107 protein-coding genes and 3 pseudogenes (1 of these 110 only partly in view) are annotated in these 112623 nt (G+C 70.2%); 59 read left to right on the top strand and 51 right to left on the bottom strand.

Going from position 1 to position 112623, the window contains the following annotated elements:
* A protein-coding gene (locus GTY56_RS04585; protein WP_161362719.1) for an aldo/keto reductase crosses the window boundary here: on the top strand, window positions 1-76 show its end. Its footprint begins 980 nt before the window's first position; the window shows 76 of its 1056 coding nt (coding positions 981-1056); the start codon falls outside the window, past its left edge; it ends in the stop codon at window positions 74-76.
* Window positions 77-130: 54 nt separating this feature from the next.
* Here the strand turns inward: GTY56_RS04585 and GTY56_RS04580 are convergent, their stop codons facing one another.
* Entirely contained in the window at window positions 131-445 is a 315-nt protein-coding gene (locus GTY56_RS04580) for a hypothetical protein (RefSeq protein ID WP_033312582.1), read from the bottom strand.
* A 227-nt stretch (window positions 446-672) separates the two neighbouring features.
* Between GTY56_RS04580 and GTY56_RS04575 the strand changes: the two genes are divergently transcribed.
* The 10 genes and pseudogenes from GTY56_RS04575 (at window position 673) to GTY56_RS04540 (ending at window position 9061) form a co-directional block, all read left to right on the top strand.
* Window positions 673-1032, top strand: coding sequence for an arsenate reductase family protein (locus tag GTY56_RS04575; protein ID WP_161362718.1), 360 nt, complete (start codon window positions 673-675; stop codon window positions 1030-1032).
* A gap of 125 nt (window positions 1033-1157) precedes the next feature.
* A complete protein-coding gene (locus GTY56_RS04570) occupies window positions 1158-1841 on the top strand; it encodes an SCO2207 family protein (protein ID WP_161362715.1) in 684 nt (227 codons plus the stop codon).
* 356 nt (window positions 1842-2197) lie between these two features.
* Complete coding sequence (gene glnII / locus GTY56_RS04565; protein ID WP_161362714.1) at window positions 2198-3229, top strand: glutamine synthetase; 1032 nt, start codon at window positions 2198-2200, stop codon at window positions 3227-3229.
* Window positions 3230-3398: 169 nt separating this feature from the next.
* Window positions 3399-3521: a hypothetical protein gene (locus tag GTY56_RS41065; RefSeq protein ID WP_272923340.1), complete on the top strand. Its 123-nt coding sequence runs from the start codon at window positions 3399-3401 to the stop codon at window positions 3519-3521.
* 118 nt (window positions 3522-3639) lie between these two features.
* Window positions 3640-4221, top strand: coding sequence for a winged helix-turn-helix domain-containing protein (locus GTY56_RS04560; RefSeq protein ID WP_161362711.1), 582 nt, complete (start codon window positions 3640-3642; stop codon window positions 4219-4221).
* Between the two features lie 90 nt (window positions 4222-4311).
* Entirely contained in the window at window positions 4312-5322 is a 1011-nt protein-coding gene (locus tag GTY56_RS04555; protein ID WP_161362709.1) for an NAD-dependent epimerase/dehydratase family protein, read from the top strand.
* Window positions 5323-5411: 89 nt separating this feature from the next.
* Window positions 5412-5958 (top strand): annotated as a pseudogene (locus tag GTY56_RS41505) (sensor domain-containing protein); the annotation flags it as partial.
* The gene (locus tag GTY56_RS41500; protein ID WP_524540078.1) at window positions 5944-6672 is read left to right on the top strand and encodes a sensor histidine kinase; all 729 of its coding nucleotides are present in this window, start codon (window positions 5944-5946) and stop codon (window positions 6670-6672) included. The pseudogene GTY56_RS41505 and the gene GTY56_RS41500, both read left to right, overlap by 15 nt.
* On the top strand, window positions 6663-7316 hold the full coding sequence (locus tag GTY56_RS04545; RefSeq protein WP_161362707.1) for a LuxR C-terminal-related transcriptional regulator: 654 nt from the start codon (window positions 6663-6665) through the stop codon (window positions 7314-7316). Before GTY56_RS41500 ends, GTY56_RS04545 begins: the two co-directional genes overlap by 10 nt.
* 203 nt (window positions 7317-7519) lie before the next feature.
* Entirely contained in the window at window positions 7520-9061 is a 1542-nt protein-coding gene (locus GTY56_RS04540; protein ID WP_161362705.1) for a DUF1996 domain-containing protein, read from the top strand.
* Window positions 9062-9139: 78 nt separating this feature from the next.
* Here the strand turns inward: GTY56_RS04540 and GTY56_RS04535 are convergent, their stop codons facing one another.
* Window positions 9140-9598, bottom strand: coding sequence for a hypothetical protein (locus tag GTY56_RS04535; RefSeq protein ID WP_161362703.1), 459 nt, complete (start codon window positions 9596-9598; stop codon window positions 9140-9142).
* 160 nt (window positions 9599-9758) lie between these two features.
* Here GTY56_RS04535 and GTY56_RS04530 point away from each other — a divergent pair, with 160 nt between their 5' ends.
* From GTY56_RS04530 to GTY56_RS04520, 3 genes are all read left to right on the top strand, one after another.
* Entirely contained in the window at window positions 9759-10286 is a 528-nt protein-coding gene (locus tag GTY56_RS04530; RefSeq protein WP_161362701.1) for a tetratricopeptide repeat protein, read from the top strand.
* A 48-nt stretch (window positions 10287-10334) separates the two neighbouring features.
* Window positions 10335-12257: a hypothetical protein gene (locus GTY56_RS04525; RefSeq protein WP_161362698.1), complete on the top strand. Its 1923-nt coding sequence runs from the start codon at window positions 10335-10337 to the stop codon at window positions 12255-12257.
* A 94-nt stretch (window positions 12258-12351) separates the two neighbouring features.
* Window positions 12352-13041 carry a TetR/AcrR family transcriptional regulator gene (locus GTY56_RS04520; protein ID WP_161362696.1) on the top strand — a complete coding sequence of 230 codons (690 nt, stop codon included), beginning with the start codon at window positions 12352-12354 and terminating at the stop codon, window positions 13039-13041.
* Window positions 13042-13233: 192 nt separating this feature from the next.
* On the opposite strand, the gene GTY56_RS04515 is transcribed toward GTY56_RS04520, so the two are convergent.
* From GTY56_RS04515 to GTY56_RS04475, 9 genes and pseudogenes are all read right to left on the bottom strand, one after another.
* Window positions 13234-13590, bottom strand: coding sequence for a 5-carboxymethyl-2-hydroxymuconate Delta-isomerase (locus GTY56_RS04515; protein ID WP_161362695.1), 357 nt, complete (start codon window positions 13588-13590; stop codon window positions 13234-13236).
* A 30-nt stretch (window positions 13591-13620) separates the two neighbouring features.
* Window positions 13621-15225 (bottom strand): fused response regulator/phosphatase, encoded by a 1605-nt coding sequence (locus tag GTY56_RS04510; RefSeq protein ID WP_161362693.1) that lies wholly within the window; start codon window positions 15223-15225, stop codon window positions 13621-13623.
* 90 nt (window positions 15226-15315) lie between these two features.
* Entirely contained in the window at window positions 15316-20712 is a 5397-nt protein-coding gene (gene pulA, locus GTY56_RS04505; RefSeq protein WP_161362691.1) for a pullulanase-type alpha-1,6-glucosidase, read from the bottom strand.
* Window positions 20713-20838: 126 nt separating this feature from the next.
* Window positions 20839-20991, bottom strand: a pseudogene (locus tag GTY56_RS04500) (short-chain dehydrogenase); the annotation flags it as partial.
* A 58-nt stretch (window positions 20992-21049) separates the two neighbouring features.
* Entirely contained in the window at window positions 21050-22423 is a 1374-nt protein-coding gene (locus GTY56_RS04495) for an alpha-amylase (RefSeq protein ID WP_161362689.1), read from the bottom strand.
* A gap of 119 nt (window positions 22424-22542) precedes the next feature.
* A complete protein-coding gene (locus tag GTY56_RS04490) occupies window positions 22543-24270 on the bottom strand; it encodes a glycoside hydrolase family 13 protein (RefSeq protein ID WP_161362837.1) in 1728 nt (575 codons plus the stop codon).
* A gap of 144 nt (window positions 24271-24414) precedes the next feature.
* Window positions 24415-25326 (bottom strand): sugar ABC transporter permease, encoded by a 912-nt coding sequence (locus GTY56_RS04485; RefSeq protein WP_161362687.1) that lies wholly within the window; start codon window positions 25324-25326, stop codon window positions 24415-24417.
* A gap of 13 nt (window positions 25327-25339) precedes the next feature.
* Window positions 25340-26344, bottom strand: a complete 1005-nt coding sequence (locus GTY56_RS04480) for a carbohydrate ABC transporter permease (RefSeq protein WP_161362685.1) — start codon at window positions 26342-26344, stop codon at window positions 25340-25342.
* 117 nt (window positions 26345-26461) lie between these two features.
* Window positions 26462-27730, bottom strand: coding sequence for an extracellular solute-binding protein (locus GTY56_RS04475; protein WP_161362683.1), 1269 nt, complete (start codon window positions 27728-27730; stop codon window positions 26462-26464).
* Between the two features lie 386 nt (window positions 27731-28116).
* On the opposite strand from GTY56_RS04475, the gene GTY56_RS04470 reads away from it, so the two are divergent.
* Together GTY56_RS04470 and GTY56_RS04465 are read left to right on the top strand one after the other, a co-directional pair.
* Window positions 28117-29151, top strand: a complete 1035-nt coding sequence (locus tag GTY56_RS04470) for a substrate-binding domain-containing protein (RefSeq protein ID WP_161362682.1) — start codon at window positions 28117-28119, stop codon at window positions 29149-29151.
* A 93-nt stretch (window positions 29152-29244) separates the two neighbouring features.
* Window positions 29245-30150: a phosphatase PAP2 family protein gene (locus tag GTY56_RS04465; RefSeq protein ID WP_161362680.1), complete on the top strand. Its 906-nt coding sequence runs from the start codon at window positions 29245-29247 to the stop codon at window positions 30148-30150.
* On the opposite strand, the gene GTY56_RS04460 is transcribed toward GTY56_RS04465, so the two are convergent.
* Window positions 30129-33137 (bottom strand): bifunctional [glutamine synthetase] adenylyltransferase/[glutamine synthetase]-adenylyl-L-tyrosine phosphorylase, encoded by a 3009-nt coding sequence (locus GTY56_RS04460; protein ID WP_161362678.1) that lies wholly within the window; start codon window positions 33135-33137, stop codon window positions 30129-30131. The two genes, GTY56_RS04465 and GTY56_RS04460, sit on opposite strands and share 22 nt — an antisense overlap.
* Window positions 33138-33471: 334 nt before the next feature.
* Between GTY56_RS04460 and GTY56_RS04455 the strand changes: the two genes are divergently transcribed.
* The 3 genes from GTY56_RS04455 to GTY56_RS04445 all read left to right on the top strand — a co-directional run bounded on the left by GTY56_RS04455 (window position 33472) and on the right by GTY56_RS04445 (window position 36032).
* Complete coding sequence (locus GTY56_RS04455) at window positions 33472-33918, top strand: VOC family protein (protein ID WP_161362676.1); 447 nt, start codon at window positions 33472-33474, stop codon at window positions 33916-33918.
* Window positions 33919-33982: 64 nt separating this feature from the next.
* Window positions 33983-34606, top strand: coding sequence for a VOC family protein (locus GTY56_RS04450; protein WP_161362674.1), 624 nt, complete (start codon window positions 33983-33985; stop codon window positions 34604-34606).
* 178 nt (window positions 34607-34784) lie between these two features.
* Window positions 34785-36032 carry a hypothetical protein gene (locus GTY56_RS04445; protein WP_161362671.1) on the top strand — a complete coding sequence of 416 codons (1248 nt, stop codon included), beginning with the start codon at window positions 34785-34787 and terminating at the stop codon, window positions 36030-36032.
* A 27-nt stretch (window positions 36033-36059) separates the two neighbouring features.
* Here GTY56_RS04445 and GTY56_RS04440 read toward each other — a convergent pair whose 3' ends face one another.
* The 3 genes and pseudogenes from GTY56_RS04440 to GTY56_RS41495 all read right to left on the bottom strand — a co-directional run.
* Window positions 36060-37010: an HD domain-containing protein gene (locus tag GTY56_RS04440; protein WP_161362670.1), complete on the bottom strand. Its 951-nt coding sequence runs from the start codon at window positions 37008-37010 to the stop codon at window positions 36060-36062.
* Between the two features lie 13 nt (window positions 37011-37023).
* Window positions 37024-38019: a hypothetical protein gene (locus GTY56_RS04435; RefSeq protein WP_161362668.1), complete on the bottom strand. Its 996-nt coding sequence runs from the start codon at window positions 38017-38019 to the stop codon at window positions 37024-37026.
* 409 nt (window positions 38020-38428) lie between these two features.
* Window positions 38429-38515 (bottom strand): annotated as a pseudogene (locus tag GTY56_RS41495) (glutamine synthetase); the annotation flags it as partial.
* Window positions 38516-39235: 720 nt separating this feature from the next.
* On the opposite strand from GTY56_RS41495, the gene GTY56_RS04430 reads away from it, so the two are divergent.
* Both GTY56_RS04430 and GTY56_RS41275 read left to right on the top strand, forming a co-directional pair.
* On the top strand, window positions 39236-40237 hold the full coding sequence (locus GTY56_RS04430; protein ID WP_161362666.1) for a nucleotidyl cyclase domain-containing protein: 1002 nt from the start codon (window positions 39236-39238) through the stop codon (window positions 40235-40237).
* Between the two features lie 218 nt (window positions 40238-40455).
* Complete coding sequence (locus GTY56_RS41275) at window positions 40456-42423, top strand: DUF4231 domain-containing protein (RefSeq protein WP_161362665.1); 1968 nt, start codon at window positions 40456-40458, stop codon at window positions 42421-42423.
* Window positions 42424-42623: 200 nt separating this feature from the next.
* Here the strand turns inward: GTY56_RS41275 and GTY56_RS04420 are convergent, their stop codons facing one another.
* Together GTY56_RS04420 and GTY56_RS04415 are read right to left on the bottom strand one after the other, a co-directional pair.
* Window positions 42624-43289, bottom strand: coding sequence for an ElyC/SanA/YdcF family protein (locus tag GTY56_RS04420; RefSeq protein WP_161362663.1), 666 nt, complete (start codon window positions 43287-43289; stop codon window positions 42624-42626).
* Window positions 43286-44080 (bottom strand): GntR family transcriptional regulator, encoded by a 795-nt coding sequence (locus tag GTY56_RS04415; protein WP_161362661.1) that lies wholly within the window; start codon window positions 44078-44080, stop codon window positions 43286-43288. The genes GTY56_RS04420 and GTY56_RS04415 overlap by 4 nt, the downstream gene beginning before the upstream one ends.
* 570 nt (window positions 44081-44650) lie before the next feature.
* On the opposite strand from GTY56_RS04415, the gene GTY56_RS04410 reads away from it, so the two are divergent.
* The 13 genes from GTY56_RS04410 (at window position 44651) to GTY56_RS04350 (ending at window position 55060) form a co-directional block, all read left to right on the top strand.
* Complete coding sequence (locus GTY56_RS04410) at window positions 44651-44914, top strand: DUF6284 family protein (RefSeq protein WP_161362659.1); 264 nt, start codon at window positions 44651-44653, stop codon at window positions 44912-44914.
* Complete coding sequence (locus GTY56_RS04405; protein ID WP_161362657.1) at window positions 44914-45201, top strand: DUF6303 family protein; 288 nt, start codon at window positions 44914-44916, stop codon at window positions 45199-45201. The genes GTY56_RS04410 and GTY56_RS04405 overlap by 1 nt, the downstream gene beginning before the upstream one ends.
* Window positions 45198-46205, top strand: a complete 1008-nt coding sequence (locus tag GTY56_RS04400) for a DUF2637 domain-containing protein (RefSeq protein WP_161362655.1) — start codon at window positions 45198-45200, stop codon at window positions 46203-46205. Before GTY56_RS04405 ends, GTY56_RS04400 begins: the two co-directional genes overlap by 4 nt.
* A complete protein-coding gene (locus GTY56_RS04395; RefSeq protein WP_161362653.1) occupies window positions 46205-46546 on the top strand; it encodes an RRQRL motif-containing zinc-binding protein in 342 nt (113 codons plus the stop codon). The genes GTY56_RS04400 and GTY56_RS04395 overlap by 1 nt, the downstream gene beginning before the upstream one ends.
* A 30-nt stretch (window positions 46547-46576) precedes the next feature.
* Window positions 46577-47074, top strand: a complete 498-nt coding sequence (locus GTY56_RS04390; protein ID WP_161362652.1) for a hypothetical protein — start codon at window positions 46577-46579, stop codon at window positions 47072-47074.
* A gap of 20 nt (window positions 47075-47094) precedes the next feature.
* Window positions 47095-47643 carry a plasmid transfer protein TraA gene (traA, locus tag GTY56_RS04385; protein WP_161362649.1) on the top strand — a complete coding sequence of 183 codons (549 nt, stop codon included), beginning with the start codon at window positions 47095-47097 and terminating at the stop codon, window positions 47641-47643.
* A gap of 12 nt (window positions 47644-47655) precedes the next feature.
* Window positions 47656-49731 carry a plasmid transfer protein TraB gene (gene traB, locus GTY56_RS04380; protein WP_161362647.1) on the top strand — a complete coding sequence of 692 codons (2076 nt, stop codon included), beginning with the start codon at window positions 47656-47658 and terminating at the stop codon, window positions 49729-49731.
* Between the two features lie 158 nt (window positions 49732-49889).
* A complete protein-coding gene (locus tag GTY56_RS04375; RefSeq protein WP_161362644.1) occupies window positions 49890-50339 on the top strand; it encodes a hypothetical protein in 450 nt (149 codons plus the stop codon).
* An 11-nt stretch (window positions 50340-50350) separates the two neighbouring features.
* Window positions 50351-50608, top strand: coding sequence for a hypothetical protein (locus tag GTY56_RS04370; RefSeq protein WP_161362642.1), 258 nt, complete (start codon window positions 50351-50353; stop codon window positions 50606-50608).
* Between the two features lie 85 nt (window positions 50609-50693).
* Window positions 50694-51581 (top strand): bifunctional DNA primase/polymerase, encoded by an 888-nt coding sequence (locus tag GTY56_RS04365; RefSeq protein WP_161362640.1) that lies wholly within the window; start codon window positions 50694-50696, stop codon window positions 51579-51581.
* A gap of 2 nt (window positions 51582-51583) precedes the next feature.
* Window positions 51584-53059, top strand: coding sequence for an AICE element replication initiation protein (locus GTY56_RS04360; protein WP_161362639.1), 1476 nt, complete (start codon window positions 51584-51586; stop codon window positions 53057-53059).
* 447 nt (window positions 53060-53506) lie between these two features.
* The gene (locus GTY56_RS04355) at window positions 53507-53746 is read left to right on the top strand and encodes a helix-turn-helix transcriptional regulator (RefSeq protein WP_161362637.1); all 240 of its coding nucleotides are present in this window, start codon (window positions 53507-53509) and stop codon (window positions 53744-53746) included.
* Between the two features lie 75 nt (window positions 53747-53821).
* A complete protein-coding gene (locus GTY56_RS04350) occupies window positions 53822-55060 on the top strand; it encodes a tyrosine-type recombinase/integrase (protein ID WP_161362635.1) in 1239 nt (412 codons plus the stop codon).
* Window positions 55061-55238: 178 nt separating this feature from the next.
* Here GTY56_RS04350 and GTY56_RS04345 read toward each other — a convergent pair whose 3' ends face one another.
* From GTY56_RS04345 to glnA2, 3 genes are all read right to left on the bottom strand, one after another.
* Complete coding sequence (locus GTY56_RS04345; RefSeq protein WP_161362634.1) at window positions 55239-56135, bottom strand: MBL fold metallo-hydrolase; 897 nt, start codon at window positions 56133-56135, stop codon at window positions 55239-55241.
* Between the two features lie 3 nt (window positions 56136-56138).
* Window positions 56139-56906: a hypothetical protein gene (locus GTY56_RS04340; protein WP_161362632.1), complete on the bottom strand. Its 768-nt coding sequence runs from the start codon at window positions 56904-56906 to the stop codon at window positions 56139-56141.
* 188 nt (window positions 56907-57094) lie between these two features.
* Entirely contained in the window at window positions 57095-58456 is a 1362-nt protein-coding gene (gene glnA2 / locus GTY56_RS04335; RefSeq protein ID WP_033312643.1) for a gamma-glutamylpolyamine synthetase GlnA2, read from the bottom strand.
* A gap of 296 nt (window positions 58457-58752) precedes the next feature.
* Between glnA2 and GTY56_RS04330 the strand changes: the two genes are divergently transcribed.
* Window positions 58753-59940, top strand: a complete 1188-nt coding sequence (locus GTY56_RS04330) for a globin domain-containing protein (RefSeq protein ID WP_161362630.1) — start codon at window positions 58753-58755, stop codon at window positions 59938-59940.
* 21 nt (window positions 59941-59961) lie between these two features.
* Here the strand turns inward: GTY56_RS04330 and GTY56_RS04325 are convergent, their stop codons facing one another.
* Entirely contained in the window at window positions 59962-60414 is a 453-nt protein-coding gene (locus tag GTY56_RS04325) for an RrF2 family transcriptional regulator (protein ID WP_161362628.1), read from the bottom strand.
* 195 nt (window positions 60415-60609) lie between these two features.
* Between GTY56_RS04325 and GTY56_RS04320 the strand changes: the two genes are divergently transcribed.
* The 7 genes from GTY56_RS04320 to GTY56_RS04290 all read left to right on the top strand — a co-directional run bounded on the left by GTY56_RS04320 (window position 60610) and on the right by GTY56_RS04290 (window position 67549).
* Window positions 60610-61278, top strand: coding sequence for a thioredoxin-like domain-containing protein (locus GTY56_RS04320; protein WP_161362626.1), 669 nt, complete (start codon window positions 60610-60612; stop codon window positions 61276-61278).
* On the top strand, window positions 61275-61895 hold the full coding sequence (locus GTY56_RS04315) for a DUF305 domain-containing protein (RefSeq protein ID WP_161362623.1): 621 nt from the start codon (window positions 61275-61277) through the stop codon (window positions 61893-61895). Before GTY56_RS04320 ends, GTY56_RS04315 begins: the two co-directional genes overlap by 4 nt.
* 168 nt (window positions 61896-62063) lie before the next feature.
* Window positions 62064-64007 (top strand): S53 family peptidase, encoded by a 1944-nt coding sequence (locus GTY56_RS04310; RefSeq protein WP_161362622.1) that lies wholly within the window; start codon window positions 62064-62066, stop codon window positions 64005-64007.
* 79 nt (window positions 64008-64086) lie between these two features.
* Entirely contained in the window at window positions 64087-65841 is a 1755-nt protein-coding gene (locus GTY56_RS04305) for an NAD+ synthase (protein WP_161362620.1), read from the top strand.
* Window positions 65842-66005: 164 nt separating this feature from the next.
* Entirely contained in the window at window positions 66006-66308 is a 303-nt protein-coding gene (locus tag GTY56_RS04300) for a metalloregulator ArsR/SmtB family transcription factor (protein ID WP_161362618.1), read from the top strand.
* A complete protein-coding gene (locus tag GTY56_RS04295) occupies window positions 66305-66697 on the top strand; it encodes a VOC family protein (protein WP_161362616.1) in 393 nt (130 codons plus the stop codon). Before GTY56_RS04300 ends, GTY56_RS04295 begins: the two co-directional genes overlap by 4 nt.
* Window positions 66698-66787: 90 nt before the next feature.
* Window positions 66788-67549 carry a haloacid dehalogenase type II gene (locus GTY56_RS04290; protein WP_161362614.1) on the top strand — a complete coding sequence of 254 codons (762 nt, stop codon included), beginning with the start codon at window positions 66788-66790 and terminating at the stop codon, window positions 67547-67549.
* A gap of 29 nt (window positions 67550-67578) precedes the next feature.
* Here the strand turns inward: GTY56_RS04290 and GTY56_RS04285 are convergent, their stop codons facing one another.
* The 4 genes from GTY56_RS04285 to GTY56_RS04270 form a co-directional block, all read right to left on the bottom strand.
* Window positions 67579-68796, bottom strand: a complete 1218-nt coding sequence (locus GTY56_RS04285) for an MFS transporter (RefSeq protein ID WP_161362611.1) — start codon at window positions 68794-68796, stop codon at window positions 67579-67581.
* Window positions 68797-68932: 136 nt separating this feature from the next.
* Window positions 68933-69985, bottom strand: coding sequence for an endonuclease/exonuclease/phosphatase family protein (locus GTY56_RS04280; protein ID WP_161362609.1), 1053 nt, complete (start codon window positions 69983-69985; stop codon window positions 68933-68935).
* A 179-nt stretch (window positions 69986-70164) separates the two neighbouring features.
* Window positions 70165-70803 (bottom strand): TetR/AcrR family transcriptional regulator, encoded by a 639-nt coding sequence (locus GTY56_RS04275; protein WP_346345416.1) that lies wholly within the window; start codon window positions 70801-70803, stop codon window positions 70165-70167.
* Between the two features lie 69 nt (window positions 70804-70872).
* Window positions 70873-72474 (bottom strand): MFS transporter, encoded by a 1602-nt coding sequence (locus tag GTY56_RS04270; RefSeq protein ID WP_161362605.1) that lies wholly within the window; start codon window positions 72472-72474, stop codon window positions 70873-70875.
* 212 nt (window positions 72475-72686) lie between these two features.
* Here GTY56_RS04270 and panB point away from each other — a divergent pair, with 212 nt between their 5' ends.
* From panB to GTY56_RS04255, 3 genes are all read left to right on the top strand, one after another.
* A complete protein-coding gene (panB, locus tag GTY56_RS04265) occupies window positions 72687-73562 on the top strand; it encodes a 3-methyl-2-oxobutanoate hydroxymethyltransferase (RefSeq protein ID WP_033312546.1) in 876 nt (291 codons plus the stop codon).
* A gap of 145 nt (window positions 73563-73707) precedes the next feature.
* Entirely contained in the window at window positions 73708-74727 is a 1020-nt protein-coding gene (locus GTY56_RS04260; RefSeq protein ID WP_161362603.1) for an efflux ABC transporter ATPase subunit, DrrA-related, read from the top strand.
* Window positions 74724-75539: an ABC transporter permease gene (locus tag GTY56_RS04255; RefSeq protein ID WP_161362600.1), complete on the top strand. Its 816-nt coding sequence runs from the start codon at window positions 74724-74726 to the stop codon at window positions 75537-75539. The genes GTY56_RS04260 and GTY56_RS04255 overlap by 4 nt, the downstream gene beginning before the upstream one ends.
* A gap of 18 nt (window positions 75540-75557) precedes the next feature.
* On the opposite strand, the gene GTY56_RS04250 is transcribed toward GTY56_RS04255, so the two are convergent.
* Window positions 75558-78833: an ATP-binding protein gene (locus GTY56_RS04250; RefSeq protein ID WP_346345415.1), complete on the bottom strand. Its 3276-nt coding sequence runs from the start codon at window positions 78831-78833 to the stop codon at window positions 75558-75560.
* A 32-nt stretch (window positions 78834-78865) separates the two neighbouring features.
* On the bottom strand, window positions 78866-79495 hold the full coding sequence (locus tag GTY56_RS04245) for a DUF6578 domain-containing protein (protein WP_237524377.1): 630 nt from the start codon (window positions 79493-79495) through the stop codon (window positions 78866-78868).
* A 105-nt stretch (window positions 79496-79600) separates the two neighbouring features.
* On the opposite strand from GTY56_RS04245, the gene GTY56_RS04240 reads away from it, so the two are divergent.
* A complete protein-coding gene (locus GTY56_RS04240) occupies window positions 79601-80401 on the top strand; it encodes a site-2 protease family protein (RefSeq protein WP_161362597.1) in 801 nt (266 codons plus the stop codon).
* A 10-nt stretch (window positions 80402-80411) separates the two neighbouring features.
* On the opposite strand, the gene GTY56_RS04235 is transcribed toward GTY56_RS04240, so the two are convergent.
* The 3 genes from GTY56_RS04235 to GTY56_RS04225 form a co-directional block, all read right to left on the bottom strand.
* On the bottom strand, window positions 80412-80591 hold the full coding sequence (locus GTY56_RS04235) for a hypothetical protein (RefSeq protein ID WP_161362595.1): 180 nt from the start codon (window positions 80589-80591) through the stop codon (window positions 80412-80414).
* Window positions 80592-80663: 72 nt separating this feature from the next.
* A complete protein-coding gene (gene npdG, locus GTY56_RS04230) occupies window positions 80664-81383 on the bottom strand; it encodes an NADPH-dependent F420 reductase (protein ID WP_161362593.1) in 720 nt (239 codons plus the stop codon).
* A 38-nt stretch (window positions 81384-81421) separates the two neighbouring features.
* Entirely contained in the window at window positions 81422-82495 is a 1074-nt protein-coding gene (locus tag GTY56_RS04225) for a sialidase family protein (RefSeq protein WP_161362591.1), read from the bottom strand.
* A 117-nt stretch (window positions 82496-82612) separates the two neighbouring features.
* On the opposite strand from GTY56_RS04225, the gene GTY56_RS04220 reads away from it, so the two are divergent.
* The gene (locus tag GTY56_RS04220; protein ID WP_161362590.1) at window positions 82613-83215 is read left to right on the top strand and encodes a hypothetical protein; all 603 of its coding nucleotides are present in this window, start codon (window positions 82613-82615) and stop codon (window positions 83213-83215) included.
* A gap of 75 nt (window positions 83216-83290) precedes the next feature.
* On the opposite strand, the gene GTY56_RS04215 is transcribed toward GTY56_RS04220, so the two are convergent.
* A complete protein-coding gene (locus GTY56_RS04215; RefSeq protein ID WP_031105401.1) occupies window positions 83291-83524 on the bottom strand; it encodes a hypothetical protein in 234 nt (77 codons plus the stop codon).
* A gap of 58 nt (window positions 83525-83582) precedes the next feature.
* Between GTY56_RS04215 and map the strand changes: the two genes are divergently transcribed.
* Both map and GTY56_RS04205 read left to right on the top strand, forming a co-directional pair.
* Window positions 83583-84440 (top strand): type I methionyl aminopeptidase, encoded by an 858-nt coding sequence (gene map / locus GTY56_RS04210; protein ID WP_161362588.1) that lies wholly within the window; start codon window positions 83583-83585, stop codon window positions 84438-84440.
* 105 nt (window positions 84441-84545) lie between these two features.
* Window positions 84546-85193, top strand: a complete 648-nt coding sequence (locus GTY56_RS04205; RefSeq protein WP_161362586.1) for a biliverdin-producing heme oxygenase — start codon at window positions 84546-84548, stop codon at window positions 85191-85193.
* Window positions 85194-85264: 71 nt separating this feature from the next.
* Here the strand turns inward: GTY56_RS04205 and GTY56_RS04200 are convergent, their stop codons facing one another.
* The 3 genes from GTY56_RS04200 to GTY56_RS04190 all read right to left on the bottom strand — a co-directional run bounded on the left by GTY56_RS04200 (window position 85265) and on the right by GTY56_RS04190 (window position 87052).
* Window positions 85265-85471: a hypothetical protein gene (locus tag GTY56_RS04200; RefSeq protein WP_161362584.1), complete on the bottom strand. Its 207-nt coding sequence runs from the start codon at window positions 85469-85471 to the stop codon at window positions 85265-85267.
* Window positions 85472-85569: 98 nt separating this feature from the next.
* The gene (locus tag GTY56_RS04195) at window positions 85570-86214 is read right to left on the bottom strand and encodes a PhzF family phenazine biosynthesis protein (RefSeq protein WP_161362581.1); all 645 of its coding nucleotides are present in this window, start codon (window positions 86212-86214) and stop codon (window positions 85570-85572) included.
* Between the two features lie 70 nt (window positions 86215-86284).
* Window positions 86285-87052, bottom strand: coding sequence for a site-specific integrase (locus GTY56_RS04190; RefSeq protein ID WP_161362579.1), 768 nt, complete (start codon window positions 87050-87052; stop codon window positions 86285-86287).
* Between the two features lie 152 nt (window positions 87053-87204).
* Between GTY56_RS04190 and GTY56_RS04185 the strand changes: the two genes are divergently transcribed.
* The 3 genes from GTY56_RS04185 (at window position 87205) to GTY56_RS04175 (ending at window position 89816) form a co-directional block, all read left to right on the top strand.
* Window positions 87205-88341 (top strand): sigma factor-like helix-turn-helix DNA-binding protein, encoded by a 1137-nt coding sequence (locus tag GTY56_RS04185; protein WP_161362577.1) that lies wholly within the window; start codon window positions 87205-87207, stop codon window positions 88339-88341.
* Window positions 88342-88440: 99 nt separating this feature from the next.
* Window positions 88441-88728, top strand: a complete 288-nt coding sequence (locus GTY56_RS04180; RefSeq protein WP_161362575.1) for a hypothetical protein — start codon at window positions 88441-88443, stop codon at window positions 88726-88728.
* Window positions 88729-88823: 95 nt separating this feature from the next.
* On the top strand, window positions 88824-89816 hold the full coding sequence (locus tag GTY56_RS04175) for an SCO2278 family lipoprotein (protein WP_161362573.1): 993 nt from the start codon (window positions 88824-88826) through the stop codon (window positions 89814-89816).
* Between the two features lie 6 nt (window positions 89817-89822).
* Here the strand turns inward: GTY56_RS04175 and GTY56_RS04170 are convergent, their stop codons facing one another.
* Window positions 89823-90563: a bifunctional DNA primase/polymerase gene (locus GTY56_RS04170; RefSeq protein ID WP_161362572.1), complete on the bottom strand. Its 741-nt coding sequence runs from the start codon at window positions 90561-90563 to the stop codon at window positions 89823-89825.
* 209 nt (window positions 90564-90772) lie between these two features.
* Between GTY56_RS04170 and GTY56_RS04165 the strand changes: the two genes are divergently transcribed.
* The gene (locus GTY56_RS04165; RefSeq protein WP_161362569.1) at window positions 90773-91630 is read left to right on the top strand and encodes a glycerophosphodiester phosphodiesterase; all 858 of its coding nucleotides are present in this window, start codon (window positions 90773-90775) and stop codon (window positions 91628-91630) included.
* Here GTY56_RS04165 and GTY56_RS04160 read toward each other — a convergent pair.
* The gene (locus tag GTY56_RS04160) at window positions 91609-92250 is read right to left on the bottom strand and encodes a TetR/AcrR family transcriptional regulator (protein WP_161362567.1); all 642 of its coding nucleotides are present in this window, start codon (window positions 92248-92250) and stop codon (window positions 91609-91611) included. The genes GTY56_RS04165 and GTY56_RS04160 overlap by 22 nt on opposite strands.
* Window positions 92251-92358: 108 nt before the next feature.
* Here GTY56_RS04160 and GTY56_RS04155 point away from each other — a divergent pair, with 108 nt between their 5' ends.
* Window positions 92359-92568, top strand: a complete 210-nt coding sequence (locus GTY56_RS04155) for a DUF6243 family protein (RefSeq protein WP_237524376.1) — start codon at window positions 92359-92361, stop codon at window positions 92566-92568.
* 152 nt (window positions 92569-92720) lie between these two features.
* Window positions 92721-94070 (top strand): S28 family serine protease, encoded by a 1350-nt coding sequence (locus GTY56_RS04150; RefSeq protein ID WP_161362565.1) that lies wholly within the window; start codon window positions 92721-92723, stop codon window positions 94068-94070.
* Here GTY56_RS04150 and GTY56_RS04145 read toward each other — a convergent pair.
* From GTY56_RS04145 to GTY56_RS04135, 3 genes are all read right to left on the bottom strand, one after another.
* A complete protein-coding gene (locus tag GTY56_RS04145) occupies window positions 94067-95053 on the bottom strand; it encodes a small ribosomal subunit Rsm22 family protein (RefSeq protein WP_161362563.1) in 987 nt (328 codons plus the stop codon). The genes GTY56_RS04150 and GTY56_RS04145 overlap by 4 nt on opposite strands.
* Window positions 95054-95199: 146 nt before the next feature.
* Complete coding sequence (locus GTY56_RS04140; RefSeq protein WP_161362561.1) at window positions 95200-96378, bottom strand: serine hydrolase; 1179 nt, start codon at window positions 96376-96378, stop codon at window positions 95200-95202.
* Window positions 96321-97628, bottom strand: coding sequence for a multidrug effflux MFS transporter (locus tag GTY56_RS04135; RefSeq protein ID WP_161362559.1), 1308 nt, complete (start codon window positions 97626-97628; stop codon window positions 96321-96323). Before GTY56_RS04135 ends, GTY56_RS04140 begins: the two co-directional genes overlap by 58 nt.
* 86 nt (window positions 97629-97714) lie before the next feature.
* Between GTY56_RS04135 and GTY56_RS04130 the strand changes: the two genes are divergently transcribed.
* Entirely contained in the window at window positions 97715-98737 is a 1023-nt protein-coding gene (locus GTY56_RS04130) for a Gfo/Idh/MocA family protein (RefSeq protein WP_161362557.1), read from the top strand.
* A 96-nt stretch (window positions 98738-98833) separates the two neighbouring features.
* Window positions 98834-99592, top strand: a complete 759-nt coding sequence (locus tag GTY56_RS04125) for an SDR family oxidoreductase (RefSeq protein ID WP_161362554.1) — start codon at window positions 98834-98836, stop codon at window positions 99590-99592.
* Window positions 99593-99903: 311 nt separating this feature from the next.
* Here GTY56_RS04125 and GTY56_RS04120 read toward each other — a convergent pair whose 3' ends face one another.
* On the bottom strand, window positions 99904-100230 hold the full coding sequence (locus GTY56_RS04120) for a nuclear transport factor 2 family protein (protein WP_161362552.1): 327 nt from the start codon (window positions 100228-100230) through the stop codon (window positions 99904-99906).
* A gap of 228 nt (window positions 100231-100458) precedes the next feature.
* Between GTY56_RS04120 and GTY56_RS04115 the strand changes: the two genes are divergently transcribed.
* Together GTY56_RS04115 and GTY56_RS04110 are read left to right on the top strand one after the other, a co-directional pair.
* Window positions 100459-101016 (top strand): DoxX family membrane protein, encoded by a 558-nt coding sequence (locus GTY56_RS04115; protein ID WP_161362551.1) that lies wholly within the window; start codon window positions 100459-100461, stop codon window positions 101014-101016.
* A 57-nt stretch (window positions 101017-101073) separates the two neighbouring features.
* A complete protein-coding gene (locus GTY56_RS04110) occupies window positions 101074-101439 on the top strand; it encodes a MazG-like family protein (RefSeq protein ID WP_161362550.1) in 366 nt (121 codons plus the stop codon).
* Between the two features lie 32 nt (window positions 101440-101471).
* On the opposite strand, the gene GTY56_RS04105 is transcribed toward GTY56_RS04110, so the two are convergent.
* The 11 genes from GTY56_RS04105 to GTY56_RS04055 are packed head-to-tail and all read right to left on the bottom strand — an operon-like array spanning window position 101472 to window position 112416.
* The gene (locus GTY56_RS04105; protein WP_161362549.1) at window positions 101472-102254 is read right to left on the bottom strand and encodes an Rv1363c family protein; all 783 of its coding nucleotides are present in this window, start codon (window positions 102252-102254) and stop codon (window positions 101472-101474) included.
* A gap of 48 nt (window positions 102255-102302) precedes the next feature.
* Window positions 102303-102767, bottom strand: a complete 465-nt coding sequence (locus GTY56_RS04100; protein WP_161362548.1) for an Rv1363c family protein — start codon at window positions 102765-102767, stop codon at window positions 102303-102305.
* A 20-nt stretch (window positions 102768-102787) separates the two neighbouring features.
* Window positions 102788-104065 carry an MCE family protein gene (locus GTY56_RS04095; protein WP_161362546.1) on the bottom strand — a complete coding sequence of 426 codons (1278 nt, stop codon included), beginning with the start codon at window positions 104063-104065 and terminating at the stop codon, window positions 102788-102790.
* Window positions 104062-105363 (bottom strand): MCE family protein, encoded by a 1302-nt coding sequence (locus GTY56_RS04090; protein WP_161362543.1) that lies wholly within the window; start codon window positions 105361-105363, stop codon window positions 104062-104064. Before GTY56_RS04090 ends, GTY56_RS04095 begins: the two co-directional genes overlap by 4 nt.
* Entirely contained in the window at window positions 105360-106475 is a 1116-nt protein-coding gene (locus GTY56_RS04085) for an MCE family protein (protein ID WP_346345414.1), read from the bottom strand. Before GTY56_RS04085 ends, GTY56_RS04090 begins: the two co-directional genes overlap by 4 nt.
* Complete coding sequence (locus GTY56_RS04080) at window positions 106472-107632, bottom strand: MCE family protein (protein ID WP_237524375.1); 1161 nt, start codon at window positions 107630-107632, stop codon at window positions 106472-106474. Before GTY56_RS04080 ends, GTY56_RS04085 begins: the two co-directional genes overlap by 4 nt.
* The gene (locus GTY56_RS04075; protein WP_161362541.1) at window positions 107629-108666 is read right to left on the bottom strand and encodes an MCE family protein; all 1038 of its coding nucleotides are present in this window, start codon (window positions 108664-108666) and stop codon (window positions 107629-107631) included. The genes GTY56_RS04080 and GTY56_RS04075 overlap by 4 nt, the downstream gene beginning before the upstream one ends.
* Window positions 108663-109904, bottom strand: coding sequence for an MCE family protein (locus tag GTY56_RS04070; RefSeq protein ID WP_161362540.1), 1242 nt, complete (start codon window positions 109902-109904; stop codon window positions 108663-108665). Before GTY56_RS04070 ends, GTY56_RS04075 begins: the two co-directional genes overlap by 4 nt.
* Before the next feature lie 8 nt (window positions 109905-109912).
* Complete coding sequence (locus GTY56_RS04065) at window positions 109913-110716, bottom strand: MlaE family ABC transporter permease (RefSeq protein ID WP_104783858.1); 804 nt, start codon at window positions 110714-110716, stop codon at window positions 109913-109915.
* A 3-nt stretch (window positions 110717-110719) separates the two neighbouring features.
* Window positions 110720-111490 carry an MlaE family ABC transporter permease gene (locus GTY56_RS04060; protein WP_033306010.1) on the bottom strand — a complete coding sequence of 257 codons (771 nt, stop codon included), beginning with the start codon at window positions 111488-111490 and terminating at the stop codon, window positions 110720-110722.
* Window positions 111487-112416 carry an ABC transporter ATP-binding protein gene (locus GTY56_RS04055; RefSeq protein WP_161362539.1) on the bottom strand — a complete coding sequence of 310 codons (930 nt, stop codon included), beginning with the start codon at window positions 112414-112416 and terminating at the stop codon, window positions 111487-111489. Before GTY56_RS04055 ends, GTY56_RS04060 begins: the two co-directional genes overlap by 4 nt.
* Window positions 112417-112623: the final 207 nt, after the last annotated feature.

The following is a 112623-nucleotide window of genomic DNA, read 5'->3' as shown; positions in this document are numbered from 1 at the left end:
CTTCCCCTATGAGCGCCAGGAGGGCTTCGCCCGCCTGAACCCCCCGGTGATCCCCGCGCCCGGCCGGGCAGCATGAACGAGCGCCGGGCGCCCCGTCGTCCAGGGCACCCGGCGCTCGCAGCCGAGCGGGTCAGCGGGCGTAGCGCATGAACGCCCGCACCATGTGGCACGTCGTGTCCGACGGCGGGTGGACGCCGATCTGCTCCGCCGTGTCGCGGATCGTCTCGTTGCGGGCCTGGTTCGGCATGTAGACGCCCGAGTCGAGCAGGGCGATCGCCAGGCGCATCGCCTTGAGGCGGCGGTTGTGCGTCACGTACCACTGACGGGGCCGGCCCGGCGGCAGCGGCCGCTTCTCCACGGGCGCGTACGGCAGGTCGAGCAGGACGGGACGCTTCGCAGTGGACTGGGTGGGCAACGGCTTCGACTTCAGGGCGGCAGCGGGCACGGGCATCCTCCTGTCGCGTCGGGCGGCTCACCGAAGACGTCGGCATCCCCGGCGCCACCCTCGAACACTGCTTACAGTTTACCGCCCGGCACTGACAACGGGGAGTCCGCCGAGAGCGGCAAAACCCCAGGTGGATAAGGGAATTGGCGTTACGTCACGGCAGGTCCGCAAGGTGCGGGTGAGGCGCCAGAAATTCGAACAAGACGGTCGGCGCGTACCGTGTGCGCATGGAGATCTGGATCAACCCCGCGTGTTCGAAGTGCCGCAGCGCCCTGACGCTGCTCGACGCCGAGGGCGCCGACTACACCGTCCGCCGCTACCTGGAGGACGTGCCGAGCGAGGACGAGATCCGGGGCGTGCTCGACCGCCTCGGCCTCGAACCCTGGGACATCACCCGCACCCAGGAGGCCGACGCCAAGGAGCTCGGGCTCAAGGAGTGGCCGCGGGACGCCGGTTCACGCGGCCGCTGGATCACGGCACTCGCACAGCACCCGAAGCTGATCCAGCGCCCGATCATCACCGCGGACGACGGAACGGCCGTCGTCGGGCGCACCGACGAGGCCGTACGGGACGCCCTGTCGCGCTGACGCGCCGTCGGCTCCGGACCCGCATGTGGTGCAGGTCACTTGAGTGACTCCTGTAACCACTGAGTAACCTCGTTCGGTATCTCGTACATAGCGGCGTACGCTCCCCTACCTCTCAGGAGGCGCGCATGTCGCGCAGGAGAACTCTCGGCACGAAGAAGAAGATCGCGCTGCTGGTCAGCGCGGCGACGGTGGCGGGAGGCGGGGCCTTCGTCATGGCGAGCACGTCGAACGCCGCGCCGACCCCCAAGTCGGCGTCGGAGTCGACGGTCTGCCTGGGTCTCGCCACCGCCCTCGGCAACAACCAGAAGTTCATCGCGGACCAGCGGGCCAACCCGGACGCCCAGTCCGAGGCGCGGATCGCCAACCGCGAGGCGGTCGTCGCGGAGATCAAGCGGAAGCAGGAGGCGTCGGGATGCGCCGTCGGGGAGTCGGCTCAGGACTCCCAGACCGCGCAGCCGTCGCAGCCCGCCCAGCCGGCCCAGCCGCCCGCGGCCTCGGCCCAGCCGTCGCAACCCGCCGCGTCCGCCCCCGGGGGAGACACCGGCGGCGGTGCCGCCTCCGGGCAGCAGGTGTGCAACGGCTCCACGGTCACGCTCTCCGGCGAGGGCGGTGCGCCTGCCGCGTCCAGCAACCAGTTCCCGGCCGGCACGAAGCTGAAGGTCACCAACCTGGACAACAACAAGTCCACGACGGTGGAGGTCACTTCGGTGTCCGGCAGCTGTGCGCTGCTCAACAACGCGGCCTTCGAACAGGTCCGTGAGCCCGGCAAGTTCCTGATCCGCCGGGCCCTGATCGAGAAGGTGGGGTGACGCCGTACGACCCAGTGAAGCGATGAGGCGGCGGCCACCCCCTCGGCCGCCCACCTCGTACGTGTCACCGGTCCTGCCGCCCCCGGCCAGGGGCGGCAGGACCGGCGCGTGCGGGCCCGCGCGGCGCCGGTCACCGGCTTGACGGAGGGAAGCCGGTGAAGGGCGCCGCGCAGCGCAGCGCGGCCTCTCGGCGTGAGGTGCGGCACAGCATCACCCGGTAACACGGGGTTCACATGCGAGCAATGGCCGGGAAATCGCCTGTTGCCAGGCTGCCGGGCAGCAGACGCGGCGCCCCAGTGCCGCAGCGCCGCAAAGCACCCGCGATACGCGCCCGGACACACCCGAGGATGAGGCCCGTGACCTTCAAGGCTGAGTACATCTGGATCGACGGCACCGAGCCGACGGCCAAGCTGCGTTCCAAGACCAAGATCATTGCGGGCTCCCCCGCCGGTCTGGACGCGCTGCCGATCTGGGGCTTCGACGGGTCCTCCACCAACCAGGCCGAGGGCCACTCCTCGGACTGCGTCCTCAAGCCGGTCTTCTCCTGCCCGGACCCGATCCGCGGTGGCGACGACATCCTGGTGCTGTGCGAGGTCCTGAACATCGACCTCACCCCGCACGCCAGCAACACCCGCGCGGCGCTGACCGAGGTCGCGGAGAAGTTCGCCGCGCAGGAGCCGATCTTCGGCATCGAGCAGGAGTACACGTTCTTCAAGGACGGCTACCCGCTCGGCTTCCCCAAGGGCGGCTTCCCGGCCCCGCAGGGCGGCTACTACTGCGGTGTCGGCGCGGACGAGATCTTCGGCCGTGACGTGGTCGAGGCGCACCTGGACAACTGCCTGAAGGCCGGTCTCGCCATCTCCGGCATCAACGCCGAGGTCATGCCCGGCCAGTGGGAGTTCCAGGTCGGTCCGGTCTCCCCGCTGGAGGTCTCCGACCACCTGTGGGTGGCCCGCTGGCTGCTCTACCGCACCGCCGAGGACTTCGACATCGCCGCCACCCTCGACCCCAAGCCGGTCAAGGGCGACTGGAACGGCGCCGGCGCTCACACCAACTTCTCCACCAAGGCGATGCGCGAGAGCTACGACGCGATCATCACCGCGGCCGAGTCGCTCGGTGAGGGCTCCAAGCCGCTCGACCACGTCAAGAACTACGGCGCCGGCATCGACGACCGCCTCACCGGCCTGCACGAGACCGCCCCGTGGGACAAGTACTCCTACGGCGTCTCCGACCGCGGCGCGTCGGTCCGCATCCCGTGGCAGGTCGAGAAGGACGGCAAGGGCTACATCGAGGACCGCCGTCCGAACGCCAACGTCGACCCGTACGTGGTGACGCGGCTGCTCGTCGACACCTGCTGCTCGGCGCTGGAGAAGGCCGGCCAGGTCTGACCTGTCCCGCAGGCTCCCCGAGGCGCTCACCGTCCGCGGTGGGCGCCTCGGTTCGTCTGCCGCGGCGTCGTGGCTCGTCGCGCGGTTCCCCGCGCCCCCGACGGGGCGCGGTTGTCCAAGCAGTGAGAGGAGGGTCCCCGTGCGGGACCAGCTCTGCTTCAATGGAGGCATGGCCAGCCACCAGAAGTGCACCGCGACGGGTCGTCACGACCTGGAGCCCTTCTGGCCGTCCCGTCAGCACGACGACTTCGACCGGGTGTGTTGCCGCGCGATGAACGCGCCGGCCCTCTAAAGCCGTACACCCCGGCCTTCGGCCAGCGCGAACCGCGTACGTCCCTCGGCGAGCCCGACCACGAATCGCGGCCGTCGACCTCCCCGACGAACTCCTCGCGCGAAAGAGCTGACCTCTCATGGCGACCACTCGTTCCCTGACCCCCGCCGCCCCCTTCACCGCCCCCGCGCCGCACGGCCCCCGGCACCGGCTGCGTGCCGTCGACCGGGACGAGGTGGTGACGGTCGCGGACCTGCTGCCGGGTGCCACCTGGCTGCCCGCGCCGCCGCACACCCTGCCCACGCTGCCGGGGCAGCCGCCGATGGTCGGCTACCTGGTGCTCGTCCCGGCCGACCAGCAGCCGCCGTTCCCGGTGGCGGTGCCCGCCCTGCCGCAGGACGCCGGACCGGAGCCCGCCGCCGGGCCGGGCGGCGAGCCGCTGATCCGCGTCGACACCGTGCAGCGCACCGCCCAGGTGGCCGGGCGGCCCCTCGACCTCACGTATCTGGAGTTCGAGCTGCTGGCGCACCTGGTGGCGCACCCGGGCCGGGTGCACACCCGCGACCAGCTGGTCGGCACGGTGTGGGGCTACGGGCACGTGGGGGACGGCCGCACGGTCGACGTCCACGTCGCCCGTCTGCGCCGCAAGCTGGGCGCGGAGCACCGCGACACGATCCGGACGGTGCGCCGCGTCGGCTACACGTACGTGCCGCCGAAGTGACACTGACGCCCCTGGGCGAGCGGAGTTGCTCCGTCTGCTGACAGCAGATCCCGGTTCCGCCCCCTCGCCCCACCGGGCAGAGTCACCGGCATGAGGCTTCTGCTGCTGGGTGGTACGGAGTTCGTGGGGCGGGCCGTCGTGGAGGCGGCGCTGGGGCGGGGCTGGGACGTGACAGTCTTCCACCGGGGGCGGCACGAGGCCCCGCCGGGCGCGCGGTCGCTGCTCGGTGACCGCACCGCCCCCGGTGGGCTGTCCGCCCTGGCCGACGACCCGGGCGAGTGGGACGCCGTCGTCGACACCTGGTCGGCGGCGCCGAGCGCGGTGCGGGACACGGCGCGGCTGCTGCGGGGCCGCGCCGGCCGGTACGTGTACGTGTCGAGCTGTTCGGTGTACGCGTGGGCCCCGCCCGCCGGGTACGGCGAGGACGCGCCTGTGGTGGAGGGGGCGTCGGCCGACGCGGAGCAGACCGCGTACCCGCAGGACAAGCGGGGTGGTGAACTGGCGGTGGTGGACGCCTTCGGCGCGGACCGGTCGGTGCTCGTACGATCCGGGCTGATCCTCGGCCCGTACGAGAACATCGGCCGGCTGCCCTGGTGGCTGGGCCGCACGGCGCGCGGCGGCCCGGTGCTGGCGCCCGGCCCGCGTGAACTGCCCCTCCAGTATGTGGACGTCCGCGACCTCGCCGGGTGGATCCTGCACGCGGCCGAGCAGGATCTGAGCGGGCCGTACAACCTGGTCAGTCCGCAGGGCCACGCCACCATGGGCTCGTTGCTCGACGCCTGCGCGCGAGTCACCGGCGGCACCGCCGAGCTCCGCTGGACCGAACCCGGGGTGATCCTGGAGGCGGGCATCGAGCCGTGGACCGAGCTGCCGGTGTGGGTGCCGCCGGGCAGCGACCTGCACGACGCCCTGCACAGCGCGGACGTCTCCCGGGCGGTCGGGGCCGGGCTGGTCTGCCGGCCCGTCGAGGAGACCGTGGCGGACACCTGGCGGTGGCTCCAGGACGTCGGGGGCGTGGCGCCCCAGCGCCCGGACCGGCCGCGCTCGGGGCTCGATCCGGAGGTGGAGGCGAAGGTGCTCGCGTCCGGCACCGGTGCCTGAACAACCCGACGAGGGTGTACGTAGCACCACCCCCCGGCCGGGTGTCCCGGCCCCGTGACCCGGCACGCGCGCTCGACGAGACTGACGTCATGACCATGGACACGACGAACGGCAACGGGCGGACGACAGGGCGGGGCATCGGGCTCGCCGCGGTGCGGGGGCTGGCGCTGGCCCTGATCTCCCTGCCGGGGGCGGTGCTGTGCTTCTGCCTGTCCCTGGTTTCGATCGCGCTCATCCCGATCGGGGTCGGAATCGTCACCACGCCCTACGTGCTGACGGGGGTGCGGGCGTTCGCCGACTGGCGGCGGGTGCTCGCGGCTCAGTGGGGCGGGGTGCGGATCCCGTCGGCGTACCGGCCGTTGCCGGAGGACGCCAACCCCCTCGTCGCGCACCTTCGGGATGCTGCGCGACCCGGCGACCTGGCGGGACCTGCGGTGGCTGCCGGTCGACATGACCGCCGGGTTCTTCACGGCGCTGCTGCCTGCGGTTCTGCTCCTGTATCCGCTGGAGGGGTTCGCGCTCGCGATCGGCCTGTGGCGGGTCTTCCCCGACGGGTACTGGTACGGGTTCCTGCCGGTCACCGGGCAGGCGTCCGCGTTCGGTGCGGCGGCCCTGGGCCTGGTGCTGCTGTTCCTCGCGCACTTCCTCACTCCGCGCCTGCTGGGCGTCCACTTCCGGCTCACCCGGGCCGTGCTCGGTGGCAGCCAGCGGGAACTGGCCGAGCGGGTACGGGTCCTGACCGAGACCCGGCGGGACGCGGTCGACACCTCCGCGGCCGAACTGCGGCGCATCGAGCGGGACCTGCACGACGGGGCCCAGGCCCGGCTGGTCGCGGTCGGCATGGACCTGGGCACCATCGAGGCGCTCCTCGACAAGGACCCGGCCCAGGCCAAGGAGTTGATCGCGCAGACGCGGAAGTCCTCGGTGGAGGCGCTGGCCGAGCTGCGCGAGCTGGTGCGCGGCATCCATCCGCCGGTCCTCGCCGAGCGGGGCCTGGGCGACGCGGTACGGGCCCTGGCGCTGCGGCTGCCGGTGGCCACCGAGGTGAGCGTGGACCTGCCCGGGCGGGCTCAGGCGCCGGTGGAGTCGGCCGCGTACTTCGCCGTGAGTGAGGTCCTCACCAACGCCGTGAAGCACTCGGGCGCCGACCGGATCTGGATCGACCTGCACCGGGCGGACGGCATGCTGCGGGCGACCGTCACCGACAACGGCAAGGGCGGCGCGGTGATCGGGGCCGGTTCGGGACTGGCCGGGGTCGAGCGGCGACTGGGTACATTCGACGGCGTCCTGGCCGTCAGCAGTCCCGCGGGCGGCCCCACCATGGTCACCATGGAGATCCCTTGCGCGTAGTCCTGGCCGAAGACCTCTTCCTGCTGCGGGACGGACTCGTCCGGCTGCTCCAGGCGCACGGCTTCGAGATCGCGGCGGCCGTCGAGTCCGGGCCCGAACTGGCCGCCGCGCTGACCGAACTGGACCCGGACGTCGCCGTCGTCGACGTACGCCTGCCGCCCACGCACACCGACGAGGGCTTGCAGTGCGCGCTGGACGCCCGCCGGCGGCGGCCCGGACTGCCGGTGCTGGTGCTCTCCCAGCACGTGGAGCAGCTGTACGCGCGTGAGCTGCTCGCCGACGGCAGCGGCGGGGTCGGCTACCTGCTGAAGGACCGGGTGTTCGACGCCGAGCAGTTCGTCGACGCCGTGCGGCGGGTCGCCGCCGGGGGCACGGCGATGGACCCGCAGGTCATCCAGCAGCTGCTGGCTCGCCGTTCGGGCGACGACCGGCCGCTGGCGCGGCTGACGCCCCGGGAGCGGGAGGTGCTGGAGCTGATGGCGCAGGGCCGGTCCAACGCGGCCATCGCCGGGAAGCTGGTCGTGACGGAACGGGCGATCGCCAAGCACACCGCCAACATCTTCGCCAAACTGGGCCTTGAGGTCTCGGACGACGACAACCGGCGCGTGCTGGCGGTTCTCGCGTATCTCGACCACGGCCGATGAAACCGGACGGGCCGCCTCACCCACCGTGGACGATCCACAACTCCCGGTGCCGAAGGGGCTGTTGAGAACACAGTGTCCTCACGAATCTCGCATCAATTTCCGAGACCTCTGAACACCCCTGGGACGCCCTCCGTATGGAAGGGAGCCGCTTCACTCCTGTCGGGCGCCTCGATGCCCCCGAAAAAGGAAGTCAGAGGAGTTCCATGGGACGCAACACAAGAAAACGCCGTACGCCGCTGGCCACCAAGGCCATTGCCGCATCGGCGGCCCTAGCGCTCGGTGGGGGCGGGCTGATCTGGGCAAACTTCTACGCCTCGGCGCACGAGGAGAACTCGGCGAACCAGACGAAGTCCGCGGGCGCACAGATCGCCACGATCCAGTGCCCGGACGTCGGACAGAAGCTGACCGATGTGCCGGACGGTGCTCGCCAGGGGGTGGACAAGGAGCTGGCCAACCTCGACAAGCAGATCAGCGAGGCCTACACCCGGCTCGCCTCCACGCGTCAGGCCCAGGCCGGTGACGCGGGCTTCGTCGACAACGCCATCCTGGGCCCGCTGAAGTCGAAGCGCGTCGCGGTCATCGACCGGATCGGCATCAACATCCGGCGGGTGGGCGGACAGGCCCCGGGCAACCTCGAGCAGCTGGCCGCCTGCAAGGGCATGGCCGCCGAGGCCGACACCAACGACGGCCAGGCCGGCGGTGGCCAGAACAACGACGGCCAGAACAACGACGGCCAGGACCAGGGCGGTCAGGACCAGGGTCAGGACAACGGCGGCCAGGACAACGGGCAGGACCAGGGCGGCAACGGCGGCCAGGCCGCCAACGGCCCCGTGGCGGACGACTTCATCAACATCCAGGACGTCCAGCCCAACTCCCGCAACCTGCCGAACGGCCTCGCCGCGAACGGCGACGGCGGTTCCACGGGCACGTTCACCACGAACTGCGGCACCAACGAGAACGAGAACCGCAACTCGGACAACGTGATCGTGGCGCCGGGTGTCTCCAACGGCGCGCAGCACCAGCACGACTACGTCGGCAACCAGAGCAACAACGCCTTCGCGAGCGACGAGGACCTGGCGAACGCCCAGACCACCTGCCAGAACCAGGGCGACAAGTCCTCGTACTTCTGGCCGGTCCTGCGGATCCAGGACGGTTCGGACGACATCGACGCCGGTCAGCCCGGCGGTGGCCAGGACGGCAACGTCGGCAAGATCGTCGAGCCCGCCGAGGCGCAGCTGAAGTTCGTCGGCAACCGCACCAGCGACGTCGTGGCGATGCCGAAGGCCCTGCGCATCATCACCGGTGACGCCAAGTCCTTCACCAACGGCCTGAACAACGCCAACACCTCCTGGAGCTGCACCGGCTTCGAGGACCGCCAGGTCACGGACAAGTACCCGCTCTGCCCCGAGGGCAGCTCCGTGGTCCGGACGTCCAACTTCCAGAGCTGCTGGGACGGCCAGAACATCGACAGCGCCAACCACCGCACCCACGTGGACTTCGTGGAGGCGGACGGCAGCTGCTCGAACGGCTTCAAGGCCATCCCCCAGCTCCAGGTCCGCCTGGTCTACGACGTACAGGCGCCGCAGATCGACAACGGGCAGGTGCAGAACGCCTTCGCGGTCGACTCCTTCCCGGAGCAGCTGCACAAGGCGATCACCGACCACAACGACTTCATCAACTTCTTCGACGAGAACGTGATGAACGAGATGGTCCAGTGCATCAACAACGGCGAGGACTGCCAGTAGTCCTGGTCCGGACGACAGCCGAAAGCCGGCGGTGGGAATTCCCACCGCCGGCTTTCGGCTGTTCCGGTCCCGGGGCGATCAGCCGTGATGGCTGCTGCTGCCGCTGCCGTGACCGCCGCCCTTGTTGTGGCTGCCGCCGGGGTTCATGTGCTCGGAACCCTCCTCCATCGTGCCGCCGAGGGTGCCCTGGAGCGCGGTGACCGTCTTCTGCTGGCCGACGGCGACCCACTTGCGGCCGACGAGGTAGTAGCCGCCGTAGTCCTTGGCGCTGTTGAGCCACTCGCGCTGGCCGCGGTCGGTGGCGAAGGTGGCGAGGACGTACTTGTCCTTGCCCTTCTTGCACAGGGCCTGGCGGATGGTGTCCGCGTCCGTCTGCATGTCCGGCTCGCAGTCGGCCTCGGCCGCGATGTGCTCCAGGCTGCCGCTCACCTCCTTCACAACGGCCGCCTCGTCCTTGCCGCCGGATCCGCCGCAGCCGGTCAGCGCCAGTATCGCCACCGCGCCGCTCAGCGCGAGCATCGGTCGGGTCACCCTCATCTGTTCCTCCGGTCCTTGTCGGCACGGTCCTGCCACGGCACGATCCGGACGCATGCCGCACGGAGCCCCGGCAAGAGGCTCTCGCCTTCGATACGGCTGCGGCTCCGGACATGCTCAAATTCCGCTGCCCCGCTGTGCACTCCTGTGCGAGGGTGTCCCGGTGGATCAGGACTGGGAAGACCGTGTGGCCGCCCTCTGGGACCGTTCCGGCGACTACGCCGAGACGGAGGAGGACGAGGCCCGCTTCCGCGCCGACGTCGACGCCCTCGTCGCCGAGCTGCCCGAAGGCAGTCCGCACGCCCCGTTCGAGCAGGCCTGCGCCTGGGACTCCACGGGCCGCTCCGACAAGGCGGTCCCCCTCTACCAGGAGGCGCTGCGGCTCGGCCTCGCCGACGTGAGCCCCTACAAGGCCCGCCGGACGAAGATCCAGCTGGCCAGCTCCCTGCGGAACATCGGCCGGGCCGAGGAGGGCGTCGCCCTGCTGACGCCCGAACTGGTCGCGCCCTCCGACGAGCTGGACGACGCCGTACGCGCCTGTCTCGCCCTGTGCCTGTCGAGTCTCGGCCGCGACCGGGAGGCCCTGGCGCTGGCGCTGGGTGCCCTGGCACCGCATCTGCCGCGCTACCAGCGGTCCATGGCGAACTACGCCCGGCTGCTCGTGGAACCCGGGCAGCACCCGGGGGCGTGACACTCCGCCTCCAGGTGACCATCCCCCGATTCGCTCGTTCTGCTGAACGTGCAGTCACAGGATGTCGCCCCGCGCCCCGCACCCCCCACCCCCACCGGTCTGCTCGTGGACGTCGAGCAGGCCGAGGCCGCGCTCGTCGAGCACTACCCGAGGCTCGTCCGGCTGGCCTACCTGGTGCTGCCGCCCCGGCTGGGCCGCAGCCGCCGCGTCCTGACCGCACACGCCCTCACCCAGCGGGCCCTCCCCCGCAACCGCACACCGGCCCCCGTTATCCCCACCCAGTCCACCGGCCGGGACGGTGACCCCGGCTACGCCCTGGTCCGTCTTCAGGTGCTGCGCTCGGCGCTGGAGGCGGGGCTGCCGCTGACGGCGAAGGCGTGGCCCAAGCGGGCCCAGCTGCCGCCGCTGCTGCCGCACGTGTGGGGCCTGAAGCTGTTCCCGCGCTCCGGCGGCGCCGACGAACTCGCCCTGGATCAGCGGCTGTCCACCCTGTCGGGACCGGCCCGGGCCGTCTACGCGCTGCGCGGTCTGGAGCGGCTCACGGACGAGGGGGTGGGCAAGGTCCTCGCCGCGGTGGGCGTCGCCGACCCGGAGGGCGCGGTGCTGGAGGCCGGCGGGATCCCCGCCCAGTACGGGCTGCTCGACTCCCCCGAGTTCGACCCGTGCTCGCTCCAGGCCCGCCCCACCGACCTGATGCGCCGCCGCCAGCACCTGAAGGCCGCGCTGGCCGCCGGTGCCGCCCTGCTGGTGTGCGGGGCGCTGCTCGGGCTGCCCGGTGAGGGCTGGGGCCCCGAGGGCGCCGCGGCACCGCCGTACGCGCGCAACCCGGCCGCGCAGGCCGCCCTGGACCCCTCGAAGCTGACCCGGATGCCCCCGGAGGCCTGGCGCAGCTCGGCGCGCACCGACTTCTCCGTGTGGCCGGCCCGCGGCGACCTGACCGGCGACAAGGCCCTGCTCAGGCGCGCCCTGGCCGTGTGGGCCCGCCCGGGCGGGACGGTCCAGGTGTCGGTGACCCCCGGCACCCTCTCCGGCGGCCCGGCCGGACCGCCCCAGCTGCTGTACGCGGGGACGGTCGACGCGGCGCGCGTGGTGATCCTCTACGACGGTCTGCGCATCGCCCGGTACGCCGAGCCGAAGGACGGCACGCAGGGCGCCGCCCTCGACTTCGCCCGGGTGGACGGGGCCGGCCGGGCCGAGGCGGGCGCGGTGGTCCTGGGCCGCTCCGACGGCAACGTCCGTTATCTGACGGCCCCTTGGGTGAAGAAGGCCGGCGAGCGGGACCTGATGAAGCCGGGCTCCGGCGCGATGGACCTCACGCTCACCGACGGTGTGACCACGCCCCTGGCCAGCCCGGCCCTGCGGTCCGGCCCCTGCACCTCGTGGAACGTGCTGCAAGTGACGGACGGCGCCAGGACGCGGCTGCTGACCGACCTCGGCGAACTCGTTCCGGCGCGGCTCACCACCGGACGGCCGGGTTCCCCGCGTGAGGTGTCCGGCGCCGCGGCGCTGCGCACCTGGCAGCCGTTCGCCTGCTCGCTGGGCACGGTGCGCTCGGCGGGGGTGCGGAGCGTCAACGCCTGGGCGTTCAACGAGCAGCCGCTGCCCGACGCGAGCGGCTCGGCGGCCTGGGTGTGCACGCGGGCCGAGACCTGGCGGGGCGGCGGGGCACGGGTGCTGGCGCAGTTCCACACGCCGGGCGGGGCGTACGGGGCGGCGGCGGCGAAGGCCGAGAACGTCCCGGCGTGCGGGGAGCGTGACCCGCACGTGCTGGCGGGGGTGCTGTGGAAGTCGAAGGCCGGCGACTGGTACCTGCTGGCCGCGGGAGGCCGGGAGACCGCGTCGATCCGGGCGACGGGTGGCGTGAACGGAGTACAGCAGGGCAGTCTGCTGACCGTGCCGGCCGAGCAGGGAGCGCAGGCTCAGCTCAAGGGCACCCTGAAGGACGGGCGTTCGCTGCGCGGACTGCGCTGACACGGGCGGTTTCCGGGCCCGTGGGGTGCGGCCGGGGACGCCCCGTGATCGATCCGGCCCGTTCGAGGCCGGAATCGATCGGTAAGGTGTTCGCATGACTATCGGGGTTCGCCGCAGAATGGGAGTCGAGGAGCGGCGGCAGCAGTTGATCGGCGTCGCCCTCGAACTGTTCAGCCGCCGCTCGCCCGACGAGGTCTCCATCGATGAGATAGCGTCGGCCGCCGGCATTTCCCGCCCGTTGGTCTACCACTACTTCCCCGGCAAACTCAGCCTGTACGAGGCCGCGTTGCAGCGGGCCTCGGACGATCTGGCGGCCCGCTTCGTGGAGCCGCACGAGGGTCCGCTGGGGGCGCGGCTGCTGCGCGTGATGCACCGCTACTTCGACTTCGTGGACGAGCACGGGCCCGGTTTCTCCGCCCTGATGCGCGGCGGTCCGGCGGTCGGCTCCTCGACGACCAACGCGCTCGTCGACTCCGTACGGCAGGCCGCGTATGTCCAGATCCTTTCGCACCTGGGCGTGACCGATCCGCCCGCGCGCCTCGAACTGGTCGTCCGTTCCTGGATCTCGCTCGCCGAGTCGACGGCGCTGATCTGGCTGGACGGCCGGCGCATCCCGCGCGAGGAGCTGGAACCCCAGCTCGTCAATGACTTCGCGGCGCTCGCCGCGGTCAGCGCCGCCTACGACGAGGAGATGGCCGCGCTGCTGCGCGAGATCGTCAAGGACGAGCCGGCCGACGGCCCGTTCGCGCATCTGGCCGGCCGGCTCATCGCCCTGGCGGGCTGAGCGGGCCCAGGGTCTGTCGTTTGGATCACGCCGCAGACGCGGGGCCTGGCACGCGCATCTGCCGCGTTGTCGTCACTCGCCGACGCTCCGCGTCGACTCCCTCCTCCGCCTTGCAGCTACACGCACCAAGCCCCGCTCACCGGCATCGAGAAGCACCGCCGTTGCCCTGCGGCCTGATCCGAACGACAGACCCTAGCTCTCGGACTTGGCGTACGACGGGTCCAGGTCGCGGACCTCGGCGGAGGCGTGCAGCGCGCGCCCTCCGGCGGGCTTGAGGTGGGTCCGCAGCAGCTCCAGCGCGGCCTGGGTGAGCCGGGCCTTGGTCTCGTCGGTGCGGCCGGCGAGGAGCGCGATGTGGACGTGCACATGGGCGTGCCCCTCGGTCTCGGGGCCGACCACGATGTCCTCGGTCGGACGGAACCGGCTCTTGCACGCCGCCGGCTTGGCGGCCGCGATCTCGACCGTCGCCTCGTGCAGCGCCTTGGCGAAACCGGGCCGGTCGAAGTCGCCGGCGAGGTCGGCGGAATAGTCGACGGTGATCTGCGGCATCAGTACTCCTGTTCTGGGCGGCCAACGGGCTCACCCTAGCCGCAGGGCCAGCATCGCGATGTCGTCCTCGGGGTCGCGGCCGAAGCAGCCCAGCAGCACGTCGCAGAGGGTGTCGAGGTCGGGCGGGGCGTCGGCGGCGGCCGTGCGGAGCTGGTCCATGGAGGTCGTGATGGGGGTGCCGCGGGTCTCGATGAGGCCGTCGGTGACCATGAGCAGGCGGTCGGTGCGGTGCAGTCGGCACTCGGTCGCCGGGGGCCGCTCCAGGCCCAGCCCGAGCAGCGGACCGCAGGCGTCGGCGTACCGGGCGTCGCCTCCCGCGCGCAGGATCAGCGGCGGGATGTGGCCGGCGTTGGCGATGCGCACCCGCCCGCTGCCGGGGTCGACCAGGGCCAGGCACACGGTGGCCGTAACGTCGGGGTGGTACTCCTGGAGCATCCGGTCGAGCCGCGTGGCCAGCACGACCGGGTCGCTCTCGTCGACGCAGTAGGCGCGCAGGGCGTGGCGGATCTCGACCATGACGGTGGCCGCGTCCAGCGAGTGCCCGACGACGTCCCCGACCGCGGTGAGGATCCCCTCGCGGGTACGCAGGGCGGCGTAGAAGTCGCCGCCGATCTCGGTCTGCTCGGAGGCGGGCACGTACCGGACGACGATGTCGACGCCGGGCAGGTGCGGCAGCTTGTGCGGCCGGGGCAGGAAGCTGCGCTGGAGGGTGAGGGCGACATGCCGCTCCACCTGGTACATCAGCAGCGGTTCGGCGGCGAGCGCGGTGGCCTGGGCGAGGCGGGCGCGCAGTCCGTCGTCGGCGGGGTCGCCGACCGCCGTGCGCCGCACGGGCGTGGCGAGGCACACCGTCGTCCGGCCGTCCTGGGCCGTCGCCACGGTCACGCGGGCATCCTCCTCGACGCCCGGACGGAAGACCCCGGCCGGCCACAGCGGCGCGGGCACGACGGTGGTGTGCACGCCCGTGCGTCCCTCCGCGAGCCGGGTGACCAGCCGTGCCGCCACCTGGTGGGCGTCGTCGTCCGCGTCCGCGGGGCGGCCCCGGGCCGTGCCGCGGTACGGCTCGCCGTCCGGGCCCACGACGAACACCACGGCGGGTGAGGCGGTGAGGCGTGCGGTGCCCTCGGCGGCCGCGGTGGCCAGTTCCCGCGGACAGCGGGCCGCCTGCACGGTGATGACGGCCTCGGCCAGCAGCGTCAGCCGGTGCACGGCGGTCTCGGCGCCCGTGGCGCGCCGGGCCCCGCGTACGGCGGCCCGGACGACGGCCTGGATCTCCCGTGGTTCGGCGGGCACGGTCAGATAGGCGTCCCCGCCTGCGTCGAGACCCCGGCACCGGTCGCCGGGAGCGGTCGCGGCGGCCGAGAAGTGCACGACGGGCAGTGCGGCCATGGGCGGCTGGGCCCGGACCCGGCGGCACAGTTCGAAGCCGCTCATGTCGGGCAGGCCCACGTCGACGAGGGCCACGTCGGGCAGGGTGCCCTCCCGCAGCCGCACGTCGAGTTCGACGAGTGCCTCGCCGCCGCTGGCGACGGGCACGACCCGGTGGCCGGCCCGTTGCAGCACCGCGCCCATGGCGTAGCGGCTGGCCGCGACGTCGTCCACGACCAGCACGGTTGTGCCGGAGCTGTGCTGCATGCCGCTGGCGTGCCTCTCGGTGGCCTCTCGGGGCGCGTACGGGAAGGGGGCGGGCCGTGGATCACGGCCCGCCCCACCCAACGTAGTGCGCTATCCGGCGGCCCGGGTGAAGACGGCGACCGTGCGCCCCGGAACGGCGAAGGTTCCCGATTCGGCGGCGTAGGAGGCGGACTTGACGGTAGAGTCCGCGCCCGCCGCCTGGACCGGATGCAGCCGGTACCCCGCCCCGGCCAGTGCGGGCACGCGCTGCTCCTGCTTCTCCGGCGTGGCGTTGAAGACGACGACGAGGTCACCGAGCCGCATGGTGATCACGCCGGGCGTCTCGTCCGTGCCGGACAGCGGGAAGGACAGCCGGGACTGCACCTGTGCGGCCGTGCCGAGGGAGAAGTCCCGCTCGGTGCTCCGGATCCGCAGCAGGTCACGGTAGGCGGCCGAGGTGCCCTCGATCTGCTCGCAGCCCACCGTGACCTTGGTCAGCAGGGGCTTGGCATAGGGCCACTTGTCGGTGTTGTCCGCCGCCATGGGCAGGCCGCGGCCGAAGCCGTTGCCGTCCTCGCACCTCCAGTGGACGGCGTTGAACCAGTCGCCGCTGTCGTAGGAGTTGCGGTCCAGGGACTTGGAGCGCAGCAGGTCGGTGCCCGCCTGGGAGAGGGCCGGGCCCTGGGAGAGGGTGGCCGTCGCCATGGCCAGGACCTGCATCCGGGCCCGGTCGGCCGCGCTCGTCGAAGCGGACAGCTTGAAGGCGAGCGCGTCGAACAGGGTCTCGTTGTCGTGGGCGTCGGCGTAGGCGAGGGCGTCTCCGGGGGCGTCGGCGTACCCGGCGGGGGCGCCGTTGTAGTCGACCTCGGAGCCCTTGACCTCCTTGCCCGCGGTGTCGGTGAAGCGGTAGCCGGCGAGGTTGCCGGAGAGCCCGACCTTGATCAGATCCTGGTAGTGCAGCAGGCGGGCCTTCTGCTCGGCCTCGGTGCCGTTGTTCTTCGAGGAGTTGGGGTCGGTGTACAGACCGGACGCGAAGCCCTGGACGCCGGGGTCCTCGTCGAAGGGGCCGCCGCCGCGCACGGCGTCACGGGCGCGGTCGGAGAAGGTGGCGATGCCGGTGCCGGCCATGTTCTTCTGCGTGGCCTGGGGGAACCGGGCGTCGTCGGCGATCTCGCCGAAGTTCCAGCCCTCGCCGTAGAGGATGATCTTCTTGCCGTCGACGCCGTCCTTCGCGGGGGTCAGCGCGTCGAGGGCCTCGCGGACCGCGAGGATGTTGGCCTTCGGGTGGTGGCCCATGAGGTCGAAGCGGAAGCCGTCGACCTTGTACTCCTTCGCCCAGGTGACGACCGAGTCGACGACGAGTTTGCCCATCATGGCGTTCTCGGTGGCGGTGTTGGCGCAGCAGGTGCTGTTCGCGACCGAGCCGTCGGCGAGGAGCCGCTGGTAGTAGCCGGGCACGATGCGGTCCAGGACGGAGGTGTCCGCCTGGCCGCTCGCCGCGGTGTGGTTGTAGACGACGTCCATGACGACCCGCAGGCCGTCGTCGTTGAGGGCCCTCACCATCTTCCGGAACTCGACCGTGCGGGCGGTGCCGTCCGGGTCGGTGGCGTAGGAGCCCTCGGGGACCGTGTAGTGGAACGGGTCGTAGCCCCAGTTGTAGGCGTCCTTCGCGGCGATCTTCCCGACGCACTCCTGCTGCTTGTCGGAGTCGGCGGGGAAGGAGGCCAGGTCGCAGTCGGTCTTCGCCTGGTCGGTCTTCCTCTCCGGGATGGTGGCGATGTCGAACGCGGGCAGCAGGTGGACGTACGAGGTGCCCGCCTTCGCCAGCTCGCGCAGGTGCTTGCTGCCGTCACTGGCCTTGTCGGTGAAGGCCAGATAGGTGCCGGGGTGCTTCGCCGTGCGGTCCTCGACGGAGAAGTCCCGGATGTGCAGCTCCTGGATCTGGGCGTCCCGCAGCGGCACGGCCTTCGGCTTGGTGTACGCCGACCAGCCGGTGGGCTTGAGCGCCTTGTCGTCCAGGTCGACGACGAGGCTGCGCTTCGAGTCGGCGGTGAGGGCGACGGCGTAGGGGTCGGTGACCTTGTTGGTGACGACCTTGCGGACGCTGGGCGCCCAGACCTTCACGACGTACCGGTAGGGCTTGCCCTTCCAGGACTTCGGGCCGGTGACGGACCAGACGCCGGTGCCGGCGTCACGGCGCATCGCGGTGGTGGAGTCGCCGATCTCCAGGGACACCTGCTGGGCGGTCGGCGCCCACACGGACAGCGTGGGGCGGCCCTTGTCGAACGTCGGCCCCAGGTCGGCCCCGGTGGCGCCGGAGTACAGGTCGTCGAGGACACCGGCGATCTGGACGCCGGTCGCCGCGAGCACCGCTCCGTTCACCGCGTGCTGGGTGGCGACGACCTGCCCGCGCAGGGCCTCACGGACCCGGTCGCGGTCGCGCGGGTCGACGGTCCAGGCGTCGTACTCCTTCAGGTGCGGGAACTTCGCCTGCTGGGCGTCGGTCAGCTCGCTCCTCGACAGGCGCAGCCACGTGGCGTCACCGGTCAGGGCGCCGTCCTTCACGGCGATCGAGCCGTCGCGGGCGTAGAGCAGCTGGGTGGAGGCGGCGGCGTCGGAGCCGTTCCAGGCGAGGGTGTTCCGGTCGATCCAGACGGCCTTGGAGGTGGTCAGGTCGAGGGCGGCCGCGCTGCCCGCGGGCTGCGGGAGCAGGTACTTCTCCTGGCCGCTCACCAGCCACACCTCGGGGCCGTTCGCCTTGAGGTCGAGCGACTGGTCGGTGGGCAGGTCCTTCTCGTCGCCCTTGTGCAGGATGTAGCTGAGGCTGGTGGCTCCGTCGGTGAGCGGTACCTCGAAGACTGCGCCATAGGAATCAGTCTTGACCGGTTCGAGGGGCTTCGACCACTCGGTGGGGTTCGCGGCGCCGGTCCAGACGTGCAGACCCCAGCCGTCGTACGTCCCGTCGGCCCGGTGGTAGTGCAGGACGGCCTTGCTCTTGTCGGGCGCCGGGTACTCGGGCCGCTCGGTGGTGACGGTCTCCTTGCCCTGCTCGATCCAGATCTCGCCGGTCTTCGTGACGTCGATCGTGCGGTCGGTGGCGACGTCCTTTGTGCCGTCCTTGTCGATGACGAGGAAGCCGACGTTCGAGGCGCCGGGCTTGAGCTTGACCCAGGCGAAGGCGCCGTAGGCGTCCCGGCCGGTGAAGGGGTGGCTCTTCGGCCACTCGGTGGCCTCGCCCTCGGCCAGGTCGCCCCAGGCGTACAGGCCCCAGTCGGCGTAGTCCCCGTCGGCGCGCTTGTAGTGCACGATCGCGTAGTCGCGCGAGGAGGCGGTGGGCGGCTCGGGGGCGGGCGGGGTGCCGGTGGTGGAGGCGGCGAGGGCGCTCGCGGTGCGGCCGGCCGAGTCGACGACGACGGCCTTGTAGCGCAGGGCCGTGCCGGGCGCCACGTTCTTGCCGATGGTGTGGGTGACCTTGTAGGGGGCGTGGTCGGCGGAGCCGAGGGTCTGCCACCTGCCGTTGCCGGTCTGCGCGGCGAAGACGACACGGTTGAGCTGTCCGCCGCCCGTGTCGGCGGTGACCTCGACGGTTCCCGTCGCACCCGGGGCCGGGGCCTTCAGGGTGATCGTCGGCGCGGTGGCGGGCTCGGCGAGCCTGCCGGACGCCTTGAGGACGATCGCCGAGCCGGCCGGGACGGTGACGGTGAGCTTCCTGTCGCCGTCGCTCTTCGGGGAGGCGCTGGTGCCGTGGATGCCCTTGAAGGTCATGCCGGCCGAGCCGGTCGGGAAGGTCGCCGTCTTCGCCTCGCCGGCGTTGTTGAAGGCGACGACGTACTCGGTGCCGTTCTTCGCGTCGGTGCGGGAGAAGGCGTAGACGCCCGGTCCGTCGGCCGCGTACCGCTGCTGCTGGACGCCGTCGGTCAGTGCCGGGTTGGCCTTGCGGAGCTTGGCGAGGGCACTGATCTGTTGGTAGAGCGGCGCCTTCATGTCGTAGGCGTCCTCGGCGTGGGTCCGGTCGGTGCCGATACGGTCGTCGTCGAGGTAGTCGGCGGTGCGCGAGGCGAACATGGTCTGCCGGGCGTCCTTGTCACCGCCCGGGCCGGTGAAGCCCTGCTCGTCGCCGTAGTAGACGACGGGGTTGCCGCGGCTGAGGAACATCAGCTCGTTGGCGAGTTTGTCCTTGGCGAGGAGCTCGGCGTCGGTGGCCTTCGGGTCGTCCTGCTTCAGGAAGGACCCGATCCGGCCCATGTCGTGGTTGCCGAGGAAGGTGACCTGCTCGTACGCGTTGGCCTTGCCGGTCGTGTACTTGTAGTCGTCGCCGAAGACACCGGCGAGCTTCTGCGCGCTCGCGCCCTGCGAGGCGTACTGGCGGGCCGCCTCCTGGAAGGGGAAGTCGAGCGTGGCGTCGAGGCGGCCCTGGGTGACGTACGGCGAGGTGACGTCCGTGTCGGCCGAGTACACCTCGCCGAACATGAAGAAGTCGTCCCGGCCCCGCTTGGCCGCGTAGGCGTCGAGGGCCGTGGCCCACTGGGTCCAGAACTCCATGTTGACGTGCTTCACGGTGTCGATCCGGAAGCCGTCGATGTCGAAGTCCCGCACCCAGCGCTGGTAGATCTTCTCCATGCCGTCGACGACCTCGGGCCGCTCGGTCCACAGGTCGTCGAGGCCGGAGAAGTCGCCGTGGGTGGAGCTCTCACCGGCGAAGGTGGAGTCGCCGCGGTTGTGGTACATCGTCGGGTCGTTGAGCCACGACGGCACCTTGTTCTTCTTGGTGACCACCGGGGTGCGCGGGAAGGAGTCCCGGTCGACCGCGGGGAAGCCGCGCCGCCCGTCGGCGTAGTCGGCGTCGTCGAAGGGCACGCCGTCCTTCGTCAGGTACGGGAAGGCGCCCTTGGACAGGTAGTCGTAGGACTTCTCCTCGTAGTCGACGACGTCCGCGGTGTGGTTGGTGATGACGTCGAAGAAGACCTTCATGCCCTTGGCGTGGGCCTTGTCGATGAGGGTTTCCAGGTCCTCGTTGGTGCCGAAGTGCGGGTCGACCTGGGTGAAGTCGGTGATCCAGTAACCGTGGTAACCGGCCGAGGCGTTGGCCCCGGTGCCCTGCACGGGCCGGTTCTTGAAGATCGGGGCCATCCAGAGGGCGGTGGTGCCCAGGCCCTTGATGTAGTCGAGCTTCTTGGTGAGGCCCTTGAGGTCGCCGCCCTGGTAGAAGCCCTTGTCGGTGGGGTCGTAGCCGGTGGCGAGGCGGGAGCCGGTCAGGCCGCCCTTGTCGTTGCGCGGGTCGCCGTTGGCGAAACGGTCCGGCAGGACGAAGTAGAACTGCTCACGGGTGGCGTCGTGCCGGGCCGGCTCGGCGGCGAGCCTGGCGTCGGACGGGGGCGGTGGCGGGGTGTCCGCCCGCGCCGCGAGGGGCTGGACGAGCGCTGCGGCCAGCGCGGTCACGGTGACCGCGGCGACCCGTCCGGTACGGGCAGTTCGGCGCCTCGACGGCACCGGCCATCTCGGTATCAAGACGTGGACTCCTTGCGACGTGCGGCTCTTGAGGTCCGACCCCGCGCGACCGTATCGCCGCCGCAACTCTTACAGCAAGAGTCCTGAAAGCATCAGAAAGGAATTTCAGAACACCCGAGGGGCCCCTCAGGCCGCCATCAGCGCCGCCAGGGCGCGGCCCATCGCGGCGTTGAACTCTTCCGGCGCCAGCGGCAGACGGGACTTGACGTCCCGGTTCCACTGGTCGGCGAGGACCTCGGCGGAGCCCGCCTCGACACCGTCGAGGGCCGCGTCGGCCACGAGGCCTCGGTGACGCCCCTCGGAAGAACCGGCCGAGGGGCGTCAGCCGACGTGCAACTCAGCAGCTCGACTTGCCCGCGTAGATCGCGAGGGCGGTGTTGGAGCCGAGGGTGGCCGTGAACTGCCCGCCGGCGTTCACCGTCACCGTCCTGCTGTTCTGCACATCGCAGTACGTCCCCGCAGGCAGCGACGTCTGATACGTACGGCTCAGCGAACCCGGCTCGTGGTTGATGGCCACGAAGCCCTTGCCGCCCCGGCCGAACGCGATGGCGTCGCCGCCGTTGTCCCACCAGTCGGTGACGGCCTGACCCCGGGTGGCGTTGCGGAAGCCGACCATGGACCTGATCTCCGGCCAGTTGTGCTGGCACTTCCAGCCGTCCTGCCAGCAGGCGTTCACCTGGCCGCCGTTCGGGGGGCCGGCGTCGTGGTCGGAGAACTCGTAGCCGGAGTTGATGTCCGGGGCGCCGTAGGGCCAGGCCAGCATGAAGACGTTGGCCAGGGTGTAGGTGGCGTTGTCCTTGTAGCTGAGGGTCGAGCCGTTGCGCTCGGTGTCGTGGTTGTCGACGAAGACGCCCGACACACCGCTGCTCATGTAGCCCCAGCCCTCGCCGTAGTTCTTCAGGTAGGCGAGGTTCTCGTTGGTGAAGACCCGCTTGAGGTCGTAGGCGTAGCGGAACTCCTGGACGTCTCCGTTACTCGTGTATTCGGTGGGCTGGACCGCCTCGCCGGAGCCGTGGATGACCTCCTGCTTCCAGTACACCGACGGGCTGTTCAGCCGGGACTTGATGTTCGCCAGGTCGGCTGCGTCCATGTGTTTGGCCGCGTCGATGCGGAAGCCGTCGACACCGAGGGAGAGCAGGTCGTTCATGTAGCCGGCGATCGCGCCGCGGACGTAGTTCTCGCCCGTGTCGAGGTCGGAGAGGCCGACCAGTTCGCAGTGCTGGACGTTCCAGCGGTCCTGGTAGTTGGTGATCTGGCCCGTGCAGTCGTCGAAGTCGGGCGCCGAGTAGAGGCCGGGGTAGTTGTACTTCGCGTACGACGAACCGCCGGTGCCGGTGCCGTTGCCGGCCGCCATGTGGTTGATGACGGTGTCCACGACGACCTTCACACCGGCCGCGTGGCAGGTGTTCACCATGTTCTGGAACGCCGCGCGGTCGCCGAGCCGGCCGGCGATCTTGTAGCTGACCGGCTGGTACGAGGTCCACCACTGCGGGCCCTGTATGTGCTCGGCGGGCGGGGAGACCTGGACGTAGCCGTATCCGGCGGGCCCGAGGGTGGTGGTGCACTCGCGGGCCACCGAGGCGAAGTTCCACTCGAAGAGGACGGCGGTGACGTCCTTGGTGCCAGGTGGGGAGGCCTGTGCACCAGTCGGGGTCATGACAACCGCAGCCGCGGCGAGCGCGACGGCGGAGGCGAGGTATCTGCGTGCCATGTGGGGTTTCCTTCTTCGTTGAAGGTTCTTGCTGCAAGGTTCAGAAACCTTGCGGTGACGCAGATAGTAGAGGCCCGCCGCCCGAAAGGGCAGCGGGCCGTACGAAATTCAAAGGAAAGTCAGGCGCGGGCCTCGGCGGTCGCGGTGGTCCACCACACCGTGGTGTCGGCCGGCACCTTGGCCTCGTCGTCGACCTCGACGATCTCCCCGCTCGCCACCAGCACCCGGCCGTACGCCGGCATCGCCACGGACTCGCCGGTGGTGTTGGCGACGCACACGAACTCCCCGCGCCGGAAGGCCAGCACGCCCTCGGGCGCCCGCAGCCACTCCACGGACGTGCCGGCACCGAGGTCGGGCTGCTCGCGCCGCACACGGAGCGCGGCCCGGTACAGCTCCAGCGTCGAACCGGGCACGCCGGTCTGCGCCTCGACGCTCAGCTCGCCCCAGCCCTCCGGCTGCGGCAGCCAGCTGCCCCCGTCGCCGAAGCCGTACGACGACCCGGTCCTGGTCCACGGGATCGGCACCCGGCAGCCGTCGCGGAAGCCGTCCTGGCCCGCGCCCCGGAAGTACGCCGGGTCCTGGCGCACCTCGTCCGGCAGGTCGACGACGTCGGGCAGTCCGAGCTCCTCGCCCTGGTAGACGTAGGCCGAGCCGGGCAGCGCCAGCATCAGCAGGCTCGCGGCCCGGGCCCGGCGCAGGCCGAGTGCGCGGTCTCCGGCCAGGCGGATCTGTGTGCCGAGACCTGCCGGGTTGGCGAAGCGGGTGGCGTGCCGGGTGACGTCGTGGTTGGACAGCACCCAGGTGGCCGGGGCACCGACCGGACGCATGGCCTCCAGGGTGCGGTCGATGACCTCGCGCATCTCGGCCGCGTCCCAGTGGGTGCTCAGGTACTGGAAGTTGAACGCCTGGTGCAGCTCGTCCGGGCGGACGTAGTTGGCGGTCCGCTCGATCGTCGGCGTCCACGCCTCGGCGACGAAGATGCGCTCTGGGGGTACCCCCTGCACGGAGTGCTTGGGGGAGTACTCGTCCAGGATCAGCCGCCACTGGCGGTAGATCTCGTGCACGCCGTCCTGGTCGAAGAACGGCATGACATCGTTGCCCAGCAGTTTCACCTGGTCGTGGGATCCAAGGTCGGGCAGCCCGTCCGCCTTCACCAGGCCGTGGGCGACGTCGATGCGGAAGCCGTCCACGCCCATGTCCAGCCAGAAGCGCAGGATGGAGCGGAACTCGTCGCCGACCGCCGGGTGCTCCCAGTTGAAGTCGGGCTGCTCGGGGGCGAAGAGGTGCAGGTACCACTCGCCGGGCGTGCCGTCGGGTTCGGTGACGCGGGTCCAGGCCGGGCCGCCGAAGATCGACTCCCAGTCGTTGGGCGGCAGTTCGCCGTTCTCGCCCTTGCCGGGACGGAAGTGGTAGCGGTCCCGCAGCGAGGAGCCCGGGCCCTCGGCGACGGCCCGCTTGAACCACTCGTGCTGGTCGGAGGAGTGGTTGGGCACCAGGTCGACGATGATGCGCAGGCCCAGCGAGTGGGCGTCGCGGATCAGCGCGTCGGCGTCCAGGAGGTTGCCGAACATGGGGTCGACAGCGCGGTAGTCGGCGACGTCGTAGCCGGCGTCGGCCTGCGGCGAGGCGTAGAAGGGGCTGAGCCACACGGCGTCCACGCCGAGCTCGCGCAGGTACGGCAGCCGGGTGCGGACACCCTCCAGGTCGCCCATGCCGTCGCCGTTGCTGTCGGCGAAGCTGCGCGGGTACACCTGGTAGATCACCGCGTCCCGCCACCAGTCGCGGCGCTTGGCGACGGCCGTGGCGGACGTGGGGGTGGGGGCAGGTGCAGCTGAGTGCTGGCTCATGTCGTCCTTGATGCGTAACAGGATGTCGGTCATGGAAGGCGTGGGTGGGGTGACGAGGCGGCCGCGGCACAGCGGGGTCGGATGGGCGCCGCGGCCGCCTCGGGCTGGTGGAGGCCGTTCGGCGACGGCCCGGAGGGCGCCGGATCAGCCCTTGGTGCCGCCGGCGGTGAGCCCGGTCACCAGGTTCTTCTGCACGAGGTAGAAGAACGCGGAGACGGGTATCGCGATGAGCACCGCGGTCGCGGCCATCAGGTTGCGCTGGGCGTCGTGCTCGCTGATGAAGCTCTGAAGGCCGACGGCGAAGGTGTACTTCTCGTCGTCCAGCATGAAGACGGTGGCGAAGGCGACCTCACCGAAGGCGGTGATGAAGCTGTAGAACGCGGCCACCGCCAGACCGGGCCGGGCGAGCGGCAGGATCAGCCGGAAGAACGTGCCGAAGGGCGTCAGTCCGTCGACGCGGCCGGCCTCGTCGATCTCGAACGGGATGGTGTCGAAGTAGCCCTTCAGCAGCCAGGCGCAGTAGGGCACCGCGGTGGAGCAGTAGACCAGGACCAGGCCGAAGTAGGTGTCGACGAGTTGCAGGCTCGACAGGATCTGGTACATCGGCACGATCAGCACGGCGATCGGGAACATCTGCGTGCACAGCAGGACCCACATGAACTTCTTGTAGCCCGGGAAGCGCATGCGGGACACGGCGTACCCGGTCGTGGCGGCGATGACCACTCCGATGACCGTGGTTCCCAGGGACACGATCAGCGTGCTCTGCAACCAGTGGAAGAAGGCGGTCTCCTGCAGCACGAAGCTGTAGTTGTCCAGGGTCATCTTCGACCAGATGCCGCCCGGGTGCAGGTAGTCGTCCTTGTCCGGGCCGAGGGACAGGAAGACCAGCCAGGCGATCGGGAAGAGCGCGATCAGGCTCGCGATGATCAGCAGGCCGTGGGAGAGGAGGCTCCCGGCCGCGCCGCGGCGGCCGCGCCGGCGCACGGGGGCGGGCGCGGGGGCGACGGCGGGGACCGGGGCCCCGCCCGCGGACTGCTGGACGGTCGTGGTGCTCATGGGGACTCCTGCCTCAGATCGCGAGCTGCTGCTCATCGCGGTTCAGCCAGCGGCGGTAGAAGGAGGTGAAGACGATCAGGATGCCGAGCAGCAGGATGCCGTAGGCGGCCGACTGCGCGAAGTCGCGCGGCTGCTGTCCGAAGCCGAGCTGGTAGGCCCAGGTGACGAGGATCTGCGCGTCCGGGGCGGTGTTGCCGAACAGCAGGAAGATGATGGCGAACTGGTTGAACGTCCAGATCACGCCGAGCAGCACCACGGTGGAGCTGACCGACCTGAGGCCCGGCAGGGTGACGTAGCGGAACTGCTGCCAGCGGCTGGCGCCGTCCATCTCGGCGGCCTCGTAGAGGGAGGAGTCGATGGACTGCAGGCCACCCAGCAGGGAGACCATCATGAACGGCACGCCGCACCATGTGTTGACCATGATCGCGGCGAAGCGCTGCCAGAAGGTGTCCTCCAGCCACGCCGGGGTCGGCAGGTGCAGCGTCTCCAGGCCGGAGTTGATGATGCCGGAGTCGGCGAGCATGAAGCGCCAGCCGAAGACGGTGACGAAGGTCGGCACGGCCCACGGCAGGATGAGGATCAGCCGGTAGAAGGTGCGCCCGCGCAGCTTCTGGTTGAGCAGCAGCGCCAGGCCCAGGCCGATGGAGTAGTGCAGGGCGACGCACAGGGCCGTCCACACGATCGTCCAGATGAAGTGGGACCAGAAGCGCTCGTAGGCGGTCTCGCCCCACAGGATGTCGGCGTAGTTGTCGAAGCCGATGAACTTGTAGGTGGCCTCGATCTCGTTGACGCCGATCGTCCGGGCCGTGTTGAGGCTGGTCGCGTCGGTGAGCGTCAGGTAGAAGCCGTAGGCCAGGGGGTACAGCACGAGCACGCCGAGCACGACGGCCACGGGCGCGATCATCGCGTAGGCGTACCAGTGCTTCTGGTAGCTGTGCTTGAGGCGCCGGCCCAGCCCGGACCGGGGACCGCGGTCACCGCTCCGCTTGCCGGTCGCTCGGTCGATGGCGACTGTCATGTTCGACAACCTTCTTCGCGAACTGGAGATCAGCTGGAGATCGAGGGGTACGGCACACAGGCCGACGGCCGCCGGATCCTTCCCCCTCTGTGCTGGAGGATCCGGCGGCCACAGGGCCTACTTGCTGTAGTCCGGGAGCAGCTTGGCGATGGAGGTCTCGGCGCTCTTCAGCCCCTCGTCCAGCGACTTCTTGCCACCCGCGATCGCGAGCAGCTCGTCGTCCAGCGGCGTCCACAGCGAGCTGTACTCGGGCAGCTCCGGCCGCGGCTGGGCGGCGGCGAGGACGCCCTGGTAGCCGGCGATGCCCGGGTCGGCCTTGACCTCGTCGGTGTAGGCGTCGTCGCGCGTCGGCAGCGTGTTGTTCTTCAGCGCGATGGTCTCCTGGGCCTTCGCCGAGGTCATGAACTTCACGAACTTCAGCGAGGCCTCCTGGTGGGCCTTGTCCGAGCCCGCGTAGACCGAGAGGTTGTGGCCGCCGGTCGGGGCGCCCGCCTTGCCGGCGGAGCCGGCCGGGACGGTGGCGATGCCCAGGTTGGCCTTGTCCTTGAACGCCGAGCCCTTGTAGAAGTTCGTGATCTCCCACGGGCCCTGGACGATCGAGGCGACCTTGCCGCTGACGAACGCCTCCTGGATGTGGGCGTAGGCGTCGGCGGTGGTGTCGGCCTTGTGCAGGCCCTTGCCCTTGAACAGGCTCAGCCAGGTGCCGTAGGCCTTCTCGGCCGCGGGCGAGGTGACCGTGATCTTCTTGGCGCCGACGTCGACGGTGTCGGCGCCCTCGCCGTAGAGGAAGGAGTGGGCGTAGTAGGACTGGGTCGAGCCCCAGTAGCCGTCGACGCCGGTCTTGTCCTTGATCGTGGCCGCGGCCTTCTTCAGGTCGTCCCAGGTCTTGGGAGCCTCGACGCCGGCCTTCTCGAACAGGGCCTTGTTGTAGACCAGGGCGAGGGTGTCCGTGGTGAACGGGACACCGTAGGTCTTGCCCTCGTACTGGGCCTGCTTGATCAGGTTGGACTTGAACTTGTCCTGCTCGGCGAGGGCGTCGGTGCCGTCCAGCGGCAGGAAGAAGCCCTTCTTGGCGAAGGCGGGGGTCCAGCCGACCTCGGAGCGCAGCACATCGGGGGCACCCTTGGAACCGGCGGCGGTGTCGAACTTGTTCTGCGCCTGGTCGAAGGGGACGTTGACGTACTTGACCTTGACGTCCTTGTTGGCGGCCTCGAACTCCTTGACGAGGGCCTTGTAGGTCGGCGCCTCGTTGGTGGCGTTGGAGGTGTCCCACCAGGTGATGGTGACCGGGCCGCCGGCCTCGTCGCCGCTGTCGCTTCCGCCGCACGCCGTCGCTGCCAGGGCGAGGGACGCCACCAGCGCGGTGGCCGCTATGCCACGCCGCATGAGTTCTCCTTGAGGGTGAAGCCCGTTGTGCTGCCGACTGCGCCGTTGGCCGCCGGGCGTCGGTGACATTAACCGCGTCGCAACGTGTTGCGAAAGACCTTGCAGCAAAAAGTTGCAAGAGGTGCGGATGGTTATCCCGCCGTGACCTCCCCTCGATCGCCCTGAAGCCTTGATACGGCTGATCGACGGGGAGTCGGACAGCTGTGCAAGACTCTGCAAGCACTTGCCATCCGTTTCCGCCGGGGGAATCATCCGTTGCGGAGCGGACGCCGACACGACCTCAGGGGACCGCGATGACCAAGCAACCCGCAGCGGGCCGGGCGCCGGCCCGCGCCCGGCGTCCCGTCGGTGTGCAAGCGGAAGTCCGGCCGCTACAGTCCAGTGCTGTGACCACACGGCTTGCGGACATCGCTTTGCAGGCGGGGGTGAGCGAAGCGACCGTCAGCCGCGTCCTCAACGGGAAGCCGGGCGTCGCCGCCACGACCCGCCAGTCCGTGCTGGCCGCCCTCGACGTGCTGGGCTACGAACGCCCGGTGCGGCTGCGGCAGCGCAGCGAGGGCCTGGTCGGCCTGATCACGCCGGAGCTGGAGAACCCGATCTTCCCGGCCCTGGCCCAGGTCATCGGCCAGGCGCTGACGCGGCAGGGATACACGCCCGTGCTGGCCACCCAGACCCCGGGCGGCTCGACCGAGGACGAACTGACCGAGATGCTGGTGGACCGCGGGGTCGCCGGCATCATCTACGTCTCCGGGCTGCACGCGGACACCACCGCCGACATGCAGCGCTACGACCGGCTGCGCGCGCAGGGCGTGCCCTATGTCCTGGTCGACGGTTTCTCGCCGAAGGTGCAGGCGCCGTTCATCTCCCCCGACGACCGGGCGGCGATGAGCCTGGCCGTGACGCACCTGGCGTCCCTCGGGCACACCCGGATCGGACTGGCGCTGGGGCCCAAGCGGTTCGTGCCGGTGCAGCGCAAGATCGAGGGGTTCGTGCGGGCGGTGCAGGAGCAGCTGGGCCTGGCCGCCGAGACCGTCGAATCGCAGCTCGTGCAGCACTCCCTGTACACGCTGGAGGGCGGACAGGCCGCCGCGACCGCCCTGATCGAGCGGAACTGCACGGCCGTGGTGTGCGCCAGCGACATGATGGCGCTGGGCGCCATCCGGGCGGCCCGGCAGCTCGGTCTGGACGTGCCCAAGGATTTCTCCGTGGTCGGTTTCGACGACTCCCCGCTGATCGCGTTCACCGACCCGCCCCTGACGACCATCCGCAAGCCGGTCCCGGCCATGGGCCAGGCCGCCGTGCGCACGCTGCTGGAGGAGATCGGCGGGACGCCCGCGCCGCACAGCGAGTTCGTGTTCATGCCGGAGCTGGTGGTGCGCGGTTCGACCGCCTCGGCCCCGGGGGAACGCGGTCGCTCCTGAGGCCTTCCGCCTGATTCAGCCGTAGAACATGCGGCTCGTACGAGGCCGCGGGATGATCGGTGGGTAAGTCCTTTTCTGGCAGACTTTGCGCCTATGGGTGAAACGACCGTGACGAAGCCGGAGGGCCTGGAAGCGGCCCTCCCGGACCCTGTTGCGGCCGATCCGGGGCCTGGTCCGCTGCGCAGACTGCGCACCCCGCACCGGCCCCGGTTCTGGTTCGAGATCCTGCTGATCGCGGTGAGTTACTGGACGTATGCGCTCGTCCGCAACGCCGTGCCGGAGCAGAAGGCCGAGGCGCTGCGCAACGCCGACTGGATCTGGCGGGCCGAGCACCACGTGGGCATCGCCGTCGAGGAGTCGGTCAACCACGCCGTGAACTCGGTGCATTGGCTCATCGTCGGGATGAACTACTACTACGCGACGCTGCACTTCATCGTCACGCTGGGTGTCCTGGTGTGGCTCTACCGTCGCCATCCCGGCCGTTACGCGGCGACCCGGCTGGTGTTGTTCGCGACCACGGCCGTCGCCCTGGTCGGTTACTACCTGTATCCCCTCGCGCCCCCGCGGCTGATGACGGGCGGCGGCTTCATCGACACGGTCATGGTCCACCAGACCTGGGGTTCGATGGCGTCCGGCGACCTGAAACACATGTCCAACCAGTACGCCGCGATGCCGTCGATGCACATCGGCTGGTCCGTGTGGTGCGGCCTGACGATCTTCGCCCTGGCGCATGTCCCCTGGGTGCGGGTGCTGGGCCTGGTGTACCCCGCGCTGACGCTGGTGGTCATCGTCGCCACGGCCAACCACTTCTGGCTGGATGCGGTCGGCGGCGTGCTGTGCCTGGCCTTCGGGTTCACCGTGGCCCGGCTCTGGTACGGAAGGCAGCCGTACGCACTGCCCCGGACGGTCCCGGCCCGCGGGCGGGACGCCGCCCGGGAACGGGGGGACGGCGGGCCCGGGGCGCGGACCGGCGGGCCTCAGCGCTCGGCGGCTCCGTAGAACAGTTCCTCCATCACGCCCCGCGCCCGGCGCGCGGTCCGCCGGTAGCCGTCGAGCATGTCGCCGACGTGGCCGGGGCCGTAGCCCAAGTACCTTCCTACGGCCGCCAGTTCCCGGGGGTCGGAGGGGAAGGTGTCGCCGGCCCGGCCGCGGACCAGCATCACCGCGTTGCGGACCCGGGTCGCGAGGACCCAGGCCTCGTCGAGGGTCGCCGCGTCCTCGTCGGTGATCAGCCCGGCGGCGCGGGCCGCGGCCAGGGCCTCGCGGGTGCGGGTGGTGCGCAGTCCCGGCACCGCCGATCCGTGCCGCAGCTGCATCAGCTGCACGGTCCACTCCACGTCGGACAGGCCGCCCGGACCGAGCTTGGCGTGCAGCTTGGGATCGGCGCCGCGCGGCAGCCGCTCGGACTCCATGCGGGCCTTCAGCCGGCGGATGTCGCGCACGGCCTCGTCGGTGAGCCCGTCCGCCGGGTAGCGCAGCGGGTCGATCAGCTCGATGAACCGGTGCCCCAGGTCCGCGTCGCCCGCGACGGGCTCGGCCCGCAGCAGCGCGTGCGACTCCCACGTCAGGGACCAGCGGCGGTAGTACGCCGCGTACGACGTGAGGGTGCGCACCAGCGGCCCGGACTTGCCCTCCGGGCGCAGGTCGGCGTCGATGAGCAGGGGCGGGTCGGCGCTCGGGATCTGGAGCAGGCGGCGCATCTCGGAGACCACCTTGTTGGCCGCCTGGGCCGCCGTCCGCTCGTCGACGCCGTCGCGCGGCTCGTGCACGAACAGCACGTCCGCGTCGGAGCCGTAGCCCAGTTCGTGGCCGCCGAACCGGCCCATGCCGATGATCGCGAACCGGGTGGGCAGGTCGTCCCCCCAGTTGTCCCGCACGACCGCGCGGAGCGTGCCCGCCAGGGTCGCGGCGGTCAGATCCGACACCGCGCCGCCGACCCGGTCCACCAGGGCGCCCTGATCGGCCTCGGCGGGCTGCTCCTCGGTGCCGTAGGAGCCGACGATGTCGGCGGCGGCCGTGCGGAACAGCTCCCGGCGGCGCACCCCGCGAGCCGCCGTGACCGCCTGCGCGGCGCCGTCGGCGCGTTTCACGGCGGCGAGTATCTCCTGCTCCAGGTGAGCGCGCGGCCGGGGTTCCAGACCGCCGCCGTCCCCGTCTCCGAGCAGCGCGACCGCCTCCGGGGCGCGCATCAGCAGGTCGGGCGCGAGGCGGCCGGCGGACAGCACCCGGGCGAGGTTCTGCGCGGCGGCGCCCTCGTCCCGCAGCAGCCGCAGGTACCAGGGGGTCTTGCCGAGCGCGTCGGACACCTTGCGGAAGTTGAGCAGCCCCGCGTCCGGGTCGGCCGAGTCGGCGAACCAGCCGAGCAGCACGGGCAGCAGGGTGCGCTGGATGGCGGCCTTGCGGGTGACGCCGGAGGCCAGCGCCTCCAGGTGGCGCAGGGCTGCTGCCGGGTCGGCGTAGCCGAGGGCGACCATGCGTTCGCGGGCCGCCTCGGTGCTGAGCCGGGCCTCGCCGGTGGCGAGCTGGGCGACCGCGTCGAGCAGCGGCCGGTAGAAGAGCTTCTCGTGCAGCCGGCGTACGACGCCCGCGTGCCGCCGCCACTCCCGGTGCAGGTCGGCGACCGGGTCCGTGCGCAGGCCGAGGGAGCGGCCGATGCGGCGCAGCTCGGCCTCGTCCTCGGGGACGAGGTGGGTGCGCCGCAGCCGGAACAGCTGGATGCGGTGCTCCATGGAGCGCAGGAAGCGGTAGGCGTCGTCGAGCTGCGCCGCGTCGGACCGGCCGACGTAGCCGCCGGCGGCGAGGGCCTCCAGCGCGTCCAGGGTCGTACCGCTGCGCAGGGAGGTGTCGGCCCGGCCGTGCACCAGCTGGAGCAGCTGCACGGCGAACTCGACGTCCCTGAGGCCGCCCGGGCCGAGCTTCAGCTGGCGGTCGACCTCGGCGACGGGGATGTTCTCCACGACCCTGCGGCGCATCTTCTGCACGTCGGGGACGAAGTTCTCGCGCTCGGCGGCCTTCCACACCAGGGGCTGGACGGCGGCGACGTACTCCTCACCGAGGTCGAGGTCGCCGGCCACCGGGCGGGCCTTCAGCAGCGCCTGGAACTCCCAGGTCTTGGCCCAGCGCTGGTAGTAGGCGAGATGGCTGGAGAGGGTCCGCACGAGGGGGCCGTTCCTGCCCTCGGGGCGGAGGTTGGCGTCGACGGGCCAGATGGAGCCCTCGACGGTCGTCTCCGAGCAGATCCGCATCATGTGCGAGGCGAGCCGGGTCGCGGCGCGTACGGCCTTGGTCTCGTCGGTGCCCTCGGTCGCCTCCCCGACGAAGATGACGTCCACGTCGGAGACGTAGTTCAGCTCGTGGCCGCCGCACTTGCCCATCGCGATGACCGCGAGGCGGCACTGCTCGGCGTCCTCGGGCGCGGCCGCCCCGGCGATGGCGAGCGCGGCGCGCAGGGTGGCGGTGGCGAGGTCGGCCAGCTCGGCGGCGGACTCGGCGACGCCGGTGGTGCCGCAGACGTCCCGGGCGGCGATGGACAGCAGACAGCGCCGGTAGGCGACCCGCAGGGAGACCGGGTCGGTGGCCTCGGCGAGTCCCGCCTCGAACTCCTCCACCCCGGGGTGCAGGTCGTACGCCTCGTACATGACGAGCGCCTGCCAGTCGTCCGGGTGCCGGGTGAGGTGGTCGGCGAGGGCGGTGGAGGCACCGAGGACACCGAGGAGGCGGTCGCGCAGGGGCTTGGCCGCGATCAGGGTGTCGAGCAGTTCCCGGCGGGCGCCCGGGTTCTGCTGGGCCTCCAGCAGCCGGACGAGGCCGAGCAGCGCGAGATCGGGGTCGGCGGTGGCGCCCAGCGCCTCCAGCAGCACGGGGTCGTCGCGCAGGGGCGCGAGCTCCGGGCTGTCCAGGAGCCGCTCGGCGGCGGACGCGTCGGTGAAACCGTGCCGCAGCAGCCGCGTGAAGGTACTGCTCCTGCGCCCCGGCGCCGCCGTCATCCGGGCCTCCCTCGCACTGTTCCTCGGACATGCATCGGATCAAGGTCGTACGGCTTTGAGCCTAACCGCACGGGCCGGGGGAAGCGCCGGGGAGTTCGGCAGGCGGACGGGTGCGCGCGTGGCCAGGTGGACTGGCCACGCGGGGGGAGGCACGGTACGGCGGTTGGCGGTGCTCCGGGGGACGCGAGGGCCATTTCCTCCCCGGCACGCGTCCGGTGGCCGTCCACTCGGTGGCGCCGCCCGGCATTTTCGGCTTCGGTGAGAGAGCCGTTCAGCCGGCTTCAGCCGGACCCGGTGATCGGTTCCCGTAAGGCCGGACGAAGGAGTCATGCCCATGGACATCACCCTGGAAGTCATTCCACTGCCCGTGTCCGACATCGACCGCGCCCGGGACTTCTACCGGGACAAGGTCGGTTTCCACGTGGACATCGACCAGGAGGTCATGCCCGGGATGCGGATCGTCCAGCTGACCCCTCCGGGTTCCGGGTGCTCGATCGCCCTGGGCGAGTCGATCTGGGAGATGACGCCCGGCCCCACCCCCGCCCCGGGCTCCTACCAGGGTCTTCAGCTGTGCGTCGCCGACATCAAGGCGGCCCACGCGGAGCTGGTCGCCCGCGGCCTCGACGTCTCGGAACCGGTCCAGTACTCCCCGGACGACGGCGCCACATTCATGCACTTCCAGGACCCGGACGGCAACGGGTGGGCGGTCCAGGAGTACCGGCGCCGGGCCACCGAGCCACTGCACCAGTTGCTGGCGGACCTGAAGCGGCAGCAGGCCTGAGGCCCCGGGGAACCGGTCAGGAATCGAGAAGCACGGCTCCCGGAGCGCGATTAGCGTCGTTGTCATGACGTCCATCGCATCCGTCACCCTCGAGGTGGCCGACCCCGCCGCCGCCGAACGCTTCTACGCCACCGCCTTCGGTCCGGGCGACCGGCTGCGCCTGCGGGCGTCGGAGGCACCGACCTCCGGCTTCCGCGGGTTCACGCTGTCACTCGTGGTCGCCCAGCCGGCCGATGTGGACGCGTTCTTCGAGGCGGCCGTGCGGGCCGGGGCGACGCCCCTGAAGCCCGCCGCCAGGTCGCTGTGGGGCTACGGGGGCGTCGTCCAGGCCCCCGACGGGACCATCTGGCAGCTCGCCTCGTCGTCGAAGAAGAACACCGGCCCGGCGACCCGGCAGATCGACGAGTTCGTCCTTCTCCTCGGCGTCGAGGACGTGAAGGCCAGCAAGCGGTTCTACGTCGAGCACGGTCTGGCCGTGGGGAAGAGCTTCGGCGGCAAGTACGTCGAGTTCGCCACCGGGGGCCCCGTGAAGCTGGCCCTGTACAAGCGCAGCGGCCTCGCCAAGGTCGCCGGCGTCTCCCCCGACGGCACGGGCTCCCACCGCCTGACCATCACCGGCGACGCCGGGCCGTTCACGGACCCGGACGGGTTCGCGTGGACGACGGCGTCGGAGAACGCGTCGGTGTGAGGGACAGGGCGGGTGGGGGACGCAGGTCAACATTTCCCTGACCACAGGCACCACCAGTTCCGTCATTATTGCCCGACCACCCCGATCCCACCACGGCTCACACCTGTTAGATGCAGAATGCAGCGCTCCGGCTGCGACCTTCTGGCGTGTCATTTTGTTCCTCGGTAAGATGCGCGACATGGGGATGCCCGCGCTCGCGTTGGACAATTCGACATTCATCAGCGCACAGGAGTTCATCACTGCGCAGAATCGGGGCGAGCGGAGTCCAGATCCGTTCGCACGTCAGTCCTACGTCGAGTTGGTGCAGTCCCTGATATTCCAGCCGGCGGTGCGGGTGATCCATCCGGTGCACCTCAACCCGACCTCCCAACAATTCGGCGACGAGCCCTACCTCTTACGACGTTTGCTGGAACTCAGGCTGGTCACACCGGTGCAGGTTTCCGCCGACTCGATGCAGCACCTTGCCGCCGCCGAATCGGATGTGCTCACCACTTTGCAGACACGCGGGGTGGACGCCATGCTCTCGTTTCTGCGGTCAATGGAGGATTGTGATCACGAGGCCGAGGCAGCAGGCCGTCCCGGTCTCCGGCGGAGAATCCTGCAATGGAACGATTTCCATCAGACGCAGATTCCTCACCATTTGGTCCGCGTGCCGACCACTGACGGAATCGAACCCGATCGGCTCGGCGAATGGGCCCGGGCGGCCTCCCTGGCCATCGGCGAACTGTTCCGACCCCTGATGCCGAGTGCGGTAGAGCCCTCGAACTTCATCGCGGCACTGGCGAGGTCCCTCCGCTACCAAGCCCGAGCCACGGTCACTGGTCACGCTTATCAACCCCACGGGCTCCGCAGGGATTTCGCCGTCACCAGCCAGATCCTGTCCGATGGCATGGATGAGGAGACGGCCGTGGACGTCATCAAGCTCATCAGGGGCATACATGACCGGTTGAGCGAGAACGCCGGACCCTCGCGTGCCCGCCACCTCGAGCTGCTTCGCCTCGAACTGCCCTTGGTGGGAGGCCGTCTATGGAATGCCGAAGAGGCCGGCCTGCGGACCGACCGGGAATGGATCGATCTGGTCTGTGACCGCATCATGAGTTACCGGGCGAAGGCCGGCCCTCTCCGTGAGCTGGTTCGTGGAATAAGGACCGAGGAAGACACCCTTCGTTTCCAACGTGGAATCGAGGAAGTCACCCAGCGGCTCAACGAGCGGCTCGGGCTGAGCACGGTCGACATCACCCCTCTTGAGGCCCAGCTTGCCGAAGGGGTTTCCTCCGTCGCATCGGCCGTGCCCGGGGTACCGACGGTAGGGGGTCTCTGGATTGGTGCTCGAGCGACCTTGAAGCGGTACGCATTCCGCGGAAACATCGCCCAGAAGTTTGTGTACCAAGAATATCTGAGCGCCTGGCGTCGCGCCAACAACTGAGCTCCATGGCAATTCCGCGGGGCCCGCCTAGACGAAGCAGCGGGCGGGCTCGACGTCGGAAATATAGTCCAGTCTCGGTTCCAGTGCTCTGACTGTTTCCTGGGCCACCAGCCCTTCCCGTAGCACATAGGCGATCATGTCGACCTCGGTCCACTGGGTCAGACAACCGTCAGCGTTCCCTCCCAGTCGACTGACGACCGGGTCCACGAGGACCCGCCGGATCATCTCTCCATGGCAGACTTTTTCGTTGTTCAGTGGAAAAATATACTGCTCAAGATAGCTTTGGCGCAGCACTGAGCGGATACTGCGAAACCTTTCGTTCTCAAGTGGATCCGTGTTCAGGAAATCATGTTCGGACAGGAACTTTCGCGCCGATCTGAAGACGAGCGAGTTCAAGTCGCGGGTGTATCCGGCTACGTCCGCTTCTCGGTTCAACAGCAGGTAGAGGTGGTGGAGTTCCTCAAGAAAGGCGTAATCCCCGACCGGCAGGCGGAGCATGTCGAGAGCACCGTCCGGAAGTTCCGACGGTGACAGATTCAGGCCAGTGACGGCGAAAAGGGTGTCCTCGAAGAAGCCCGTGACGATATCAGCCAGAAGTACTGCACGTGCGGCGGGACTCAATTCCGAGACACGCTTGCGTGCAATGTCTGCCGCTTGACTGACGGTCGCTTCCGGCAATCGCCCCTCGATGAAACGCTCCATGTCGTCGGCTCCATCGAAGTGATCCCTTTCGGCGTTGTGCGCGAAGGGCCAACGATTGATGTCGTGCAGCCAGGAGAAAAGCAGCACCTCCGACCTGGGCAACCTACGCTTCTCCCCCACCAGCAGAGCCAAGGAGGCGACTCTCGCGACATGCTCATAACGCGAGAACGTGAGGGTTCGCGGATCACCACCATTGGGGTGCACGGTCACAAAGCCGGTAATGGTCCGCAGTCGCTTCGCGGCGCACGTCAGCCATGTCGGCAGAAGTTCCGACACCAGGGTCCCAGACCTATTCATCGCCGCTCTCCCTACCGAACCTCCCGAGCCAGGCCCGCTCGGCTGCAATGGATCCAGGTAGCAGTTCGATTTGAAACTTGTGCAGTGTCAGGCTGATCATCGACTGCCGGACCTTCGCGCCCGTCCGGACGCGGCGGCCGGGTAAGACCTCGAGGCCCGACATGTCGGTTCGCAGTTCGTTGGCGATCCAAGCCAGGTGCTCCTGCGCAACCTCTGGTTCGAGAATCCGAGATCGACAGAGGTCTCGCTGAGGTTTTGGACAGTGGCACGGCAAGCACTGCTCGGCAGCACCTCGCCGACAGTCCCATACGTCCAGGGCCTCTGCTCGGCCCGTGGCAAGCGCAATGGCGCACGAGGTGCTTCGATAGACCGGGTAACCCACGGCAGCGGCCGCAGCGTTGATGTCCTGCCAGGCTTCCGTGTCCCACAGTTCGTCGCACGCTTCGGCGGGCCCTTCCAGCAAGCCTGTCTGGACGAGTTCTTGTTGGGCGATTCCGGCTCCCGTGGAGAGACCGATCGCAACCGAACAGCGATAGCCGGAATCCTTCAGCCGGCGTACGACTCGGACGGCCCAGTCCGCGGAAGGCACGGACTTACGCACGACAGGCCGCCAGAAGTGCACCATCGCGATGTTCTTCATGTCGCGGCACTCCGTTCCCGCATCGAACGTCATGTCAGGGACAAGGACCGGCCCCTTTTCCGTGCGCAACTCCAGCGTGGTCCGGTGAAAGGATTGCGAGCAGAAAACCACCATGGCAATGTTCAGATCATCCAGGGTCCGGGCGAGGGTACGCGGCATACGCCCTTTCGTCACAACCACCAACGGCCGCGAGAGGCCGGCGACGGCCAGCTCGGCGGCAAAGGCGCGGAGATACTCCTGATTGGCCGGGGTCAGTAGCATATCCGTATAGTTGCCCAGACATACTGGCGTGGAATCAATGTCACCACCCATATGGCTGCGGGTTTCATCGAGGTACTCACAGAGCATTTCCACTGCCCGTACGGGTGAAACTCTCGGCTGCGGCGGACGCGACTTCAGCCCTATCGGCCCCAGATAGCAGTAGGAACAGTTCGCAGGACAGCCGATGATGGGATCGACACTTATCCACGTGTCATGCTCCGCGATGATAGGCACGTGCTGCAGAGGCGCTTCCCGGGCCGTCAATTCACCTGCCCCCGTCCCGTGACGTCCGCGCACCGACAAGAGGCAAGGACATTCTAGCGTCGCCGATGCGCCCCTGAGTCTCCTATGATCTCGTCAGGGAAAGTCCAAGGAATCGATGGCGATCAAGCGGCTTGGATGGTAGACCGCCGCCAATCCGAAAGGGCTGCCGGTCCACGACCGACAGCCCTCTCTCATCGAATCCGCAGCGGCACGGCCGCCGTGTCGCCTCGCCTTACAGCGCCGGAAGATTCTTCCGCAGCTCGAACGCCGTGACCTCCGAGCGGTACTCCTCCCACTCCTGCCGCTTGTTGCGCAGGAAGTGGTGCGACCCCTTAGCGACCTCGCGCGGACGACCTCCAGCCAGCGCTAGTCGGGCCCCGAGCAGTCGTGATTGGTCGTCGTTGGTCGCCGTGGGCCGCCCTTCGACGGCCCAGGGACGGCCCAGACTTGTTGACGGAGTGACTGACCGCACGGCATGTCATGCAAGCGGGCGGACGCCTTGAAGGAGAGTACGCGTCCAGAAGACGAGGCGCCCAACGAGCATTGCTACACGATCAATCCCTGCTCGACTGAAGGGAAGGAACAGCAGTGCGGGCACGCACGCCACGGTGACGATCAGGAGGGGAGGTAGCAAGATCAGCACTATAGCTACGCGCTGAACTGCCGCCAGGTAGCGGGCGCCAGGGATCGGGATCAACGAGGTACACCTTTCGTCTACAGACCGGAGCGTTGTGTCCCTAGACTCTTGAGCCAGCGCACCGTTGCGCCAGGTGGCACACGTTGCCAAGCCGTTGGCAACACGAGTCTTGGGGGACGAATGACAGACGAAAACCTGCCCGCCCTCCTAAGGCCACTCGATGGTGAACTGCCTGTGGAGGCATCGAAGCTGGCAACTAGCCTGCGCGTGCTGTTCAGCGGGCTAGAGATTTCAGTCCGCCGATATGCTGCACGCCGTTCGCGCGACGCGGGAGCTATATCCCGATACTTAAATGGGTCGCGACTCCCACCCTGGGAATTCATTCTGGATCTCGCGCGAGACGTGGCCACCTACCGGGGTGAGTCAATCAAAGAAGAAACCCTGCAACTCTTACGCGATCAACATCACGCAGCGGTAGAAGCGCAAGGGAACCCTGCAAGCCTCCTCAGGCTGACACAACTCCAACTCGCCGAAGCGGACCGGAAGTCCCAGCAGAGCCTGATGCAGATCGAGGTGTTGACTCAGGCCTTGCAGGACCGTCAAATGCTATTGGATGACGTCGAACGACAACTGCGTGAAGTGCAGCACCGAGACGCCATCGCTGAACTTCACTTTGAGCAAGTAATCGAGGAGCGCGACGAACTACTGGAGCAAAAAGAGAAGCTCCATGGAGAGTTGGCAGCCCTCAGGGGCGAAGTCGAGCGAGCGAGAGCACGGGCCGATAAGTTTGAGGCCGAATGCGCTTCACTGGAAACAAGGCTAGCCGCCCTTGAAGGCCCAGAAGAAGTAGCGGATTTCACTCCGGGCAATATGGCGATCGGCATGCTCGAGATGCCTGGATTCGCCCGCATTTCGAGGAGGCTCAATGAAGCGGAACTTGTCTCCCTGATCGAGAGGGTGAGGGGACTGTGCAAACAGGTAGCCACTATCACTGGCGCGAGGTTCTTCCATACACGCAACAGTGACGTTACCTTCGTGACTCCCACAGCATCCGCCGGGGCCGAAACAGCGTTGTTATTGTCCGAATCCGAAACGACCACGATGCTTGATGACCTCAGGGCGGAAGTCAGGATCGGCCTCTGTTACGGCCAGGTTTACACAACGGCAGGAATTATGCTGGGCCCAACCGTAATCCTCACAGAAAGGCTATCTAGCATCGCACCAAAAGATGCGGTTCTGGCTGATGCCGCCTTGATCGAGCAGCTTCTTGCAGAGTCCACCCTGCATGTTCACGGAGAAATTGAGGGAAAGTACGCCGCGCAAGAAATGTGGCAGCGTCCGGTACGAGGCATGGGCGTAGTTGAGCCCTGGCTCCTCGTGAGGCCACCCGATGCGCATGATTGATGTAGCCGCTGGAGAAGCAGTTCCCTATGAAGCGGGGCGAAAGCCGCTTTAGCCTTGAGTGGTCGGGGCTCCGGCACGCGAGCTTCTCAGAACAGCCGCAACTGGTCATCGACGACCTATCATTGAGCAACCTTCCACGACCCGAGAGGGCACTCGTGCGTGGTGTCGATGGGACGTCTTGTCTCTGACGGACGTAGGAGTGCAGCTGTCGAGGTTCGGTGGATTTCCTCGAATACCAGACCATCGTCGACACAGGGGGATTCGGATATGCACGACGTTATCTCAGCCGCTATCAGTTTGCCGGGGGCCTGATGCCGTACGCCCCGTGGGTATTTGCCATTCTCCTGGAAGTACAGACCGGTGAGCCATCACTTGCCTATGACGACGCGTTCAAGCCCATGCCTGAGGACCTCCGCGACTGGGGCATAGTTGACGACTTCCTTGACGCTGCCACGGCCGCCAACGTGGAGTGGCTTGACCCTTGGTTCGTGCATCCGTACCGGCGCAAGCCGGAAGGCGCCCTGATCCGATGCAGCCACGCTGACGGCAGCGAGAGCCTGTGGACCGGTGTTCAGATTGCAGACCATCTACCTCCTTCGCCTAACCCGACATGGGGGGAGGTAGTTTCCTGGACCTTGACAAGCATGGTGTCTCTTGGGCGAGACATTGCGACAATCCGACGATCTCCTCGCGGGGTTATTAGTTCCCTCAACGATGACTACGACGAAATAGAACCGGCTCGACAGGAGGACGACCGTATGGCCGCCGAGGAACATGAGCCCGAGGAGGGCACGAACTCAGCAGGTGAACCTAGCACTGATTCCAACCTGGGTAGCCGTCACAGTGCATGGGTCTATGAGATTTTAGAACATCTTAAGCATGGCGGTCGCGAATTGAGGGCGGAGGATGCCACATCTCCTTTCCCTGGTCCCCTAAACTGGGCACACGTTCGTGCTTTTGTCGACGCCGCCTTCGATACGGACGTTGATTGGCTGACTCCGTGGTTCATTTATCCCGACTACAAAGACCTGAACAGGGCCGTCGTTTGGCTTAGTGACGACGATGGATCTGGGGCTCTATGGACTGATGTTTCTATCGATCGACTCACGCCAAATAGCAGCATCCCGGAATCTGCTCACACATGGGGTGCTGTGATCGAATCTTCCCTGGATAATCTGATCTCCCTATCGGACGCGCCCGATGTGGAATATGCGAGGGACGAAAGGAATCCCTCCGGGGATGAGGAGAAGACCCACTCAGAAGATGCCGTTCGGGCACTCATTGATGAAGCGGTGCAGCGTGCCTACGATAGAGGGCGCGAAAGTGATCAGAATGATTTGGATCAAGCCTTCCATGAGTTAAGTGGTGGGAGCCCCAATGCTAAGTACGTGAAATTTCTCATTTCCTACCGCCGTTCGGCGGCTTCCCTCACTAGTCAGTTACGTCGCGCACGCATGGCGCGTTCCCTAGTCGTCGGGTCCATGTCAGGCATCTTCCTGCTCATCGCTGGCGGCGCGGTAAGCAATGCGATTAATTGGGGTCGGTTCAACATGCTGCCGTATAACCTGGCTGGTGGCGTGGTCCTTGTCCTATTATTGACAGTGTTCGCGATCGGTCGACGTGTAAATGCCGGGCACCCTGAAGGGGAGTCGCCTAAGTCGATAGCAGCGCTGCAACTTGAACTTGACCTATTGGAGGAGCGGCGCGTACTCGAAGCCGCTACGGGGTCTCGATCGGCGCGAGATCGGCAGTACTCCTATCGAGAGACCATCCCGCAGGAGATAGAGCGGCTACGGCGCGAGACGCGGCGGTACCGACGAGTGCATAACTTCTTTCAATGGAGTCTATTCGTCGCGTCCGTCACGATGTCGGTCACTGCGGCTATCTATGATCCGCCGCAACCCGGTAAGGCCATTCTGATCAGTCTCGGCGCATTCGTGTCGTTCACGACCGCCGTGACCGGTTACTTCAAGTACCGAGAGCGGGCATTCAATCTTCAGCAAACCGCCGACGCGATCGAGCAGCATGTGACCGCCTTCGACTTGGCCATTGCTCCTTACAATCAGGCGGACGAGACAGTCAACTTGGAACGGCTGGCCGAGAACGTCGAAACACTGCGGGTGGAGCAACGCAAGCGCGAGCAGCAGCTAGAGCAACCCCACCAAGGACAGCAAGAAGTAATCTGACGTAATGCAACGAAACACCGACTTGAATGTACGAGCAGATGAAGGGCTTTTCCTGCTCGTCCCGCTTGTAACGCGCATGGGATCATCCGGTTATCAAGACCGGCCACGGACCAATGGCGAATGGTCCGCTGACATGGGTTTCCGGCTTACCCAGGACTCGGCACGCCGGTTCCTAGCCGCTGGTCGGCCCCTAAGGTGTTTCAGTCGCGTGCCGCAGCCGTCGGAACGAGACGACTCGTGAACCCATCAGCAACGAGACGGCGATACGCCGTCTCAACGTCCGCCGAGATCTCCTGACGAATCATGAACCCTTCGTCCGGGTAGATCATGAGCCGCTGCTGCGCTCCGACCAACATGTCAATGACCAGGCGCTCGTCACCAATTGAGGCGATGTACTCCGTAAAACTCATCGGCGCGGAAGCACAGATCCACTCCACATCGGGCCAAAGCTTCCGGGCCGTTGCGTACGCTCGCCGCTCCTCGTACGGCTTGCAGACGAGCAGGACAGACGACACTGCAACATCCTGGTCAGCAAGCAGCGCACGCGAGAACGTGATGTTCTCTCCGGTGTTCCGGGCGTTCGGTTCGACAAGGATGGCATCCGCCGGCACCCCGAGTTCCAGGGCCCGCTCCCGGTAGTGCTCTGCTTCGCCGCGCGGCATCCGGTCACGGGTGGTTCGGCTGGTCGCTCCCGTGAAGACGATCAGGGGAACCATGCCGTCCAGATACAGGGCCGCCGTGGTGTCGGCGACCCCGAGGTCATGGCTCCCCAGGCCGATGGCGACCGAACACGGGCGTACCTCGTGGCCCATCTGCTGGAAATCCCAGAGTCGTCGCGCATCCGCCCATGACTGCTGCGAGATCACTCTTTGCCTCCGCCTTCCGCTGCAGAGTCAGGCACCTTGAAGTCGTACGTCCATGAGAAGCGTGTGGCGGCGTGCACGCCCAGGGCAAATTCGACCACCGTGCCGTCGGCCGTGAACGTCGTTCGGTGCAGCTCTACGACCCACTCACCCGGGGCGAGCTGCAGGAGCTGGACTTCGTCAGTGGTGGGGACTCGGGCGAACAGCGTCTCTCGCATGTGGTCGATCTCGTAGCCCGCGTCGTACAGCACGCGGAACCCGCCGCCCCTGCCGGCCGGGCCCGGAGTCGGGTCCACGATGCGCGTGCCCTCAACGTGTTCCGGGCGGTAGTAGCTGGTCAGAGTGTGCGTGGGCTGTGTTCCTTCCTTGACCAGTCGCGCGCGAGCGTAGACGTCGGCTCCCTCTGGCAGGCCGTGCGCTGCCGCCACTACCGGTGGCGCAGGGACCTTGCTGACCGTCTGCGTCTGTTCGTTGCGTCGGTAGGCGCGGCCGGACGCCACCCGGTCCGCGATGAAGGCGACTTCGTCGCCGTCCCTCCACTTGGCCTTGTCGTACCGCTCGATTCCGAGCCGCTTGAGCGGCGGCCGGTCGCGTACGACCGTGCCGTGGCCGCGGGAAGACGTCACCAGCCCCTCGGCTTCCAGCGCCTTGTAGGCCGCGTGAACAGTGGACTTGGAGCCCTCACCGGCCTCCACCAAGTCCCTGATCTGCGGCAACTGCTCACCAGGCGCGTATTCGCCAGACCGGATCTTCTCCGCGATCCGGTCCGCGAGCTCCCGCCACTTCGGTGCCATCAGAACCTCCCGTCGACTTCGACCAGTGAAACACAGTCCCAGGACTGTTGACAGTCCTGGGACTGTGAGCCATGGTCTTCTCAGGCGCCTCGCAGTCCCAGGACTGCAGCGCTCTGCGGGGCCTTCTTTGGGCTGCGCGCATGCACGGGGCGGGGACGCTGCAATCCCGCTAAAAGGCCAGGTGGAACAGGGCTTCGGCCCGTACTGGCGAGGTGGCCCGGTGACCGCGAGCAACGGCCGGAGAGTGGGGACGCGATCCCCCTTGCAGTGCTTCACCCCTAGTGATCTCGACTGAGAGGAACCCCGGTGTACCGACGACATCGATGGGCGCCGCCGTCCTGGACCGGCCGCCGGCGCCTGTACGACATTCCCGGTCCGCTCTCTTCCTGGCATCGCAGCGCCTAGTGCTGCGGCCGGCTGCCTCTCTCGCCCGTCGACCGCCCTCACGCGGCTGGTCGACGGGCGGGAGCGCGGGGAGCCGGAACGTCCGACTTCAACGGCGCGCGGCCCCGGTGCAGGAACACCGGGGCCGCTGTCTGGGCCGTATCACCCTGAGAGGAACCACGACCCATGAAGCACATCGGTGCTGTTCAGGTGGTTGTTACCGCCGACGATTTCGACCGCGAGCCGACCACTGCCGAGCTGGACGCCATCGCCAGCGAGACGCCGCTGATCGTGGCGGAGGTCGAGTTGCTGGACGTGCAGATCAGCCTGCTCGACCGGCCCGCGACGGAGTGGGACACGCGCCGGCTGCGGCGGGCCCGCCGCAAGGTGCTGACCGCGCGGCGTGAGCTGACCAACCGCGGCACCACGGTGCCGGGAGAGGTGGCGTAATGGCCGGCGAGTTCACGGCGCAGATGTCGACGCGTCGGGGCCGATGGCACCTGTACGTGGTGCTGATGAACACCACCGCGCGGTGGCCGGAGTACACCTTCGGCCGTGGCGGGCCGGTACCGACGCTCACGGACCGCGTGAACGCGCTCAGCATGCTCGGCTTCGAGCCGGTGCCGGACGCTGAGTGGCAGTGGACCGAGGACAGCGAAACTCCCTTCGACCCGTCCTCGCCGGTGCTGCTGATCGCCGCGATCCGAGTGCGTTCACGAGCGGAGGTGGGCGCGTGAACGGCGTTCAGATCCGTTCAGCCGAGCGCGCGCTGTCGGCCGGTACGTGGCTGATCGTGGCGGGCGCGATGCTGTACTCGGTCCTCACCGTCACCCCGCTCGCGGCGGAACACACGCCGGATGAGTGGGACTGGACGGCGCCGATCCTGCCGCTCGTGGTCGACGCGGCCGTGGTCATCGTGGTCCGCCTGGACGCCACCCTGGCCCGTCTCGGCGGGCATGGCGGATGGTGGCCGGTGGCGCTGCGCTGGATGACCGGCTGCATGACCCTGGCCCTGAACGTCGCAGATTCCGCGCTGGCCAAAGACCTGGTGGGCGTGGCTGTGCACGCGGTCGCACCACTGCTGCTGATCGTCACCGCCGAGACCGGGCTTGCCTACCGGCGCGCGATCGCCGCCGCCGTCAGCGCGCTGGAGGACAAGCAGCGAGCCGAGCGTGAGGCGCGCGAGAAGGCGGCTGCAGAGCGGCGTGAGGCTGCCGCGCAGCGGGTCCGTGAGGAGCGCGAGCACGCCGCGATGCTGGCGCGTGAACAGCGTGAACACGAGGCCCGGTTGGCCCGCTTGCAGGCCGAACAGGAAGAGCGGGCCCGGCGCGAGGAACAGGAGCGGGCGCAAGCTCGCGAGCGTGCCGAGCGCGAGGAGCGTGAACGCGCGGAACGCGAGCGTGAACGGCTCCGGCTGGAGCGTGAGCGCCGTGAGCGCGCTGAGGCCGAGCGCCGCGAGAAGGAGCGGCGAGAGCGGGCCGAGCGTGAGCGCCGTGAACGGGCCGAACGCGAGGAGCGGGCCGAGCGTGAACGCGCCGCGCTGCTGGCCGCCGGACCGGCCGCGGACAAGCTCCCCGAGGACCGCGCCCGCCAGATGGTGCGGGCCGCGTTCGAGGCCGGGTTGCCGGTGCGGGCCGCCGCCGAACTGTGCGGCTGGTCGGTGGGGTGGGTCTCCGCCCGCTACGCCGAGCACCGCACCCCTGGCAACGGCGGGGCTGAGCTGGCCATCGCGAGTCGCTGATGGCCGCCGTCCCGGTCTACCCCTGGCGCCTGGCGCCGGACGGGTTGGCCACCCGTCGGCAGCTGCGCGCCCGCGGGCTTCGGCCTGGTGGTCAGGACGTGGCCGCCCAGCTCGAACGCCCCCGCCGCCGGCGGGGGCCGCTGGTCGCCTACCTCTACCGCATCGAGCAGGCCCAACCCGTGCGGCCCATGACCCCGGCCTGCTGGGCGGCCCTGGCCAAAGCCAACGCCGCCCGCCGCACCTGCCCGCAGTGCCACCACGACGCCGGATACGTCATCCCCGCCGCACTCGGGATGTGCGTGCCCTGCGCCTACCCCGAAGACGAACAGCGCGCCGCCTGAACCCCTTTCGACTTCACCGGGAGTTTCGCTGTGTCCAGCCGTACCCGTACCCGCTCCGTGAAGACGGCCGCGGGCATCCACACCGTCCGCATCCCCCGCCAGCGTGGCCGCCGCTCCGACCCGTTCGTGATCGTCGTTCCCGAACGCCCCTCCCTGACCCGTGAAGCCCTCGGCTTTGTGGGCCGCGGCCTGTGGACGTTCCGCCGGGCCCTCGCCCCGACCGGCCTGTCTGTGCTCGCGTTCCTGGTGGCCGGGCTGCTGCACGTGATCGCCTGGTGGTCCTCCCTCGTCATCGCCCCCGTAGCGGCGGTGCCGCTGGGGTGGCTGCTGGTCATGCAGCGCCGCCGCCATGCCCGCAGCACCGCGCTCGCCTGGCGCATCGGCCTGGCCACCCTCGCCACGCTCGCCGCGGTGTGGCTCGCACTGGCCGCCGGGTTCGGCCCCCTCGCCGGACCGCTCGCGCTGCTGTGGCTGCTCATCTGGATCACCACGCAGACCGCCTGGCTCATCATCCGCCCGTCCCGCTGACCTGAGGGAGAGATCGTCTGATGGCGCAGAACACCAACGGCCAGCGTCGTGCGCGCGGGCCCGTGAACGACCCCAAGACCGGCAAGTTCGCCAACGCCGGCGCCGCCGCCGGCGGGTTCGTCGGAGCCCTGGGCGGCTCGATCGTCCCGCCGATCAACGTCACCGTGAACAACACCAAGCAGGCAGGCGGCTCCAGCGGGCGCCGCCCGCACGCCGAAGCCCTGCTTCCCGCCCCGGACTTCACCTCCCCGGCTCAGGTGCGCAACTACTGCAACACCCTGCGAGCGGCGGCCGTCACCCTGTCCATCGAGGTCGCCATGGGAACCGAGATCCTCAAGGGTGTGCTCGCGGCCGTGCCGGACCCCGAGGGCCGGGCATTCGGCTCCCGGATTCGCGCGGCGAAGGTCGCCCGGAAGATGAACCGCGCCGCCGAGGACCTGCGCAGCGCCGCGAAGAACGCCGCCGCCTGCTACGCCACGTTCCAGCAGGAGTTCGAGGAAGAGATCAACCGCGTGCGCCACCGCGCCCGCAAGCCGCAACAGCCCGTCATGAACTGGGCCCAGCAGTAAGGAGGTCAACCCATGGCAAGGAACAGCAACAGCCGCGTGCGGCACACGGACTTCCCCGACAACGGCCGAACCACCGACTACACCGGCCCCGGTCTCTTTACCGGCCAGGCCACTGGCGGGGTGGGCGGCTACCTGCTGCAGCGCGCGATGCCGCACCTGCCGCCGTGGGTGGCCGCCGCCGGTATCGGGATCGCCGGCGGGTTGGGCAGCCTCCAGTGGGCCGAGAGCGCGGCGGCCGGGGTCGGCCTGACCCTCGCCTCCGTCGGGCTCACCGGCGCCACCTGGTGGATGGGAAAGGCCACCACTCCCCAGCGGCGCCTGCACTCCGCCATCACCGTGGCCGCGGCGTCGGCGTGGACCACGGCCGCGTGCCTGGCCGGGCCTACCGCGGGCCCGCTGCCCGACCTGTACCTGATGGGCGCCCCGGCGGTGGCGCTGTCGTGGAACATCCGCATGATCCTCCGCCGCAACGACGCTCCCACCGCCGAGGGCGGGGACAAGGGGCTGCTGGAGAAGGTCGGCCTGGCGCGGGCGCAGATCGGCAACGCCAAGGTGGAGCCGAACCGGGTCACCGCCCCGCTCGCGGTGGAGGCCGGTGAGCAGACCAACGACGACGTGTCCAAGGCCCTGGGCCGGATCGCCTCCGCGCTGGACCTGCCCACCTCCGCCGTGCGCTACCAGCCCGACCCCGACTCCTCCCGTCGCGGCGAGCTGGTCATCGTGCCTGAGGACATGCTCGCTGAGGCCGCGTACTGGGAGGGTCCGTCGAACCTGGGCGGCTCGATTGCCGATCCGCTGGTGATCGGCCGCTACGACGACGGCTCCCCGATGTTCCTGTGGCTGCCCGGCGACCCCGACGCCGGCCGCAACGGCACCCACGTGCTCATCGCGGGCGGAACCGGGTCGGGCAAGGGTGAGACTGCCCTGAACCTGCAGACGGAGATCCTGTCCCGGCGGGATGTGTTGCTGTGGCTGTCGGATCCGAAGATGTTCCAGGACTTCCGCCCCCTGCTGCCCGGCATCGACTGGGCCGCCGAGGGCGGCACCCCCACCGAGGTCATGGTGGAAGCGATCCAGGCCGTCATCCCCGCCCGGACCCGCTGGCTGGGCCAGCACAACTACCGCCAGTGGGTCCCCGCGGCGGCCCAGGTGCAGCACGACCCCCCGCACACCTGCCGCGCGGACGGCCGGGCGTGCGGCTGCCCGGGCATGCCGTACCTGGTGGCCTGGATGGAAGAGGCCGCCAGCACGCTGCGCAACCTCGGGGACGACGCGTTCACCGGCATCGCGCAGGAAGCCCGGTCGGCAGGCGTCTCGCTGGTCGTGTCCCTCCAGCGGCCGTCCTACGACCAGATGTCCACCAGCACCCGCGCCTCGCTGCCGTCCGTGATCGCGCTCGGCTGTGACCCGCGCGACGAGTCGTTCTCCCTGCCGGACACGGTGCTGGACGCCGGCGCCCACCCTGGCGCCTGGGGCAACCGCCGCCCCGGCTACTGCTACCTCGTCACCCCCGGCATCGACGAGACCCGTTACGCCTCACCCGGACGCACCTGGGGCTTCGGCCCCAACGCCGTCTCCCTCATGGAAGTCCTCGCCGACTGGGCGCAGCGCAACGGCGCCACCGCCGACCCCATCACCGCCGGCGCCGCCTCCAGCGTCGCCGGAAACGCCTACACCGGCCGCCCCACCCCCGGCGGCACCCCAGCCGCGCACGCCGCCCCCGACGAGGACGACATGGACGACACCAGCTACGGGCCGCGGGTCGACCCCGAGGACGCCGACATCGACCCCGAAGCCGAACTCCCCGACGATGAACCGGGCGACGACGCCCCGATCTTCGGGCAGGAGAGCGGCCGCAAGCCGTCGCCGGAGGAGGCCCGGCGCCTGTTCGCTCAGGCGCTGGAGGAGTTCGAGCGGGCCGGGCACATGGTCGTCGGCCCCAAGGACTTCATGGACTGGTGCGACCGGAACAACCTCTCCCGCCCGTGGGTCTCCGCGCGACTCAAGGAGGCCGCCCTGGAGGGCCGTCTGGAGCCGACGAACACCACCGGCCGGTGGCGCATCGTCCCCGCCCTGACGGCCGCGTGACGCCTGACAGCGTCACGGCTGCCTGACACCCAAACCCCTAGGCAGACGCGGTGTCACGCGCTCCTGACACCGTCGTCTGACATCCCCCTGACACTCACCCGCACGGGCCCGCGCCGCCACCCTGGCGCGGGCCCGCCGCCATTCCGGAGGGATCCCCCGTGGCCCACCCCGAGCCGCCCGTGGCCGTCGAAGTCCACCAGCCGCATCCCATCGCCGTGCACCCGCCGGCCGTGTCGTTCCTCCCCGTCCAGCCGCACGCCGTTCCGGCCGTCACGAGCGTCGTCCTCCCGGACGGGCGGGTAGTCACCGGCTACGCCATCGAACCCACCAAGCCCGAACCGGTCGTCGCCAAACCGGCTGTCTCCCGAACGGCGGTGAACGTCGCCCTCGGGGGTGTCGGGTTCCTCGCGGTGTGCGGCGGCTTGCTGCTGCTCACCACGTTCATCACCGCCCTGACCGCACTCATCACCCAGCTCATCACCCTCGCCGCCGTCATCTTCGGCGGCTGGATCGCTCTGCAGGTGTTCAGCGGAAGCAGCCACCAGGGCGGCGGGACCACGGTCCACATCCGCAAAGCCGTCTTCAAGCGCAACCACTTCCACGGCTGAGGAGAACGGCGATGCGACTGCGTGTCCAGCTCATCCGCTGGCCCCGCCGGGCTGTCGTCCTCACCGACACTCCCGACCCGAAGTGTCCCCTGTGCGACGGCGACGGCGGGATCAGCCGAGACTACGGCGACCCCGAGACCGGCGAGTACGCGGGCACCGATTGGGAGCCCTGCATCTGCTGGGACGGCACCCGCCGTTGGGTCCTGCTGCCCCTGCCCCGCTGGTTTCGCCGAACCTCGACCCACTACAGCGACGAACCGCCCTTCTAGATGTGCCAAGGGCGGCCCCCTCTCGCCAAAGACCGGGGCCGCCCTTGCCCACCTGCCACCAACAGACCTGTGGAGGTCATCCAGCATGACGCAACCGACCCTGATCCGGCGAGGGCGCGGCGGCATGAGCGCGCTGCCCGAACCCCTGCGGACCGCGCTGACGCTGGCCGCTACCGGTGTGCCGGTGCTGCCCCTGCGCGCGGGGAAGGCCCCGTTCGGCAACTGCCCGCAGTGCGCGAACAACGCGTGCGGCGGTCGGCCGAACATGAAAAGCGCGGGCGCCTGCGTCTGCCCGGCGCCTTGTCACGCGTGGGCCGCCGCCACCACCGATCCGGACGTGCTCACCTCCCCGGCCTGGATGACCGCGTGGCGGCGGGCCGTCTGCGTCGCCTACCATCCCGGCGCCGCAGGACTGACCGTGGTCGACCTCGACAACGCGGCGGCCGTCGCATGGGCCCGCACCGCCCTGCCTCCCACCCGGACCGTGGCGACGACCCGCGGTGAGCACTGGATCTACCAGGGCGTCATGTCGTCGCATAACGCGGTGCGGCCCGGCGTCGACATCAAGTCGACCATGTCCTACGCCCGCTACCTCGGCCCCGGCACCGGCACCATGACCGCCCTGCCCGACACCGTCCGCGCGCTGGCCGTGAAGGAGCCCTCCCCGGCCCGGCCGGCGCCTCACGGCCTCACTGTCCCCGCACCGGCCGGGGAGGCGGAGTGCCCTCACCGCACGCCCGCCTACATCGAGCGCGGCATCGCCATAGCGGAGCAGCGCATCACCGAGGCCCGCAGCGCGGTCCACGCCACCGTCTACCGCACGTTCCTGGCCGTGCTCTCCACGCACGGCCGGTGCGGCTGCCTCACCGAGGCGCACGTGGCGCGGCTGTTCGCCGCTGCTCAGGCCAAGGGCGAGACGCTGCGGCACTGCACCGACGCGTGGACCAACGCCCGCACCAGGTTGGGACTGTGAGCATGTCCGACGACGACAAGGCCCCGGCCCGTGAGGTCATCACCGACTACGCACAGGCCAACTTCCGGTACTTCCGCACCGCCGACGGGACCGTGTACGCGCAGAAGAACGGCCACCCCGTGGCCCGTCCGATCCGCTCGCAGGGCACGACGGGAAGCCACCGCCAGGAACTCATGGTCGGTCTCTACCGTGACGGACTGGGCGTGTTCAACGGCACGGCGCTCAAGGAGGCGTTGGACTTGATCGAGGCCCTTGCGCTGACCGAGGACGTGCAGCCCGTCCACATCCGCGTGGCGCCCGGGTTCGACGGAGCGACGTGGCTGGACCTGGGCCGCACCGACGGGCAGTCCGTCCGTATCCACCCCACCGGGTGGGACATCGCCATCCCCGACCCGCGGGAAGTCTGCTGGCGCCGCACCCAGCTCACGGGCGAGCTGCCCCTGCCGGTCAAGGACACTGAGGGCAAGGGCATCGACGCCCTGTTGAGGCTGTGCAACTTCGCCGGTGCCGAGACCGAGTGCCTGGCCATCGCCTGGCTGGTCGGCTGTCTCGGTCCGTCCGTGCCCGTGCCCGCGCCGTTCCTCACCGGTCCGCAGGGCGCCGGCAAGTCCACGGGCGGGCGGATGCTCGTGCGGATCATCGAGGGCATGAGCGGCGACCTGCGCCGCGCACCGAAGGACGAGGAGAACCTGATCGCGGCCGTGGCCGCCGGATGGGTAACCGCCCTGGACAACCTCTCCCACATGACCCCGGACCTGTCAGACGCGATGTGCTGCATCGTCACCGGCGCCGAGAACGTCAAGCGCGCCCTGTACACCGACGGCGACGTGGTCCGCGCCCGCTACCGCCGCCCCATGCTCCTGACCGGCATCGACGTCGGCGTCATCCGCCCCGACCTCGCCGAACGCCTCCTGCCACTGCGCATGGAACGCCCCCGCGTCCGGCGCACAGAGGCGGAGCTGTGGGCGGAGTACGCCGAAGCCCTGCCCGTCATCCTCGGATCCCTGCTCGACCTCACGGTCAAGGTCCGCGCGGCTGAGGCAGAGACCCCGACCGATCTGCGGATGGCGGACTTCGCGCACCTATGCGCCCAGCTCGACGCCGCAACCGGCCTGGGAGCACTCGCCGCCTACCGGCGCAGCCTCGACGACCTCAACGACGACGTCATTGAGGGCGACCTGCTCGCGCAGACCGTCCTCAAGCACGCCGAGACCATCGAACCGGGCGGCGAGCAGCGGATGACCTCCACGGAGTGGCTGAACTGCCTCAGCCGCCTCTACAGCGGCGACGACATGCGGCCCCTGCCCAAGGGCTGGCCGACCACGGGCAAGGTCCTCTCCGACCGGCTCAAGCGCCTCCAGCCCACCCTCGCCGCCCGCGGAGTCTTGATCGAATCGGGCCGCACCAGCGAGGGCCGCTACCTCGAAATGACCCACCTGCAGACACCACAGCCCCACCAGGAGAAGCAGATGTTCTGACCCGCCCCCCGCGGTCGCCCGACAAGCAAGAAGAGCACCACCGGCCACTGCCGGGCGTGCTCTTCTTGCTGTTCGGCGGCGACAGCCGCCCTGCAAGGGACGCGCCGCGCGAGCGGCTCGCTCCTCACGCTTGAAGCAGCACCGCACCACAACAGACACCACCCCCTCCCTTGTCCCAAGGGGAGGAACCCTGCGTCATCTGCGTCATACAGGCCGAGAAACGGCCCCTGACCTGCAGCTAGCGGCATGACGCAGACGGCCATCTCTGCGTCATCCTGCGTCATCTGCGTCACCCGATGACGCAGCGTATGACGCCCCGGTGACGCACCCCCACTTCACTGCGTCACGCAAAGCCGCAGGTCATCAGCCCGAATGACGCTGATGACGCAATGACGCAGAAATCCGCACTTCGGACAGACACGGCCACGCCCGCGCCCTGGAGCTCCTATGGCAAAGCCGAGAGACCTCGACCCCCGCGCCACTCTCCGCGGTGGCCTCCCTGACCGGTACCTCACCCCCGACGACATCGCCGAGATGTTCGAGGTACCCCTGGAGACCGTCTACCAGTGGCGCAAGAAGCGCACCGGCCCGCCGGGCTTCCGTATCGGCAAACACCTCCGCTACGACCCCGCCGACGTACGGGCCTACGTCGACCAGCGCAAGCACGCCGACGCCACCGCCGCCTAACCGAACACCCACCACACAGCAGGGAGAGCCGCCCGCGCGGCTCTCCCTGCCGCATGTCGAGAGGACCACTGCCTGATGGCAGGCCACATCCAAGACCGGTGGTACAAGACCGAACCCGATGCGGCCGGCAAGCCCCGCCGCGTACGCACGGACCGCTACGGCACGGGGATGCGCTACCGCGCCCGCTACATCGGCCCGGACGGCACCGAGAAGAGCAAGTCGTTCCCGGACGGGCAGAAGCGACTGGCCGATCAGTGGCTCGCCCACATCGAGGCGGACATGTCCCGGGGGCAGTACGTGGACCCGGCCGCGAGCCGCGTGACGTTCCGGCAGTACGCCGAGAAGTGGCTGAGCACGCAGACCACCGACATGACCACACGAGAGTCGGTGGAGTCTGCGATTCGCGGTCACGCCATCCCCTACCTGGGGCCGCGGCCTCTCGGCTCGTTCAAGCCGGAACACATCCGGGATTGGCTCAGCGAACTGGAACGGGCCGTCCCTGCGTCGTCGTACCGGCGCGTGATCTACAACAACGTGTCGACGGTTCTCAACGCGGCGGTGGACGATGGCCACCTGTCGAAGAACCCGTGCCACGCGCAATCGGTGCGTCCACCTGCTGCGGGAAGTGGCCGCGTAGTGCCGTGGAGCGCAGAGCGCGTCTTCGCCGTGCGGGCGGCCCTGCCGGAGCGCTACCGCGCGATGGTCGACCTCGGAGGCGGATGCGGACTCCGGCAAGGGGAGATCTTCGGGTTGCCCGTCGACGCAATCGGCTTCGACTCTGGCTGGCTGCACGTCGCGAACCAGGTGAAGGTGACGAAAGACGGTCTCGTCTTCGCCCCGCCGAAGCGAAACAAGATCCGCGACGTCCCCTTGCCGGACTGCGTGGCGCACCTGCTCAAGCAGCACATCGAGGCGTTCCCCCCGGTAGAGATCACCCTGCCCTGGCTCCGGGTGGACGGTCCCCCCGTCACGAAGCGCCTGCTGTTCACTCGCCTCGACGGCGCGGGCGCGGTTCGGCGAACCGACTTCAACGACCGCGCATGGAAAGTCGCCCTTGTCGCGGCCGGGGTGATCCCTCAGCCAAAGCCAGGCGAGCGCCATCAGGCCGCCCGCGAACACGGCATGCACGCCCTCAGGCACTTCTACGCCTCGGTCCTGCTGGACGCCGGCGAGAACATAAAGGCCCTGAGCCACTACCTCGGACACAACGATCCCGGGTTCACCCTGAGGGTTTACACCCATCTCATGCCGAGCAGCGACGCGCGCGCTCGGAACGCCGTAGACAACCTGTACCAAGCACCTACGTCGCCTTGATTTCACCGCAAGACAGAAGAAGAACAGAAGGTGCCAGATCTCCGGGATATCTGAACAAGAGAATCGGTTATCCCGGAGTGACTCTCCTACCTGACACCGACGCACCGTGCCGATGAAGGAGCGGCTGCCATGCACCGAGGCGCAATCCGGCGCGCCTTCTCAATCATGAGTTGCAACTTTACCTCTCGTGACATCCGAGAGTGCCGATGTAGTAGAGACCATCCTCGTGATCAAGACCTTCGTCATCAAGGAAGTTGACGCTGTAGGCGTTATCAGCGACATAGATGTGCACCTTTTTGTCGCCTGTCACGAACAAGATGTCGCCACAAGAATTCTGGGTCATGGTGTTATAGCCCGCGTAGTAATGGAGATACTCCGAGGGGGCTTCACCGATCACCACCAGCCCTGGATCCATGAGTTCTAGCCACGCCCGCGGCACCTTGCCCGACGTGCGACCGTGATGCGGCGCGAACAGGACATCCACTTTCGGTATGTCCACCTTGTCTTCGATCTTCTCCATGAAGTCCGTTTCGAGATCACCCATCCATAGCATCCGCGGCCCATCCACAACCGTGTACTGCAGAATGCAGGAGATGTTATTGGGCGTCATGCCAGCAGCCGCGTCAGCAAGGGCGCTCTTGAAGTCGGGATCTGACGTTATCGGCCACAGCACGTTCAGCCCGGCCGAACCCCGATTTTCGCTGCTCTGATTCATCCAGCGGCGCGTGCAGTCTTTGTAGAGATAGAAAGCTTTCGTGGTGTCGTCGCGCAGCGAGCAGTAGCGCTTGAAGTCCGCAGTCGGGTCCTTCTTGGTTGCAGCGTTCTTCACGCAGTAGAAGTTATGGAGACCGACATGGTCATCCAGTTCAACGAGACCACCGATGTGATCCTGGTCAGGATGCGTCGAGACAAAGCGCGTAATACCCTTGTCTTCTGACTGCGTGGAGATCTCCGCCAGGATGCTGCCAATCCGCTCCGGTGGGAGCGAGCAGTCGATAATAGTGAAGTTGTCGCTACCGTGGCGGATGTAATACATATCACCGTTGCCGATAGCGAAAGACTTTACGTGGGACATCTCCTAGGAATCCTCCTGCGTTTCCTCTGTGGCGCTTGACGATTCGGTCCGACTGACCTGAGTAACCGCATGCAACAACTGGCGGGCGTAGCGGAACCCTGCCTCCTTCGCTCGTTCCTCAGACGGAAAGAGGCACCACCCGGTCAAGATCATGACATTGATTACGGCACCGCTAATTGCAGCTCCTGCGGACACATGGAAGGAGGTATACCTCGCCAAGAGACAGGTCAACCCGATGACTGCCAAGCAAACTAGGGCCACATAGCGACCCACCCAGCGGAATCCCCACATGTTGCGCTCAAAGCCGTATGCGGCGTTCTCATTGGCCACCATCGGAAAGCGAGGGTCTTGGCCGAGGTAACGCACCTGATCGGTGGCGGCTTCGATGGCGTGATCAGCGGCCACAGAATTTGCCGCTTCCCGCCGCTTACTCAGCAACTGCACTCCGGTGACCTCTTCGATCGCCTGCCGCCAGATGTCTCGCTGTCTTGGGTTACTGCTCTCATCGCGGGTGCGCAGCAGCTGCGTCGTAGGTCGGCCGCCCCATCGCTCGTACATGCGGTCCTGGGCTCGCCGCCCTGCGTTGCCTACCAGGACCGACAGCGCATAGCCACCAACCGTAACGGAGAGTACCCCAAGCGCTACAGGCACAGCTGGGTAAGCCTTCAGGCCGAGCGCAACGAGAGTGATGGTGACAGGCGCAATCCCTAGCATGCCCGGGGTAAGGCGTGCCTTCCGTTCATACGCACTCAAAGCCACGGTGGACTTCATACCAGCAACAAACCGCAGCTGTCAGCGAAATCGAATAATTCGGACTGCGGTCGGAGACGGCTTGGGGCTGAGGTTTAGCACTGCGACGGCCCAGAGACGGCCCAGGACCAGTAAACGCGACAGGGCCGACGGTGCGCGACCGTCGACCCCATCCACCGCATCTGCGGAAAGCCCACCCTGACCTGCGCCTACAGCGCCGGAAGGTTCTTCCGCAGCTCGAACGCCGTGACCTCGGACCGGTACTCCTCCCACTCCTGCCGCTTGTTGCGCAGGAAGAAGTCGAAGACGTGCTCGCCGAGGGTCTCGGCGACGAGGTCGCTGCGTTCCATCAGGGTCAGCGCCTCGCCGAGGTTCTGCGGGAGCGGCTCGATGCCCATGGCGCGGCGCTCCGCGTCGGACAGGGCCCAGACGTCGTCCTCGGCGCCCGGCGGGAGTTCGTAGCCCTCCTCGATGCCCTTGAGGCCGGCGGCCAGCAGCAGCGCGTACGCCAGGTACGGGTTGGCGCCGGAGTCGAGGGAGCGGACCTCCACCCGGGCCGAGCCCGTCTTGCCGGGCTTGTACATGGGGACCCGGACCAGCGCCGAGCGGTTGTTGTGGCCCCAGCAGATGTACGAGGGGGCCTCGCCGCCCGCACCGGCCGTGCGCTCCGCGCCTCCCCAGATGCGCTTGTAGGAGTTCACCCACTGGTTGGTGACCGCGGAGATCTCCGCCGCGTGCCGCAGCAGGCCCGCGATGAAGGAGCGGCCGACCTTGGAGAGCTGGTACTCCGAGCCCGACTCGTAGAACGCGTTGCGGTCGCCCTCGAAGAGGGAGAGGTGGGTGTGCATGCCGGAGCCCGGGTGCTCCGAGAACGGCTTCGGCATGAACGTCGCGTGCACACCCTGCTCCAAGGCCACCTGCTTCATGACCAGGCGGAACGTCATGACGTTGTCGGCCGTGGACAGCGCGTCGGCGTAGCGGAGGTCGATCTCCTGCTGGCCCGGCGCGCCCTCGTGGTGGGAGAACTCCACCGAGATGCCCATGGACTCCAGCATGGTGATGGCCTGGCGGCGGAAGTCCATGCCGACGTTGGTCGGGGTGTGGTCGAAGTAGCCGGAGTTGTCGGCCGGGGTGGGGCGGGAGCCGTCCAGCGGGCGGTCCTTCAGCAGGAAGAACTCGATCTCCGGGTGGGTGTAGAAGGTGAAACCCAGGTCGGAGGTGCGGGCCAGGGCGCGCTTGAGCACGTAGCGCGGGTCGGCGAAGGACGGGGAGCCGTCCGGCATGAGGATGTCGCAGAACATGCGCGCCGTGCCGGGGGCCTCCGCACGCCAGGGCAGGATCTGGAAGGTCGAGGGGTCCGGCTTGGCGATCATGTCGGACTCGTAGACCCGGGCGAAGCCCTCGATCGCGGAGCCGTCGAAGCCGATGCCCTCGTCGAAGGCCTGCTCCAGTTCGGCCGGGGCCACGGCGACGGACTTGAGGAAGCCCAGCACGTCCGTGAACCACAGGCGTACGAACCGGATGTCGCGCTCCTCCAACGTCCGGAGCACGAACTCCTGCTGCTTGTCCATCTTCCGCTTCCCCATCCTTGCTGGTCAGGCCGCCTTCTCTTCCGTACCACGGGAGGCGGTCGGGCACCTGAGCATCCCACCACACCTCCATTTCGTACGCGTTGCGGACCATGATCGCCCGGCCGGCCCGGGGGAGAACGCCTCACGTACGGCAGGTGGACTGCTCTGCCGCCCATAGTGCCTGCTCGCACCGGCATCCGTAACGGCCGGTTCCCTGCGCTGCGCCACGCGCTTAATTTGCATCTCATATGCAACTTTAAATAGCGTGCGTACAGTCGAGCCCTGAGGAGCCCCCGATGCTGTCCGAACAGTCCGCCGCCACCGTCCGCGCCACACTCCCCGCCGTCGGCGCGGCCCTCGGCACGATCACCGAGCGCTTCTACGCCGGGCTGTTCGCGGCCCACCCGGAGCTGCTGCGCGACTTGTTCAACCGGGGCAACCAGGCCTCCGGCACCCAGCGGCAGGCTCTGGCCGGTTCCGTCGCCGCCTTCGCCACACACCTGCTGGACCGCCCGGAGCAGCGGCCCGACGCCATGCTGCACCGCATCGCCCACAAGCACGCCTCGCTCGGCGTCACGCCGGAGCAGTACGGCATCGTCCACGAGCACCTGTTCGCGGCCATCGCCGAGGTGCTGGGCGACGCGGTCACACCCGAGGTCGCCGCCGCCTGGGACGAGGTCTACTGGCTGATGGCGAACGCGCTGATCGCCGTGGAGCGGCGACTGCGCGAGGAGCGCGGCGGGCCCACCTGGCGGGCCTGGGAGGTCGTCGAACGGGTCACCGAGACCGACGACGTGGCCACGTTCCGGCTGCGGCCGGCCGACGGCGGCCCGGTGCGGGACTTCCTGGCCGGCCAGTATGTCTCCGTCCGCGTCGCCCTCGCCGACGGGGCCCGGCAGATACGGCAGTACAGCCTCTCCGGGGCTCCCGGCCCGGACCTGCGGCAGATCAGTGTGAAACGCGTGCGCGAGCCCGGCGCTCCCGACGGCGAGGTCTCAGGCCGCCTGCACGCGCGCGTGCAGGTGGGCGACGTCCTGGAGCTGTCCGAGCCGTACGGCGACCTGGTCCTGGACGCCGGCCCCGACACTCCCCTGCTGCTGGCCTCGGCGGGCATCGGCGTGACTCCGATGACCGCGATGCTGGCGCACCTGGCCGAGTCCGGGCACCGCGCCCCCGTCACCGTCGTGCACGCCGACCGCTCCCCCGCGACCCACGCCCTGCGCGCCGACCACGAGGCCTGGGCGGCCAAGCTCCCGGACGCTGCCGTCCACCTCTGGTACGAGCAGGACGCCCCCTCGGGCGCCCGCACCGGCCTGGCCGACCTCACCGGCGTGACACTCGCTCCGGGCACGCGCGCGTACCTGTGCGGCCCGCTCCCGTTCATGCGGGCGATGCGGACCCAGCTGATCGCCAAGGGCGTGGCCCCCGCCGACATCCACTACGAGGTGTTCGGCCCGGACCTGTGGCTGGCGGGGCAGGCCTAGTACTCCAGCAGGACCGGAGTACTAGAGGGTGTTCTGAGGGCCGGGGCCCCGCGAGATCCCCAGCAGCAGCGCGCCCGTCGGCTCCGCCACTATGTCCTCCACCGTGACCGGGTCCAGTGAGGTGAAGAACGCCTCCTGGGCCCGGCGCAAAGCGCCGCGCAGACGGCAGGCGGAGTTGAGGGGGCACGGGGTCGGGCCCTCGCAGTCGACGACGTCGCCCCCGCCCTCGAAGGCGCGGACCACGGCGCCGACCGAGGCCGTCCGGCCCTGCTCGGTGAGGGTGAGACCGCCGCCCCGGCCGCGGCGGGCCTGGAGCAGGCCCATGTGCTGGAGCTCGGCGACGACCTTCGCCAGGTGGGTGTACGGCACGTCCATGCCGGCCGCGACCTCCCGGGTCGTCGGACTCGGCCCGCCCGCGACGGCGAGCCGCATCAGGACCCGCAGGGCGAGGTCGGTGGAGCGCAGCAGCCGCATGCGGGCAGCCTAGGTAATGGGAATCTCCGGTACAAATGATCCGGCGGGAGAGGGGCGCCGGGAGCGGCGGAGCTGTCGTCCTGCTGTCGGTGCCGTATCGATTCGGCCCATTCCCGCGACCGCTCTACGAGGCGCCCCGTCTCCCCCATTACGATCAGCCCACCCGACCGTCACTTTTCCCACGAAGGACACCTCATGGGCTCCGCCAAGAAGGCCAGCACGTCACGCAAGGCTCGAATAGAGGAGATGCGGCGCGCCGAGCAGGCCCGTGAGCGCCGCAACCGGATCCTCACGATCGCGGCCAGCCTCGTGATCGTGACCGGGCTCGTCGTCGGCGGTGTCGTGCTCGTGCAGTCCCAGGACGACGGGGCCAGTGACACCGCGGCGGCGAAGGACTCCTCCGGCAAGGGCACATTCGTGACGGGCAAGGACGGGGTGAAGACCTGGGAGGGCAAGCTGGCCCGCAACCACGTCACCAAGGCCGTGAAGTACGCCTCCGAGCCTCCGGTCGGCGGCGACCACAACCCGGTCTGGATGAACTGCAACGGCGACGTCTACACCGAGCCGGTGAAGAACACCAACGCCGTGCACTCGCTGGAGCACGGCGCGGTGTGGGTGACGTACAACGCCGCCGCGAAGAAGTCCGACGTCGACGCGCTCGCGGCGAAGGTGAAGAAGACGCCGTACACGCTGATGAGCCCGATGGACGACCAGAAGGACCCGATCATGCTCTCGGCGTGGGGTCACCAGCGCACGGTCACGGGCGCGAGCGACCCGAACGTGGACAAGTTCTTCGAGAAGTTCGTCCAGGGCGAGCAGACCCCCGAGCCGGGTGCCGCCTGCACGAACGGGCTGTCCAAGTGAGGCAGGCCGGCCTGATCGCCGGGGCCGCGGCGACGGCGCTCGTCGCGGCCGGTGCGATCACCTACGCCGTCGCGGGGGACGACGGCGGCGGCAGGACGCCCTCGGCCGACTCCGCGGACGCCGGGTTCGCGCGGGACATGGCGGTGCACCACCAGCAGGCCGTGGAGATGTCGTACATCGTGCGCGACCGCACCAAGGACGAGGCGGTGCGTCGCCTGGCCTACGACATCGCGCAGACGCAGGCCAACCAGCGCGGCATGCTGCTCGGCTGGCTCGACCTGTGGGGCCTGCCCAAGGTGTCCTCGAAGCCGCCGATGACCTGGATGGACATGGGCGACACGGCCTCCGCCAAGGACGGCGCGCTGATGCCCGGCATGGCGACCAACTCCGAGATGAAGAAGCTCGGAGAGCTCAGCGGGAAGCAGGCGGAGGTCTTCTACCTCCAGCTGATGACGGACCATCACCAAGGCGGCGTGCACATGGCCGAGGGCTGCGCGGACCGGTGCGTGGTCGGTGTCGAGAAGCGGCTCGCGCAGGGCATGGTGGACGCGCAGCAGTCGGAGATCCGGCTGATGGCGGACATGCTCAAGGAGCGAGGAGCCGCACCGCGTTCCTAGCAGCGGTGCGCACGTATGCCTCAAATCGCCCCGCCTGGCGGTCTCTTGGGCTCTTCTTGAGCTGCGTAGGGCGCTTCGTGGGCTGCGCAATTCCCTTGCATGAACGGTTCATCGCGAGAGTGGCGACCGTCGAGTGATCCACTCGCGACGAACCGCACAGGGAGTTCCATGAGATCCAACCGCGCCTCGGTGCGCGCCGGGGTGAGCATGGCAGCGACACTGCCGATGCTCGCCGGTGCGCTGGCGCTCGGCATGCCCGCGGCGCACGCCGCCGGCCACCCGCTCCGTGACCTGCTGTCCGGGACCCGCCCCGAGTGGGCCACGGCCCGCGCGGACCGGGGCGCCACCTCCGACGGCGCCCGGGTGTCGGCCCGGGTCTACCTCGCCGGCAGGAACGCCGCCGGCCTCGCCGCCTACGCGCAGGCCGTCTCCGACCCGGGCTCGGCCTCGTACGGCACGTACCTGACGGCCAAGCAGGCGCAGGCCCGCTTCGGTGCGACCAGGGCCCAGGTGGCGGCCGTGAAGTCCTGGCTGACGGCGTCGGGCCTGAAGGTCACCGGCGTCACCCGGCACTACGTCTCCGTCAGCGGTGACGTGGCCGCCGCCGAAGAGGCGTTCGGCACGCAGCTGCACAACTTCGCCAAGGGCTCGAAGACGTACCGCGCCCCGGCGAGCACCGCCTCCGTACCGGAGGGCCTGGCCGACGCCGTCCTGACGGTGACCGGGCTGGACAACGCGCCGCACATGGCCACGCACGACGATCAACTGCCGCCGCCGGACACCGTGTTCCGCAATGCCGGGCCGTTCTCCTCGTACTACGGCTCGAACACCGCGAGCACGCTCCCGGACGCGTACGGCAAGAAGATCCCGTACGTCGTGAAGGGCTACACGGGCAAGCAGCTGCGGGCCGCCTACGGCGCGGGCACACGCACCGGCAAGGGTGTCCGGATCGCCATCACGGACGCGTACGCCTCTCCGACGATCGCCTACGACGCCGGCACGTACGCCAAGCGCAACGGCGACGCGGCGTGGAAGACCGGCCGGCTGCACCAGGTGCTGCCGGAGAAGTACACGAACACCAAGGACTGCTCGGCCTCCGGCTGGTACGGCGAGGAGACCCTGGACGTCGAGGCGGTGCACGCGGTCGCCCCGGCCGCGGACGTCACCTACGTCGGCGCCGCCTCCTGCACGGACGGCGATCTGCTCGACGCGCTCGGCAAGGTCGTCGACAGCCGCCTGGCCGACATCGTCTCCAACTCCTGGGGCGAGGTGGAGGCCGCACAGACCCCGGACCTCGCCGTCGCCTACGACCAGGTCTTCCAGCTGGGCGCGGTCGAGGGCATCGGCTTCTACTTCTCCTCCGGCGACGACGGCGACGAGGTCGCGAGTTCCGGGACGAAGCAGGTCGACTCCCCGGCCGACTCGGCGTGGGTCACCGCCGTCGGCGGCACCTCGCTGGCCGTCGGCAAGGGCGACACGTACCTGTGGGAGACCGGCTGGGGCACCGACAAGGCGAACCTGTCGGCCGACGGCAAGAGCTGGACCGGCTTCCCCGGCTCCTTCACCTCCGGCGCGGGCGGCGGCACCAGCAGGACCGTCGCCGAGCCCTCCTACCAGCAGGGCGTGGTGCCGGACGCGCTGGCCGAGGCCAACGGCGCGGACGGCAACCGGGTCGTGCCCGACATCGCGGCGGTCGCCGACCCGAACACCGGCTTCCTGGTCGGGCAAACGCAGACCTCGCCGGACGGCAGGTCGCAGGCGTACAGCGAGTACCGCATCGGCGGCACCTCGCTCGCGGCCCCGACGATCGCGGCCGTCCAGGCGCTGGCGCAGGAGGCCCGCGGCGGCAAGGCGATCGGCTTCGCCAACCCGGCGATCTACGCCAAGGCCGGCTCGAAGGTCTACCACGACGTCACCGACGACCCGACGGGCTCCGGTCTCGCCGTGGCTCGCGTCGACTTCGTGAACGGCTACGACGCCACCGGCGGTCTGACCACGTCCGTGCGCAGTCTCGGCAAGGACAGCTCGCTCGCGGCCGTGAAGGGCTACGACGACGTCACCGGCGTGGGCTCACCCGCGAAGGGCTACGTCGAGTCGTACCGGCGCGGCTGACCTCCGCGAGGGGACATGGGGTGGTGTGGGGTGACTCACACCACCCCATTGTGTCGCACTGACGATTACACTGGGCGGCGTGCCTCAACTACGTCTCGCCCTGAACCAGATCGACGCCGGCGTCGGCGACCTCGCCGGGAACACCGAGTCGATCGTCCGCTGGACCCGGCACTCCGCCGAACAGGGAGCGCATCTCGTGGCGTTCCCCGAGATGGTGCTGACCGGGTATCCCGTCGAGGACCTGGCGCTCAGGTCGTCCTTCGTGGAGGCCTCCCGCGCGGCGCTGCGTTCTCTCGCCGCGCGCCTGGCCGAGGAGGGCTTCGGAGAGCTGCCGGTGATCGTCGGCTACCTCGACCGCAGTGCCACCGCCCAGCCGAAGTACGGCCAGCCGGCCGGCGCGCCGCAGAACGCGGGTGCGGTGCTGCACCGCGGCGAGGTGGTCCTCAACTTCGCCAAGCACCACCTGCCGAACTACGGCGTGTTCGACGAGTTCCGCTACTTCGTGCCCGGCGACAGCATGCCGGTGCTGCGGGTGCACGGCGTGGACGTCGCCCTGGCCATCTGCGAGGACCTCTGGCAGGACGGCGGCCGCGTCCCCGCCGCCCGTTCGGCGCAGGCGGGCCTGCTGGTGTCGATCAACGCCTCCCCCTATGAGCGCAACAAGGACGACACGCGCCTGGAGCTGGTCCGCAAGCGGGCCCAGGAGGCCGGCTGCACCACGGCGTACCTGGCGATGATCGGCGGCCAGGACGAGCTGGTGTTCGACGGCGACTCGATCGTCGTCGACAAGGACGGCGAGGTCGTGGCGCGGGCGCCGCAGTTCTCCGAGGGCTGCGTGGTCCTGGACCTGGACCTGCCGGCGGCGTCGGCGGACGCGCCGGCGGGCGTGGTCGACGACGGTCTGCGCATCGACCGCGTGGTGCTCTCCGAGGAGCCGCTGCCCGCGTACGAGCCCGAGCTCACGGGTGGTTACGCGGACCGTCTGGAGGACGACGAGGAGGTCTACTCCGCGCTGGTCGTCGGCCTGCGGGCGTACGTCGCGAAGAACGGCTTCACCTCGGTCCTGATCGGCCTGTCGGGCGGTATCGACTCGGCGCTGGTCGCGGCGATCGCGTGCGACGCGGTGGGCGCGCAGAACGTGTACGGCGTGTCGATGCCGTCGAAGTACTCCTCGGACCACTCCAAGGACGACGCGGCCGAACTGGCCCGCCGTACGGGGCTGAACTACCGCACGGTCGCGATCGAGCCCATGTTCGACGCCTACATGGGCTCGCTGGGACTCACGGGCCTGGCGGAGGAGAACCTCCAGTCGCGTCTGCGCGGCACGCTGCTCATGGCGATCTCCAACCAGGAGGGCCACATCGTCCTGGCCCCCGGCAACAAGTCGGAGCTCGCGGTCGGCTACTCCACGCTCTACGGCGACTCGGTCGGGGCGTACGGCCCGATCAAGGACGTCTACAAGACGTCGGTCTTCCGCCTCGCCGAGTGGCGCAACCGGGCCGCCCGGGAACGCGGTCAGACCCCGCCCATCCCCGAGAACTCCATCAGCAAGCCCCCGAGCGCGGAACTGCGCCCGGGCCAGGTGGACACGGACTCGCTGCCCGACTACCCGGTGCTCGACGCGATCCTGGAGCTGTACGTCGACCGGGACCGGGGAGCCGACGAGATCGTGGCGGCCGGGTTCGACGCGGCGCTGGTCGCGAAGACGCTGCGCATGGTCGACACGGCCGAGTACAAGCGGCGCCAGTACCCGCCGGGCACGAAGATCTCCCCGAAGGGCTTCGGGAAGGACCGACGGCTGCCGATCACGAACGGATGGCGGGAGTCGCTCTGACGGGCGGAGTCGCCGCTCTGACGGGCGGAGTCGTTCCGACGGGCGGGGCCATTCCGACGGGCGGGGCCATTCCGACGGGCGGGTCCGGCTGACGGGAGGGGCCGGCTGACGGGAGGGGCCGGAAGGACTTGATAGGCAAGTGAATACTTGCCTATCTTGGAGTCGTGGCCGACGACCTTTTCAAAGCCTTGGCCGACCCCACCCGTCGCACCATCCTCGACGAGCTCGCCGAGCAGTCCGGGCAGACACTGTTCGAGATCTGCTCGCGGCTGAGCATGAAGCACCGGCTCGGCATCTCGCGTCAGGCGGTCTCCCAGCACCTCGCGGTGCTGGAGGCCGCCGGGCTCGTCGAGACGAGGCGGGAGGGCCGCTGCAAGTTCCACGACCTGAACACGGCCCCGCTCCGGCAGATCACCGAGCGATGGCCGGCACCCGACCCCTCCGGACCGGAAGAGAGCCCGTCATGAGGATCCAGCTGACCAGCGTCTTCGTCGACGACCAGGCCAAGGCCCTGCGCTTCTACACCGAGGTCCTCGGCTTCGTGAAGAAGCACGACGTCCCGGTGGGCGGGACGGACCGCTGGCTGACGGTCGTCTCCCCCGAGGAGCCCGGCGGCACGGAACTGCTCCTGGAGCCCGCCGGCCACCCGGCCGTCAAGCCCTACCGCGACGCGCTCGCCGCCGACGGCATCCCGCTCGCCCAGTTCGCCGTCACCGACGTCCGGGCCGAGTACGAGCGCCTGAGCGGCCTCGGCGTCCGCTTCACCCAGGAGCCGTTGGAGATGGGCCCCGTCACCACGGCCGTCTTCGACGACACCTGCGGCAACCTGATCCAGATCGCGACCCAGCCGCAGTAATCGCCGTCACCACCTTGACCGGTAACAACACCTGGTGTCACCATCGTCACCTGCTCAAGCGGTGACACACCGACCGGTGCGGGAGAACAGATGGCGGCGATCCACGACATCGAGGTCGTCGTCTTCGACGTCCTGGGCACCATGGTCGACGAGCCCGGCGGGCTTCGATCTGCGGTACGGGAAGCGACCGGCCTGTCCGGCCCGACGGCCGCCGACGGGCCCGTCGCCCTGTGGCGGCGGTACTGCGAGCAGGAGCAGGAACGCGTCCGCCAGGGGCAACGCCCGTACGTGAGCACGGAGGTGCTCGACGCCGAGGCCGCCCGGCTGGTGGCCCGGCACGCCGGGGTGACCGACCCGGGGGCCGTCGCGCGGCTCGCCACGGCGGGGCGGCGGCTGCCCGCCTGGGACGACTCCGCCGCCGGGCTGGAGCGGCTCTCGCGGCGATACCCCGTGATGGGGCTGTCCAACGCCGGCCGTACGGCCCTGCTCCACCTCAACGCGCACGCCGGGCTGCGCTGGCATCCAGCTCTGTCCGCCGAGGCGGTCGCGGCCTACAAGCCGGCGCCGGAGGTCTACCGGCTCGCGCTCGACAGCGCCGGATGCCCACCCGAACGGGTGCTGATGGTCGCCGCCCACGCCTGGGACCTGCGCGGCGCGCGGGCGGTCGGCATGCGCACCGCCTACGTCCACCGGCCGGCCGGGGACCCGCCCACAGACTCCGACGACTTCGACGGGCGGTTCGACGGACTGGACGACCTGGTCAGCGCACTGACGAGCCGTCAGGCAGAGGCGGTCGGACAGCGCGCCCGTCTCGTACCCCGGTCAACGGAAACGGCAGCACGCGGGATCTGATCCCGTGTGCTGCCGTGTGCCGGGAGCCGTCAGTGGTGCACCGCTCGGGCCTCCTGCGGGACGTGGCTCGCCACGATCCGCTCGCGCCCGGCGACCGGGGCCCGGCGCCGGTCCACCGCGTAGGCCAGCGACGCCACGGCCAGACCGAGGACGGCCAGGGCCACACCGGCCAGGGCCGGGGAGGTGACGCCGAAGCCCGCGGCCAGCGCGAGGCCGCCGATCCAGGCGCCGCCGGCATTGGCCAGGTTGAAGGCGGCCTGGTTGGCCGAGGAGGCCAGGGACGGGGCCGAAGAGGCCTTCTCCATGACCATCAGCTGGAGCGGGGAGCCGGTGGCGAAGGCCGCCATGCCGAGCAGGGTCACGGCCACGGCGGCCGTGAGCTCCGTGCGCATCAGCAGCGGGAACAGCGCCAGTACCGCCACCAGCGCGGTGAGGCCGCCGAACAGCGTGCCCCGCAGGGAGTGGTCGGCCAGGCGTCCGCCCAGCAGGTTGCCCGCGGTCGCGCCGACGCCGAACAGCGCCAGCAGCAGGGTGACGCTGGCGTCGGCGTAGCCGGCGGCGTCCGTGAGCATCGGCGTGATGTAGCTGTAGGCGGCGAAGAGCGCTCCGAAGCCCGCGACGGTCGTGCCGAGCGACAGCCAGACCGGCAGGGAGCGCAGGGCGGCGAGTTCACCGCGCAGGCCCCTCGCGGTGGTGTGCTCGTGGTCGTGCGGGATGAGGAACGCGAGCGCGGCGATCGCCGCCAGGCCGATGGCGCTGACGCCGAGGAAGGTCGCCCGCCAGCCGAGGTGCTGGCCCATCAGGGTCGCGACCGGCACGCCCGCGACGTTCGCGACCGTCAGGCCGAGGAACATCAGCGAGACCGAACGCGCCTTGCGTTCGGGGGCGACCATGTTCGTCGCGACGACGGCGCCCACGCCGAAGAAGGCGCCGTGCGGCAGACCGCTCAGGAAGCGGGCGGCCAGCAGCCAGCCGTTGTCGGGCGCGAGGGCCGACAGGGCGTTGCCCACGACGAACAGCCCCATCAGGCCGATCAGGACCGTGCGCCGGGACATCCTGGCGGTGACCGCGGCCAGCAGCGGGGCGCCGATGACGACGCCCAGCGCGTACGCCGACACCAGGTGGCCGGCGCTGGGTATCGAGATGTTCAGGTCGTCCGCGACGTCGGGCAGCAGCCCCATCATCACGAACTCGGTCGTACCGATGCCGAAGGCGCCCACGGCAAGGGCGAGCAGGGCCAGGGGCATGAAGGAGCCTTTCGAGTCTTGCTTGGAGATCCGTACGCGTATGTTCAAGTACGGAACAAAGTCTCGCAGGCGCACTATTCCGCGCGGTGACGCCGAGGTCGCCGATTTCTGACGGAACTGCCTTGACCAGCGGTTTTCAGGAACCGCTTGTGGTGACCCTCACACGAGCCGCGACCGGCAGATGGTCGCTCCCCGTCTGCGGGAGGGTCCACGAGCTCTCCGGCTTCAGGCCCCGCACCATGATCTGGTCGATGCGCGCCATCGGGAACGACGCCGGCCAGCTGAAGCCGAACCCGTTGCCGGCCGCGCCCTGCGTGGAGCGCATCTGGGAGGTGACGGCGTTGAGCGCGCGGTCGTTCATGGTGCCGTTCAGGTCACCGAGCAGGACGACGTTCTCCAGCGGTTCGTGGGCGATGGCCTCGCCCAGGTAGTCGGCGCTCCGGTCGCGCTGGCGGGCCGTGAAGCCGGCCTCCATCTTCACGCGCACCGACGGCAGATGGGCGACGTAGACCGCGACCTGCCCGGACGGTGCGGTCACGGTGGCGCGCATCGCGCGCGTCCAGCCCATGTCGAGGTCGACGTCCCGCACGCCGCTCAGCGGGTACTTGCTCCACACGCCGACCGTGCCCTGCACGGAGTGGTAGCGGTACGTCGGCGCCAGCGCCTTCTCGTACGTCGGGACGGCGTCCGGCGTCAGCTCCTCCAGGGCCAGCACGTCCGCGCCGGAGGCGGCCACGTCCCGGGCGGTGCCGGCCGGGTCGGGGTTGTCGGCGTTGACGTTGTGCGTGACCACCGTGAGGTCGCCGCCGGTCGCGGTCTTGTCGCTGAGCTGGCCGCCGAAGAGGTTCAGCCAGACCACGGACGGCAGCACCACCGCGATCAGCGCGGTCGCGGACTTGCGGACCAGGGCGAGGACGAGCAGCACCGGGACCAGGAGCCCCAGCCAGGGCAGGAACGTCTCGGTGAGACTGCCCAGGTTGCCGATGGTGTTCGGGATGCGCGAGTGCAGCACCATGACCAGGGCCAGCAGGACCGCGCACGCGGCGACGACCAGTCCGCGCCGCCAGATCCGCGGGTCGCCCCGCCAGGGGCCCACCAGCCGGTCGAACAGGCGCCGAAGCCGGGTTCCCCGGTGCTCGGGCCCCGAGCCGCCGTTGTCCGTCTCCGTCATGTACGCCTGCTGCGCCATACCGTCGCCTCACTGCCTGCCGTGCACACCATCGCCCCCGTGTCCTTACGACCCTAGGGGATGATCCGTTCCGTTCCCGCCGTCCTGCGACGGCCGTACGGGGGCGATGACGTCCGAGCCCCCGAGGAGAGTTCCGGTCCCGCCCGCCGAAAGCGCCGTCTGTGACGAAACGCGCACACTCACCCGGGCGGCCGGGACTCGGAACTGACGGGGCGTAGGCCTTCGAGGAGCGTGTCGACGACTCGGTCGGCGAGGTCGTCGGGGAGGTCGGCGTCGGTGTGCAGCGCGGCGCGGAGGAGTATCGGGCCGACGAATATGTCGTTCAGCAGTTCGAGGTCGAGGTCCGTGCGCAGTTCGCCGTTCTCCTGGCCGCGGCGCAGGACCTCCAGGCCGAGCCGGCGCCGCGGGGCGACGACGGTCGCGTGGTACGCCGCCCAGAGTTTCGGGCTGCTCTTCATCTGGGCCTGCACGCTGTGCAGGATCGCCGAGGAACGGTTGGCCAGGCCGCGCCGGCGCACCTGTTCCAGCAGGACGACGAGGTCGTCACGCATGGAGGTGCCGGGGAGCGGCGGGTCCGGGGGTTCGGCGGCGCGTACGACGTCGACGAAGAGTTCCTCCTTGCCGCTCCAGCGGCGGTAGATGGTGGCCTTGCCGACGCCCGCGGTGCGGGCGATGCGCTCGATGGACAGCTCCGCGAGGGGCACACCCTCCTCCAGGAGCCTCATCACGCCCTCGATGATCGCGCGCTCGACGGCCTCGCTTCTGGGGCGGCCCCTCGCGGGAGCGTCGGGCGGAGTGTGCCGATCGGCGAGGCTCACGTCGCTGCGTCCTTCCTGGCGGGGTGGAGACCGTTCCCGGCTGCGCGGGGAGTGCATTCTCCCGCAGGCCTACGAACCCGTGTGCGACAACTCCTTGTCCCCCTGCGCCCGCTGGGACGACGGCGGCCTGCCCGGCAGGAACAGCGCCACGACGACCGCGCCGATCAGGGCCACGCCCGCGCCCCACAGGGCGGTGACGTGCATCGCGTGCAGGAACGCGTCGTGGGCCGGGGCGACGAGGGACGCGCCCCGCGGGCCCAGCTTGTCCGCGACGCCGAGCGTGCCCTCGATGGACTCACCGGCGGTGTGCCGCAGGGCCGGGGGCAGGACGCCGAGCCTGTCCTCGATGCCCGTGCGGTAGGCCGTGGACAGCACCGAACCGAGGACGGCGACGCCGAGGGCGCCGCCGACCTGCCGGAAGGTGTTGCTGAGCGCGGAGGCGGACCCGGCCTTCTCGCGGGGCAGGGCCTGCATGATGACGACGCTGACCGGCGTCATGATGTGCGCCATGCCGGCACCCATGAGGAAGAAGATCACTTCCAGGATCCAGATGGGCGTGTCCCCGTCCAGCGTGGCGAAGGCGGCCAGCATGGCGGCGATGACGGCCATGCCGCCCGTGGTCGTGACCCGGTTGCCGAAGCGGTCGACGACCAGCCGGGCGCGCGGCGCGAAGATCAACTGGGCGGCGGCCAGCGGCAGCATCAGCAGACCGGTCTGCAGCGGCGAGTAGCCGCGCACGCTCTGCGTGTAGAAGACGGAGAAGAAGGTCACGCCCATCAGCGCGAAGAAGACCAGCGCGACGGCGGCGATGGCGGCCGAGAAGACCTTGCTCCTGAAGTACGTGACGTCTATCGACGGATGGTCGCTGCGCTTCTCGAACACGACGAAGGCGACGAGCACGGCGAGGCCGGCGCCGATGGTCGCCAGCACGGTCGCGTCGGTGAAGTCGGCGAGCTGGCCGCCCTTGATGATGCCGTAGACGAGCAGGACCAGGCCGACGACGGACAGCACGACACCGACGGGGTCCACCCGGCCCGGGTTCGGATCGCGCGAGTCCGGCACCAGCCAGAGCATCAGCGCGAGCCCGAGCAGCACGATCGGCACGTTGACGAGGAAGACCGAGCCCCACCAGAAGTGGTCGAGCAGGACACCGCCGGTGATCGGGCCGATGGCGACGGCGAGGCCGACGCCGCCCGCCCAGATGCCGATGGCCTTGGGCTGCTCCTCGCGCTCGAAGACGTTCATGAGGACGGCCAGCGTGGCGGGCATCACGAACGCGGCGCCCAGGCCCATCACGGCCCGGAAGGTGATCAGCTGGCCGGGCGAGCCGGAGAACGCGGCGAGCGCCGAGCCGATGCCGAACACGGCGAGGCCTCCGAGCAGCACCTTCTTGCGGCCCAGCCGGTCGCCGAGCAGTCCGGCGGTGAACAGCAGTCCGGCGAAGACGAGGGTGTAGGCGTTGATGGCCCACTCCAGCTGGCTCTGCGTGGCGCCGAGCCCGGTGGGGGCCGGGGTGGAGATCGTCTTGATGGCGACATTCAGGATCGAGTTGTCGAGCACGACGATCAGCAGGCTCAGCATCAGCACGCCGAGGATCGCCCAGCGGCGCCGGTGCACCGCTTCCGGTACGCGCGGGCCGGTGGGGGCGGCCGGTTCGGCAGGAGTAGTCATGGCACCGAGCCCAGAAGTATTTCGATACGAGACCGTCTCGTATTGGAATTCTCTTACCGGGATCTTACGCGGCGACCGCGTCCGGGCCCTCGCGGACGCGCGGACGGAACTCACAGGGGCTCCCCTAGCCCTCGATGACACGAGGTGCCACCATGGACGTGGTCCGGGGACGCCGTCAGGGCGCCTCGAGATGACGTGTTAGGAGCCGTGCCATGACGCAGCTTCCGGCTGCCCAGACTGCTCAGATGAAGCCCTCCGGCAGCGGCAGGGCGCTGTACGGGGGCAAGGGCACCCGCCGTATCACCGTGCGCGACATCGCCGCCGCCAAGGAGCGCGGCGAGAAGTGGCCGATGCTCACCGCGTACGACGCCATGACCGCCTCCGTCTTCGACGAGGCCGGGATCCCGGTGATGCTCGTCGGCGACTCAGCGGGCAACTGCCACCTCGGGTACGAGACGACCGTGCCCGTCACCCTCGACGAGATGACGATGCTGTCGGCGGCGGTCGTACGGGGCACCTCGCGCGCCCTGATCGTCGGCGACCTGCCTTTCGGCTCCTACCAGGAGGGCCCGGTGCAGGCGCTGCGCTCGGCGACCCGGCTGGTGAAGGAGGCGGGCGTGCAGGCCGTGAAGCTGGAGGGCGGCGAGCGGTCGCACGACCAGATCCGGCTGCTCGTCGAGTCCGGCATCCCGGTCATGGCGCACATCGGCCTGACCCCGCAGTCGGTCAACGCGATGGGCTACCGCGTGCAGGGCCGCGGCGAGGAAGCGGCCCAGCAGCTGCTGCGGGACGCGAAGGCCGTGCAGGACGCGGGCGCGTTCGCGGTGGTGCTGGAGCTGGTCCCCGCGGAGCTGGCCGCCGAGGTGACGCGGGTGCTGCACATCCCGACCGTCGGGATCGGGGCGGGCCCCGAGACCGACGCGCAGGTGCTGGTGTGGACCGACATGCTGGGTCTGACCGGCGGGCGGGTGCCGAAGTTCGTGAAGCAGTACGCGAACCTGCGTGAGGTCATGGGCGACGCGGTGAAGGCGTTCGCCGAGGACGTGGTCGGCGGAACGTTCCCGCAGGAGGAGAACTCCGTCCACTAGGACCTCACAGAGAGCCACAGCGGTACCACGGACAGCCCGTCGATCTCCCCCAGTCGACGGGCTGTCCCCTTTCGCCGGCACCACCGACAGCGGGTGTCGGCGGCTTGTCGGTGGTTTGTCGGTGGGTCCTGGAACCGTCTGTGCCATGACGCGAATCGACACACAGACCAGCGGCGCCGCTGTCACCGTGCGGGGGCTGGTGAAGCACTACGGGGAGACCAAGGCACTGGACGGGGTCGACCTGGAGGTGCGGGAGGGCACCGTGATGGGGGTGCTCGGGCCGAACGGGGCCGGGAAGACCACCCTGGTGCGGATCCTGTCCACCCTGCTGGCGCCCGACTCGGGGCAGGCCATCGTGGCCGGGTACGACGCCGTACGGCAGCCGCGGCAGCTGCGGCGGGTGATAGGGCTCACGGGCCAGTACGCGTCCGTGGACGAGAAGCTCTCGGGCTGGGAGAACCTGTACATGATCGGGCGGCTGCTCGATCTGCCCCGCAAGGAGGCCCGTGCCCGGGCCGACGGGCTGCTGGAGCGCTTCTCGCTGACCGAGGCGGCCAAGCGGCCGGCGGCGACGTACTCCGGGGGCATGCGGCGCCGGCTGGACCTCGCCGCGTCGATGATCGGCCGGCCGGCCGTGCTCTTCCTCGACGAGCCGACCACCGGCCTCGACCCCCGCACCCGCAACGAGGTGTGGGACGAGGTCAAGCGCATGGTCGGCGACGGAGTCACCGTGCTGCTCACCACCCAGTACATGGAGGAGGCCGAGCAGCTCGCCTCCGAGCTGACGGTCGTCGACCGCGGCCAGGTCATCGCCGGGGGCGCGATCGAGGCGCTGAAGGCGAAGGTCGGCGGCCGTGCGCTGCGGATCCGCCCGGCCGACCCCACCCACCTGCGGCCCCTCGCCGGCGCGCTGGACGAGCTGGGGATCACCGGGCTCGCCACCACGACCGTCGACACCGACCGGGGTGACGTCCTCGTGCCGATCCTCAGCGACGAGCAGCTGACGGCCGTGGTCGGCGCGGTCACCGCGCGCGGCATCACGCTCTCCTCCATCACCACCGAACTGCCCAGCCTGGACGAGGTGTTCCTGTCCCTCACCGGCCACCGTGCCAGTGCCCCGCAGGACGCCATGCCCGCCGAAGACCTTCAGGAGGCCGCCGTATGAGCGCCGTCACCGTCAACGACGCCGCCACGGACGCCCGTATCCCGCTGCGCGGCCATCTGCGCCACACCGGCGCCCTGATCCGCCGCAACCTGCTGTGGATCCGCAAGGACCCGGAGTCGATGGCCGACGCGCTGCTGATGCCGGTCATCTTCACCCTGCTGTTCGTCTTCGTCTTCGGCGGCTCGATCGGGCAGGCGCTGGGCGGCGGACAGGACCGGTACGTGCAGTACGTGATCCCGGGCATGATCGCGATGATGAGCATGACGCTGTCCCAGGGCGTCGGCACCGGCTTCAGCCAGGACTTCAACTCCGGTGTCATGGACCGTTTCCGGTCGCTGCCGATCGGGCGCGGCTCGGTGCTGTTCGCGAAGATCTCGGTGGAGCTGCTGCGGATGCTGTTCGCCACCGCCGTGCTGATGATCGTCGCCGTGGCCGTCGGGTTCGAGATCACGAACTGGCCGGGGCTGCTGGCGGCCGTGGCCCTGTCCACGGCGTTCGCCTCGTCGATCATGTGGGTGTTCCTCACCCTGGGCGTGATCCTGAAGAACGCGCAGTCCGTGCAGGCGATGGGCTTCCTGGTGCTGTTCCCGCTCCAGTTCGGCTCGTCGATCTTCGCGCCGACCACGTCGATGCCGGGCTGGCTCCAGGCGTTCACCGACTACAACCCGCTGTCGACCCTCGCGGACGCCGCGCGCGGGCTGATGGTGGGCGGGCCGGTCGCGCACGACCTGTGGGTGACGCTCGGCTGGTCGGTGGCGATCACGGCCGTGATGGCGCCCGTCGCGATCCACAAGTTCCGCACGAAGAACTGACCGGGCGGCCGGATCGCCTCACGGGTTCCTCCAGAGCAGGGCGGCGGCCTCGTCGAGAGAGAGGCCGCCGCCCGCCGCGTACGCGGCCTCGTAGGCCCGGTCACCGAGCAGCGCCCGGGCCTGCCGCTCCGTGCGTTCGCGGGTCTCGCGCTCCTGCCGCTGGGCGATGTGACCGGGCGGCAGCAGGGCGTCGAAGGCACCCAGACACCGGGCCGCGTCCTCGGCGCGCCCGCCGCCGTCGATGGCGGCGAGGGCCCGGGCGCCGATGATCAGGTACCCCGAGCGCAGATGGGGCGTGATGGCCTCGGCGAGCGGGTCGGCGGCCCGCTCCATCCCCCGGCGGATCCGGAGCAGGCACTCCTCGTACCGCCCCTCCGCGGCGTCCAGCCACGCCTCCACGCCGAGGATGTACGCGTCGAAGACGATGAAGTGGGCGATGCGGAAGTCCTGCCGCAGCCGGCCCAGTTGCTCGCGCGCCTCCGCGATGCGGCCCGTCATGCCGAGCCAGCCGGCGAGGAACAGGCGGGCGGCGGGCATGGCCTCGCTGTGCGAGTCCTCGCGCTGGGCGATCACCTCGCGCAGCAGGCGTTCACCGCGTTCGTCGTCGCCCGCCTCCAGCAGCGCGCTGCCCAGCCGGGCGCTGAGCACCGCCGCCTGGGCGCGGGCACCGAGGTGTTCGGCGTGGGCGATGGCCTCCTCGTAGTCGGCGGCGGCCAGGGTGTGGTGGCCCTTGCGCTCGTGGGCCTCGGCGCGGGCGGAGAGGGCTTCGGCGGTCCCCCAGGAGTCACCGAGGCGCCGGTAGATCTCCAGCGACTCGTCGGCGTCGTGGGCGGCGTCACCGGTCCAGTCCGTGCGGTTGGCGAGGAAGTTGGCCCGCATCTGCAGGCCCGAGGCGAGCTCCCAGTCGAAGCCCGGGGTCCGCCGGCAGGTGCGGATGGACGCGTCGATGATGACGCGCAGCCTGTCCATGTCGCCGGTCAGCATCACGGCGAAGAACCAGAGCAGACCGGGGAGCCGGCAGTTCTGCGGCAGTCCGGGCTCGTACGTCGCGGCGATGGCGCGCAGCTTCCGCTGGGAGTCCGGGTTCTGCCAGGCGTCCAGCTCGGTGTCCATGCAGGCGAGATGGGCGAGGTGGATACCGCGCCGGGCCTCCCACAGGATCTCGCCGGTCATCGGGGGCGGGGCGTCGGTGCAGCGCTGCCACACCGCCGTGGCGGGGCGGAGGGGCTCGGTGAAGGGGTCCGGGCCGAGCGCCATCACCTCACGGCACCAGTTGCGGGCCTCGATGCGCAAGTCGCGCATCTGCCAGTACCAGACGAGGGACAACGCCAGGCACAGCGCCTCCTGTTCGTCGCGCAGGACCACGGCGCGGCGCAGGGCGATGCGCAGGTTCTCGTACTCGCGCTCCAGCCGGTGGATGGCGGCGAGTTGTCCGGGGCCGCGCAGCAACGGGTCGGTGACGCGGGCCAGTTCACGGAAGTACGTCAGATGGGCCCGCTCGGCCCCGGCGCGCTGCCCGGACTCGTCCAGCCGTTCGGCGGCGTACTCGGCGACGGTCTCCAGGAGCCGGTAGCGCATCTCCCCGTCGGCGGAACCGTCCGGCGGGGCGGCCACGACCAGGGAGCGGTCCACGAGGGAGCCGAGGGCCTCCAGGGCGGCCGGTCCGCACACGGCCTCGGCGGCGGGCAGGTCGCAGCCGCCGGCGAACACCGACAGCCGCCGCAGAACGTCGCGTTCCTCCTCGTCGAGCAGGTCCCAGGACCAGTCGACGACCGCTCTGAGGGTCTGCTGGCGGGGCAGGACGGTACGGCTGCCGGAGGTGAGGAGACGGAAGCGGTCGTCCAGGCGGTCGGCGATCTGGCGGGGTGTGAGCATCCGCAGCCGGGCGGCGGCCAGTTCGATGGCCAACGGCAGGCCGTCGAGGCGCCGGCAGATCTCGGCGCACGCCCCGGGATCGTCCTCGGTCCGGAAGCCGGGCCGGGCCGCCGCGCCCCGGTCGGCCAGCAGCCGCAGCGCCACCGGCTCGGGCAGCGGCTCCACCGGCCGCAGCAACTCGCCCGGGACACCGAGGGGTTCGCGGCTGGTGGCCAGGACCGTGAGGTCCGGGCAGCGCGCCAGCAGTTCCTCGGTGAGCCGGGCGGCGGCGTCGACGACGTGCTCGCAGTTGTCGAGGATCAGCAGCATGCGGGGCCGGGAGCAGTGCTCCGCGAGCCGCTCGACGGGGGCGTCGAGCCGGTCGGCGACGGCGGCGCGGATGCCCTCGGCGCCGGCGCCGTACAGCACGGTCTCCCGGGCGCCGACGGCGGTGAGCACGGCCTCCGGTACGGCGTCCGGGTCGTCGACGGGGGCGAGTTCGGCCAGCCACACACCGCCGGGCATGGCCTCGCGCACGGTCTCCGCGGCCTCCTGGGACAGCCGGGTCTTCCCGGCGCCGCCGGGGCCGAGCAGGGTGACCAGCCGGGCCTGCGCGAGATCCCCGCGGATGGTCTCGATGTCGCTCTCCCGGCCGATGAAGGAGGTGAGGCGGGCCCGGAGGTTGCCGGCGGGCCGGGCCGACGCGGGCACGGGCGTGTCCCCTGGCCGGAGCAACTCGGCGTGCAGAGCACGCAGTTCCGGGCCCGGGTCGGCCCCGAGGCGGTCGGCGAGGAGGCGCCGGACGTCCTCGAAGGCGTCCAGCGCCTCCGCCGTACGGCCGGCGTCCCGCAGGGCGCGCAGCCGCAGGGCCTGGAGGGGCTCGTCCAGGGGGTGGCCGTCGCACAGGGCGGTCAGCTCCGGCAGGGACTGCTCGGCCTGGCCCTGGGCGAGGGCGGCGGCGTGCCGGGCCCGGAGCGCGTCCAGGCGGCGGGTGTCCCAACGAGCGGCCTCGGCGGTGCGGTCGGGCAGGTCGGCGAGAGCGGGGCCGCGCCACAGGGCGAGAGCGTCGTCGAGGACCACGGTGGCCTTGGCGGGGTCGCCGTCGGCCAGCGCCCGCAGCCCCTCACCGGCCAGCCGCTCGAAGCGGTGCAGGTCGACGTCGTCGGGCGCGGCCGCGAGCCGGTACCCGCCGGCGACGGAGGCGACCGCGCCCGCCCCGAGCGCCCGCCGCAACCGCCCGACCAGCGCCTGTAGCGCCCCCGGCGCGTCGGCGGGCGGCTGCCCGCCCCACACCTCGTCGACGAGCAGCCCCACGGGCACGGTCCGCCCGGCCCGCAGCGCGAGCACGGTCAGCAACGCACGCAACCGCGCCCCACCGACCGGAACGACCGACCCGTCACTGCGGAGCGCCTGCGTGGTGCCGAGGATGCGGTAGTGCACGGGCTCATTGTCTCCGGTGATACGGGGGCGGGTCACGGCGGTTGACTGCGCGGCGGGGCGTCACGGGGGGCACGAGGGCCCCGGGCCTCGCGGACGGCGTGGGAGAGGCGGGAGTCCGTGCCCGGCACCTCCAGGATCACCACCACCCCCGACTCGCGCGAGCGCCGTCCCCGCCCGTCGGCCGCCCGCTCCCCTTCTCGTTCCTTGAACCACTCCGGGCACCGGTCCACCGGCCGCAGCCCGCGCTCCCCCGTCACCGGCTCGTAGAGGCGCGATCCGGGCGCGGTCTCGGCCCAGGACTGGGTCAGCACTTGAACGGCCCGCACCAGCCCCCCGGCCTCGGGCCACCGCGCGCCGTGCCGCTCGACGGACAGCAGCCCGGCCGTCCGGTTCCAACCCCCCGGCTCCGGGCGCCGGTCCTCCTCGGCGTCGGGGTCCGCCCCCAGGGCGACCGGGAGGGCCGTCCCCTCCCCCACCATCCGCACGCCGCCCACGTCCGTCACGGGCCCGGCGACCTCGGTGAGCTGGTCGTGCCAGCCGCCGCCCAGCACGGTGTCCGGGTCCAGGAGCAGCAGCGGCCAGCTCACCTCGTCCCCGACCGAGAACGGGGTGCCGCAGCACTCCATCTGCCAGTCCTCGTAGAACACGTGCCACAGCCCCATGGACCCACCCTCCCCGGAACCGACCGCCCCGCGCGAGACGTTTTTCACCCGGGCCCGGTACCGTCGGGCCGTTCCACCCCCGTGTCGACGAGTGCAGGGAGCCCCATGACCACCGCCACCACCCGCCACAGCGAGCGGCGGATCAGTCCCGTGTTCGTCGGGATCGTCGCCGTGACGGCGGTCACGGGCTGGGCGACCTGGACCGGGTTCGCCGAGCAGCCCGGCGTCGCCGTGTTCCTGTTCGTGACGGCGGCGTGGATCGTCTCGCTGTGTCTGCACGAGTACGCGCACGCCCGCACCGCCCTGCACAGCGGTGACATCTCCATCGGCGCGAAGGGTTACCTGACCCTCAACCCGTTGAAGTACACGCACGCCCTGCTCAGCATCGTGCTCCCGGTGATCTTCGTGATCATGGGCGGGATCGGCCTGCCCGGCGGCGCCGTGTTCATCGAGCGGGGCCGGATCCAGGGGCGCTGGAAGCACAGTCTGATCTCGGCGGCGGGCCCGCTGACGAATGTGCTGTTCGCCGTGGTGTGCACCGCCCCGTTCTGGCTGGACGCGCTGGACGGCGTGCCGAACGACTTCCGGTTCGCCCTCGCCTTCCTCGCACTGCTCCAGGTGACGGCGGCGCTGCTGAACTTCCTGCCGGTGCCGGGCCTGGACGGCTACGGCGTCATCGAGCCCTGGCTGTCGTACGGCATCCGGCGCCAGGTGGAGCCGTTCGCGCCGTTCGGCCTGCTGTTCGTGTTCGCGCTGCTGTGGCTGCCGGCGGTGAACGGGGTCTTCTTCGACGTGATCGACACGATCCTGAAGTCCCTCGGCATCAGCGACTTCGAGACGTACTGCGGTCAGGAGCTGTACCGCTTCTGGCAGGGCTCGAACGAGTTCTGCTCGGCGGCGTCCTGACGGGCGCGGGTCAGCCGGCGGCGGACTTTCGCTGCTTGGCGCGCTTGGCGTAGTACCAGCACATATTGGACGACAGGCCCGCCAGCAGCACCCACACGATCCCCAGGAAGCTGCCCCGCGTGAAGGAGACCACGGCGGCGGCCACGGAGAGCACGCAGACGATCAGGGCGTAGAGGGCGAGGCGGGGCATGGGGTCGACTCCTGTCGGGGGACACTGCGGCACTGCTGGTGCCGTCCAGTGTCCCCCATGCCCGTCACCGGCTCACACGTCGGTGACGCGCAGGCCCGCGTGCGCCTTGTACCGGCGGTTCACGGAGATCAGGTTCGCCACCAGCGACTCCACCTGGTGGGCGTTGCGCAGCCGCCCGGCGAAGATGCCGCGCATGTTGGGGATGCGGCCGGCGAGGGCCTGGACGATCTCGACGTCGGCGCGGACCTCGCCGAGCACCATCACGTCGGTGTCGATCTCGTCGATCTCCGGGTCCTGGAGCAGCACGGCCGACAGGTGGTGGAAGGCGGCCGTGACCCGGGAGTCCGGCAGCAGGGCGGCGGCCTGCTCGGCGGCGCTGCCCTCCTCGGGCTTGAGGGCGTAGGCGCCCTTCTTGTCGAAGCCGAGCGGGTTGACGCAGTCGACGACGAGCTTGCCCGCCAGATCCCCGCGCAGGGATGCGAGGGTCTTGCCGTGGCCGTCCCAGGGCACGGCGACGATCACGATGTCGCTGCGGCGGGCGGTCTCGGCGTTGTCGGCGCCCTCGACGCCATGGCCGAGTTCCTCGGCGGCCGCCTGGGCGCGGTCGGCGGCACGCGAGCCGATGATCACCTTCTGGCCGGCCTTGGCGAGCCGGTAGGCCAGGCCCTTGCCCTGCGGCCCGGTCCCGCCGAGCACCCCCACCACGAGTCCGGAGACGTCGGGCAGGTCCCAGGGGTCCTTGGCGGGGGCCTTCTGGGTGTGGTCGGCGGCAGCACTGTCGGTAGAAGTCATGGCCCCGACTCTACGACCGCGTCACCGTGCCGGGAGGCTCAGGTCAGCTCCGTCACGGGCACCCGCCGGAAGGTGATCGTCTCGTAGGCGCCGAAGTCTCCGGTCTCGTACAGCAGGCCCACGGTGCCGGCGTCGGCGCGTACGAGATCCGAGTACGCGGCGGGCAGGCCGTCCACGGTGTACGCCGGGCGCCAGGTGGTGCCGGCGTCGGTGGAGGCACGGATCGTCATCAGGGCGCGGAAGCCCGGGTCGGCGGGGCCGGAGTACAGGAGCAGGTCGGGGTCGCGCAGGTGCAGGACGGCGGCCTGGCAGACGGGGGCGGTGAGACCGGCCTGGGGACGGAAGGGCTTCACCAGGGTCTGTCCGCCGTCGGCCGAGTGCGCGTCGGCGCGGGTGCCGGGCGAGGGCGAGTCGTTGCGGGTGTTGACGTAGACGCGACCGTCGGGGAGTTCGGCGGCGGTGGTCTCGTTGGCGTTGATGTAGCCGTCGGTGTTGTCGTCGACGTAGCCGATCCGCCAGGTGGTGCCCTCGTCGTCGCTGAGCAGGCAGTGTCCGCCGTTGTACTTGCCCTCGGTGCCGTTGTCGGTGCCGGTGGGCGGCAGGGAGTGGTTGGCGGGGACGACGACCCGGCCGGTGCTGAGCTGGATCGCGTGGCCGGGGGTGGTGGCGTACCAGCGCCACTCGGGCCGCTTGGTCTGCTGGGTGATCTCCCTCTGCGCGGACCAGGTGCGGCCCTCGTCGTCGCTGTGCTGCACCCACACGCGGCGCCCGTCCGCGGCGCTCACCTTGCCGCGCCGGATGGCGTCCTCGGTGGCGAGGGCGGCGTTGCGTACGTGCACGAGGAGGACGCGGCCGGTGCCGAGGACGACGGGCGCGGGGTTGCCGGCGAGGGCGTCGCCATTGCGGGCGGCGACCTGGAGCGGGCCCCAGGTGCGGCCGCCGTCCGTGGAGCGCTTCAGCACGATGTCGATGTTCCCGAAGTCGTCCCGGGAGCCGACCCGGCCTTCGCAGAAGGCGAGCAGGTCACCGGTGCCGGTGGCGACGACGGCGGGGATACGGAAACTGGCGTAACCCTCCTGTCCGGCGCGGAAGGGGACGCTGGTCTCGGTCATCGGCGGTTCCTCCGGTCGTTCGACGGCGGTACGGGTGACCGGTCGGCTTACCCGGCCCGGGCGAATACGGGGTGAACCGCACGTCACGAGTGGCCGTTCGGGGCAGGATGCGCTCCCATGGATGCGGTTCGGGTGGCTTTGCTGCGGGAAGTGCTCGCCGGGACGGAGTGGCTGGGGGCGACGCGGCGGTTCGCCGGGGCGCTGCGCGGCTCGGTGGTGTCGCACGGGGGCGGGCTGCTGCTGGTCGGCACGCCGGAGTACGAGCCGTGGCATCTCGCCGCGCACCTGGTGGACGAGGCCGCCTGGTCGGGCACTCCGGAACTGGCCCCGACGCTGGTGCGGCACGGCGCACGCCCCTCGGATCCGGCGCATCTGGCGGTGGGTCTGGGCCGGCTGGAGGCGGCCCGGCGGGGCGAGACGCTGCTGGTGGTCGCCCCCGCGACGCCCGCCGCACCCCTGGCGGAACGGGTGTCCGACGCCCGTCGGGCCGGAGCGACGGTCCTGTCCCTCGGCCCCGGACAGGGCGAGCTGCCGTCCCTGGCGCACGAGGTCCTGGCCGTGCCCGACGGTTCGGAACTGGACCTCGACACGGTGCAGCACCTGGTCAGCGCTGCGGCCGGGGAGAACGCCCTGCCGACGCCGCGCGGGCGGCGCCGCTTCCGGGACCGGGTGGCGCGCCTGGCGGAGCACCTGACGGCACCACCGCCGGCCCGCTGGTGACGTCCGGGCGTCCTGAGGGCATGAGCGGACGCCCGGGTCCGCGGCTGTCGCGGGCCCGGGCGTCGGAGGGCGGGATCAGCTCTCGTCGTCCCGGCTGCCCGCCGGGGCGTCGTGCCACTTGGGGTCGTTCTCCCACTGGAGGTTGCGCTCGCGTGCGGTCGCCATCGCGTGTTCGGCCTCCGTGCGGGAGGCGTACGGCCCGAACCGGTCCTTGTTGGGGCACTCCGGCCCCTCCTCGACCTTCTTGTGCTCCAGGCAGTAGTACCACTCACCCGGCTTGCCGACCGTGCGCTTCTTGAACAGGGCCATGACCAGCTCCTCTCGCCATCGACATGTTCCCCCATGGCCGCTGGTTAGACTCGCTGGCATGTCTGGCCAGTCGCTGCTCGTACCGGGGGAGCTGTCCCCCACCCGTTCCGTGCCCGGAAACATCCGTCGCCCCGAATACGTCGGCAAGCCCGCGCCGACGCCGTACACCGGACCGGAGGTGCAGACGCCCGAGACCATCGAGGCGATGCGCGTGGCCGGCCGGATCGCGGCCCGGGCGATGGCGGAGGCCGCGAAGCTGATCGCCCCCGGGGTGACCACGGACGAGCTGGACAGGGTGGCGCACGAGTACATGTGCGACCACGGCGCCTACCCTTCGACGCTGGGCTACCGGGGATTCCCGAAGTCGCTGTGCTCGTCGGTCAACGAGGTCATCTGCCACGGCATCCCGGACTCGACGGTGCTGCGCGACGGCGACATCGTCAACCTCGACGTGACGGCGTACATCGGCGGGGTGCACGGCGACAACAACGCCACCTACCTGGTGGGTGACGTCGACGAGGAGTCGCGGCTGCTGGTGGAGCGGACCCGGGAGTCCCTGGAGCGGGCGATCAAGGCGGTCAAGCCGGGCCGGCAGATCAACATCATCGGCCGGGTCATCGAGTCGTACGCCAAGCGCTTCGGCTACGGGGTGGTCCGCGACTTCACCGGGCACGGCATCAACTCGTCGTTCCACTCGGGCCTGATCATCCCGCACTACGACAGCCCGCACGCCACGACGGTCATCCAGCCCGGCATGACGTTCACGATCGAGCCGATGCTGACGCTCGGGACGCACGAGTACGACATGTGGGACGACGGCTGGACGGTCGTCACGAAGGACCGGAAGCGGACGGCCCAGTTCGAGCACACGCTGGTGGTGACGGACTCGGGCGCGGAGATCCTCACGCTGCCGTAGCCGGCCTCCGCGCACACCACCACACGGCCCGCTCTCCTCCGGGAGGCGGGCCGTTCCCGTGCGGGGTCAGGTTTTTACCGACAGCCCGTCGGGAAAAGTAGGCCCATGGAATCCTTCTCCGCGCTCCTTCGGACCGCTTCTCGCGAGCAGCACGAGGAGGTCAGGGGCTCGACCTTCATCGGCGACCTGCTGGGCCACAAGCTGGGGGTCGACGCGTTCGCGCGCTACACGGAGCAGCTGTGGTTCGTGTACTCCGCGCTGGAGACCGGCGCCCGGCAGCTGGCCGCGGACCCGGTGGCCGGCCCCTTCGTCCGGCCGGAGCTGTTCCGCATGGCGGCGCTGGAGCGGGACCTGGAGTACCTGCGCGGCCCCGGCTGGCGGAGGACGGCCGACGCGCTGCCGGCCACCGTGGAGTACGCCGAGCGGATCACGGAGTGCACCCGCGACTGGCCGGCCGGCTACATCGCCCACCATTACACCCGCTACCTCGGCGACCTCTCCGGCGGGCAGATCATCCGCGACACCGCCGAGAAGAACTGGGGCTTCCCGAAGAAGGGCGACGGCGTCCGCTTCTACGTCTTCGAGGAGATCCCCAACCCGGCCGCCTTCAAGCGGACTTACGCGCAGCTGCTGGACGCGGTGCCCGGTGACGAACTGGAGCGGCAGCGGATCGTGGCCGAGTGCAAGCGGGCGTACGGACTGAACAACGCGGTGTTCGAGGCGCTGGGCGAGGAGTTCCCCCTGACGGCGTGAACGGGCGGGGCCCCCTCGCGCGCGGCGAGGGGGCCCCGGTACCGGCTCGCAGGGAGCCGGACCTGTCCTGCTCAGATGTCGAACGGACCGTTGTGGCAGACGGCCCCGCCCCACTCGATCTCGGCGGTCTCGGCCTCGAGCTCACCGAAGTACGGGCTGCACGCCACGTGGTGGTCGTCGCGGTACTCCGCGTCGTCGTTGGCGGAGGCCGCCGCCGCACCGGTGGCGGACAGGGCGGCGGTCAGGGCGACGACGGCCAGAGCGGATCGAATGCGCATGAGATTCCTCTCGCGGTGGTGCTTGGTCACGCCCAGAGGTCCCCGTTCACCACCGTCCACACACGCTGTTCCACCCGTACGGTCGCGCTCCGTCCGGGTCAGCGTTCGAGGTGGACCCGCCCGCCGACCTCGGTCCATCCGCCCGGCTGGGGCGCGGTCAGGATCTGGGAGCCGGCGCCCTGGGTGATGTTCAGGGCCCGGCCCAGCCGGTCGGTGAGCAGCAGGGCCGCGGCCCCGGTCGCCTCGTCCTCGTCGATGCCGTCGTCGCGGCCCGGGAAGGCCCGGGCCCGGATCCGCCCTGCGGACTCGTCCTCCCACGCCCAGGCGTACACCCACTCCCCCGGCGGCGGCACGGACAGGTCGTCGACCTCGGCGGCACTGCCGTACCGGCGCAGGGTCCGCGGCGGCACCCACTCCGCCCGGGCCTCGATCCAGCAGAACTCCCCGTCCTGCCGGGCGCCGACCACGCCGGCGGGCGTGATCAGTTCGGGCACGTCGAGCAGCCATGCCGTGCCGACGCAGGGGTGCCCGGCGAAGGGCAGCCGCAGCGTCGGGGTGTAGATGTCGATCACTCCGCGCTCGGGATCGTCGACGAACACGGTCTCGCTGAATCCGGTCTTCGCGGCGAACGCCTGCCGTTCGTCCCGCCCGGGCATCACGGATCCCTCACGCACGACCCCGAGTTCGTTGCCGTACCCGCCGTTCGGCCCGCAGAAGACGCGGAGCACGTCGTAGTCAGTCACGAGGGGCATTCTCGCCGGTCAGGACGCACACCGTGCGCCAGGGGGTGTGCGGCGACAGCACACCGCCGCTTCACGCGCCGGCGAACGGGCTGCGGGTGGCGGCGAGTCCGTCACAGGTCACGGTGGCCGCGATGCCGGCCAGGAGGGGATGACCGGCGGCCACGGCTCGCATCAGACCGGTGGGGGTGGTACGGCTGTCGAGGCGACGACCGCGGCTGCTGGTGAGCAGGGGGCCGGCGTCCGGAAAGCTGTGGGGGGCCGTCGTTCGGCGGTGAGGGACGTAGTCATCGACCGCGGCTGCGACGGGAAGTGGCACGGAACGGGTTTCGCTGCCGCCGCCCTTGAGCCGGACACGAGCGGTGAGGTGCCCATCCGCCCTCCAGTCGCTGAGGTCGAGGGCGACGGCTTGGTGCGCACGGAGATTCATGCCGAGGATCAGATGGCCGAGGGCGCGGGTGCGCTGGGGCAGAGGGCCGCGGTAGCGGTCGAGGGCACTCAGGAAGAGGACGGCCTGGGAGTCGTCGAGCGCCGGCCTGCCGGGGGGCAGGTGCGTGACGCGAGGCCGGAGATCGCGCTCGGCGGGGTTGTCGATGAAGGCGTCGTAGGTCTGGGCATGGTGGTAGAAGCCGCGGAGCGATGAGACACGGCGGGCTTTGGTACGGGGCTTGGCGCCGGCCGCTGACCAGGCGTCGACGTCCTGGCGATCGGCTGACCAGACGCGGGCACCGATGTGGACGAGCCAGGCGTTCACCTCGGAACGGTACGCGTCGCGGCTGCGTTGTCCGAGAGGGGCACGCTTCAGCCAGTCGTCGAGCACCTCGTGGGGATCGGGCTCCATGCTTCGGATGGTACGGCCACCCTCCCGCCTGTTATCCCAAGTGACCGTCTTGGGGGCTGCGTCTTCGCTGGTCGAAGCGGTTCACCGCGTCCCTTCGCTTTTCGCCCTTATAAGCAGGAGGGCCCGCAGGGTCCGCGGAACGAGGAGCACAGATGGCCAAGGCCGGTACCACAACGGCGACGACGTCGGCCGGATCGTCGGCTGAACGGGACCTGATCGCCGAGCTCATACTGGTCCGTCAGCACCTTCAGCGGCTGGAGAGCGGCCCCGTGATCACCGGTGCGCACAAGGTCGCCCGTAACCTCGGCCCGGTTCTGGAACCGGTCTGGGGTCTCCTCGCCGACTCCAGTGACGGCGTCGGCTACCTCCGGCAGTACGGAGCCGGCCAGGCCGCGCCCGCTGCCAAGAAGGCCAACATCGCTGTCACCACGAAGGCTGTCCGGGCGTACAAGAAGCTCAACCTCGTCGGTCCCGAGCGTCACCAGGTCTGGGCGGCTCTTTCCAACCCGGCCGAAGCTCTGCTGCGGACCGTCCGCGCGCCGTTGCCTTCTCCGGCCGAGAGCGACGGCACCACGGTCGGCCTGCATCTGAGCATCCGGCCGGCCCTCCCAGCCGTGCTGCATCTCGACTGGGACGACGACCGCGATGTCGTCCCGGCACTGCGCGCCGTCCTGCGACGCTGGTGCGACCTGGCGTACCGGGCGGGCGGCACGACGGGTGAGCTGGCCCGTGTGACGCTGGCATCCGCCCTGCTGGCCCGAGGGGCAGCGCTCGACGGCGACATCGCCACCGTCCGCTGGTTCGTCGAGCGATGGCTCGGACTCGACCCGTCCGACACCCGTGTGGACGGCGCGACCGCCGCTCTGCTCGAGAACAACTGGGTCCGCAACCGCGTCGACAACCAGCTCTCCGTGGTCCTCGACACCGTCACCCAGCTCCGCCTGGACGCGTCTCATCAGCACCGGCTTCACCGCCCGGCCTGGGAGACCCAGTTGAAGGGCATCCCCTTGGCTCTCCTGTCCGACCAGCCTCTCGACTTCCCGAACCACGACGAGGACCCGGTCGAGGCCACCACCCGCGTTCTCCTCGCCGAGCAGGTGCAAGCCGTCCTCGACACCCTCAGCCGGAGGGAGGATCAGGTGATCACCGCACTCGTCATGGAGGGCAAGAGCCAGAAGAAGGTGGCGGAGGAGTGCGGCCTTACGCTCTACGCCGTCAGGAAGGTCTACGGAAACGCCCTGCGTAAACTTCAGCATCCCAGTCGGTCTCGGGTCCTCAGGGACTACTAGGCCATGAAGTGCATCCCCCTTGGTGCTGTCCATGGCGACGTCCGGTCGGGCCGTGCGAGGCCGGCCCCCGATCAGCATCTCGGCATCAGCGAGGCCGGCATGAGCATCTTCCGGGACGCGATGCCGGAGTTCCTCGGCGGGCTCGCCGTCGTGCTCGTGGTCGCCGTCTTCGGGATGTACGTCCAGCGCAGGCGTAACAAGCTGCGCCGGTACACCCTGCTCAACAGTGTGGACGCGGAAGGAAACCCGGTCCTCCATGTCACGACGCGCCGCGCGGGCATCGTCATCAGGCGCGACGTCGGCCACGGTCCGGAGCGCTTCGAGCTCACCGATGTGCAGTTGCCCGACCACACCTATGCGGCAGAACCACTGGACCGTTTCGCATAGCGGTGTCGGGCGAGCGCGCCCACCCCACCCCCCGGCCGAACTCCGGAGGCACCCGGTAGGGTTCGCCTCCGGAAAGGGGAAGGTGAAGGTACCCGATGAGCAGGGATCGCGACCCTCGATCGCTCCGCAGGCCCGCCCGGAGCGCCCTCATAGCAACCTCGGCGACCGCTTTGTCGCTGACGGCCAGTGGATGCGTCGTCGTGCACGGCGAGCGTGAGATCCTCCCGTCCACGACCCGGGCCGAAGCCGCCAAGGCCCTCCAGGAGTTCACGGCCGCGTACAACGAGGCCGACAAGGCCTACGACGGCACTCTGGACGCCGACCACACCACCGGCGCCCTCGCCGACATCGACTCCGCCCGCCTCAAGGCCGGGAAGGCGAACAACCCGGACGGCAACCCGAACCACACCCCGCTGACGCTGACGGACGCGAAGTTCACCATCCCCAAGAAGGCCGGCTGGCCCCGCTGGTTCGTCGTCGACGCGGCCGGCAACAAGGGCGGCACCGCCCGCTGGCTGCTGGTGTTCACCCGCAGCAGCCTGGACGCCCCGTTCCAGGTGGCGTATCTGACGCTCGTCGCCCCGGGCAAGGTCCCGCAGTTCAAGAAGGACGCCGACGGCTGGGCCGAGCCCGTCCCCGTGAACTCGACCGACCTGGCCACGGACCCCGGCGACCTGAGCCGGGCGTACACGACGTATCTGAAGGACGGCGGAGAGACCTTCACGGACGGCCCCCACACCAGCCAGTGGCGTGCCGCGCGCCAGAAGAACGCCAAGAAGCCGGGCATGGTCACCCAGTACATCGACGAGCCGCTGACGAACGGCGACTACGCCCCTCTGGCGCTGCGCACGGCGGACGGCGGGGCGCTGGTGTTCTTCACCACACGTCACTTCGAGAAGCAGACCGCCTACGCGGGCACGTCCGTCCCCACCCCCAACAAGGACGTTCTCGCCCTGACGAAGGGCGAGATCAAGCAGTCCTTCACGATGGAGTTCGTCTCCAACGAGGTGGCGCTGGACCCCAGGGGCCAGGGCAAGGTGACGATCCTGGGCAGGATCCAGGGCCTGACGTCGGCGGTCGGCTCGTAGAGGGCCTCAGTGGCGCAGGGGCCAGCCCGCTCCGGCGGAGTGGTCCGCGTCCTCACCGATGTGGCGCGCACAGACCTCCGTGAGCACCTCCAGCAGGCTCAGCGGATCCGGCAGCGCGTGCTCCGGGCCGCGGACCCACCGCACCGCCTGGTCCTCACCGGGCAGCCGCGCCGGCGGTACGAGGACGTAGGAACCCCGGCAGTGCCAGCGCAGCCCGGGGTGCTCGTCCGCCGTCTCGGGGTGGCAGTCCAGTTCGCACGGCCACCACTCGTCCTCGTCCTCGGGCGTGCCGCGGGTGAGCGTGAAGAAGAGGAGGCGGCCGTCGTCGCTCTCGGCGACCGGCCCGACCTCGACACCGGCGGCGAGCAGCCGCTCCAACGCGTCGCGACCGGCGTCGAGGGGCACGTCGAGGACGTCGTGCACCATGCCGGTCGCGGTGATGAAGTTGGCCTGCGGCTGATGGCGGGCCCAGCGCTCGATCTGGCCGCGGTCGGTGGTCGACTGCGTCTGCCAGGCGAAGGACACCGGATGCCGGGCGGGGGTGGGACAGCCGACCCGGTCGCAGGAGCAGCGGTACCCCGCCGCCGGGTGGGCCGCGGGCGCGAGGGGCAGTCCCGCGCCGACGGCGGCGAGCAGCAGGGCCTCACGGCCGCCGTCCCCGGCGGTCTCCTTCGGCCGGCGCCCGGCGCGCAGCCACTGGGTGAGTTTGCCCTGCAGGCCGGTCCGGCCGCCGAACTCCGCGCTCATCTATCCCCTCGCCTCGCCGTCGTGCGGAACAGCATGCCTCATCGTCCCATCTTCCCGCGCACCGGGGGGCCAGTGCCCACCATCCAGGACAGGAAGGGCGCAACGTACAGCCGGCGTGCGAAGGGAGGAGAAGCCGCGAACGCCGCTTCCCACCGTGATCGGGTGTCATTGCCCGCTTTGCCATGACATGGCGTCCTACCGTGGTCGCCATGGTCACATGGATCGCGCTGACGGGTCTGGCCTCCGCGGCTTCCGTGGTCTCACTGACCCTCACGGGCCCCGGCGGCCGCACCCCGGCCCCGCTGGAGTGGGGCGCGGGTCCGCTGACCGTGGCGGCCCTGCCCCGGATCACGTACGTCGCGCACCGCGGTGGCGCCCATGAGGTCCCCGAGAACAGCATGGCGGGGCTGACGACGGCCTACGAGCGCGGGACGGCGCAGGTGCTGGACTTCGACACGCGGCTGCTGCGCGACGGCACGCCGGTGGTGTTCCACGACGAGACCCTGAACCGCACCACCTACCTGGGCGGCGCGGTGGGGGGTCTGGACGCCCGGGAGTGGCAGGGCGTACGGCTGCGCCCGAAGGACAGGCTCCCGGGGAGCTGGCGGTCGGAGCGGCCGCCGACGGTCGCCGAGGTGCTGGATCGTTTCGGCGGACGGATCGTGCTGATGCTGGAGGCGAAGGACCCGCGGAGCCTGGACCGGCTGGCCGCGCTGATCCGGGCCCGCGGTCTGACCCGCTCGGTGTTCGTGAACTCCAACGACCCGGAGGTGGCCCGGCGCGTCCACCGCCTCGGGCTGCTCGCGCAGTTGTGGCGCTCGGCGCAGCAGCTGCGCACGGACCGGCCGGAGCGCTGGCGGTCGTTCGTGGACCTGCTGGACGTGGACCACCGGGCGCGCGACGCGGACCTGGTGCGGGCGGTGAACTCGGGGATCGCGCGGGTGTGGGCGCACACCGTGCTGACGGACGCGCAGCGGGACCGGGTGCTGGCGCTGGGCTGTGGCGGCGTGATCACGGACGCGCCGGGGCGCCTGGCCCGGGCCGCTCAGCGCGGGGCCAGGCCGTGAAGGGCGTAGTCGACGAGGGTGTCGGTGTACTCGTGGGAGATCGGGCCGGTGTGCTGGAGCCAGCGCTGGGCGAGCGGGGAGATGAAGAACTCCAGGGCGATGCGCGGGTCGATCTCGGGCCGCACCTGGCCGGCCTCCTGCGCGGCGCGCAGCCGGCCGATGTAGAGGTCCAGTGAGGGCCGCATCAGCTTGGCGACGAGCTCGCGCCCGAGCTGCTCGTTGACGACGCCCTCGGCGGCGAGCGCGCGGGAGGGCACATCGAATTTGGGGTCGCGCATCTGGTCGACGGTGGCCCGCAGGACGCTTTTGACGTCGGCGGCGAGGTCGCCGGTGTCCGGGAAGACGTACGGCTCCGGCCCGGCCTCCGGCACGGCCTGTTCGGCCAGGTCGAGGAACGCCTCCATCAGGACGTCCGCCTTGGACGACCACCACCGGTAGATCGTCTGCTTGCCGACACCGGCGCGGGCGGCGATGCCCTCGATGGTGGTCTTGGGGTAGCCCATCTCGACGACGAGGGCGAGGGCGGCGTCGTAGATGGCGCGGCGGGACTTCTCGCTGCGCCGGGTGGAGTCGGGGGCGGGCTTGCCGGGGGCGGGCTGGGCGGATTTCTGGGCGGCCATGCATCGAATTTATCAGGTTGACAAGACGGAGCGTCTCGCGGACAGTGGAGCGACATGTGCGAGACGAACCGTCTCGTCGCGACGTCGGAATCAGGGAAGGAGCCCGGGATGACCCGAGGCGGAGCCGGAAACATGCTGGGTGTCGGCGGATCGCGCCGGAACCTCGGTCGCAAGGCGCTGCGCGGCGGCGGCCGGGCCGGCCGGATCGGCAGCGGTCTCGACCCGCAGGCGCAGAAGCGCGAACTGCTGCGCACACTCCAGCAGCAACGACAGCAGAGGGAAGGACGGGAGGAGAGCGCGGCCGGCGAGCAGTCGTGAGCCTCCCCCGCGCGAGGGAGAGCGGACCCCCGCGCGCGGGATCCTCCCGGGACGTGCGGCGGATGTACTGAGGCGGTCGCGGCCCGCGACCGGCGCACATCCGCCGCACGGACTCCCGGGAGGATTCACCTCATGACCGCAGGACTCGCCTCATGACCGCATGGACAAGACGACGGCTGCTCACGTCAGCGGCGGCCACGGCTCTCCCGGCGGCGGGCCTCGTCACCGCGGCGGCCCCGCCCGCGCGGGCGGCGGCAGCGACGGCCCGCACCGGGGACGCCGACGTGGCCGACGCCTTACGGGCCCTTCCCGGACTGCGCCTGATCGAGGAGCGGCAGGACGCCGAACCCGGCTACCGGCACTTCGTCCTGGGCCTGCGCCAGCCGGTCGACCACACGAACCCCGCCGCGGGCACCTTCGAGCAGCGCCTCACCCTGCTCCACACCGCCGCCGGCCAGCCCACCGTGCTGTTCAGCACGGGTTACCACGCGGTCCTCACCCCGCGGCGGACCGAACCGGCCGTTCTGCTCGGCGCCAACCAACTCCAGGTGGAGCACCGCTACTTCGGCTCCTCACGCCCCACGGACCCCGGCTACGCCCACCTCACGATCCGCCAGGCCGCCGACGACCACCACCGCGTCGTCCGGCTCTTCCGCCGGCTCTACCCCGGCACGTGGATCTCCACCGGCGGCAGCAAGGGCGGCATGGCGAGCGTGTACCACCGCCGTTTCCATCCCCACGACGTGAACGGCACAGTGGTCTACTCGGCCCCGAACAACACCGACGACCGCGACGACTCCGCGTACCTCCGCTTCCTGGAGACGGTCGGCACCCCCGCGGCCCGCGAGGCCCTGAAGGCGGCCCAGCGGGCGATCCTGCTGCGCCGGACCGAGCTGGCCGCCCGCTATGAGGCATGGGCGGCCGCCTCCGGCGACACCTTCCGGCTCGTGGGCGGCGCCGACAAGGCGCTCGAAATCGCCGCCCTGCGCGCGCCGTTCATGTTCTGGCAGCGCGGCACCCCGGCCGACGTCGCCGCGATCCCCGGCCCCGGTGCGACGTCCGAGGAGCTGTACACCTGGCTGGACGACACGGCGGGCCTTGAGCTGTACGCCGACACGACCGCCCGGAACTACATCCCGTACTGGTTCCAGATCGGCACCCAGCTCGGGTACGGCAGCTTCCCCGCCGCGCACCTCGCGGATCTGCTCCGCCACCCGGGCGCCGCCGAGCCGCGCAGTTTCGTCCCCCGGGACGTCCCCCTGCGCTTCGACCGGGCCGCCATGCCCGACATCGACCGCTGGGTCCGGCGGCGCGGCAGCCGGCTGCTGTTCCTCTACGGCACCCAGGACCCGTCGGTGGCCGAGCACTTCCGCCCCGGGGGTCCGGACTCACGGGTGCTGTGGGTGCCGGGCGGGAACCACGGGGCCGACCTCGCCGACCTGTCCCGGGCCGACCGGAAGTGGGCGGAGGACGCCCTGGTCCGCTGGGCGGGTCAGGGCTAGGACGAGGGCGGCCAGGCGTCTCCCCAGTCGGCGTCCCGGGCGGCCTTGTACAGGTCGCCGTGGCGCTTGGTGACGGTGGCGCGGCGCAGGGACGGTTCGCTCCGGCACAGGTCCAGGAGGACCTGGCCCTTGCGGATCTGGGGGCGCCGGACGACCCGGTTGGCGGCCGGTTCGACGGGGAAGCGGGCGGCGGCGACGTAGGCGAACTTCTCGTCCTCGTAGGCGAGGGAGCCGCCCTTGACCTGGCGGTGCAGGGAGGAGCGGCTGACCCGGGCGGAGAAGTGGCACCAGTCCGTGCCCGGTGCGATGGGGCAGGCGGCGCTGTGCGGGCAGGGGGCGGCGATGCGGAAACCGGCCGTGATCAGCCGGTCGCGGGCCTCGATGAGGCGGGCGTAGCCGTCGGGGGTGCCGGGCTCGACGATCACGACGGCCTGTGCGGCGGCCGCGGCGGCGTCGACGAGGGCGGCGCGGTCGGCGGCGGTCAGCTCGTTGAGGACGTAGGAGACGGTGACGAGGTCCGTGCTGTCGAGGGTGAGCGCCGCTCCGATCCGGGAGCGCTGCCAGCGTACGTCCCGCAGCTCCGGGTTGGCCGCGGCGATCTCCCGCCCCAGGGCGAGCGCCGGTTCGGCCCAGTCGAGCACGGTGACGGGCCGCTCCCCGCCCCAGACCGCGTTCACGGCCCAGGCGGCGGCGCCCGTGCCCCCACCGAGGTCGGTGTGCCCGCCCGGCACCCACGCGGGCACGGCGTCCGCGAACGCCTCCAGCGCGGCGCGCACGGCCTCGAAGGTCGCGGGCATCCGGTAGGCGGCGTAGGCGGCGACGTCGGCCCGGTCCCGGAGGATGGGAGCGTCGGTCGGGGTGGCCCCCCGGTAGCTGGCGATCAGCCGCTCGACCGCCTGCGAGGCCTGCCGTGGCGGCAGCCCGTCGAGCAGACCGGCAAGAGCGGCACGGAGGTTTTCGGCCGGGGGTGCGGGGGCGTTCACCCGGCGATTCTACGAGGCGGGCCGGGGCGGGCGCGGCGCTCACCCGGGGCAGTCCCGCCCGGGCTTCCGGCCGGCCTCCACCGTGACGCCGCCGAGGTGACAACACCACCCCGGCCGGGCACCCCGGCTCACCCCTCACCGGAGGGTCACCGCACCGCCCGAGCCACCCGGGACCCCGCTGCCGCTCTCGGGGCGCTGTCCGGGTGGCGGCGGCGGGGGTGGACCGCATTGGTGAGGAGGATCAGGAACGTGTCGGTGGCCGGGTCGAGGACGAGGGACGTGCCGGTGAAGCCCGTGTGGCCGGCCGCGCCGCGGCCCGCCAGGTCGCCCATGAACCAGGGCTGGTCGAGGGAGAAGCCGAGGCCGGGCGGGGTGAAGAGGAGCTCGACGAAGTCGGGGCCGAGGATGCGGGCGGGGCCGTGGGAGCCGCCGGCGAGGAGGGTGCGGCAGAACACCGCTAGGTCCCGGCCGGTGGAGAACAGGCCCGCGTGGCCGGCCACGCCCCCGAGGGCCCAGGCGTTCTCGTCGTGGACCTCGCCCCGCAGCATCCCCCGGTCCGCCTTGGCCCACGGCCGCCGCTGGTCCTCCGTCGCCGCGGCGCCCGGGCAGGGCCCGAAGTCCGTCGCCGTCATGCCCAGCGGCCGGGTGATGCCGTCGTGGACGAGGACGTCGAGGGTGCGGCCGGTGACGCGCTCCAGGACGTACTGGAGGAGGAGCATGTTGAGGTCGGAGTAGCAGTACGTGCCCGGGGCCCCCACCGGCGGCTCCGCCTGGAGCGCGGCGAGCCGCTGCGCGTCGTCGGCGTAGTCGTAGAGGGGCAGTTCGGGCCGTAGCCCCGACGTGTGGGTGAGCAGCTGCCGCACGGTGATGCCGTGCCGGGCGGCCGCGGTGAAGTCGGGCAGGTACGCCCCGACCTTCGCGTCGATGCCGAGCGTGCCGCGCTCGATCTGCTGCACGGCGGCCACGGACGTGAACAGTTTGGTCAGGGACGCCAGGTCGAAGGGCGTGCCGACGGTCATCGGGACGCGGTCCTCGGGGGGCAGTTCCACCCCGGCGTCGGCTACGGGGTCGTAGGCCGCGTAGCGCACGGCCCACCCCGCGGCCTCCTCCACCGCGATCACCGGGCCGCGCCCGACGACCAGGACGGCTCCAGGCGCCCAGGGGCGCTGCCCGGTGGTCAGGACGTGGACCTCCCGGACGAGGTGACGCAGCTCCGCGGGGTCGAGTCCGGCCCGTTCCGGCGTGCCGTCGCGCAGTCTGGGTGCGCTCAGCTGACTGCTCCCTCCACGCTCGGGCGGCTGCTCTCCTTCTTCCAGGGTCGGCACATTCCCATGAAGCAGGCAAGTGCCACCAGTGCGGCGGCCAGTTGGACGACCGCCATCGGAAGGGCGGTGTCCTCCCCGGCGACGCCGACGAGCGGGGAGGCGATCGCGCCGATGAGGAAGGAGGTGGTGCCGAGCAGGGCCGATGCGGAGCCCGCGGCGTGCTTGGTGCGCATCAGGGCGAGGGCCTGGGTGTTGGGCAGGGTGATGCCCATCGCGGACATCAGCACGAACAGCGCGGCGGCGACGGGCACGAGGCCGACCTCGCCGAAGACGCCCAGGGACATCAGCAGCAGCGCGGTCGCGGCGGTGATGACGATCGCCAGGCCGGTGCCCAGCACCCGGTCGAGGCTGACCCGGCCGACCAGGACCTTGCCGTTGATCTGGCCGACGACGACCAGCCCGACGGAGTTGACGCCGAACAGCAGGCTGAACGTCTGTGGGGAGGCGCCGTAGATCTCCTGGATGACGAACGGGGAGGCCGAGATGTAGGCGAACAGGGAGGCGAAGGCGAAGCCGCCGGCGAGGGTGTAGCCGGCGAAGGCGCGGTCGGCGAGCAGGCCGCGCATCGAGCGCAGCGCCTCGCCGACGCCGCCGCTGTGCCGCTCGGCGGGCGCCAGCGTCTCGGGCAGCCGCGCCCACACCAGGACCCCGATCAGCACGCCGATGACCGTGAGGACGGCGAACACGCCCCGCCAGTCCGTGACGCGCAGGACCTGCCCGCCGATCAGCGGCGCCACGATCGGGGCGACCCCGGAGATCAGCATCAGGGTGGAGAAGAAGCGGGCCATGGCCATGCCGTCGTAGAGGTCGCGGACGACGGCCCGCGCGATCACGATGGCGGCCGCGCCCGCGAGGCCCTGGGCCAGCCGGAAGGCCACCAGCAGCTCGACGGTGGGGGCGAGCGCGCACAGGACGGTCGCGACGACGAAGACGGCGAGCCCGGCGAGCAGCGGACGGCGGCGCCCCCACCGGTCGCTCATCGGCCCGACCACGAGCTGCCCGAGCGCCATGCCGGCCAGGCAGGCCGTGAGGGTGAGCTGCACGGTCGCGGCGGACGCGTGCAGGGAACGGGTGACCTCCGGCAGGGACGGGAGGTACATGTCCATCGCCAGCGGCGGCACGGCGGTCAGGCTCCCGAGGAGGAAGGTGACCAGGAGCCCGGTGCGGCGGTGCGGTGTGCGCTCGGGCCGCTCCGTTCCGGCCGCGGCCTCCTGCGCGGTCTTCGATATGAACGCCCCACCCTCGGGCATGAGTCCCTCCCTCTGCGTGCCGATCGCCACCTATGCTCTCAGCTCGTACGCAGTGCTCGGGGTCACGAGGTGGAGGCGGGGCGGCAATGACGGCGGACACGGTGCGGTGGGGGATCCTGGCGACCGGCGGGATAGCGGGCGCGTTCACCGCGGATCTGATCGACCTGCCGGACGCGGAGGTCGTGGCGGTGGCGTCGCGGTCTCAGGCGTCGGCGAAGACGTTCGCGGAGCGGTTCGGCATCCCCCGGGCCTACGGCGACTGGAACGCCCTCGCGCAGGACGAGGACATCGATGTCGTCTACGTCGCCACACCGCACACGGCGCACCGGACCGCCGCCGGGCTGTGTCTCGCGGCCGGGCGGCACGTGCTGTGCGAGAAGCCCTTCACGCTGAACGTGCGCGAGGCGGAGGAACTCGTCGCGCTGGCACGGGAGCACGGGCGCTTCCTGATGGAGGCGATGTGGATGTACTGCAACCCGCTGGTACGCCGCCTCAAGGCGCTCGTCGACGACGGGGTGATCGGCGAGGTGCGCAGCGTCCAGGCCGACTTCGGGCTGGCCGGCCCGTTCCCGCCCTCGCACCGGCTGCGCGACCCGGAGCTGGGCGGCGGCGCGCTGCTCGATCTGGGGGTGTATCCGGTGTCGTTCGCGCAGCTGCTGCTCGGGGAGCCGTCGGACGTCGTGGCGCGTGCGGTGCTCTCCGAGGAGGGCGTCGACCTCCAGACGGCGGCGGTGCTCTCCTTCGACAGCGGCGCGCTCGGCTCGGTGCACTGCTCCATCGTGGGCGGCACGGCGACCTCCGCGTCGGTCACCGGCTCCAAGGGCCGGATCGACATCCCGCACGGGTTCTTCTTCCCGGACCGTTTCGTCCTGCACCGGGACGGCCGTGACGCCGAGGAGTTCACCGCCGACCCTGCGGACGGCCCGCGCAACAGCATGCGTCACGAGGCGCTTGAGGTCATGCGGGCCGTGCGCGCCGGTGAGACGGAGTCCCCGCTGGTGCCGCTGGACGGCACGCTCGCCGTGATGCGGACGCTCGACGCGATCCGCGAACGCGTCGGCGTCCGCTACCCCGACGAGACGGGCGAGCCGGAACTCGCGCCCGTCTGACGCGCTCGTATCCGGCCGGGGCGGGGCGGGGCTGGGCTGGGGTGGGCTGAGCTGGGCGACAGGGGGCGCGGGGGCGCTCCCGTACGCTGCGGGGCCATGAACGCCAAGGAGAATGCGATCGCGGTGGTGACCGGAGCGGGTTCCGGCATCGGCCGGGCGGTCGCCGTGGAACTGCTGCGTACGGGCTGGTCGGTGGCGCTGGCGGGTCGGCGCGCACAGACACTGGAGGAGACGGCGGCCCTGGCACCCGGGGCCGCGTCTCTGGCGGTACGCACGGACGTCTCCCGCCCCGAGGACGTGAACGCCCTGTTCGCCGCCACCGTCGAGCGTTTCGGCCGGGTCGACCTGCTGTTCAACAACGCCGGCACGTTCGGCCCCGGCGGTGTCCCGGTCGAGGAACTGCCCTACGAGGCCTGGCGGCACGTGGTGGACACCAACCTCAACGGGGCGTTCCTGTGCGCGCAGGCGGCGTACCGGCAGATGAAGGAGCAGGCCCCGCAGGGCGGCCGGATCATCAACAACGGCTCCATCTCCGCGCACACGCCCCGCCCGCAGTCGGTGGCCTACACGGCGACCAAGCACGCGCTGACCGGCCTGACGAAGTCCCTCTCCCTGGACGGCCGGCCGTACGGAATCGCCGTCGGGCAGATCGACATCGGCAACGCGGCCACCGACATGACGTCCCGTATGCAGACGGGAGCACTCCAGGCAAACGGGGAAGTCGCCCCGGAACCCGTGATGGACGTCGCGGACGTGGCCCGCACGGTGCGGCACATGGCGGAGCTGCCGCTGGAGGCGAACGTGCAGTTCGCGACCGTACTGGCGACGGCGATGCCGTACGTCGGACGCGGCTGAGCGAGCGACGGAGTTCGTCAACTCGTCAACCTGCACAAACGGAATGACAACGTCCGCCCCATTGCGGCCGGTAGGGGACTTATGCTCAACTCTCCTACACGAAAGCTTCACAGTTGGAGCAGACCGCTTCCGTCGGCCACATCCAGGGGGGGGCGGCAGTCGTTCCACCGCACCGGGTGGGGGTGGATTCCGCGAGGGACCGCGGAGTACGCACCGGTGCGTGTGGAACGACTGCCGCACAGCTCAAGGGCTGTCACAAGGCTCACGAGCTGCGGTACGGCTCAAGGGCCGGGCGCGGTCCTGCGGCGGGGTCAGGCCTGCCCGGTCTCGAAGCGGCTGATCCGGCCGTCCTCGTCCACGGTGAAGCTCCACCGGGTCCGCATCTCGCCCCAGGTGTCGTTGCTGTAGCGGGCGATGAGGGAACGGCCGCCGTTGGACTCGTTGTCGACCTCCAGGTGACCGTGCGAGGAGAAGATCTCCCGGTCCACCCAGTCGGCGAGGTCCCGGTCGGAGCCGTCGTCCGCCATGGTCGCGCCCGGCGCGAGGAGCGCCATGAAGCTCTCGCGGTCGTGGTTGTTCACGGCGGCCACGAAGGCCCGGACGGCCGGATCGCTCAGGCGCGTGGTCTGAATCGTCATGCGAGCCAGCCTCGTACCGGCCACCCCCGCCCGCCACCCGTGCCACCCGAACGGCGTCCCGGACGGGTCCGCCGGGTGTCGCGGGGGGTGAGGGATGCGACGGTGGAAACGCGAAGACGGAGAGCACCTCGGTTCGTGCTGTCCGTTCCTGCTGTCTGTTTCCTGCTGTCTGTTTCCTGCTGTCCGTTTCCTGCTGTCCGTTTCCTGCTGTCTGCTCCGGGAGTCGACGTGAGGCGTAACGACCGACGTGATCTGGGCCTGCTGCTGCTCCGGCTGGGGGCGGGCGGTGTGCTGGCGGCGCACGGCACGCAGAAACTGTTCGGCTGGTTCGGCGGACACGGCATCGAGGGCACCGGCCAGTTCATGGAGTCCGTCGGCTACTCCCCCGGCAAGCAGAGCGCGACGGCGGCGGGCCTCGCGGAGACCGGCGGCGGCACGCTGCTGGCCCTGGGACTGGCCACCCCTGCCGCGGGCGCGGCGGCGGCCGGTGCGATGGCGGGCGCGGCGGCGGTGCACGCCCCGAACGGCTTCTTCAACCAGGGCGGCGGCTACGAGTACGCGGCGACGCTCGGCCTGACGGCGGCGGGCCTGGCCATCACCGGCCCGGGCCGCCTCTCCCTGGACCACCTGCTCGGCCACGCGGTGAACCGCGGCTGGATGATCCCGGCGGCCTTCGCGGCGACGGCGGCGGGCACGGCCGTGGTGGTGGGTGCCAGGGCGAGGCGCCTGCGGAAGGCGAAGGAGGGCGAGCAGGAGGCGTTGTTCGAGGAGGAGTACATGGAGTAGGGGCAGGAGGGCCGGGCCCCCGGGCGTTGTCAGTCCCGCATGACAGGCTGCGCCCCCATGAACGAACAGTCCCCCGCCCCTGAACTCTGGTCCACCATCGACGCCTTGCACGAGTGGCTCGACACCAACCGCCCGGTCGAGGGCCGCGAGGGCCTCCTCCTGCGCATCCTCAAACTCTCCGAGGAGGTCGGCGAGGTCTCGCAGGCGGTGATCGGGGTGACGGGGCAGAACCCGCGCAAGGGCATCACGCACACGTGGGAGGACGTGCAGGCGGAGCTGTGCGATGTCGTCATCACGGCGCTGCTGGCGTTGCGGACCCTGACGCCGGAGGCGCGAGAGGTCCTGGCACGGCACCTGGAGCGGGTGACACGACGGTCCGCGGCGCACACGGCACAGGCGGACGTTCCGCGTCGGCCGCTCTGATCACCGGGTGCCGCACAAGAGCCCGTTCGTCCTCACAGCGCGTCCACCGCGCTCACCTTCCACTGGTCACCCGTACGGCTCATCGTCATCCGCACCCGGTTCTGGTCCACGCGGGACCCCGACACCTGCGTGCTCTCGGTGACCTGGTTGACGAAGAGCAGGACGACGACCCTGTCGGGGGAGGCCGAGACGACGGAGGCGGCCGGGGCGCCGCCGGAGCCGGGGGCGGCGACCCTTGCCTTCACGACGCCGCGGTACTTCTCGGCCGTCGGGGCGACCACGGTCTTCGTGGTCTTGCCGTACTCGTCGCGGAAGTCGCCGGTCAGGTGGGCGCGCGCCCTTGAGAAGTCCTTGTCCAGGTGGCGGTAGTCGTACGACAGGACGATCGGTGCCGCCGTGCGCGCGGCCGTGAGCGCCTCGGTCCGGGCGGTCTCCGTCAGGCGGCCGTCGCGGTACTGCCGTCCCAGGGCGGCCAGCGCGACCAGGCCGGCGACGAGCAGGACGGCCAGGAGCAAGGTGAGCAGCCTCCGTCGGCCACCGGAGCCGGGCTCGCTGCGCTCCTGCGGCCCGCCCTCCCCGAACGACTCCGGCGACGGCTCCGGCGGGTCGTCCCAGCCCTGCTCCGGGGCCTCGATGAGGACGGTGCGACCGGCGAGTGGCGGCTCGGCCCGGCGCGGGGACCTCTCGTGGCCGGCCGTCGCCGCGCCCGCTTCGCGGTGGCCGCGCTCCGCACGCTTGGCCGCCGCGCGGGCGGCCGCCGTCATGGTGCGGCGGGTGCCGGGACCGGGGGCGCGGCCGGTGGTCGTCTTCGGCATGGTGGTACTCCTCGTCGGTGCTTGTCGGTCGGCGGATCGGCCCGTGGATCAGCCGACGAACTCGACGTCGGACGTCAGCCAGCGGCCGTCCTTGTGTACGAGGTCGAGCTGGAGCCGGTAGGTGCGCGCCTCTCCCCCGGGCACGGCGGTGTTGGTCACCTTGCTGTCGGCGACGACCAGCACACGGGCCGAGTCCTCGTCGGAGCGGACGATGCCCGCCTCCAGGACCTGGCCTTCCGACACGGACTTGTTCTGGGCCACCAGCTTCGTCAACTGCTCCGTCTGGGCGGTGAACTGCTTCTTGAAGTCGCCCGTCGCGCCCGCCAGGACGTTCGCGCTGTCGCGGTCGTAGTGCCGGTAGTCGAGGGAGGTGAAGTTCAGTGCCGACTGGCGGGCCGCGGCCAGGATGCCCTGGCGTCGGTGGTCCGCCTCGTTCTGTGCGTGGATCCCGAAGGCCAGCCAGAGCGCCAGCGCTGTGGTGACGACGGTCGCCGCCACGAGTCCCGCCGTCATCACTCGGGGTGGTACCTGCCTCATGCCATGGGGCCGACGAGCAGCCATTGCCACGACTCCTTTCCGAACGCGGCCTGCTGGCCGCCCGCCGAGCCGATCTCGACGTTCCTTCCGTCCGGGCCGGTGGTGGTGCCGGTCTCCGGGTCGTACGGGGTGACGTACGCCGCCTGGTTCGCGCCGCCGTCGGCGGTCGACGCGCCCGGGGCGTTCTGCGCGCCGCGTACCGACGACTCGCTGCCGCGCGGGAGCGTGCAGCGGGCGTCGGTGTTCGCCTCGCGTGTGCTGGTGTCCGCCGGGTCCCGGCGTGCCGTGCCGTACCCCTGGGTGCAGGCCGGCGGGTCGTCGGCGTTCAGCACCAGGCCGAAGTGGGTGGTGCCGTCGCCGGGGACGACCGTGTAGCTGCCCGCGACCATCAGCGGGAAGGTGACCAAGGCCTGCTCCACGCCGGGGAGGCGGGCCAGCGTGACCTGGCCGCCGCTGATCAGGTTGGCGAGCAGGACCGACAGCTGCGGCCCGGTCGACTTCAGCAGCGAGTTCAGTTCCTGCGCCGCCGGCCGCGCGTTGCCGATCAGCTTGCGCAGGTCCCCGTCACTGGACTTCAACTGGGCCGACAGCAACGCCAGATCGCGCGCGAACGACTTGATCGAAGAGCCCTGGTCGGCCTGGGTCCTGAGGACCTTCCGTGAGTCCTCGATCAGGGCGGTCGTCTCCGGCAGCGCCTCGGACGCCGACTCGACCAGGGTGTTGCCCGAGTCCACCAGGCGGCCCAGGTTCGGGCCGGTGCCGGCGAACGCCTTGCCCAGTTCGTCGACCGTGACCCGCAGGTCGTCCTTGCCGACCGAGTTCACCAGGCGGTCCAGGCTGAGGACCATGTCCGTCGTCGACAGCGGCCCCCGTGTGCTCTCGCGCGGGATCGTGCTGCCGTCCAGCAGGTACGGGCCGTGGGAGGCGCGGGGCTGGAGGTCGACGTACTGCTCGCCCACCGCCGAACGGTTCGCCACCACGGCCAGCGTGTCCGCCGGGATGCGGGGCGCCCCGTCCTCGATGTCGAGCGCGACCGAGACGCCGTCCGGGCCGGCCAGGCGCAGGGCGCCGACCTTGCCCACCGGCACCCCGCGGTAGGTGACCTCGGCGCCGGGGAAGACGCCCCCGGAGTCGGCGAAGTCGGCCCGCACGGTGTAGCCGCGGTCCAGGACCTCGTCCACCAGGCCCGTGTACTCGGCGCCGACGTACGACACGCCTACGGCGGTGAGGGTGGCGAAGGCGATGAGTTGCGCCTTGACCGTACGGGTGATCACGGCTGGACCCCCTTCAGCATCAGCTCGGCGAGTTCGAGGTTGATCCCCTCGGGCCAGTCACCCCCGGTGCGATGCCCGCCGGAGCCGTGGCCGGCGGTGCACACCGGCGGGCACAGCGGGTCACCACCTGAGGGCACGGACGGTGACGACGGCACGCTCGGCCTGCTCGGCAGGGCGGTGGGCTTGGGCACGCCCGGCACATCCGGCACGTCCGGGAGATCCGGTCCGTCCGGCAGGCCGGGGGGCTCGGGAAGCTCCGGCACCTGGGTGTCCCCGCCGTTCCCGCCGCCCGGCTCGTCCGTCAGGTTGCCGTAGACGCCGGCCAGATCGAGGTCCGCCGTGACGTGCAGGTTGACGTAGTCACCCTTGATGGCGTCCACCGCGTTGCGCGGGAAGGGATAGGTGGTCAGCAGTTCCAGGGAGTTGGGCAGGTCGCTGCCCGCCTTGTTGAGCTGGTGCAGGATCGGCCGGAGCTGCCTGAGGTTGGCGACCGTGTCGTCGTGCGAGGCGTTGACCACCTTGGTGCCGGTCTTGCCCAGCCTGGACAGGGCGGTGAGCATCCTCGTCAGGTCGCGGCGCTGGTCGGCCAGGACCTTCAGGGCGGGCGGCATCGTGTCGACGGCCCCTGCGATCGTCGTCTTCTCCTTGCCGAGCCGTTTGGCCAGCCGGTCCACGGCCTTCAGCGCGCGGACGATGTCCTTGCGCTGGTCGTCCAGGCCTCCGATGAAGGTGTCGAGCTCCTTGAGCAGGGACTTGACGCGGTTCTCCCGGCCTTCCAGGGCCTTGTTCAGCTCCGTGGTGATCGTCTTGAGCTGGGCCACGCCGCCGCCGTTGAGCAGGGCGGACAGCGCGGACAGCACCTCCTCGACCTCCGGGTTGCGGCCGCTGCGGGACAGCGGGATCACATCACCGTCGCGGAGCCGACCGACCGGTGCGCTCTCCGGCGGCCGGGACAGCGCCACGTACTTCTCGCCGAGCATGCTGGTCTGCCGCAGCTCCGCGATGGCGTTGGAGGGCAGCTTCACCGAGTCGGCGACCCGGAGGCGGACCCTCGCGTGCCAGCCCTCCAGCTCCACCTTCTCCACCGCGCCCACAGTGACGTTGTCGACCTTGACCGACGACTGCGGAACCAGGTCCAGGACGTCGCGGAACTCGACGGTGACGTGGTAGGCGTGGCCGTCGGCGGCGGCTCCGCCGGGGAGCGGGACGTCGTACCAGCCGTTGAACTCGCAGCCCGACAGGAGCACCGTCGCGACGGCTGTCCAGGCGACGGCCCCGCCCCTGCGCGGGGGCCTCATGCGCTCGCTCCCAGGATTCCGCCGAGGGTGCGGTCGACCGTGCCGGTGCCCGAGGTGCCCTGGGGCACCTCGGGCAGCGAGTCGAAGAGGTCCCTCAGGTCCCCGCAGTCGGTCTTCTCCCCGGTCGTCCTCAGGATCGAGCACAGCAGTGCGGCGGGATCCTGCGGGTGGTCGGGGTTGTTGCGGGTGTCGAGGGTGCCGGCGGAAGGATTGTAGGCGTTGTGCAGGTTCGACACGCCCGTCGGCGCGACCTCCAGCAGCTCCTCCAGCGCCGCCCGTTGGGTGACGAGCACCTTGGTCACCTTGCTCAGGCCCTCCACGTTCGACGTCAGCGACTTCTTGTTCTTCTTCACGAAGGCGGACACGTCACCGAGCGCCGTGCCGAGGTTCTTCAGCGCGGCCGCCAGGTCCTTGCGCTCGCCCGCGAGCTGCCCGGCGACCTTGGCGAGGCTGCTGTTGAACGACCGCACGCTCTTGTCGTCCGCCGCCAGCGCCGCTGTGAACACCTGAAGGTTGCGGACGGTGCCGAACAGGTCCGTGCGGCCGTCGGACAGGGTCGTGACCGCCTCCGAGAGGTCCTCCACCGTCCGGTGCAGGTTCTCGCCCTGGCCGTCGAGGTTGTCGGCGCTGACGCCGAGCAACCGTGACAGGGCGCCCTCCTTGTTGGCGCCCTCGGGTCCCAGCGCCTCGGCCGTGGTGTGCAGGCTGTCGAAGACGCGGTCCAGTTCGACCGGCACGGCCGTGCGCGACTCGGGGATCTCGTCCCCGTCCCGCAGGACCGGGCCGCTCCGGTACACCGGCAGCAGCTGCACGTAACGGTCGCTGACCACCGAGGAGTTGATGATGGCGGCCTGTGCGTCCGCCGGGACCTTCCGGTCCGCGTCGTACTCCAGCTCCACCCGCACCCGGCCGCCCTCCGGCGTGATCTTCTTGACCTCGCCGATTCGCACACCCAGCACGCGGACGTCCGAGCCGGGGTAGATGCCGACGGTCCGGGGGAAGTACGCCGTCACGCGGGCCGGCTCGGTCCGCGGCCACAGGACGTAGGTGAGCGCGGCGGCCAGGGCCAGGACGGTCAGCAGGGCCAGGGGCTTCTTCCAGCGGTTGCTCACCGCGCACCTCCCGTTCGCGTCCGCGGCACCACCGGGGCGGCGACCAGATTCTGGACGTAGGAGTCGAACCAGCGGCCGTTGCCGAGGGTGTTGGTGAAGACCCGCACGTAGGGAGCCAGGAGCTCGATGCTCCGGTCCAGACTGGACTGGTTGCGTTCGAGCATCTTCACCACGGTGTCGAGGCCCTTGAGCGCGGGCCCGATCTCCTTCTCGTTGTCCTGCACCAGGCCGGAGAGCTGGATGCCGAGCGCGGCGGAGGTCTTCAGCAGCTTGTGGATCGCCGCCCGCCGCTTGCTGATCTCCTTGAACAGCTTGTCGCCGTCCTTGACCAGCGCGGAGAAGTCGCCCGACCGGTCGGCGAGCACACCCGTCACACCGTTCGCGTGGTCGAGGAGTTCCTTGAGGGCCTTGTCGCGCGAGGCCACCGTCCGGGAGATCTTCGACAGGCCCTTGATGGACGCCCGTACTTCCTGCGGTGAGTCCTCGAAGGTGGTGGAGATGGTGTCCAGGGCCTTGGCCAGCCGGTCGGTGTCGACCTTCTCCGTCGTGGTGGTGAGATCGCTGAACGCCTGCACGACGTCGTAGGCGGGGACGGTCCGCTTCAGCGGGATCTCGCTACCGGGCTCCAACTGGCCCCGCCCCCCGGGATGCAGGGCGAGGTACTTGGCGCCGAGGATCGTCTTGACCCGGATCGACGCGCCGGTGTCGGTGCCGAACCCCGGCTCGTCCTTGATCTTGAAGGTGACCTTGACATGGTCGCCGTCCAGGTCGACCTCTTCGACCTTGCCGACCTTGACCCCGGCGATGCGCACCTCGTCACCCGGCTTGAGACCGCCCGCCTCCGCGAAGGCGGCGCTGTACGTATCGCCGTCGCCGATCACGGGCAGGCGGTCGGCGTTGAACGCGGCCACGGTCAGCAGCGCGAGGACGGTGAGTCCGACAGCGCCGATGACGAGGGGACTGCGTTCGCGGAAGGGGCCGAGGTGCGGACGGCGGAGCCGTATCCCCGGCAGCTTCGGCGGGTCCACGCGGACCTTGATCAGCGGCTGTGGACGCGGCCTGCGGCGGGCCCGGACACGCGGGAGCCTCAGGCTCGGCAGCTTCGGCGGTTCCACGCGCACCTTGAACAGCGGCTCCGGGCGGCGTTTGCGGCTCATGCCCCGCACCTCGCCCTCGCCACGTGCATCTCGGGCGTGAGCACCTGCTTCGTCTTCGGCAGCACGATCCGGCCGTCGAAGTCGCACAGGTAGAAGTTGAACCACGAGCCGTAGGACGCCGTCCCCGTCAGCTCGCCCAGCTTGTTCGGCAGCCTCTTCAGCACGCCCTCCACGGTCTTCTCGTTGTCGTTCAGCGTCCCGGTGAGGTCGGTCAGTTCCGCGATGTCGTCCTTGAGCGGCGGGCGCGCGTCCTTCAGCAGGCCCGAGGTGGCCTCCGTCAGGTCGCCGATGCTCACCAGCGACTTCCCGATGGGCTTGCGGTCGGCGGACAGGCCCGAGATGACCCGGCGCAGCTGCTTGAGCAGTCCGGAGAAGCGGGCGCCTCGCTTGTCGAGCGTCTTCAGCACGGTGTTGAGGTTGTCGATCACCGAGCCGATCAGCTTGTCGCGGCCGGCCAGCGTCGTGGTGAGCGACGCCGTGTGCGTCAGCAGGCTGTTGGCGGTGCCGCCCTCGCCCTGGAGGGTCCTGATGATCTCGGTGGCCAGTTGGTTGACGTCCTTCGGGCTGAGCGCGGCGAACAGCGGCTTGAAGCCGTTCAGCAGCGCGTTCAGATCGAGGGCGGGCTGGGTGCGCGCGAGCGGGATCGTGCCGCCGGGGCGCAGCCGGGTGCCGTCGCCGGCGCCCTCGGTCAGCGCGAGGTAGCGCTGCCCTACCAGGTTGCGGTAGCGGATGACGGCTCCGGTGCTGGTGAGCAGCGGCCGGTCCCGGCTGACCGTGAAGGTGACCTCGGCCAGCGTCCGGTCCTTGATCCGGATGCCCGCGACCTCACCGACCCGCACTCCGGCCACCCGGATGTCGTCACCCTCCTCCAGGCCGGTGACGTCGCTGAACACCGCGCGGTACTCGTGCTCGGGAGTGAAGGAGATGTTCACGATGGTTGCGGCGAGCAGGGCCGTCGCCACCATCGTCACCAGCGCGAAGAGACTGAACTTGATCAGCGGAGCGGCGGTCTGCCGGGCACCTGTGGTGCTCATGCGACGCTCACCGCCGTCCCGCGCGCCATCGGCCCGAACAGCAGCGTCGCGACCGGCGGCACCTCGTCCGCGGGCACGCCCAGCACCGGCGCCACGAGCGAGCCGACGGCCCGCTGTTCGGCCCGGGTGGCGGAGGCGCCGAGCGGGCCGCCCGAGGCCGTACCCGGCCGTTCGGAACCGTCATCGAGGTGGCTGCCGGGTGCCGGCACCGGAGGATGCGGCAGATCACGGCAGTTCGGGCCCGACCGCTCGCCGTAGCGCGGTTCCTCACCCGGTTCGTACGCACCCCGCGGCCGTACGACCTCCAGCGTGATGTGCATCTTGCCGCCCCGGAACGCCTCCTCGGACGCCTTGTCCTGCCGGACCAGACCGGCCAGCAGGCAGGGGTACTGGGGGGAGTATCGGGCGAACAGCTCCAGCGTGGGGCGGGAGACCCGGCCGAGGGTGATCAGCCGGTCGCCGTTGGCGTCGAGGAAGTCCTCGCCGGTGCCCGCGACGGTCGCCGTGGACTTCAGGGCCGCCGCCAGCCGGTCCTTCTCCTCGACGATCGTGCGGCTGGTGGTGACGGTGTTGCGCAGGATCTCCATCAGGTCGGGCGCCGCGTCGCCGTAGACCTCGGCGACGTCGGCGAAGCGTGCGATGTCCTCTTTCAGGGACGGCAGGTGCGGATTGAGGCGGCGCAGGTAGGCCTCCACTCGCGTGAGGTTGTCGCCGATCCGGTCGCCGCGGCCGTCGAGGGCGGTGGCGAACGCGGAGAGCGTGGCGTTGAGCTTGCCGGGCTGCACGGTCCGCAGCAGCGGCAGCAGGTCGTTCATCAGCTGCTGGACCTCGATGCCGACGCGGGTGCGGTCCTGGGTGATGACGTCCCCGGCGCGGATCGGCCGGGCCGATGAGCCGCGCGGTGCGACCAGGTCGACGTACTTCTCGCCGAACAGCGTCTTGGGCAGCAGGCGCGCGTGCACGTCGGACGGGATCCGGTCGACGTGCTCCGGCTTCAGCGCGATGTCGAGCGTCGCCTTCGTCCCGTCGGCCCGCACCTCGCGCACTTCGCCGACCAGCAGCCCGCGCAGCTTGACGTCGGCGCGCGGATCGAGCTGGTTGCCGAGGCGGTCGGCCTCCAGCGTGATCCGCACGACCGGCGTGAACACCTGGCGGTAGACGGCGACGGACAGGGACAGCAGCAGGGCGAGTACGGCGATGAAGACGACGCCGTACAACCGCAGTCTCAGCACTCTCATCCGGCGGCTCACCCCGCTATCCGCACGGTCGTGCTGGCGCCCCAGATGGCCAGCGACAGGAAGAAGTCCAGGACGTTGATCGCCACGATCGAGGTCCGCACCGCACGGCCCACCGCGACGCCGACCCCCGCCGGGCCGCCGCTCGCGTAGTAGCCGTAGAAGCAGTGCACCAGGATGATCAGGACGGCGAAGACCAGCACCTTCCCGAAGGACCACAGCACGTCCACCGGGGGCAGGTACTGCTGGAAGTAGTGGTCGTACGTGCCCGTGGACTGCCCGTAGTAGCCGGTGGTGATGGTGCGGGCGGCCAGGTACGAGGAGAGCAGGCCGATCACGTACAGCGGGACGACGGCCACGAACCCGGCGATCATCCGGGTCGTCACCAGGAACGGCAACGAGGGCACGCCCATGACCTCCAGCGCGTCGGTCTCCTCGCTGATCCGCATCGCGCCGAGCTGGGCGGTGAACCCGGCGCCGACGGTGGCGGAGAGGGCGAGCCCGGCCACCAGTGGGGCGATCTCACGGGTGTTGAAGTACGCCGAGAGGAACGCCACGAAGTTGGAGGTGCCGAGCTGGTTGAGCGCGGCGTACCCCTGCAACCCCACTTCCGTGCCGGTGAAGAACGACAGGAAGGCGATCACGCCGACCGTGCCGCCCACGACGGCGAGCGCGCCCCGGCCGAAGCTCACCTCGGCGAGCAGCCGCAGGATCTCCTTCTTGTAGCGGCGCAGGGTGCGGCCGGTCCAGGCCAGCGACCGCCCGTAGAAGGACAGCTGGGCACCCAGCTCCTCCAGGCCTTTCAGCAGCGCCATGCCTCAGCCCCTCTGGGGAACGACTTGGAAGTACACGGCGGTCATCACGAAGTTCGTCACGAACAGCAACATGAAGGTGATCACCACCGACTGGTTCACCGCGTCGCCCACACCCTTGGGCCCGCCCTTCGCGGTGAGCCCCTTGTAGGAGGCGACGATCCCGGCGATCGCACCGAACACCAGCGCCTTGACCTCGGCCGCCCACAGGTCGGAGAGCTGGGCGAGCGTGGTGAAGGAGGCCAGGTAGGCGCCGGGAGTGCCGTTCTGGAGGACGACGTTGAAGAAGTAGCCGCCTGCCACGCCGACCACCGACACCAGGCCGTTGAGCAGCACCGCCACCAGCATCGAAGCCAGCACGCGGGGGACGACCAGCCGGTGGATGGGGTCGATGCCCAGCACCTGCATCGCGTCGATCTCGTCGCGGATCTTCCGCGCCCCGAGGTCGGCGCAGATCGCCGTGCCGCCGGCGCCCGCGATCAGCAGCGCGGTGACGATCGGCGAGGCCTCGCGCAGCACGGCGAGCACGGAGGCGGCCCCGGCGAAGGACTGGGCGCCCAACTGCCGGGTGAGACTGCCGATCTGGAGCGCGATGACCGCCCCGAACGGAATGGAGACCAGGGCCGTCGGCAGGATCGTCACGCTCGCGACGAACCACGCCTGCTGGATGAACTCCCGCGCCTGGAAGGGACGTCGGGGGATCGTCCGGACGACGTCCAGCGCCATCGCGAAGAGGCTGCCGGAGTGCCGCAGCGCTCCGGCCGGTGACAGGCTCATGCGCCGGCCACCTCCGCCTGGTGGAGTTCGGCCTCGCGCCGTGCGATCGCCTGCCAGCGGGGCGGGCGGGTGATGCCCGGTCCCGGCAGCAGGCGGGGAGCCGGCTCCTGCACGCGCGCGCTGTCGTCGACCTGCGCGAGCTCCTGCTCGACCTGCGCCGCGTCCTTCTCCTCCGCCATGCCGATCGGGCCCTGCATCCGGCCGTTCAGGAACTGCCGTACGACGGGCTCGTCGCTGGTCAGCAGCTCTGCGCGCGGCCCGAACATCACCAGCTCGCGGCGGAACAGCAGCCCGATGTTGTCCGGCACCTGGCGGGCCGAGGCGATGTCGTGCGTGACGATCAGGAAGGTCGCGTCGATCTGGGCGTTGAGGTCGACGATGAGCTGGTTGAGGTAGGCGACGCGGACCGGGTCCAGGCCCGAGTCGGGTTCGTCGAAGAGGATGATCTCCGGGTCGAGCACGAGCGCCCGGGCGAGCCCCGCCCGCTTGCGCATCCCGCCGGAGATCTCACCGGGCAGCTTCTCCTCGGCGCCGATCAGCCCGACCATGTCCATCTTCTCCAGCACGATGCGCCGGATCTCGCTCTCGGACTTACGGGTGTGCTCGCGCAGCGGGAAGGCGATGTTGTCGTACAGGTTCATCGAGCCGAACAGCGCGCCGTCCTGGAACAGCACGCCGAAGAGCTTGCGCACCTCGTACAGGTCGTGCTCGCGGAGCTTGGTGATGTCCCGGCCCTGGATCGTGATCGAGCCGCGCTCCGGCTTCAGCAGTCCGACGAGCGTCTTGAGGAACACCGACTTGCCCGTGCCCGAGGGGCCGAGCATGACCGAGACCTCCCCGGCGGGCAGCGTCAGCGAGACGTCCTGCCAGATGACCTGGTGACCGAAGGACTTGGTCAGCCCTTCCACACAGATCTCGACACCCATCCGGTCCACCCTTCAGCCCGTGGAGCAGTGCCCCTGGAGCAGCTCTGACATCTGCTCTACGGGGAGGGGCCGGGCGTCCGTCGCTCGTGTGGCGGACTTTTTTCGGGCGGGTTACGGGCGGCGCGCTCGGGTCGGCTTACGGGCACCACTTCGGGTCGGCTTACGGGCACCACTTCGGGTCGGCTTACGGGCACCACTTCGGGTCGG

This window comes from Streptomyces sp. SID5643 (genome assembly GCF_009872555.1).
GTDB lineage: Bacteria > Actinomycetota > Actinomycetes > Streptomycetales > Streptomycetaceae > Streptomyces > Streptomyces iakyrus.
This window is presented reverse-complemented; position numbering and strand designations above follow the sequence as displayed.

Bases quoted from the DNA above. Each gene is read 5' to 3' on its own strand.
- GTY56_RS04575 (WP_161362718.1), top strand. From the start codon at position 673: ATGGAGATCTGGATCAACCCCGCGTGTTCGAAGTGCCGCAGCGCCCTG.
- GTY56_RS04570 (WP_161362715.1), top strand. From the start codon at position 1,158: ATGTCGCGCAGGAGAACTCTCGGCACGAAGAAGAAGATCGCGCTGCTG.
- GTY56_RS41065 (WP_272923340.1), top strand. From the start codon at position 3,399: ATGGCCAGCCACCAGAAGTGCACCGCGACGGGTCGTCACGACCTGGAG.
- GTY56_RS04560 (WP_161362711.1), top strand. From the start codon at position 3,640: ATGGCGACCACTCGTTCCCTGACCCCCGCCGCCCCCTTCACCGCCCCC.
- GTY56_RS04555 (WP_161362709.1), top strand. From the start codon at position 4,312: ATGAGGCTTCTGCTGCTGGGTGGTACGGAGTTCGTGGGGCGGGCCGTC.
- GTY56_RS04540 (WP_161362705.1), top strand. From the start codon at position 7,520: ATGGGACGCAACACAAGAAAACGCCGTACGCCGCTGGCCACCAAGGCC.
- GTY56_RS04535 (WP_161362703.1), bottom strand. From the start codon at position 9,598: ATGAGGGTGACCCGACCGATGCTCGCGCTGAGCGGCGCGGTGGCGATA.
- GTY56_RS04520 (WP_161362696.1), top strand. From the start codon at position 12,352: ATGACTATCGGGGTTCGCCGCAGAATGGGAGTCGAGGAGCGGCGGCAG.
- GTY56_RS04515 (WP_161362695.1), bottom strand. From the start codon at position 13,590: ATGCCGCAGATCACCGTCGACTATTCCGCCGACCTCGCCGGCGACTTC.
- GTY56_RS04510 (WP_161362693.1), bottom strand. From the start codon at position 15,225: ATGCAGCACAGCTCCGGCACAACCGTGCTGGTCGTGGACGACGTCGCG.
- GTY56_RS04495 (WP_161362689.1), bottom strand. From the start codon at position 22,423: ATGGCACGCAGATACCTCGCCTCCGCCGTCGCGCTCGCCGCGGCTGCG.
- GTY56_RS04490 (WP_161362837.1), bottom strand. From the start codon at position 24,270: ATGAGCCAGCACTCAGCTGCACCTGCCCCCACCCCCACGTCCGCCACG.
- GTY56_RS04485 (WP_161362687.1), bottom strand. From the start codon at position 25,326: ATGAGCACCACGACCGTCCAGCAGTCCGCGGGCGGGGCCCCGGTCCCC.
- GTY56_RS04480 (WP_161362685.1), bottom strand. From the start codon at position 26,344: ATGACAGTCGCCATCGACCGAGCGACCGGCAAGCGGAGCGGTGACCGC.
- GTY56_RS04475 (WP_161362683.1), bottom strand. From the start codon at position 27,730: ATGCGGCGTGGCATAGCGGCCACCGCGCTGGTGGCGTCCCTCGCCCTG.
- GTY56_RS04465 (WP_161362680.1), top strand. From the start codon at position 29,245: ATGGGTGAAACGACCGTGACGAAGCCGGAGGGCCTGGAAGCGGCCCTC.
- GTY56_RS04460 (WP_161362678.1), bottom strand. From the start codon at position 33,137: ATGACGGCGGCGCCGGGGCGCAGGAGCAGTACCTTCACGCGGCTGCTG.
- GTY56_RS04455 (WP_161362676.1), top strand. From the start codon at position 33,472: ATGGACATCACCCTGGAAGTCATTCCACTGCCCGTGTCCGACATCGAC.
- GTY56_RS04450 (WP_161362674.1), top strand. From the start codon at position 33,983: ATGACGTCCATCGCATCCGTCACCCTCGAGGTGGCCGACCCCGCCGCC.
- GTY56_RS04445 (WP_161362671.1), top strand. From the start codon at position 34,785: ATGGGGATGCCCGCGCTCGCGTTGGACAATTCGACATTCATCAGCGCA.
- GTY56_RS04435 (WP_161362668.1), bottom strand. From the start codon at position 38,019: ATGCTCTGTGAGTACCTCGATGAAACCCGCAGCCATATGGGTGGTGAC.
- GTY56_RS04415 (WP_161362661.1), bottom strand. From the start codon at position 44,080: ATGGCACCGAAGTGGCGGGAGCTCGCGGACCGGATCGCGGAGAAGATC.
- GTY56_RS04410 (WP_161362659.1), top strand. From the start codon at position 44,651: ATGAAGCACATCGGTGCTGTTCAGGTGGTTGTTACCGCCGACGATTTC.
- GTY56_RS04405 (WP_161362657.1), top strand. From the start codon at position 44,914: ATGGCCGGCGAGTTCACGGCGCAGATGTCGACGCGTCGGGGCCGATGG.
- GTY56_RS04395 (WP_161362653.1), top strand. From the start codon at position 46,205: ATGGCCGCCGTCCCGGTCTACCCCTGGCGCCTGGCGCCGGACGGGTTG.
- traA (WP_161362649.1), top strand. From the start codon at position 47,095: ATGGCGCAGAACACCAACGGCCAGCGTCGTGCGCGCGGGCCCGTGAAC.
- traB (WP_161362647.1), top strand. From the start codon at position 47,656: ATGGCAAGGAACAGCAACAGCCGCGTGCGGCACACGGACTTCCCCGAC.
- GTY56_RS04370 (WP_161362642.1), top strand. From the start codon at position 50,351: ATGCGACTGCGTGTCCAGCTCATCCGCTGGCCCCGCCGGGCTGTCGTC.
- GTY56_RS04365 (WP_161362640.1), top strand. From the start codon at position 50,694: ATGACGCAACCGACCCTGATCCGGCGAGGGCGCGGCGGCATGAGCGCG.
- GTY56_RS04360 (WP_161362639.1), top strand. From the start codon at position 51,584: ATGTCCGACGACGACAAGGCCCCGGCCCGTGAGGTCATCACCGACTAC.
- GTY56_RS04355 (WP_161362637.1), top strand. From the start codon at position 53,507: ATGGCAAAGCCGAGAGACCTCGACCCCCGCGCCACTCTCCGCGGTGGC.
- GTY56_RS04350 (WP_161362635.1), top strand. From the start codon at position 53,822: ATGGCAGGCCACATCCAAGACCGGTGGTACAAGACCGAACCCGATGCG.
- GTY56_RS04345 (WP_161362634.1), bottom strand. From the start codon at position 56,135: ATGTCCCACGTAAAGTCTTTCGCTATCGGCAACGGTGATATGTATTAC.
- GTY56_RS04340 (WP_161362632.1), bottom strand. From the start codon at position 56,906: ATGAAGTCCACCGTGGCTTTGAGTGCGTATGAACGGAAGGCACGCCTT.
- glnA2 (WP_033312643.1), bottom strand. From the start codon at position 58,456: ATGGACAAGCAGCAGGAGTTCGTGCTCCGGACGTTGGAGGAGCGCGAC.
- GTY56_RS04330 (WP_161362630.1), top strand. From the start codon at position 58,753: ATGCTGTCCGAACAGTCCGCCGCCACCGTCCGCGCCACACTCCCCGCC.
- GTY56_RS04325 (WP_161362628.1), bottom strand. From the start codon at position 60,414: ATGCGGCTGCTGCGCTCCACCGACCTCGCCCTGCGGGTCCTGATGCGG.
- GTY56_RS04320 (WP_161362626.1), top strand. From the start codon at position 60,610: ATGGGCTCCGCCAAGAAGGCCAGCACGTCACGCAAGGCTCGAATAGAG.
- GTY56_RS04310 (WP_161362622.1), top strand. From the start codon at position 62,064: ATGAGATCCAACCGCGCCTCGGTGCGCGCCGGGGTGAGCATGGCAGCG.
- GTY56_RS04295 (WP_161362616.1), top strand. From the start codon at position 66,305: ATGAGGATCCAGCTGACCAGCGTCTTCGTCGACGACCAGGCCAAGGCC.
- GTY56_RS04290 (WP_161362614.1), top strand. From the start codon at position 66,788: ATGGCGGCGATCCACGACATCGAGGTCGTCGTCTTCGACGTCCTGGGC.
- GTY56_RS04285 (WP_161362611.1), bottom strand. From the start codon at position 68,796: ATGCCCCTGGCCCTGCTCGCCCTTGCCGTGGGCGCCTTCGGCATCGGT.
- GTY56_RS04280 (WP_161362609.1), bottom strand. From the start codon at position 69,985: ATGGCGCAGCAGGCGTACATGACGGAGACGGACAACGGCGGCTCGGGG.
- GTY56_RS04270 (WP_161362605.1), bottom strand. From the start codon at position 72,474: ATGACTACTCCTGCCGAACCGGCCGCCCCCACCGGCCCGCGCGTACCG.
- panB (WP_033312546.1), top strand. From the start codon at position 72,687: ATGACGCAGCTTCCGGCTGCCCAGACTGCTCAGATGAAGCCCTCCGGC.
- GTY56_RS04260 (WP_161362603.1), top strand. From the start codon at position 73,708: ATGACGCGAATCGACACACAGACCAGCGGCGCCGCTGTCACCGTGCGG.
- GTY56_RS04255 (WP_161362600.1), top strand. From the start codon at position 74,724: ATGAGCGCCGTCACCGTCAACGACGCCGCCACGGACGCCCGTATCCCG.
- GTY56_RS04245 (WP_237524377.1), bottom strand. From the start codon at position 79,495: ATGGGGCTGTGGCACGTGTTCTACGAGGACTGGCAGATGGAGTGCTGC.
- GTY56_RS04240 (WP_161362597.1), top strand. From the start codon at position 79,601: ATGACCACCGCCACCACCCGCCACAGCGAGCGGCGGATCAGTCCCGTG.
- GTY56_RS04235 (WP_161362595.1), bottom strand. From the start codon at position 80,591: ATGCCCCGCCTCGCCCTCTACGCCCTGATCGTCTGCGTGCTCTCCGTG.
- npdG (WP_161362593.1), bottom strand. From the start codon at position 81,383: ATGACTTCTACCGACAGTGCTGCCGCCGACCACACCCAGAAGGCCCCC.
- GTY56_RS04225 (WP_161362591.1), bottom strand. From the start codon at position 82,495: ATGACCGAGACCAGCGTCCCCTTCCGCGCCGGACAGGAGGGTTACGCC.
- GTY56_RS04220 (WP_161362590.1), top strand. From the start codon at position 82,613: ATGGATGCGGTTCGGGTGGCTTTGCTGCGGGAAGTGCTCGCCGGGACG.
- GTY56_RS04215 (WP_031105401.1), bottom strand. From the start codon at position 83,524: ATGGCCCTGTTCAAGAAGCGCACGGTCGGCAAGCCGGGTGAGTGGTAC.
- map (WP_161362588.1), top strand. From the start codon at position 83,583: ATGTCTGGCCAGTCGCTGCTCGTACCGGGGGAGCTGTCCCCCACCCGT.
- GTY56_RS04205 (WP_161362586.1), top strand. From the start codon at position 84,546: ATGGAATCCTTCTCCGCGCTCCTTCGGACCGCTTCTCGCGAGCAGCAC.
- GTY56_RS04200 (WP_161362584.1), bottom strand. From the start codon at position 85,471: ATGCGCATTCGATCCGCTCTGGCCGTCGTCGCCCTGACCGCCGCCCTG.
- GTY56_RS04190 (WP_161362579.1), bottom strand. From the start codon at position 87,052: ATGGAGCCCGATCCCCACGAGGTGCTCGACGACTGGCTGAAGCGTGCC.
- GTY56_RS04185 (WP_161362577.1), top strand. From the start codon at position 87,205: ATGGCCAAGGCCGGTACCACAACGGCGACGACGTCGGCCGGATCGTCG.
- GTY56_RS04180 (WP_161362575.1), top strand. From the start codon at position 88,441: ATGAGCATCTTCCGGGACGCGATGCCGGAGTTCCTCGGCGGGCTCGCC.
- GTY56_RS04175 (WP_161362573.1), top strand. From the start codon at position 88,824: ATGAGCAGGGATCGCGACCCTCGATCGCTCCGCAGGCCCGCCCGGAGC.
- GTY56_RS04170 (WP_161362572.1), bottom strand. From the start codon at position 90,563: ATGAGCGCGGAGTTCGGCGGCCGGACCGGCCTGCAGGGCAAACTCACC.
- GTY56_RS04165 (WP_161362569.1), top strand. From the start codon at position 90,773: ATGGTCACATGGATCGCGCTGACGGGTCTGGCCTCCGCGGCTTCCGTG.
- GTY56_RS04160 (WP_161362567.1), bottom strand. From the start codon at position 92,250: ATGGCCGCCCAGAAATCCGCCCAGCCCGCCCCCGGCAAGCCCGCCCCC.
- GTY56_RS04155 (WP_237524376.1), top strand. From the start codon at position 92,359: ATGACCCGAGGCGGAGCCGGAAACATGCTGGGTGTCGGCGGATCGCGC.
- GTY56_RS04150 (WP_161362565.1), top strand. From the start codon at position 92,721: ATGACCGCATGGACAAGACGACGGCTGCTCACGTCAGCGGCGGCCACG.
- GTY56_RS04135 (WP_161362559.1), bottom strand. From the start codon at position 97,628: ATGCCCGAGGGTGGGGCGTTCATATCGAAGACCGCGCAGGAGGCCGCG.
- GTY56_RS04130 (WP_161362557.1), top strand. From the start codon at position 97,715: ATGACGGCGGACACGGTGCGGTGGGGGATCCTGGCGACCGGCGGGATA.
- GTY56_RS04125 (WP_161362554.1), top strand. From the start codon at position 98,834: ATGAACGCCAAGGAGAATGCGATCGCGGTGGTGACCGGAGCGGGTTCC.
- GTY56_RS04120 (WP_161362552.1), bottom strand. From the start codon at position 100,230: ATGACGATTCAGACCACGCGCCTGAGCGATCCGGCCGTCCGGGCCTTC.
- GTY56_RS04110 (WP_161362550.1), top strand. From the start codon at position 101,074: ATGAACGAACAGTCCCCCGCCCCTGAACTCTGGTCCACCATCGACGCC.
- GTY56_RS04105 (WP_161362549.1), bottom strand. From the start codon at position 102,254: ATGCCGAAGACGACCACCGGCCGCGCCCCCGGTCCCGGCACCCGCCGC.
- GTY56_RS04100 (WP_161362548.1), bottom strand. From the start codon at position 102,767: ATGACGGCGGGACTCGTGGCGGCGACCGTCGTCACCACAGCGCTGGCG.
- GTY56_RS04090 (WP_161362543.1), bottom strand. From the start codon at position 105,363: ATGAGGCCCCCGCGCAGGGGCGGGGCCGTCGCCTGGACAGCCGTCGCG.
- GTY56_RS04080 (WP_237524375.1), bottom strand. From the start codon at position 107,632: ATGAGCCGCAAACGCCGCCCGGAGCCGCTGTTCAAGGTGCGCGTGGAA.
- GTY56_RS04075 (WP_161362541.1), bottom strand. From the start codon at position 108,666: ATGAGCACCACAGGTGCCCGGCAGACCGCCGCTCCGCTGATCAAGTTC.
- GTY56_RS04070 (WP_161362540.1), bottom strand. From the start codon at position 109,904: ATGAGAGTGCTGAGACTGCGGTTGTACGGCGTCGTCTTCATCGCCGTA.
- GTY56_RS04065 (WP_104783858.1), bottom strand. From the start codon at position 110,716: ATGGCGCTGCTGAAAGGCCTGGAGGAGCTGGGTGCCCAGCTGTCCTTC.
- GTY56_RS04060 (WP_033306010.1), bottom strand. From the start codon at position 111,490: ATGAGCCTGTCACCGGCCGGAGCGCTGCGGCACTCCGGCAGCCTCTTC.
- GTY56_RS04055 (WP_161362539.1), bottom strand. From the start codon at position 112,416: ATGGGTGTCGAGATCTGTGTGGAAGGGCTGACCAAGTCCTTCGGTCAC.